Source organism: Klebsiella sp. GW_Kp182, from assembly GCF_040062275.1.
In the GTDB taxonomy this organism is placed as follows: Bacteria; Pseudomonadota; Gammaproteobacteria; order Enterobacterales; family Enterobacteriaceae; genus Klebsiella; species Klebsiella michiganensis.
Genome location: NZ_JBEAFQ010000001.1, coordinates 227,007 through 342,349, shown reverse-complemented (window position 1 = coordinate 342,349; position 115,343 = coordinate 227,007). Strand labels below are relative to the sequence as shown.

The 115,343-nt window shown below is 56.7% G+C and carries 103 protein-coding genes and 4 pseudogenes (2 of these 107 cut by a window edge); 45 read left to right on the top strand and 62 right to left on the bottom strand.

Annotation, left to right across the window (positions count from 1 at the left end):
• The 4 genes from ABLU88_RS01645 to ABLU88_RS01630 all read right to left on the bottom strand — a co-directional run.
• Window positions 1-485 carry the 5' portion of a DUF1440 domain-containing protein gene (locus tag ABLU88_RS01645; protein ID WP_348836121.1) on the bottom strand. Its footprint begins 79 nt before the window's first position, so the window shows 485 of its 564 coding nt (coding positions 1-485); the start codon lies at window positions 483-485; the stop codon falls past the left edge of the window.
• 196 nt (window positions 486-681) lie between these two features.
• Entirely contained in the window at window positions 682-1,263 is a 582-nt protein-coding gene (locus tag ABLU88_RS01640; protein ID WP_049071981.1) for an outer membrane beta-barrel protein, read from the bottom strand.
• Window positions 1,264-1,388: 125 nt separating this feature from the next.
• A complete protein-coding gene (locus ABLU88_RS01635) occupies window positions 1,389-2,018 on the bottom strand; it encodes a winged helix-turn-helix transcriptional regulator (protein WP_014838304.1) in 630 nt (209 codons plus the stop codon).
• Between the two features lie 361 nt (window positions 2,019-2,379).
• Complete coding sequence (locus ABLU88_RS01630; RefSeq protein ID WP_071532263.1) at window positions 2,380-2,568, bottom strand: cold-shock protein; 189 nt, start codon at window positions 2,566-2,568, stop codon at window positions 2,380-2,382.
• Window positions 2,569-3,405: 837 nt separating this feature from the next.
• On the opposite strand from ABLU88_RS01630, the gene ABLU88_RS01625 reads away from it, so the two are divergent.
• Window positions 3,406-4,431: an AraC family transcriptional regulator gene (locus ABLU88_RS01625; protein WP_224394629.1), complete on the top strand. Its 1,026-nt coding sequence runs from the start codon at window positions 3,406-3,408 to the stop codon at window positions 4,429-4,431.
• Between the two features lie 188 nt (window positions 4,432-4,619).
• A complete protein-coding gene (locus ABLU88_RS01620; protein ID WP_048263679.1) occupies window positions 4,620-5,450 on the top strand; it encodes an oxidoreductase in 831 nt (276 codons plus the stop codon).
• A 44-nt stretch (window positions 5,451-5,494) separates the two neighbouring features.
• On the opposite strand, the gene ABLU88_RS01615 is transcribed toward ABLU88_RS01620, so the two are convergent.
• Window positions 5,495-6,475, bottom strand: a complete 981-nt coding sequence (locus ABLU88_RS01615; RefSeq protein WP_014229106.1) for a nitronate monooxygenase — start codon at window positions 6,473-6,475, stop codon at window positions 5,495-5,497.
• 158 nt (window positions 6,476-6,633) lie between these two features.
• Here ABLU88_RS01615 and ABLU88_RS01610 point away from each other — a divergent pair, with 158 nt between their 5' ends.
• The gene (locus ABLU88_RS01610) at window positions 6,634-7,530 is read left to right on the top strand and encodes a LysR family transcriptional regulator (protein WP_102803588.1); all 897 of its coding nucleotides are present in this window, start codon (window positions 6,634-6,636) and stop codon (window positions 7,528-7,530) included.
• A gap of 100 nt (window positions 7,531-7,630) precedes the next feature.
• Here the strand turns inward: ABLU88_RS01610 and ABLU88_RS01605 are convergent, their stop codons facing one another.
• On the bottom strand, window positions 7,631-8,515 hold the full coding sequence (locus ABLU88_RS01605; protein ID WP_014838299.1) for a LysR family transcriptional regulator: 885 nt from the start codon (window positions 8,513-8,515) through the stop codon (window positions 7,631-7,633).
• A 171-nt stretch (window positions 8,516-8,686) separates the two neighbouring features.
• On the opposite strand from ABLU88_RS01605, the gene ABLU88_RS01600 reads away from it, so the two are divergent.
• The 11 genes from ABLU88_RS01600 to ABLU88_RS01550 all read left to right on the top strand — a co-directional run bounded on the left by ABLU88_RS01600 (window position 8,687) and on the right by ABLU88_RS01550 (window position 18,522).
• Window positions 8,687-9,823 carry an alpha/beta hydrolase gene (locus ABLU88_RS01600; RefSeq protein WP_348836120.1) on the top strand — a complete coding sequence of 379 codons (1,137 nt, stop codon included), beginning with the start codon at window positions 8,687-8,689 and terminating at the stop codon, window positions 9,821-9,823.
• A 143-nt stretch (window positions 9,824-9,966) separates the two neighbouring features.
• Window positions 9,967-11,154, top strand: a complete 1,188-nt coding sequence (locus tag ABLU88_RS01595; protein WP_348836119.1) for an MFS transporter — start codon at window positions 9,967-9,969, stop codon at window positions 11,152-11,154.
• 97 nt (window positions 11,155-11,251) lie between these two features.
• The gene (locus tag ABLU88_RS01590) at window positions 11,252-11,596 is read left to right on the top strand and encodes a DUF1294 domain-containing protein (protein ID WP_032693677.1); all 345 of its coding nucleotides are present in this window, start codon (window positions 11,252-11,254) and stop codon (window positions 11,594-11,596) included.
• 100 nt (window positions 11,597-11,696) lie between these two features.
• A complete protein-coding gene (locus tag ABLU88_RS01585; RefSeq protein ID WP_064377860.1) occupies window positions 11,697-12,425 on the top strand; it encodes a MerR family transcriptional regulator in 729 nt (242 codons plus the stop codon).
• 242 nt (window positions 12,426-12,667) lie between these two features.
• Window positions 12,668-13,102, top strand: a complete 435-nt coding sequence (locus ABLU88_RS01580; RefSeq protein WP_014229099.1) for a nuclear transport factor 2 family protein — start codon at window positions 12,668-12,670, stop codon at window positions 13,100-13,102.
• Window positions 13,099-13,818, top strand: coding sequence for an SDR family NAD(P)-dependent oxidoreductase (locus ABLU88_RS01575; protein WP_038424404.1), 720 nt, complete (start codon window positions 13,099-13,101; stop codon window positions 13,816-13,818). Before ABLU88_RS01580 ends, ABLU88_RS01575 begins: the two co-directional genes overlap by 4 nt.
• On the top strand, window positions 13,815-15,074 hold the full coding sequence (locus ABLU88_RS01570) for an FAD-dependent oxidoreductase (RefSeq protein ID WP_064358494.1): 1,260 nt from the start codon (window positions 13,815-13,817) through the stop codon (window positions 15,072-15,074). Before ABLU88_RS01575 ends, ABLU88_RS01570 begins: the two co-directional genes overlap by 4 nt.
• A gap of 1 nt (window position 15,075) precedes the next feature.
• Window positions 15,076-15,798 (top strand): DUF1365 domain-containing protein, encoded by a 723-nt coding sequence (locus ABLU88_RS01565; RefSeq protein WP_348836118.1) that lies wholly within the window; start codon window positions 15,076-15,078, stop codon window positions 15,796-15,798.
• Window positions 15,795-17,018: a cyclopropane-fatty-acyl-phospholipid synthase family protein gene (locus ABLU88_RS01560; protein ID WP_014838292.1), complete on the top strand. Its 1,224-nt coding sequence runs from the start codon at window positions 15,795-15,797 to the stop codon at window positions 17,016-17,018. Before ABLU88_RS01565 ends, ABLU88_RS01560 begins: the two co-directional genes overlap by 4 nt.
• Window positions 17,015-17,548 carry a DUF3833 domain-containing protein gene (locus ABLU88_RS01555; protein WP_025107997.1) on the top strand — a complete coding sequence of 178 codons (534 nt, stop codon included), beginning with the start codon at window positions 17,015-17,017 and terminating at the stop codon, window positions 17,546-17,548. The genes ABLU88_RS01560 and ABLU88_RS01555 overlap by 4 nt, the downstream gene beginning before the upstream one ends.
• Before the next feature lie 14 nt (window positions 17,549-17,562).
• On the top strand, window positions 17,563-18,522 hold the full coding sequence (locus tag ABLU88_RS01550; RefSeq protein ID WP_014229093.1) for a DUF523 and DUF1722 domain-containing protein: 960 nt from the start codon (window positions 17,563-17,565) through the stop codon (window positions 18,520-18,522).
• Between the two features lie 94 nt (window positions 18,523-18,616).
• Here the strand turns inward: ABLU88_RS01550 and ABLU88_RS01545 are convergent.
• Window positions 18,617-19,032 (bottom strand): annotated as a pseudogene (locus ABLU88_RS01545) (carbohydrate porin); the annotation flags it as partial.
• A gap of 462 nt (window positions 19,033-19,494) precedes the next feature.
• On the opposite strand from ABLU88_RS01545, the gene ABLU88_RS01540 reads away from it, so the two are divergent.
• The gene (locus ABLU88_RS01540) at window positions 19,495-20,934 is read left to right on the top strand and encodes an MFS transporter (protein ID WP_162557343.1); all 1,440 of its coding nucleotides are present in this window, start codon (window positions 19,495-19,497) and stop codon (window positions 20,932-20,934) included.
• Window positions 20,935-20,988: 54 nt separating this feature from the next.
• Entirely contained in the window at window positions 20,989-22,668 is a 1,680-nt protein-coding gene (locus ABLU88_RS01535; protein WP_014838284.1) for a glycoside hydrolase family 43 protein, read from the top strand.
• A 162-nt stretch (window positions 22,669-22,830) separates the two neighbouring features.
• Here ABLU88_RS01535 and ABLU88_RS01530 read toward each other — a convergent pair whose 3' ends face one another.
• The 18 genes and pseudogenes from ABLU88_RS01530 to ABLU88_RS01445 all read right to left on the bottom strand — a co-directional run.
• The gene (locus ABLU88_RS01530) at window positions 22,831-24,165 is read right to left on the bottom strand and encodes a VasL domain-containing protein (protein WP_348836117.1); all 1,335 of its coding nucleotides are present in this window, start codon (window positions 24,163-24,165) and stop codon (window positions 22,831-22,833) included.
• Between the two features lie 23 nt (window positions 24,166-24,188).
• Complete coding sequence (gene tssE / locus ABLU88_RS01525) at window positions 24,189-24,644, bottom strand: type VI secretion system baseplate subunit TssE (protein WP_014838282.1); 456 nt, start codon at window positions 24,642-24,644, stop codon at window positions 24,189-24,191.
• Between the two features lies 1 nt (window position 24,645).
• Window positions 24,646-25,143: a type VI secretion system lipoprotein TssJ gene (gene tssJ / locus ABLU88_RS01520; protein ID WP_051586041.1), complete on the bottom strand. Its 498-nt coding sequence runs from the start codon at window positions 25,141-25,143 to the stop codon at window positions 24,646-24,648.
• A 19-nt stretch (window positions 25,144-25,162) separates the two neighbouring features.
• Window positions 25,163-26,248 carry a type VI secretion system baseplate subunit TssG gene (gene tssG / locus ABLU88_RS01515; RefSeq protein ID WP_025108003.1) on the bottom strand — a complete coding sequence of 362 codons (1,086 nt, stop codon included), beginning with the start codon at window positions 26,246-26,248 and terminating at the stop codon, window positions 25,163-25,165.
• Window positions 26,212-27,972 carry a type VI secretion system baseplate subunit TssF gene (tssF, locus tag ABLU88_RS01510; RefSeq protein WP_046877214.1) on the bottom strand — a complete coding sequence of 587 codons (1,761 nt, stop codon included), beginning with the start codon at window positions 27,970-27,972 and terminating at the stop codon, window positions 26,212-26,214. Before tssF ends, tssG begins: the two co-directional genes overlap by 37 nt.
• 218 nt (window positions 27,973-28,190) lie before the next feature.
• On the bottom strand, window positions 28,191-31,559 hold the full coding sequence (locus ABLU88_RS01505; RefSeq protein WP_348836116.1) for an ImcF-related family protein: 3,369 nt from the start codon (window positions 31,557-31,559) through the stop codon (window positions 28,191-28,193).
• Window positions 31,560-31,565: 6 nt separating this feature from the next.
• Entirely contained in the window at window positions 31,566-32,999 is a 1,434-nt protein-coding gene (locus tag ABLU88_RS01500) for a hypothetical protein (protein WP_108703420.1), read from the bottom strand.
• Window positions 32,999-33,259 (bottom strand): PAAR domain-containing protein, encoded by a 261-nt coding sequence (locus tag ABLU88_RS01495; protein WP_014229081.1) that lies wholly within the window; start codon window positions 33,257-33,259, stop codon window positions 32,999-33,001. The genes ABLU88_RS01500 and ABLU88_RS01495 overlap by 1 nt, the downstream gene beginning before the upstream one ends.
• A 1-nt stretch (window position 33,260) precedes the next feature.
• Entirely contained in the window at window positions 33,261-35,228 is a 1,968-nt protein-coding gene (locus ABLU88_RS01490) for a hypothetical protein (RefSeq protein WP_348836115.1), read from the bottom strand.
• 252 nt (window positions 35,229-35,480) lie between these two features.
• Window positions 35,481-37,976 (bottom strand): type VI secretion system tip protein VgrG, encoded by a 2,496-nt coding sequence (vgrG, locus tag ABLU88_RS01485; RefSeq protein WP_348836114.1) that lies wholly within the window; start codon window positions 37,974-37,976, stop codon window positions 35,481-35,483.
• Complete coding sequence (tssH, locus tag ABLU88_RS01480; protein WP_200913640.1) at window positions 37,973-40,615, bottom strand: type VI secretion system ATPase TssH; 2,643 nt, start codon at window positions 40,613-40,615, stop codon at window positions 37,973-37,975. The genes vgrG and tssH overlap by 4 nt, the downstream gene beginning before the upstream one ends.
• A gap of 247 nt (window positions 40,616-40,862) precedes the next feature.
• On the bottom strand, window positions 40,863-41,354 hold the full coding sequence (hcp, locus tag ABLU88_RS01475) for a type VI secretion system effector Hcp (RefSeq protein ID WP_014229074.1): 492 nt from the start codon (window positions 41,352-41,354) through the stop codon (window positions 40,863-40,865).
• A gap of 144 nt (window positions 41,355-41,498) precedes the next feature.
• Window positions 41,499-43,187 (bottom strand): OmpA family protein, encoded by a 1,689-nt coding sequence (locus ABLU88_RS01470; protein ID WP_200913642.1) that lies wholly within the window; start codon window positions 43,185-43,187, stop codon window positions 41,499-41,501.
• Window positions 43,184-43,849 carry a type VI secretion system protein TssL, short form gene (gene tssL, locus ABLU88_RS01465; RefSeq protein ID WP_014229072.1) on the bottom strand — a complete coding sequence of 222 codons (666 nt, stop codon included), beginning with the start codon at window positions 43,847-43,849 and terminating at the stop codon, window positions 43,184-43,186. The genes ABLU88_RS01470 and tssL overlap by 4 nt, the downstream gene beginning before the upstream one ends.
• Window positions 43,846-45,189, bottom strand: coding sequence for a type VI secretion system baseplate subunit TssK (gene tssK / locus ABLU88_RS01460; RefSeq protein ID WP_200913649.1), 1,344 nt, complete (start codon window positions 45,187-45,189; stop codon window positions 43,846-43,848). The genes tssL and tssK overlap by 4 nt, the downstream gene beginning before the upstream one ends.
• A 13-nt stretch (window positions 45,190-45,202) precedes the next feature.
• Window positions 45,203-46,738 carry a type VI secretion system contractile sheath large subunit gene (gene tssC, locus ABLU88_RS01455; protein WP_200913656.1) on the bottom strand — a complete coding sequence of 512 codons (1,536 nt, stop codon included), beginning with the start codon at window positions 46,736-46,738 and terminating at the stop codon, window positions 45,203-45,205.
• A 40-nt stretch (window positions 46,739-46,778) separates the two neighbouring features.
• Window positions 46,779-47,270, bottom strand: coding sequence for a type VI secretion system contractile sheath small subunit (tssB, locus tag ABLU88_RS01450; protein ID WP_014229069.1), 492 nt, complete (start codon window positions 47,268-47,270; stop codon window positions 46,779-46,781).
• 611 nt (window positions 47,271-47,881) lie between these two features.
• Window positions 47,882-48,037, bottom strand: a pseudogene (locus ABLU88_RS01445) (NmrA/HSCARG family protein); the annotation flags it as partial.
• A 66-nt stretch (window positions 48,038-48,103) separates the two neighbouring features.
• On the opposite strand from ABLU88_RS01445, the gene ABLU88_RS01440 reads away from it, so the two are divergent.
• The gene (locus ABLU88_RS01440; protein WP_014229067.1) at window positions 48,104-48,667 is read left to right on the top strand and encodes a DJ-1/PfpI family protein; all 564 of its coding nucleotides are present in this window, start codon (window positions 48,104-48,106) and stop codon (window positions 48,665-48,667) included.
• A gap of 278 nt (window positions 48,668-48,945) precedes the next feature.
• Here ABLU88_RS01440 and ABLU88_RS01435 read toward each other — a convergent pair whose 3' ends face one another.
• The 6 genes from ABLU88_RS01435 to ABLU88_RS01410 all read right to left on the bottom strand — a co-directional run bounded on the left by ABLU88_RS01435 (window position 48,946) and on the right by ABLU88_RS01410 (window position 54,527).
• A complete protein-coding gene (locus ABLU88_RS01435; RefSeq protein WP_014229066.1) occupies window positions 48,946-49,722 on the bottom strand; it encodes an ABC transporter ATP-binding protein in 777 nt (258 codons plus the stop codon).
• Window positions 49,722-50,492: an ABC transporter permease gene (locus ABLU88_RS01430; protein WP_014838264.1), complete on the bottom strand. Its 771-nt coding sequence runs from the start codon at window positions 50,490-50,492 to the stop codon at window positions 49,722-49,724. The genes ABLU88_RS01435 and ABLU88_RS01430 overlap by 1 nt, the downstream gene beginning before the upstream one ends.
• Window positions 50,489-51,496 carry a glycine betaine ABC transporter substrate-binding protein gene (locus ABLU88_RS01425; RefSeq protein ID WP_014229064.1) on the bottom strand — a complete coding sequence of 336 codons (1,008 nt, stop codon included), beginning with the start codon at window positions 51,494-51,496 and terminating at the stop codon, window positions 50,489-50,491. Before ABLU88_RS01425 ends, ABLU88_RS01430 begins: the two co-directional genes overlap by 4 nt.
• Window positions 51,497-51,524: 28 nt before the next feature.
• Window positions 51,525-52,244: an aspartate/glutamate racemase family protein gene (locus ABLU88_RS01420; protein ID WP_348836113.1), complete on the bottom strand. Its 720-nt coding sequence runs from the start codon at window positions 52,242-52,244 to the stop codon at window positions 51,525-51,527.
• Complete coding sequence (locus tag ABLU88_RS01415) at window positions 52,241-53,254, bottom strand: D-cysteine desulfhydrase (protein ID WP_025107029.1); 1,014 nt, start codon at window positions 53,252-53,254, stop codon at window positions 52,241-52,243. Before ABLU88_RS01415 ends, ABLU88_RS01420 begins: the two co-directional genes overlap by 4 nt.
• Window positions 53,255-53,504: 250 nt before the next feature.
• The gene (locus ABLU88_RS01410; RefSeq protein WP_348836112.1) at window positions 53,505-54,527 is read right to left on the bottom strand and encodes a malate/lactate/ureidoglycolate dehydrogenase; all 1,023 of its coding nucleotides are present in this window, start codon (window positions 54,525-54,527) and stop codon (window positions 53,505-53,507) included.
• Between the two features lie 242 nt (window positions 54,528-54,769).
• On the opposite strand from ABLU88_RS01410, the gene ABLU88_RS01405 reads away from it, so the two are divergent.
• The 3 genes from ABLU88_RS01405 to ABLU88_RS01395 are packed head-to-tail and all read left to right on the top strand — an operon-like array spanning window position 54,770 to window position 57,479.
• Entirely contained in the window at window positions 54,770-55,777 is a 1,008-nt protein-coding gene (locus ABLU88_RS01405; protein WP_014229060.1) for an ABC transporter substrate-binding protein, read from the top strand.
• A gap of 21 nt (window positions 55,778-55,798) precedes the next feature.
• Window positions 55,799-56,641, top strand: coding sequence for an ABC transporter ATP-binding protein (locus ABLU88_RS01400; RefSeq protein WP_048261885.1), 843 nt, complete (start codon window positions 55,799-55,801; stop codon window positions 56,639-56,641).
• Window positions 56,613-57,479, top strand: coding sequence for an ABC transporter permease (locus tag ABLU88_RS01395; RefSeq protein WP_014229058.1), 867 nt, complete (start codon window positions 56,613-56,615; stop codon window positions 57,477-57,479). Before ABLU88_RS01400 ends, ABLU88_RS01395 begins: the two co-directional genes overlap by 29 nt.
• A gap of 192 nt (window positions 57,480-57,671) precedes the next feature.
• Here ABLU88_RS01395 and ABLU88_RS01390 read toward each other — a convergent pair whose 3' ends face one another.
• The 7 genes from ABLU88_RS01390 to epsC all read right to left on the bottom strand — a co-directional run bounded on the left by ABLU88_RS01390 (window position 57,672) and on the right by epsC (window position 63,991).
• Window positions 57,672-59,150 (bottom strand): cysteine desulfurase, encoded by a 1,479-nt coding sequence (locus tag ABLU88_RS01390; RefSeq protein WP_064406561.1) that lies wholly within the window; start codon window positions 59,148-59,150, stop codon window positions 57,672-57,674.
• Window positions 59,137-60,081, bottom strand: a complete 945-nt coding sequence (locus ABLU88_RS01385) for a family 2A encapsulin nanocompartment shell protein (protein ID WP_348836111.1) — start codon at window positions 60,079-60,081, stop codon at window positions 59,137-59,139. Before ABLU88_RS01385 ends, ABLU88_RS01390 begins: the two co-directional genes overlap by 14 nt.
• A 37-nt stretch (window positions 60,082-60,118) precedes the next feature.
• Window positions 60,119-61,294, bottom strand: coding sequence for a molybdopterin-synthase adenylyltransferase MoeB (moeB, locus tag ABLU88_RS01380; RefSeq protein ID WP_025107023.1), 1,176 nt, complete (start codon window positions 61,292-61,294; stop codon window positions 60,119-60,121).
• A complete protein-coding gene (locus tag ABLU88_RS01375) occupies window positions 61,291-61,581 on the bottom strand; it encodes a MoaD/ThiS family protein (RefSeq protein WP_014229054.1) in 291 nt (96 codons plus the stop codon). The genes moeB and ABLU88_RS01375 overlap by 4 nt, the downstream gene beginning before the upstream one ends.
• Before the next feature lie 59 nt (window positions 61,582-61,640).
• The gene (locus tag ABLU88_RS01370) at window positions 61,641-62,069 is read right to left on the bottom strand and encodes a M67 family metallopeptidase (RefSeq protein WP_025107022.1); all 429 of its coding nucleotides are present in this window, start codon (window positions 62,067-62,069) and stop codon (window positions 61,641-61,643) included.
• Window positions 62,062-62,967, bottom strand: coding sequence for a cysteine synthase family protein (locus ABLU88_RS01365; protein ID WP_025107021.1), 906 nt, complete (start codon window positions 62,965-62,967; stop codon window positions 62,062-62,064). The genes ABLU88_RS01370 and ABLU88_RS01365 overlap by 8 nt, the downstream gene beginning before the upstream one ends.
• Before the next feature lie 67 nt (window positions 62,968-63,034).
• The gene (epsC, locus tag ABLU88_RS01360; protein ID WP_014229051.1) at window positions 63,035-63,991 is read right to left on the bottom strand and encodes a serine O-acetyltransferase EpsC; all 957 of its coding nucleotides are present in this window, start codon (window positions 63,989-63,991) and stop codon (window positions 63,035-63,037) included.
• A gap of 379 nt (window positions 63,992-64,370) precedes the next feature.
• On the opposite strand from epsC, the gene ABLU88_RS01355 reads away from it, so the two are divergent.
• The 5 genes from ABLU88_RS01355 to ABLU88_RS01335 all read left to right on the top strand — a co-directional run bounded on the left by ABLU88_RS01355 (window position 64,371) and on the right by ABLU88_RS01335 (window position 68,653).
• Window positions 64,371-65,156: an HAD-IIB family hydrolase gene (locus ABLU88_RS01355; protein WP_348836110.1), complete on the top strand. Its 786-nt coding sequence runs from the start codon at window positions 64,371-64,373 to the stop codon at window positions 65,154-65,156.
• Between the two features lie 551 nt (window positions 65,157-65,707).
• On the top strand, window positions 65,708-66,403 hold the full coding sequence (locus ABLU88_RS01350) for an amino acid ABC transporter permease (protein WP_014229048.1): 696 nt from the start codon (window positions 65,708-65,710) through the stop codon (window positions 66,401-66,403).
• Window positions 66,381-67,133, top strand: coding sequence for an amino acid ABC transporter ATP-binding protein (locus tag ABLU88_RS01345; RefSeq protein ID WP_064358848.1), 753 nt, complete (start codon window positions 66,381-66,383; stop codon window positions 67,131-67,133). Before ABLU88_RS01350 ends, ABLU88_RS01345 begins: the two co-directional genes overlap by 23 nt.
• A gap of 39 nt (window positions 67,134-67,172) precedes the next feature.
• Window positions 67,173-67,943 carry an amino acid ABC transporter substrate-binding protein gene (locus ABLU88_RS01340; RefSeq protein ID WP_014229046.1) on the top strand — a complete coding sequence of 257 codons (771 nt, stop codon included), beginning with the start codon at window positions 67,173-67,175 and terminating at the stop codon, window positions 67,941-67,943.
• A gap of 164 nt (window positions 67,944-68,107) precedes the next feature.
• Window positions 68,108-68,653: a chorismate mutase gene (locus ABLU88_RS01335; protein ID WP_224237177.1), complete on the top strand. Its 546-nt coding sequence runs from the start codon at window positions 68,108-68,110 to the stop codon at window positions 68,651-68,653.
• A gap of 616 nt (window positions 68,654-69,269) precedes the next feature.
• On the opposite strand, the gene ABLU88_RS01330 is transcribed toward ABLU88_RS01335, so the two are convergent.
• Complete coding sequence (locus tag ABLU88_RS01330) at window positions 69,270-69,986, bottom strand: GntR family transcriptional regulator (protein ID WP_064406550.1); 717 nt, start codon at window positions 69,984-69,986, stop codon at window positions 69,270-69,272.
• A gap of 118 nt (window positions 69,987-70,104) precedes the next feature.
• Here ABLU88_RS01330 and ABLU88_RS01325 point away from each other — a divergent pair, with 118 nt between their 5' ends.
• The 4 genes from ABLU88_RS01325 to ABLU88_RS01310 are packed head-to-tail and all read left to right on the top strand — an operon-like array spanning window position 70,105 to window position 75,035.
• A complete protein-coding gene (locus ABLU88_RS01325) occupies window positions 70,105-70,899 on the top strand; it encodes an ABC transporter ATP-binding protein (RefSeq protein WP_025107016.1) in 795 nt (264 codons plus the stop codon).
• Window positions 70,900-70,919: 20 nt separating this feature from the next.
• Entirely contained in the window at window positions 70,920-71,915 is a 996-nt protein-coding gene (locus ABLU88_RS01320) for an ABC transporter substrate-binding protein (RefSeq protein WP_348836109.1), read from the top strand.
• A complete protein-coding gene (locus tag ABLU88_RS01315; protein ID WP_025107014.1) occupies window positions 71,912-72,658 on the top strand; it encodes an ABC transporter permease in 747 nt (248 codons plus the stop codon). The genes ABLU88_RS01320 and ABLU88_RS01315 overlap by 4 nt, the downstream gene beginning before the upstream one ends.
• A gap of 13 nt (window positions 72,659-72,671) precedes the next feature.
• A complete protein-coding gene (locus tag ABLU88_RS01310; protein WP_348836108.1) occupies window positions 72,672-75,035 on the top strand; it encodes a hypothetical protein in 2,364 nt (787 codons plus the stop codon).
• A gap of 329 nt (window positions 75,036-75,364) precedes the next feature.
• Here the strand turns inward: ABLU88_RS01310 and ABLU88_RS01305 are convergent, their stop codons facing one another.
• The 8 genes and pseudogenes from ABLU88_RS01305 to ABLU88_RS01270 form a co-directional block, all read right to left on the bottom strand.
• Complete coding sequence (locus ABLU88_RS01305) at window positions 75,365-76,588, bottom strand: acyl-CoA dehydrogenase family protein (RefSeq protein WP_122117176.1); 1,224 nt, start codon at window positions 76,586-76,588, stop codon at window positions 75,365-75,367.
• A 10-nt stretch (window positions 76,589-76,598) separates the two neighbouring features.
• Window positions 76,599-78,020, bottom strand: coding sequence for an MFS transporter (locus ABLU88_RS01300; RefSeq protein ID WP_014838232.1), 1,422 nt, complete (start codon window positions 78,018-78,020; stop codon window positions 76,599-76,601).
• Between the two features lie 175 nt (window positions 78,021-78,195).
• Window positions 78,196-79,074, bottom strand: coding sequence for a MetQ/NlpA family ABC transporter substrate-binding protein (locus ABLU88_RS01295; RefSeq protein WP_014229036.1), 879 nt, complete (start codon window positions 79,072-79,074; stop codon window positions 78,196-78,198).
• Window positions 79,071-79,769, bottom strand: coding sequence for a methionine ABC transporter permease (locus ABLU88_RS01290; protein WP_122117178.1), 699 nt, complete (start codon window positions 79,767-79,769; stop codon window positions 79,071-79,073). Before ABLU88_RS01290 ends, ABLU88_RS01295 begins: the two co-directional genes overlap by 4 nt.
• Window positions 79,766-80,785, bottom strand: coding sequence for a methionine ABC transporter ATP-binding protein (locus tag ABLU88_RS01285; RefSeq protein WP_049079944.1), 1,020 nt, complete (start codon window positions 80,783-80,785; stop codon window positions 79,766-79,768). Before ABLU88_RS01285 ends, ABLU88_RS01290 begins: the two co-directional genes overlap by 4 nt.
• Window positions 80,782-82,188: an LLM class flavin-dependent oxidoreductase gene (locus tag ABLU88_RS01280; protein WP_122117199.1), complete on the bottom strand. Its 1,407-nt coding sequence runs from the start codon at window positions 82,186-82,188 to the stop codon at window positions 80,782-80,784. Before ABLU88_RS01280 ends, ABLU88_RS01285 begins: the two co-directional genes overlap by 4 nt.
• Before the next feature lie 143 nt (window positions 82,189-82,331).
• Window positions 82,332-82,502, bottom strand: a pseudogene (locus tag ABLU88_RS01275) (FAD-dependent oxidoreductase); the annotation flags it as partial.
• A gap of 484 nt (window positions 82,503-82,986) precedes the next feature.
• Complete coding sequence (locus ABLU88_RS01270) at window positions 82,987-84,603, bottom strand: peptide ABC transporter substrate-binding protein (protein WP_009653393.1); 1,617 nt, start codon at window positions 84,601-84,603, stop codon at window positions 82,987-82,989.
• A 189-nt stretch (window positions 84,604-84,792) separates the two neighbouring features.
• Here ABLU88_RS01270 and mpaA point away from each other — a divergent pair, with 189 nt between their 5' ends.
• Window positions 84,793-85,506 (top strand): murein tripeptide amidase MpaA, encoded by a 714-nt coding sequence (gene mpaA, locus ABLU88_RS01265; RefSeq protein WP_004850230.1) that lies wholly within the window; start codon window positions 84,793-84,795, stop codon window positions 85,504-85,506.
• Here the strand turns inward: mpaA and ycjG are convergent.
• On the bottom strand, window positions 85,497-86,462 hold the full coding sequence (ycjG, locus tag ABLU88_RS01260) for an L-Ala-D/L-Glu epimerase (protein ID WP_004850227.1): 966 nt from the start codon (window positions 86,460-86,462) through the stop codon (window positions 85,497-85,499). The genes mpaA and ycjG overlap by 10 nt on opposite strands.
• A 101-nt stretch (window positions 86,463-86,563) precedes the next feature.
• Between ycjG and tpx the strand changes: the two genes are divergently transcribed.
• The gene (tpx, locus tag ABLU88_RS01255; RefSeq protein WP_004850226.1) at window positions 86,564-87,070 is read left to right on the top strand and encodes a thiol peroxidase; all 507 of its coding nucleotides are present in this window, start codon (window positions 86,564-86,566) and stop codon (window positions 87,068-87,070) included.
• 45 nt (window positions 87,071-87,115) lie between these two features.
• Here tpx and ABLU88_RS01250 read toward each other — a convergent pair whose 3' ends face one another.
• The 9 genes from ABLU88_RS01250 to pspA form a co-directional block, all read right to left on the bottom strand.
• A complete protein-coding gene (locus ABLU88_RS01250; RefSeq protein WP_064377177.1) occupies window positions 87,116-88,171 on the bottom strand; it encodes an AbrB family transcriptional regulator in 1,056 nt (351 codons plus the stop codon).
• A 116-nt stretch (window positions 88,172-88,287) separates the two neighbouring features.
• The gene (gene tyrR, locus ABLU88_RS01245) at window positions 88,288-89,829 is read right to left on the bottom strand and encodes a transcriptional regulator TyrR (RefSeq protein WP_004850219.1); all 1,542 of its coding nucleotides are present in this window, start codon (window positions 89,827-89,829) and stop codon (window positions 88,288-88,290) included.
• Between the two features lie 285 nt (window positions 89,830-90,114).
• Window positions 90,115-91,176 (bottom strand): YcjF family protein, encoded by a 1,062-nt coding sequence (locus ABLU88_RS01240; RefSeq protein ID WP_064381449.1) that lies wholly within the window; start codon window positions 91,174-91,176, stop codon window positions 90,115-90,117.
• Window positions 91,173-92,570 carry a YcjX family protein gene (locus ABLU88_RS01235; RefSeq protein ID WP_014229029.1) on the bottom strand — a complete coding sequence of 466 codons (1,398 nt, stop codon included), beginning with the start codon at window positions 92,568-92,570 and terminating at the stop codon, window positions 91,173-91,175. Before ABLU88_RS01235 ends, ABLU88_RS01240 begins: the two co-directional genes overlap by 4 nt.
• Window positions 92,571-92,658: 88 nt before the next feature.
• Complete coding sequence (gene pspE / locus ABLU88_RS01230; RefSeq protein WP_014229028.1) at window positions 92,659-92,973, bottom strand: thiosulfate sulfurtransferase PspE; 315 nt, start codon at window positions 92,971-92,973, stop codon at window positions 92,659-92,661.
• Window positions 92,974-93,006: 33 nt separating this feature from the next.
• A complete protein-coding gene (gene pspD, locus ABLU88_RS01225) occupies window positions 93,007-93,237 on the bottom strand; it encodes a phage shock protein PspD (protein ID WP_004101464.1) in 231 nt (76 codons plus the stop codon).
• 19 nt (window positions 93,238-93,256) lie between these two features.
• Complete coding sequence (pspC, locus tag ABLU88_RS01220) at window positions 93,257-93,616, bottom strand: envelope stress response membrane protein PspC (protein WP_004850207.1); 360 nt, start codon at window positions 93,614-93,616, stop codon at window positions 93,257-93,259.
• Window positions 93,616-93,840, bottom strand: coding sequence for an envelope stress response membrane protein PspB (gene pspB, locus ABLU88_RS01215; RefSeq protein WP_004101459.1), 225 nt, complete (start codon window positions 93,838-93,840; stop codon window positions 93,616-93,618). The genes pspC and pspB overlap by 1 nt, the downstream gene beginning before the upstream one ends.
• Before the next feature lie 50 nt (window positions 93,841-93,890).
• Window positions 93,891-94,559, bottom strand: a complete 669-nt coding sequence (gene pspA, locus ABLU88_RS01210; protein ID WP_004121203.1) for a phage shock protein PspA — start codon at window positions 94,557-94,559, stop codon at window positions 93,891-93,893.
• Window positions 94,560-94,711: 152 nt separating this feature from the next.
• On the opposite strand from pspA, the gene pspF reads away from it, so the two are divergent.
• Entirely contained in the window at window positions 94,712-95,701 is a 990-nt protein-coding gene (gene pspF / locus ABLU88_RS01205; RefSeq protein ID WP_014838225.1) for a phage shock protein operon transcriptional activator, read from the top strand.
• On the opposite strand, the gene ABLU88_RS01200 is transcribed toward pspF, so the two are convergent.
• Complete coding sequence (locus ABLU88_RS01200) at window positions 95,692-97,083, bottom strand: MFS transporter (RefSeq protein WP_004850201.1); 1,392 nt, start codon at window positions 97,081-97,083, stop codon at window positions 95,692-95,694. The genes pspF and ABLU88_RS01200 overlap by 10 nt on opposite strands.
• 25 nt (window positions 97,084-97,108) lie before the next feature.
• Window positions 97,109-98,278, bottom strand: coding sequence for a M20 aminoacylase family protein (locus tag ABLU88_RS01195; RefSeq protein WP_348836107.1), 1,170 nt, complete (start codon window positions 98,276-98,278; stop codon window positions 97,109-97,111).
• 169 nt (window positions 98,279-98,447) lie between these two features.
• Here ABLU88_RS01195 and ABLU88_RS01190 point away from each other — a divergent pair.
• From ABLU88_RS01190 to osmB, 13 genes and pseudogenes are all read left to right on the top strand, one after another.
• Window positions 98,448-100,754, top strand: a pseudogene (locus ABLU88_RS01190) (helix-turn-helix domain-containing protein).
• Between the two features lie 170 nt (window positions 100,755-100,924).
• On the top strand, window positions 100,925-101,209 hold the full coding sequence (locus ABLU88_RS01185) for a hypothetical protein (protein WP_004850195.1): 285 nt from the start codon (window positions 100,925-100,927) through the stop codon (window positions 101,207-101,209).
• 363 nt (window positions 101,210-101,572) lie between these two features.
• Entirely contained in the window at window positions 101,573-103,216 is a 1,644-nt protein-coding gene (sapA, locus tag ABLU88_RS01180; RefSeq protein WP_048261852.1) for an ABC transporter substrate-binding protein SapA, read from the top strand.
• The gene (gene sapB, locus ABLU88_RS01175; protein ID WP_348836106.1) at window positions 103,213-104,178 is read left to right on the top strand and encodes a putrescine export ABC transporter permease SapB; all 966 of its coding nucleotides are present in this window, start codon (window positions 103,213-103,215) and stop codon (window positions 104,176-104,178) included. Before sapA ends, sapB begins: the two co-directional genes overlap by 4 nt.
• Complete coding sequence (gene sapC / locus ABLU88_RS01170; protein WP_004139490.1) at window positions 104,165-105,055, top strand: putrescine export ABC transporter permease SapC; 891 nt, start codon at window positions 104,165-104,167, stop codon at window positions 105,053-105,055. The genes sapB and sapC overlap by 14 nt, the downstream gene beginning before the upstream one ends.
• Window positions 105,055-106,047: a putrescine export ABC transporter ATP-binding protein SapD gene (sapD, locus tag ABLU88_RS01165; protein WP_064405411.1), complete on the top strand. Its 993-nt coding sequence runs from the start codon at window positions 105,055-105,057 to the stop codon at window positions 106,045-106,047. The genes sapC and sapD overlap by 1 nt, the downstream gene beginning before the upstream one ends.
• A gap of 1 nt (window position 106,048) precedes the next feature.
• Window positions 106,049-106,858: a putrescine export ABC transporter ATP-binding protein SapF gene (gene sapF, locus ABLU88_RS01160; protein ID WP_004850180.1), complete on the top strand. Its 810-nt coding sequence runs from the start codon at window positions 106,049-106,051 to the stop codon at window positions 106,856-106,858.
• A 237-nt stretch (window positions 106,859-107,095) separates the two neighbouring features.
• Complete coding sequence (gene fabI, locus ABLU88_RS01155; protein WP_004121225.1) at window positions 107,096-107,884, top strand: enoyl-ACP reductase FabI; 789 nt, start codon at window positions 107,096-107,098, stop codon at window positions 107,882-107,884.
• A gap of 182 nt (window positions 107,885-108,066) precedes the next feature.
• Window positions 108,067-109,224 (top strand): CMD domain-containing protein, encoded by a 1,158-nt coding sequence (locus tag ABLU88_RS01150; RefSeq protein WP_224225750.1) that lies wholly within the window; start codon window positions 108,067-108,069, stop codon window positions 109,222-109,224.
• 81 nt (window positions 109,225-109,305) lie between these two features.
• Complete coding sequence (locus ABLU88_RS01145; RefSeq protein ID WP_032749434.1) at window positions 109,306-111,240, top strand: exoribonuclease II; 1,935 nt, start codon at window positions 109,306-109,308, stop codon at window positions 111,238-111,240.
• A gap of 176 nt (window positions 111,241-111,416) precedes the next feature.
• Window positions 111,417-111,599, top strand: coding sequence for a hypothetical protein (locus ABLU88_RS01140; protein WP_004121231.1), 183 nt, complete (start codon window positions 111,417-111,419; stop codon window positions 111,597-111,599).
• 70 nt (window positions 111,600-111,669) lie between these two features.
• On the top strand, window positions 111,670-112,419 hold the full coding sequence (locus ABLU88_RS01135) for a DNA-binding transcriptional regulator YciT (RefSeq protein ID WP_014229018.1): 750 nt from the start codon (window positions 111,670-111,672) through the stop codon (window positions 112,417-112,419).
• Between the two features lie 276 nt (window positions 112,420-112,695).
• A complete protein-coding gene (gene osmB, locus ABLU88_RS01130) occupies window positions 112,696-112,914 on the top strand; it encodes an osmotically-inducible lipoprotein OsmB (protein ID WP_004139496.1) in 219 nt (72 codons plus the stop codon).
• Window positions 112,915-113,011: 97 nt separating this feature from the next.
• On the opposite strand, the gene yciH is transcribed toward osmB, so the two are convergent.
• The 3 genes from yciH to lapB all read right to left on the bottom strand — a co-directional run.
• Window positions 113,012-113,338, bottom strand: a complete 327-nt coding sequence (gene yciH, locus ABLU88_RS01125; protein WP_014229017.1) for a stress response translation initiation inhibitor YciH — start codon at window positions 113,336-113,338, stop codon at window positions 113,012-113,014.
• Window positions 113,338-114,075 carry an orotidine-5'-phosphate decarboxylase gene (gene pyrF, locus ABLU88_RS01120; RefSeq protein ID WP_014229016.1) on the bottom strand — a complete coding sequence of 246 codons (738 nt, stop codon included), beginning with the start codon at window positions 114,073-114,075 and terminating at the stop codon, window positions 113,338-113,340. The genes yciH and pyrF overlap by 1 nt, the downstream gene beginning before the upstream one ends.
• A 192-nt stretch (window positions 114,076-114,267) precedes the next feature.
• Window positions 114,268-115,343: the 3' portion of a lipopolysaccharide assembly protein LapB gene (lapB, locus tag ABLU88_RS01115; protein ID WP_004850164.1), read on the bottom strand. It continues 94 nt past the right edge of the window; the window shows 1,076 of its 1,170 coding nt (coding positions 95-1,170); the start codon falls outside the window, past its right edge; its stop codon occupies window positions 114,268-114,270.

Sequence of the window (115,343 nt, the reverse complement as noted above, 5' to 3'; positions counted from 1 at the left end):
TCAATGGCCCAGAACCAAAAAATATGCCCCACCAGTTCCGAAACATATTCATCGGCAGGAATATTCAATAAAGAGGGGGTCAGGCCCAGTAACGGAAAGGAAATCCAGTGTACGGCGATAGTTGCGACAATCCCGGCCCATACCCCCTGCCATAATTTAACTTTCGGAAAGACCTCCGCGACGACACAATAGCCAACGGCAAATACCAATGAGAATATAATATGCGTAACCATCACCGGATTGATGATGTGTTCGGAAAAAGTATAAACCGTATGCGTCGGGTCAATGCCCAGATAGTCGCGTAAGAAAAGATAAGGTGGGTTAAATTCATCTCTGCCACCGGAGAAAGTACGCGGTGGTAAAGGAACTTCAGCGCCCCATTTAACAAATGCCGACATAATCCCTGCCACTACCCCGACAAATAACGCTACGCCATAACGACGGCGTCCAGGTGTGGTCTGTTTAAAAAAATCCTTAATTGCCATAAAATCACCATTAATATATTACATTTATTTTCCCTGTATCATATTTAAAGGCATTGGCGATTATCAATGTTGATCACGATCACACTTTATTGGGTCCTGTGGCTACCAGTTCTATACTGTAATTATGACCATAGGTATACCATTAGCAGATAAAGAGCCCCTTTTATTCAAAGGAGACTCTTCCCGTACGATGCGTTTATTGCCCAAAGCGGTAGCTAATGCCGGCCATCATGGAGCTCACATCGCTGCTCACGCCAATTTGGTTTTCGTTACCCACATTGTTGACCCACTGGTACTCCAGGCGCCCCGACCATCTGTCATTAAAGGCATATTCGGTACCGAAAGCCAGCACCGGACGCACGCCCGTATCAAATCGATTTTTTCCATTCACATCGGATTCCGCACGGTAGCCCATCAGGCCGGCCCGGCCGTATAGATCCCAGTCGCTGGTCAGGCTGTAGCTGGCCTTCAACGAAAGCTGTAGCCCCTGACTTTTCATTTGCGAACCGGCTGCGCCATGGCGACCATTGATGCCCATATTCCCTAAATAGTCATATCCACCTTCAACCGCCAGCCAGGGGTTAATCTGATAGCCGGTAAACACACCGCCGCCGACGTTATCACGGTCAACATCGACTTGCCGATCGGTGCTGGAGTCGCCGTAGTGCGACCAGCCAAATTTAGACCCCGCGTACCAGGTTCCAGTCTCCGCAGCAGCAAAAGCGGCAGTCGCCGTAAAAGTATGAGCAATAATTAACGTAATAAGCGTCTTCTTCATAATCATCCCATTGTCGACCCGTTGTCGAATAAATGTCATCGTCAAAAGTTAAGTGGGCCTACAATAGAATATTAGCGTCGCGCTGATAATCGTTTTATTATTTAATTTTGGACAAACTGCCAGCGCTAAAAACGCTCGGGTAATTTATTCACCCCCGTCAAATACCCTCCCCGTTTAAAAGCAATATAATTACCACTTTTTAACGCCGACAACACGTTTAATACACTGCTGCGAGATAAGTGCGTACGTTCCTGGATATAATCCAGGATAGAGACCCGCATCCGGGTCTCTTCGGGTAGCTGGCCCATTTCCTGCAAATGATTGCGGATAACGGCGTAGGTTCGCTGCTGTACGACGAGCGCGTCGCGATAGAAAAGATAAGCCGTGTGGTACGACAACAGTGAGGCGACGTCTTCCCAAACGCCGTGCTGGCGAAAGGCTTCCATCGCTTTTTGCGCATCAACGCGCAGTATTGTCGATTCGGTTTCCGCACGCAGCTGATGGCCGCGTACCGGCTGGATCATCTCGGCAATACCAAACAGGTGTGGGTGGTAAACCGTGACAATCAACAGACCGTCCGAGGCCCGGAGTATGGAGAGCTCGCCGTCAAGGAAAAGGAACAACTGCGGTTGATTTTTATGCGTCCAGGTCATGCGTTTCCGCGGCACAACGACCATTTTTTCAGCAATTGGCGTCAGGAGCGCCGTTAAGCGCTGGATACTCTCTTCCGGACGGACGGGCGGTAGGATATGCATAGAAATACCTGATTAGTTCTGGTTTAAGAATTATAGAACGCAACAAGATTTCCGTAAGAATTGCGTAGCTGCGCATTGACGCACATCGGCAAAGAGAAGAAAAGTACGGCGTGATTTAAATTTAAACAAACTAAAAAGCTGCCCGCAGGCAGCCCGATCAAAATGGTAATAATGCTTACTATACCCGTCATACTTCAAGCGGCTTATGTGTTTACTCGGTTCATCCATGAGCCTCGCCCTTACGGGCCGCCGGGATAAGGCGTTATCTATGCTTCTTGAAGCTCACGCCCTGGCCGCCTTTAAGCAACTCGAATTATTTAGGGTATTTGCAGATATCAAAGGCCCTTTTCGGGGCCTTTTCTTACTTCCGTAACGCCAGCGATGCCGAGTTTCTGGAAATATGCGGTGCGATGTTATCAAATGTAATCATTGCGGATTTACAAAAAATGCATTTCGCGCCAAACGGATTTTTTTCAGAAACATCGTAGGTGGATGTTCTGTACTGTGACCCATGACAGCATGGGCATCTGAAATGAATGTGGTCAATCATGATGTTAGCCTCTTTTTGCTACAACATTCTTTACCGCAGGGACATTTAGCCATATTTCACAGAAAACGCCTTCCCGGCTTTTCTGTCACAGCGTAAAACGCTGCTCTGAATGGTTGAGAATAACAATGACATCATTGTCATTACTTCTTATAGAAACATCTGAAGCGCACTTCAGACTGAACTCTATTACTGCACCAGCGATTTTTTAATGTTGTTAATTTCTTAGTTTGCCCGAGGGCACGTAATGTTCGGTAGATTTCAATGAAATAATCGTGTGCTTTGGGATAACGCTATCTCTTATGCACTTTTCACGCTAAACGGGAGGTTCAAGGACTTTCCTTCACTATCACCGTTTGCGCCAGCTTCTGAACCTGTCTACTCGGGTTTAGACCGTCATCGTTGTCGCAGGTTCAAAAAACTTTAACATTATTCGCGTCACAGAGCTTAATTAATCACGATAAGGAGGGTCTAAAGAAGGATTATCTGTAGATAACGCTTGAGATGAGAACTGCTTCGCTAAACCGTTTATTACCGCATCTGTGTAGTAAATCAACTTGCTATTGATCACACAGATGGCGATTGATAGCAAGCTTTATTTTCACGCCACGATGCTCGCCAGCTGGCGAGCTGGTAACGCGAATGAATCCAGGGCCCAGGCTGGAGAGGCCGCCCATGGATGACTCAATGACTCAGGGAAGGTGTACAGCCGCCTCTCATTTGGCGTGATTTGCAACAATTGTGGCGCTTTATGAATGTTACCGCCAGGATTGAAACGTTATGCTCTTCTCCGGGAAAAGATTCGCTCCCTGACAACACTCATCCTGCGGAAACCTGACAATGGCACATAACCGTACTTTCTCTCTCAACATCGGCTGGAAAGCGCTGCTAAAAGATGCCGGTTTAGCGCCTCAACATCTACTGCGCAAAGCAGGATTGCCCGACGACACGTTTTCGAGGACAGAGCGCGGCCTTAATATCGAGGAGTATATTCGTTTCTGGCGCGCCCTTGAGGTAGAAACAAACGATCCTGCTTTTCCCTTACCACTGGTAGAAAGAGTCTCTGCTGAAGTCTTTGATCCCCCGCTTTTCGCCGCACTATGCAGCACCAACATGATGCAGGCGGTTCAGCGACTGGCCAGATATAAGCAACTCATTGCCCCAATGGTTCTGGAAATAGTCGTAGAACACAGCGGCATCCTTACCGTTTCACCGCGCTGGCTGTCAGCGACAAACATTCCTCCTTCCCTGCAGATAGCAGAACTTGCTTTCTTACTGCGGTTGCTAAAACTTGCCACTCGCGAACCGGTCACAGCAGTGAAAGTCACGCTCCCTCAGCTTCCCGCCAGAATACAGGACGGCCACCTTACCCGCTTTTTCGGTACCGCCGTAGCGTATGGAGAAAAACCAGCCATCAGCTTTTCCGCCGCTGATGCCCTCCGCCCGTTTTTAACGGTGAACGAAGGAATGTGGCAAATATTTGAACCAGAGCTGCGCCGCCGTCTCAGCACGTTAGATGAAACGGCCTCAACAACTGAACGCGTACAGGCGGTACTTCTTGAGCTTCTTCCCGGTAACGAAGCCACTATTGAGAAAACGGCGGAGCGTCTCGGTATGAGCAAACGTACGCTTCAGCGCAGACTTGAAAGTGAGGGAGGAAATTTTCGTACATTGGTCAATATTTGCCGGGAGAACCTGGCGCGGCACTATCTGAGTCATACCCATCTCTCCGGCTATGAGATTGCATTCCTGCTTGGCTTTGAAGATCCAAACTCCTTCTATCGCGCATTTATGGCCTGGACCGGGCAGACGCCGGAAACCGTCAGAGGGAGCATGCGTCTTAATGGAAAGAGCTCATCAGGTTAAACAAACGAGATGACGCGGTTGTTAAGCACCGACTTGCCATAAGAACCGCGTTACTCCTGTCGTTTCCACAGAAGGCGGCTTCCTTTCTGAAGCGAATGGCGCCGTTAGCAAGCGTACTGGCGCACAAGGCCAGATGAAAATGGCTTCTCTGCTGGCAAACTGTAGCCAGTCCATGAAACGAGGTCCTTATGTTCGCTCCGGAAAAGAAAACCGCGCTGGTCACCGGCGCATCGTCAGGGATGGGTAAAGCTATTGCCCGTCGCCTGATTCAGGATGGTTACCAGGTATATGTTGCCGCCCGTAGCATCGATAAAATGGCCGATCTGGCCGAACTTGGCGCACAGCCGTTACGGATGGATATAGCCAGGGATGAGGAGATTGTCTCCTGTGTAAACGCCATTCTGTCGCAAACCGGGGGAGTGGATGTCCTGATCAATAATGCAGGCTTTGGCCTGTATGGACCCGTAGAAGAGATCGGTATTGATGAAGCACGCTATCAATTTGAGGTTAACCTCTTTGGTGCCGCACGGCTGACGCAGCTACTGCTCCCTGCAATGCGGGCCAGACGTAGCGGGCATATTGTCAACATCTCCTCGATGGGAGGGAAGATGTACAGCATCCTTGGTGCCTGGTACCACGCCACAAAACACGCGCTCGAAGGATGGTCAGACTGCCTGCGCCTGGAGGTCGCCGGATTTGGGATTAAGGTCACGATCGTCGAGCCGGGGGTGATAGAGACAGGCTTCGGTGATGCTGCCAGCGAAAGCATCGTCAAACGTTCACACAGTGGCCCCTATGGCCAACTGGTGAAAATGGTGGCCGCGTCGATCAAAAAAACTTACGGGCACGGGACAGGCAGCGATCCGAAGGTTATCGCGGATGTCGTTTCAAGCGCCATTAACAGTAAGAACCCACGTACGCGCTATGCCGCGGGTAAGTTTGCAAAAATGCTTATCTGTCTGCGCGTCTGGCTGGGCGACCGTATATTCGACCGTATTATTCTCAGTCAGACACGCTAACAAGCGGATGATTTAGCTGAACGGCCTGCGTCTCTTGGGGAGCGCTAACTCACGGTTAACGCGTCGACCACTTCCGCTACGCTTTTGACGCTGCGGATGCTGCCGATACCCGTGCCGAGCGCGATATAGCCCTCATCGGCATTGCCTTCCAGCATGCCGACGCGCAGGCCGCGTAATCCCCCCATTGCTTCACCGAGCGCCTCGTTGCTGGCGCCGGCTTTATCCATCGCCACCAGTTTTTCGGCCAGTCTGCCCGGCAGAGAGCGATAGTAATGGGGCAGCGTGCGGAAAAGCAGTAAATCCAGGCCACTGGCGGCAATAATTTTATTTTTGACCGACCGCGGCACTCTGCTTTCTTCCGTCGCGATAAAAACCGAACCGGCAAATATCCCTTCAGCGCCGAGCGCGTGCGCCGCTCTGGCGGTGCGCTTGTCGGTAATACCGCCCGCGGCCATCACCGGAACACGCTTCACCGCATCGGCGATCAGCGGCACGATAGAAAAGGTTCCCAGCGCGGTCCCCGGCAATGTTCCTCCCTCATCAAAGCCGGTCGCGACGATGATATCGGCGCCCGCTTCTTCAGCAAGGCGGGTATTTTCAGGCGTCGGGTTAATATCGCGATAGATGATAGCAATGCCCGCCTCTTTTAATTCGTTGAACAGCGCCGGTATGAGCGCTCCTTCACCGTAGCCGGTATACACCACGGCCCTGACACCCTCTTCTTTTATCACCTGCAAAATAGGCGGGGTCCAGATATCGTTTTCAGCCGCGGGGATCAGGTTCACGCCGAAAGGTTTTTCGGTCAGCCGTTTGGTTTTGCGGATCTCTTCACGCATTTTTTCGGCGGTTTCTTCAGGCGTGGACACCGCGGTCTCAGCGGTTAAACCGGCATTCGGCCCCAGCACACCAAGCCCGCCGGCATTGCTGACAGCGGCGACTAAACGGGCATCGGTCAACCACGATAACGGCCCCTGAATAACAGGTTTTTCTATATTCAGGATCTGGCAGATTCGGTTATTTTTCATGGAGTAATATCCTTCACAATAGCGCTATGGAGCGGTTCAGTTTCATGATGGAAGGAGTGTAGGACGTTATATTATTTAGAAAAATAGCCAAAAAAGTGCATCACTATTATAAAATCAGTAACAATGTGATATCCCGATCCCGGCAAAAGAAGCCCGCTATGCAAATAAACCTCTTTGAATCGATTCGCATTTTTATTGAAATTGTCGAGTCCGGTAGCTTTACTCAGGCAGCGGAGAACCTGCAGATTCATCGTCCTGCCGTCACTAAGGCATTGCAGCTGCTTGAGCAGCACTGCGGCACGCGTTTGATGCAGCGAACAACGCGGCGCATCAACCTGACGCCTGACGGCGAAGCGTTTTATCGGCAGAGTAAACCTTTACTGGCCCAGGCAGATGCGCTGCTGGAGTCGTTTGGGAGCGATAGCGTATTGCACGGCCAGCTTCACGTGGATATGCCCGTCGCTTTTGCGACGTTATTGGTCGTCCCCCATCTGCCTGATTTTTATCGCCAGCACCCTGACGTCGAAATCATCCTCAGTAGCTCAGACCTCCGCCGGGATATGCTGCGCGATGGTCTTGATTGCTTACTGCGGGTGGGGGAACTGGACGACGGGGACTATATCGCCCGTAAGTTAGGCAATATTAAAATGACGACCTGCGCCAGCCCGTCCTATATTGCCAGCCACGGTGTGCCGCAAACGCTGGAGGATCTACAGCAGCATCAGGCCATCAACTGGATTAACAGCAGCAGCCGACAAATTATGCCGTGGACGTTTTCTACGCCAGAAGGAATAGTTGAAATGACGCTTCCCGGCAAGCTGGTCATCGATAACTCTGAAACCTATTTATCGGCAGGCCTGGCAGGGCTGGGATTAGTCCAGGGAATGAACGTTTTTTTACAGCCTTATCTCGATCGCGGCCTGTTAGTGGAAGTCTTACCTGACAACCCTACCCCCGATCGCAAATTGTCACTTCTGTATCCGCACCGCCATCTTTCACGCAAAGTGCGGGTGTTTACCGAGTGGTTAGAAAGCTTATTGGAAAAACGGGATTAAGGCACTCATCCCCGTGAAAAACCACAATGATTGATAAATGCTTGCGGTTACTGCCTTAAACCCAGTCAACGATCCGCGCCCCACTCTGGGTCCTGCTTGCTCAGATTCTCAGCGTGTCTATCACCGCCCGCAGCGCGGGCGACACATTACGATGGGGATAATAGAGAAAAGAGCCTTCCAGCCGCTGGCTGTAACGCTGCAGGACTCTGATAAGCGCGCCTCGCTCTAAGTCATCGGCAACCAGTTCCTGCGGGACATAGGCCAGCCCCAACCCCAGCCGGGCGGCCTTCGCTTCCATATAGCTGTCGGCAAAGGCCCACTGTCCCTGCGGCCGGTGGGTGATTTTTTTACCGTCCTGATTGAGTTCCCAGGCATAAATAGTCCCGTCGCCAAACTGGTACGCGATACAGGGATGAACCACCAGGTCCGCCGGCGTTTGCGGAAAACCGTAGCGGCGAAAATGCTCGGGCGTGCCGACAACGACCATCTCCATATCGGGTGAAATGCGCACCGCGACCATACCGCCGCCGACTTCCGGCCCCAGACGCACCCCGGCATCAAATCGCTCCGCGATAATATCGACAAACCGGCTTTCACTGATGAGTTCCAGCCGGATATCGGGATAGCGTTGTTTGAACACCGAAAGCTTTGGCAGAAGCACTTTATCAATGGCGTGCTGGCTGGCATTGATGCGGACGGTACCGGTGGGGGTGTTGCGATAATACGCCAGAGTGGAAAGCCCCGAATCTAACGCATCAAAGCCGGATTCAACGGTTCGATAGAGCTGCTCGCCGGCCTGGGTGAGCGAGAGTTTACGGGTGGTACGCACCAGAAGCTGTACCCCCAGCCTTTCTTCAAGTTCACGTACCGCACGGCTGACGCCGGATTGCGCCAACCCAAGCCGCTGCGCCGCGGCGGTAAAACTGCCCTCCCGCACCACCAGCATAAACAGGTACAGATCGTTATAGTTTTCCCGTTTTGCCATGATTCCTCCCGCGCCTGCGCCGTAATTTATAACAATATGATATGAATCTTAGCACTTTTCACCCGCTAATCAGCACTCTGACTGCTAACTATAATCAGCGCATTGCAACAAAGCACAGCAGCGTTGTCCGTATGAAACCTGTATCTGGAACCTGTTTTAGGGGAATGATTAATGAAAGCGTTTACCAGAAAATTGACGGCCGCCATGCCTGCCATGCTGCTATGCGCGTCACTAAGTGGAGTCACCACCATGAGCTATGCCGGGACAACCAATCCAAACGCGCCCGTTTCACTGGTCGAAAAATGGGACAAAACCTTCGCGGAAAGCGCGAAAGTCACTCACCGTAAGGTGACCTTCCAGAACCGCTATGGGATCACCCTGGTCGGCGATCTCTACATTCCGAAAGATCGCGGCGAGCGCAAGCTGGCGGCGATTGCAGTCAGCGGCCCCTTCGGCGCGGTGAAAGAGCAGTCCAGCGGTCTGTATGCGCAGACCCTGGCGGAACAGGGTTTTGTCACCCTCGCCTTCGATCCTTCTTATACGGGGGAAAGCGGCGGCCATCCGCGTAACGTCGCCTCTCCGGATATCAACACCGAGGATTTCAGCGCGGCGGTGGATTTCTTAGGATTGCAAAACGAGGTGGACCGCAACCGAATTGGCCTGCTCGGCATCTGCGGCTGGGGCGGCATGGCGCTGAACGACGTCGCGATGGATACCCGGGTGAAAGCGGTGGCCACCAGCGTCATGTACGACATGAGCCGCGCGATGGGCCACGGCGTTGGCGACGGTAAAGACCGCTATACCACCGCCGATCGCCGCGCCGTCTTGCAGTATCTGAACGCGCAGCGCTGGAAGGATGCGGAAAGCGGCACCTTCGCGCCGGGCGGGCATGATATTTATGTCGATCAGAAAGGTCACGTCAGCGCAGGCGATCGTATTCTGCCGGAAACCTTGCCGGCCAACCCGAACCCGGTTTTGAAAGAGTTTTTTGACTATTACCGGATGCCGCGCGGTTTCCACGCCCGCTCCGTGAACTCAACCGGCGCGTGGAATGCAACCATGCCGCTGTCGTTTATGAATATGCCGCTGCTGAGCTATGCCAGTGAAGTCACTATCCCGACGCTGATCGTGACCGGAGAAAAAGCCCACTCACGCTATTTTGCCGAAGACGCCTTTAAGGCCATCGGCAGCAAAGAGAAAGAGCTGGTGATCGTCCCCGGCGCGAACCATGTCGATCTCTATGACAATGCGGCCGGTAAAATCCCGTTTGCCAGATTTGAACAGTTTTTCAAAACCAACCTGAGATAACGGCCGGAAGCCGCCCGATCGTCGCGGGCGGCTTGCCCTCGCCCGCGCATGACGTTTACCCACGCTTTAGTCGTTATTCAATGAATAGCGTCCGCTCCAGCCGCACCCGAATCTGGCCGGAAAAATAAAGAGATACCCCTATCATGTCCACACTGAGTCGTCGTACACCACACCCTCAACCGCACGCCCATTGGGGCGGCCTCTTTGCCATGACGCTGTGCGTTTTTGTCCTCATCGCTTCCGAATTTCTGCCGGTCAGCCTGCTGACGCCGATCGCCGGAGAGCTAAACATCACCGAGGGGCTGGCAGGCCAGGGCATTGCGATTTCCGGCGCCCTGGCGGTGCTGACCAGCCTGACTATCTCTAACCTTGCCGGAAGTCTGAATCGTAAACACCTTCTGCTGGGGCTGACGGTTCTGATGGCGGTCTCGGGAATGATTGTCGCGCTGGCCCACAGCTATGCGATCTATATGGCGGGAAGAGCCCTGATTGGCATCGTTATCGGGGGATTCTGGTCGATGTCGGCGGCCACCGCCATCAGGCTGGTCCCCGCGCACCAGGTTCCCCGCGCGCTGGCGATTTTCAACGGCGGCAACGCGCTGGCGACCGTCGTGGCCGCGCCGCTTGGCAGCTATCTGGGGGCCACCGTCGGCTGGCGCGGCGCCTTTTTCTGCCTCGTGCCGCTGGCGATAGTCGCGTTCATCTGGCAATGCTTCAGCCTGCCTGCGATGGAAAGCGATAAAGCGAGCCGGCCGCGCGGCTCCGTGCTTCGCCTGCTCAGACATTCCATCGTCGCGATCGGTCTGCTGGCCTGCGGACTCTTCTTTATGGGGCAGTTTGCCTTATTTACCTACGTGCGGCCGTTTCTGGAAGCGGTGACCGGCGTCAGCGCCTCTGGCCTGTCCCTGATTTTGCTCGCTATCGGCGTCGCGGGTTTTATCGGCACCCTGGGCGTTTCAACACTCCTCAACGCCCGGTTTTATCAGACCTTAATGACCATCCCTTTATTGATGGCCCTCATCGCCGGCACGTTGCTTCTGGTAGGACACCACGCCTGGACCGTTGCCGTGCTGTTAAGCCTGTGGGGGATGCTGGCGACCGCGGCGCCAACCGGCTGGTGGACATGGATCGCGCGGACGCTGCCCGACGACGCCGAAGCGGGAGGCGGTCTGATGGTTGCCGTTATTCAGCTGTCGATCGCGCTGGGTTCGACGACGGGCGGTTTGGTATTTGACCGCCTGGGGTGGCAAAGCGCGTTTGGCTTAAGCGGCATACTGCTTCTTGCCGCGGTCGGGATGACGTTGTACACCAGCCGGCAAATGACGCAATAAGCTCATGCCATTCGAAGCGGGCAGCGGATTTTTCTCGCCGCGGGTAATGCGTATAATGCGGCTTCGATACACGCTAAAAATAACCGCGGCTCATATGATAAATCTCAATCGATGTTGTTATTTGCTCCTGATCTTCGCAGCGGTCGGCAGCATTTTTACCGCCTGGCCCTTTGCTACCTGGCTCCTGCTGGTCAACGCGCTGACCCTGGCGCTCTACGGCGTAGATAAAATGGCGGCGCGCAGGGCCTGGCGCAGAGTACCGGAAGCCACATTGCTGGCGTTCGGGGTGCTGGGCGGCTGGGCTGGCGCGATAGCCGGCCAACAGCTGTTCCGCCACAAAACGCAAAAGCAGCCGTTCAGAACCCGATTCATCATCAGCACGATCGTCAGCCTCTCAGGGATGGTGGCGATTTATTTGTTCTCTCCTTTTTCTTTTCACTAAGTTCCGGCGAGGCTACGGTTTGCAAACGCGTGGAATGCACTCAACCCGCCGCTATTCGTAGTATATTATTGAGAGTATTGTTGATTATCAGGTGTACCTTATGACCTACTCCATCGGAGAATTTGCGCAGCTTTGCGGCATAAACGCGACGACGCTTCGCGCCTGGCAGCGTCGCTACGGCCTGCTTAAACCACAGCGTACCGATGGCGGCCATCGCCTGTATAACGATGACGATATCCAGCAGGCGCTTAAAATCCTCGACTGGGTAAAAAAAGGGGTACCTGTCAGCCAGGTAAAGCCCCTGCTGGCGCGCCCTGGCGCACGGCGGACGAATAACTGGATCACCTTGCAGGAGAGCATGCTCCAGCGGCTTAAAGAGGGGAAAATCGAATCCCTGCGCCAGCTGATTTACGACGCCGGTCGTGAATCCCCCCGCCCCGAGCTGGTCACCGAAGTGCTGCGCCCGCTGCGTAGCCAGGTTTCCGCCAACGTACCGGCCATCATGACGCTGCGCGAAATCCTCGACGGCATCATTATCGCCTACACCTCTTTTTGCCTCGAAGGGGACAAAAAGGCGCCCGGCGATAACTATCTGATCACCGGCTGGCACCTGACGGACGCCTGCGAAATCTGGCTCGAAGCGCTCAAACGCACCGGTCAGGGCCACCGCATCGACATCCTTCCCTCGCCCCCCGCGACCCTGGCGCCGGAGATCCTGCCGGATCGCAAATGGCTGCTGGTGACGACCGGTAAACTCTCTGCAGCCCGGCAGAAACAGGTTGAACGCTGGCAGCAACAGGTTGTCTCTCTGGAGATTGTTGCGCTCTAACTGCGTGCGCCACCGCTCCGTGGCGCAACGAGCAGGTCCCTCAGAATTGCCCCTCTTCTTTTTTCGCACAAGCCCGCAGACTCTTCTTTTCTCTCCAACACCCACAAAATCATGCTTCAAAGACATGTTATTAACCAACTGATAATCAATGAAAATAAAAAATATTTTAGTCAAAACTTGGACAAATAATATTAATTGTGTAAGTTTTAACTATGCCATATTGTTTACTCAGGAAGTGACCTATGAGTCCCTCGCCATCCGTCATTAGCCGTTTTAGTACGTACTACGCCACGCTGGATACCCAGCCGCCTTCGGCGCTGGCCGCGCTGTACCACACGAATGCGCTGCTGATCGATCCTTTTGGCCAACACCAGGGGCTGTCCGCGATCCAGAGTTATCTTTCGCACCTGCTGGCCAACGTCGATCATTGCCGTTTCACCCTCGATGCCCCGCTCTGCGAAGGTCAACGTTTTGCCGTCGCCTGGACCATGCACTGGTCGCATCCGAGACTTGCCGGGGGTAAGGCGCTACAGCTTGCGGGCTGCTCGGTGGTCACCGTTGAAGACGAACGAATTATTCACCAGCGTGACTACTACGACGCCGGGGAGATGCTGTACGAACACCTTCCCCTGCTGGGCTGGGCGGTGCGCGGCGCTAAACGGAGGGTGCGGTCATGATGACGGTGCTCATCACCGGCGCCAGCTCCGGCATTGGCGCCGGGCTCGCCAGGTCCTTCGCTGCGGACGGCCACCGGGTTATCGCCTGCGGCCGCGATCCGTCGCGTCTGTCGGCGCTACAGCAGCACAGTCCCCACATCAGCGTCCGCTCTTTCGATATGACGGACAGGGATGCCTGTCGCCAGACGCTCGCTGACTGCCGCGCCGATCTGATCATTCTCTGCGCCGGGACCTGCGAATATCTCGAACACGGAACGGTGGATGCCGGGCTGGTTGAAAGGGTCATCACCACTAATTTTCTCGGGCCGGTGAACTGCCTGGCGGCGCTTCAGTCGCAGCTGTCAGCCGGGAATCGCGTGGTGCTGGTGAGCTCAATGGCGCACTGGCTACCCTTTCCTCGGGCCGAAGCCTATGGCGCCTCGAAAGCGGCGCTGACCTGGTTTGCCAACAGTCTGCGCCTGGACTGGGAGCCAAGAGGGATCGCCGTCACGGTCGTTTCGCCGGGGTTTGTTGACACTCCGCTGACGCGTAAAAACGATTTTTCTATGCCCGGCCAGGTGAGCGTGGAGCAGGCGGTTAAAGCGATTCGCCGCGGTCTGGCGAAAGGGCACGATCGTATCGCCTTCCCGACGGGCTTTTGCCTGCTTCTGCGTCTGCTGGCCGGGCTTCCTGAAGGACTTCAGCGCAGGCTATTGCGCAGGATGGTGCGCCCATGAAAATCGCGATTATTGGCAGCGGCATTGCCGGGCTGACCTGTGCCTGGCGCCTTGCCGGGCGACACGAAGTGACCCTGTTCGAAGCGGCGTCCACGCCGGGGGGGCATACCGCCACGGTGGATATCGCCACGCCGCAGGGTACCTGGGCCATCGATACCGGATTCATCGTGTATAACGATCGCACCTATCCGCGCTTTATGGGCCTGCTTAACGAGCTGGGGCTGAGCGGTCAAAAAACGCAGATGAGCTTTTCGGTCCACAATCCGCAAAGCGGGCTGGAGTATAACGGCCACAGCCTGAGCTCGCTTTTCGCCCAGCGGCGCAATCTGCTAAAGCCGGCCTTCTGGGGGTTGCTGACGGAGATCGTCCGCTTTAATCGCCTGGCGAAGCAGGCGCTGGCGGGGGCGTTCGACCCGGGCGCCACGCTGCAGACCTTCCTTGAGCGGCACCGTTTTAGCCCCTTTTTCGCACGCCACTATATCCTGCCGATGGGGGCCGCTATCTGGTCTTCGTCGCTGCAGGAGATGCGCCGCTTCCCGCTGGCGCTGTTCTTGCGCTTCTTTGATAATCACGGCCTGCTGGATATCCGCCAGCGCCCGCAGTGGTACGTGGTGCCCGGCGGCTCGCGCGAATACGTGCGCGCCCTGCTTGCCCGGTCCGGCGATCGCCTGCGCCTGCGCCTCAATGCGCCGGTGCAGAACGTGATCCGTCATCAGGATGGCGTCACGCTCCAGCTGGCATCGGGGGAGCAGCACTTCGATCAGGCGATCTTCGCCTGCCACTCTGCCGAAGCGCTGGCCATGCTGGCGGACCCGACGCTCGCCGAACGCGAAATACTGGGGGATATCGGCTGGCAGCGAAACGAGGTGGTCCTGCACAGCGATCCCCGCTGGCTGCCGGTGCGCAAGCGCGCCTGGGCCAGCTGGAACTATCGCCTGAGCGAACAGGATCAGGCCAGCACCTGCGTCACCTATAACATGAATATTCTCCAGGGCCTGCCTGCCGACGCCCCGCTGTTCTGCGTCACCCTCAATCCGCCAACGCCGGTGGACCCGCGCTTCGTCTGGAAGCGTATGGTCTATGAACACCCGCTATTTAATCCCCAAAGCTGGTCCGCCCAGATGCGGCGCGAGGAGATTAACGGCCGCCAGCGAAGCTGGTTCTGCGGCGCGTACTGGTACAACGGTTTTCATGAAGATGGCGTGCGCAGCGCCCTCGATGTGGTCAACGGCATCATCGCGGCGGAGAACCTCTGACATGAACAGCTGCCTCTATCAGGGCGTATTACGCCACCGCCGTCTTCAGCCGAAAGCGCACCACTTTCGCTATCGCATCTTTATGGCCTGGCTCGATCTGGATGAGCTGGATCGGCTCGGCGAAGCGGGTATCCGCCGCAATCGCTTTGCTGCCGCCTCTTTTTACGATGCGGATTATCCGCTGGGCACGCCGCTGAAAGCGCAGGTTCTGAACCGGCTGGAAAACCTGACCGGCGCGCGCCCGGATGGCCGCGTCATGCTGCTGACCCAACTGCGCTACCTGGGCTTTCATTTTAACCCGGTCAACTTTTACTACTGCTACGACGGCGCCGGTACCCTGCGCTGGGTGCTGGCCGAAGTGCGCAACACGCCGTGGAATGAGCGCCATTACTACGCGGTAGACGGTCAACGGGCGCGCCCGCTGGCGAAAGCCTTTCACGTCTCGCCGTTTAACCCGATGGATATGGTCTACCTCTGGCGCTTTAACAGTCCCGGTAAAACGCTGCACATGCATATCGAGAACCATCAGGCCGCGAAAGTCTTCGACGCCACGCTGGCCCTGAGCCGCGCGCCTTTAACGCGGGCCAGCCTGCGCGGGCTGCTGCTGCGCATTCCGCTGATGACGCTGAAAAACGTCCTCGCGATCTACTGGCAGGCGCTGCGGCTATGGCTCAAGCGCGTGCCGCTGTACAACCACCCTGTCAGCAGGAGTGAACGTTCATGACCGATCCAGTCTTTGCGCTTGAACCCGATATCCCGCGCAACGTGCGTATCGCGCGCTGGTTGCTCTTTCGTCTGTTGAGCGGCATTCGCGAAGGGGCGCTCACCGTACGCGAAGGGGCGCAGACCTTTCACTTTGGCGACCCCGCCGCCGCGCTGCGCGCCGAGGTGCACGTGCTCTCCTCGGGCGTCTACCGGCGTTTACTGACCGGCGGCAGCCTCGCCGCCGCGGAGGCCTGGATGGACGGCGAATGGGAGAGCCAGCAGTTGACGCCGCTGCTGCAGATCCTGGCGCGTAACGGCCAGGTACTGGGGCGGCTGGAGCGCGGCTTCCGGCTGCTGGGCAAGCCCGTAGAGCGGCTGCGCCACTGGACGCGCCGCAACTCGCGCGCGCAGGCGAAGGCGAATATCGCCGCCCATTACGATCTGGGCAACGACTTTTACGCCCACTTCCTTGACGACGAGCTGCTTTACTCCAGCGCGCTGTTTACCGACGACGGCCAGGATCTCACCCAGGCCCAGCGGGCCAAAATGGCGCGCCTTTGCGAGCGTCTGGCGCTTACGCCCGGCGATCATCTCCTGGAGATTGGCACCGGCTGGGGGGCGATGGCCGAATACGCCGCCCGCCACTACGGCTGCCGGGTCACCACCACCACCCTGTCGCAGGAACAGTTCCAGTGGGCCAACGCGCGAATTGCCCGCGCCGGGCTGCAGGATCGCGTCGAGGTACTGCTCTGCGATTACCGCGATCTGACCGGCCAGTACGACAAGCTGCTGTCGGTGGAGATGATTGAAGCCGTGGGGCAACGCTATCTGCCGGCTTTCTTTCGCACCTGCCAGGCGCGACTGCGCCCGGGCGGCAGAATGGCGATCCAGGCAATTACCATCCAGGATCAGCGCTATCGCGGCTACAGCAAAAACGTGGATTTTATTCAGCGCTACATCTTCCCCGGCGGATTTTTGCCCAGCATCACGGCGATGAACGAGCTGATGACGCGGCACACCGATTTTGTGGTGCGCGATCTGTTCGATATGGGGCCGGACTACGCCCGCACCCTGGCCCACTGGCGGCAGCGATTTATCCACGCCTGGCAGGATATTGAGAAACTCGGCTTTGACGATCGCTTCCGCCGCATGTGGCTCTACTACTTCGGCTACTGCGAAGCCGGGTTTAACGCCCGCACCATCAGCGTTGTGCAGCTTACCGCGGAGCGAACATCATGAAACGCATTCTGACCCTTGGCCTCGCGCTGCTGATGCTGGCGCTGGCGGGCTGCAGCGCCGAAGTGGCCGACTACCGGCAGCAGCAGCCGGCGCTGGACATTTTCCACTACTTTCAGGGCAAAACGGAAGCCTGGGGGATGGTTCAGGATCGCAACGGCAAACAGCTGCGCCGCTTCCATGTCGCCATTGACGGCGACGTTGTTGGCGACACGCTGACGCTCCACGAACGCTTTATCTACGATGATGGCGAAAAGCAGCAGCGGGTATGGCGCATTCGCCGCACCGGCGACCACCGTTATGAAGGCACCGCGGGCGACATTGCCGGCGTGGCGACCGGCCAGGCGGCGGGCAACGCTTTTCACTGGCGCTACAGCATGAACGTGACGGCCAGCGGTAGCACCTGGCTACTGCACTTCGACGACTGGATGTTCCTGCAGGACGACGCGCACCTGTTCAACAAAACCGAGATGAAGAAATTCGGCATTACCGTCGCCACCGTGACCCTTTTCTTCACCCGAACCGCACAATAAAAGAGGACTACGCCATGAACACACAACCTGTCATTGGGATCAGCGGATGTTTGACCGGTTCTGCCGTACGATTCGACGGCGGGCATAAGCGCATGGGCTTTGTGATGGACGAGCTGGCGCAGTGGGTGGCGTTTAAACCCGTCTGCCCGGAGATGGCTATCGGCCTCCCCGTCCCGCGCCCGGCGCTGCGGCTGGTGCAAACGACCGAAGGGGAAATCCGCATGCGCTTCACGCATGCACCGCACGACGACGTGACGGAGAAGATGGCCGATTTCGCCAGCGCCCACCTCTCGACCCTGGGCGAACTATCGGGATTTATCGTCTGCGCCAAATCGCCCAGCTGCGGCATGGAGCGCGTGCGGCTGTACGATGAAAAGGGCAATCGCGGGCGAAAAGAAGGCACAGGGTTGTTTACCGCCGCGCTGATGGAGAAATATCCGTGGCTGCCGGTGGAAGAAGATGGCCGCCTGCACGATCCGGTGCTGCGTGAGAATTTTGTCGAACGGGTCTTCGCCCTGCACGAGCTTAACTGTCTGCACAAAAATGGCCTGACGCGCCGCGCGCTGCTGGATTTCCATAGCCGCTATAAACTGCAGCTGCTGGCCCACCATCAGGCGGGATACCGCGAGATTGGCCCGTTCGTTGCCTCGCTCCACGAATGGCAGGATCTGGAGGCTTTCTTTGCGATCTACCGCGAAAAACTGATGACGATCCTGAAACAGCCCGCCTCGCGTAAAAACCACACCAACGTGCTGATGCATATTCAGGGCTACTTTCGTAACCAGCTAAACAGCCGCCAGCGCGGCGAGCTGCGGGAGGTGATCCTTAACTATCGCTCCGGGCTGCTGCCTATCCTTGCGCCGTTAACGCTGCTTAAGCACTATCTGGCCGAATACCCGGATCGCTATCTGCAGGCGCAGAACTACTTTGATCCCTACCCGCAGGACCTGGCCCTGCGCCTGACGGTGCATTGAGATAGCTGAACGCGCGAAGAGGCTGGCGCACGCCAGCCTCTTCGTTGTTGGATCCATCGGCTTCTGGAACCATGCCTCACCCCATCCGGAAGTCGTTGTTGATCCCCTGTTGCGGACGCTGATGGAAGTCACGGCCGGCTCCGATTTGGCATTGGGGTTAGACTCCAGCACGTTGGTGACGCCGACGTAGGCTTTTTTCAGGTTAACTTCATCGCTCCGGTGGGCAAACATGACGTTGATATCCCAGATAGCTCCTTTACAGCTGTTGAAGGCTTTGGTTATCTGGAATTCGCCGCCATTGCCTTCATTGCCTAAACGGCCGATCGCCGGTCTGGAACTGCGCGCCGTAGCGGGCCTTCAGACCGAAGGGGATCGCCATATCCGGCGTGGCCGCGGTGGTCTGCGGGTTGGTAATAACATCCACTTTTTTATCAGCACGGCGTCGATCTGTTCTTGAGTAAATTCTCGCGCGAATACGAAAATTGGGCACAGCGTGGCCACGACCGCCATCGGTAATGGAAGTTTTTTATCATTGTCATAATTATCTCAATATAGGTTAGCTTTATTCGGATAATAACAATCCCATTCTGGGCAATCAGAATATATTACGTTATTTCGCTTCGCTATTAAGAAAACGCCCAAACGTGAGCCCACCCGCAGATATTATCGCCATTTACTCAGCGCACGGATAACCCTGTAGAGTACATTTCCTGGAGTGGTCAGAGTAAAAAAAACAATAAAACAAAATGCCGGTTTTGCGGCGTTTTAAATCTACCGGGGTATAGCTTGTAACGCGTTAATCAACAAGTGAAATGGAGGGTCTGGAAGAGGCTTTGCTTCGATGATCACAGAAGTAAAAAAACATAATAAATTAATTTAAAAACGTAATAGATTCTTCGAGATCATTTATGTCAGAAATTGTTACACATCCACACAACACACCGGAGTCTGCTCAGAATGAGTAAAAACATAATGCAAAGCCGCCATGATGAATATCATAAATTAACGCGTGGAGAACGTATTGGTTATGGTATGGGCGACTTCGCTCAAAACCTGGTTTTTGGCACAATAGGCGGCTTTCTGGCTCTTCACATGCTGACGGTTAATACCATCAGCACGGCAACGGCAGGGTTTATATTTCTTTTTGTCCGAATCATCAATGTCTTTTGGGATCCGATGGTCGGCACGTATGTTGACAAAAGAACGTCAAAAGCAGGTAAATATCGCCCCTGGCTGTTAAGAGCCGGCGTACCGTTGGTGATCCTTTCCGCTTTACTTTTTGCTCCCATTCCTGGGGTCAGAGGTTCGGTACCTTTTGCCTTCATCGTTTATTTGGCTCTGGATTTAGTTTATTCCGTAGTGAATATTCCTTATGGTTCGCTTAATGCGTCCCTGACCCGGGATCCGGAATCAATTGATAAACTCACCAGTACCCGAATGATGCTGGCCAATAGCGCCAATCTTCTTGTTTATACCCTGTTCCCGATGTTTGTACAGATGGCTTCACCAAAAGATCGCAGCCTTAAGGACACCGGTTTTTTCGGCATTGAGCTCAATCTGGGAAACTATACCGATCCATCAGCCAACTACGCCTGGTTCGGCGTCTACTCCGTGTATATGCTCATCGGCGCGGTGGCGCTTTTCATCTGCTATAAATTTACGAAAGAACGCGTTGTCGCGACGGCAGAACAGACCGCCAACGTCAAAACGACCGATCTGTTCCTTGAACTCAAACATAACCGCCCGCTGGTTATTCTCGGGCTGTTTTTCATGCTGGCCTTCACGTTCATGTTTTTCATGAACACGGTTAACGGCTTTTTCAATCAGTACGTTGTCGGTCATTCAGAATGGATGGGCGCCGTAGGCCTTGTCGCCTCCATACCGGGCATCGCATTCCCTATTTTTTGGCCCAAACTCAAGAAAATTTTTGGTAAAAAAGGCTTCTTCCATATTTTTCTGGCCATGTTTATTGTCGGCGAGCTACTGACTTACGTCTGGTCACGCGAGGGCATGCACGATGCGCTTTGGCTGGCTTACATCGCCACCTTCATTAAACAATGGGGCTTAACGTCCGCGACCGGCTTTATGTGGGCGCTGGTTCCTGAAGTGATTGCGTATGGCGAATTAAAATCTGGCAAGCGAAATGCGGCGATCATTAATGCGATTATGGGCCTCTTTTTCAAAATCGGCTTTACCATCGGCGGCGCGATTCCCCTGTGGTTACTGGCCGTTTATGGCTTTAATGAAACCGGCGCCCAGCAAAGCGCCAGCGCTATCGACGGGATCATTATGACCGCGGTGTGGATCCCTATCGCGTTAGCCATCGTATCGATGATCATCATGCAGGTTTATCCCATCTCTGACAAAAACGTAACCGATATCAACCGTCAGCTTGATGAAGTCCGCGCGTAGTTAAAAATATAAATTAAATGCATTTGGAACATTTAAATAAAAAGGTGTAATGATATGTCACTTATTCAAAACCCTATTTTACGTGGGTTTAATGCCGACCCCAGTATTATCCGTGTCGAGGACACCTACTATATCGCCAACTCTACGTTTGAGTGGTTCCCTGGCGTTCGTTTACATGAGTCAAAAGACCTGGAGCACTGGAATCTTCTCCCTGCGCCCCTGTCAACCACCACCCTTCTGGATATGAAAGGCAACCCTTCATCAGGCGGCATTTGGGCGCCGGCGCTCTCTTATGCCGACGGTCAATTCTGGCTAGTGTATACCGACGTCAAAGTCACCGAAGGCGCCTTTAAAGACATGACAAACTATCTGACCACCGCAGCCGATATCCGCGGCCCGTGGTCAGATCCCATTAAGCTTAACGGCGTAGGTTTTGATGCTTCTCTCTTCCACGACGATGATGGCCGGAAATATATCGTGCAGCAAACCTGGGACCATCGCGAATATCACCATCCCTTTGACGGCATCACGTTAACTGAACTGGATACAAAAACCCTGAAATTAATGCCAGAGACCGCGCGTACCGTTTATCGGGGGACCGCCGTTGGGCTCGTTGAAGGGCCGCATCTCTATAAACTGAACGGATATTATTATCTTTTTGCCGCCCAGGGGGGCACCGTATTTACGCACCAGGAAGTGGTTGCGCGTTCTAAAACCTTAGACGCCAACAGCTTTGAAACGGAGCCAGGTGAGGTCTTCTTAACCAACGTCGATACGCCAGACAGCTACATCCAAAAGCAAGGGCACGGCGCGTTGGTTTCCACCCCCGGCGGCGAATGGTACTACGCCTCGCTCTGCGCGCGTCCGTGGAATCGCCCGGGTGAGTCAGTCTACGATCCTCGCGGCTGGTCAACGCTGGGCAGAGAAACGGCTATCCAGAAGGTGTACTGGGATGAAGGCGGCTGGCCGCGTATTGAAGGCGGTCACGGCGGAAAGACGTTTGTCGAAGGCCCGAAAGATGCCATTGATACCGAAAGTCCGGAAGACCGTAGCCAGCACGACGAATTTACAACGGCGACACTCGATGGTAACTGGAACACCCTGCGGGTGCCGTTTACAGAAAAAATGGGTACCACCGGCGATGGCAAGTTAACGTTAATTGGCCAGGGATCTTTAGCGAATACCCATGACCTGTCGCTGATTGCCCGACGCTGGCAAGCCTTTTATTTTGATGCGAAAGTTAAAGTTAAATTTAATCCATTTAACTACCAGCAAATGGCTGGATTAACGAATTACTATAACGATCGTCACTGGAGTTTTGTGTTCATTACCTGGAATGAAATTAACGGTAAGGTCATTGAAATAGGTGAGAATAATCGAGGACGGTATACATCATATTTAAAAGATGAAGCCATTAAGGTCCCGGAGCACGTTGAATATGTCTGGTTCCGGACGAAAGTCAGGAAGGAAACGTATAGCTATGAATATAGCTTTGATGGGGTTGAGTTCACTGAAATCCCTGTGAAGCTAGATGCTGCGATCCTTTCGGATGATTATGTCCTGCAAAGCTATGGCGGATTCTTTACCGGAGCGTTTGTTGGCCTTGCGGCAGTCGACTACTCCGGTTATGGCGCCCGCGCTGAGTTTTATCATTTCGATTATCAGGAGCTTGGCGACACGTTAATCGCCAGGGACGCGTATAGCTGGGAAGCCAGTGAATTACGGCGTTATTAGATAGCCTTGTCTGGGGAGATTAAACGCTGAAAGGAGGCACCGGCGCGACAGGCGCGCCGGTGCCGGGTGTGGCAGGGTTGTCGCATCAGGCCGGCAACCGGCCGTTCCGATAGCGAAAGTCATGCGTCACGCTAATGACCCGTGCGGGTGGCTATTGCAGGCTTATTCCGCCGTTTTTTGTTTCAGCGCAGCATAGCGGGCAATCAGTTGTTGCAGATGCTGCTCCGTCTGGTTCTGCTGCGCCGCAGACCCTGGCTGATTGCGCGGCTGTGCGGAGAGTTGTCGCAGCTGCTCTTCCGCCGGAACGGTACGGCTCAACGACTGCGTTATGGCAAACACCGCTGACTTCAGCTCACTCACCGTGATATACCGCCCCTTCTGTTCATCCAGCGCGTTAAGCCGGTTCGTCAACTGCTGTAGCTGCGTCATTCCCTGGTGCCAGCCGCTGAGATTCTCCACGGGAAGCGCGGCGGCGCTGACCTGCTGTTGCCATTGCCGCGCCAGCGGTTTCGCCTGTTCTGGCCATAGCGTCAGCGCCTGCTGCGCCAGATGAGTGCCATAACTCAAAGCCCAGTCCGGTTTTAGCTGTAAAAGCTGTGCCAGCTGCTGCTGAGTCTGTTTTATCCCCGTCTCGGCCGAGGGGGATTGTTGTCGTAGCGTCTGTAACTGCTCAGCGGAAAGCACCGTGGGTAATGGAGAGAACCGGGCGGGAAACCGCATCTGCCCCGAATCGGACGGGTGCGTTGCCCGCCATCCTCCCGCCGCGGCCCCGGCCAGCGCCAGCATAGTCAGCATCCCGGCGACAAACGGCTTCCAGGGCTTCGCGGGCGCCGGGAATGCCGTCACAACGTCAGCATTCGGCCGCGATGCCGGTTCGGCGACATAGACCCATTTCACCTGCGCGGTCGGTTCAGGGAGGCTGGAAGGGTCAGGATCAGGCGCGGCCGCTTGCGGCGCGGTCTCCTCTTTATTTTCGCTGCTCTCCAGCCGCACCGCCGCGTTGTGCAGCAGGATAGACAGGGCATCAAGCTGGCCGGCATGTTTGAGTTCCAGACGCTGCAGTACGTCATCCAGCGCCGTCAGATGCGCTTCTGCCTGGTAAAGCTGGCTCAGGTCGATATAGGTCAGCGACAGCGTGCGCATCGCCTGCTGCAGCCGTTTACTGAGCGAACTGAGTATTTTGATTCGCGCAGTCGTCGGCTGCGGCCACATATTGCCCCACTGCCGGGAGACCAGCGCGACCAGTATCGCCAGCCCTTCATTCATGCCGTATAGCCCCGCCAGATTCGTGCGGACAAGCGTATACCAGGCGGCAGTCTGTAGCTCCACGCCGTTGTGCTCAAACAGCGACAGGCAGAGTTTTTCCGCGAGCCGCCAGTTGACATCCGGGCGCGCCGGATGGGTCAGTTTGTTCATTTCATCGCGAAGGCGCGCGTAATCCGCAAGCGTACGCGGGTCGCCGCCGGTTTTCAGGCAACATTCAGAAGGGGTCGTCATGATGGTTTCAGCCAGAATAAAAACTAGATTGAGGAGCGGACTTCCAGATACTGCTGCTGTTTGAGGTGGCGGATAAGCACCCTGCCCTCGGGCATAAATTCGGTGCCGTAGCGCACCAGGCCTACGCCCTTCAGCTCCGCGTCAATGGCGTAACGCAGCTCGCCGGGGATAGCCTGCTCGAGCAGAACCACGTCAATTTTCTTCAGCCGCGGTTCATATTTAAGCAATACGGCCGACAGGATGCCCATCAGCTCATGGGCCGTACCCGGCATCCCCTGGAGGATTTTAGTCATATCCGGCAGGCCGTAATCGGGCAGGTGCGCCAGCGTCCCGGCGCGGCAGTTGAGGACGCGCTGCATATTATCCAGCACCGACAGAATAACCTGGTTTTCCTCACTGACCTGATGCAGGTCGAGTCCGCCGGTAAAGTTGCCGTACAGCATTTCATACAGCGAGGGGGCATTATGGCGTGTGGGCATCTCAGTCATCCTTCAGGGGTTTCAGCGTCAGGCGGTTATGGCTGGCTTCAATAATGCGCGGTTTGTCGGGATCGAGATCGTCGCGCCTCAGCACCAGCTTCCAGTCATTCTTCACCATATCCGGCGCCCGGAATAACCCCACCACCGCGATAAACTGCGCCTTCTCGTCCATCGGCATATCCAGGCTGACGTCAGCGCCGGGTTTTACCACCAGGCTACGGCTGGCAAGCCGTTCGTCTCCGGCGGCCTCCTCGCTTTCCGTGACCAGTTGCTGATAGACCCGTTTATCGAACGCCTTGCGGTCACTGAGCTGGTAGACCCACACCATCACCGGCTGGGAGAGCGAGGTGTTCTCCCGCTCATCGGTGTTCAGTTCCGCCCGGGCGGTAACGTCCAGATGCAGGACCTTGACCTGCTTATAAAATACCGATTTCACCGCCGATGAGGTGCTGTCGCTAATTTTCTGCGTCAGGCCACAGCCTGTCAGCAGTAAAGGCATAAGAAGTAAACTCCATCGTTTAATCGAAGTGGTATGCAACACGCTGGTTTCCTTGTTGTAAAGTTGCAGACGGCATTCCGCAATAGCCGCCAGGCTCAATAGTAAAGGTGGCGGGGATATCGGGCGGGCTCTCCTCTCCCTCCACGCCCAGTATCCCCGTCATGCCGAGCATAAAGGGGGTTTCGCCCAGCACCGGCGCAGGCAGTAACCGGGCAGGAACGGTCAACTGTATACGCGCCTTATAGCGCCAGCCGAGATAGACCCGCAGCAGGGCCAGAAAGTCCTGATATATCTGCCCTTCCGGTAACCACCCCTGCGCCTCGGCGATATCGTCCGTGTACAGCGCAATCAATAGCTGGCTGCTGACCTCTGTCGTTTCGTCGCCCAGCACGTTATAGCCATCGAGCAGAAAATCGTCATTGCCGTAAAAACCCAGTGGATTGTTGATGAAAAACGTGCGCGGGCAGTGCGGCGTGACGGTGGTCCGCGTGCGGGGAGCCAGCAGACGTACCAGCGCCTGAATCCCCTCTTCGGTACGCGCAGGCAGGCGCATGATGCCGAGCAGCGCCAGAAAACGCGATATCGGGGTGGCGATATGCTTATCGGTACCCGGCATTCCCAGACCGATAAGGCCCAGCAGGCTCTGCGAGGTGCTGTCCCTGCCCCCCGCTTCAAACGTCGCCGGGTAGGAATATTTTCGCCAGATGCGGTAAAACTGCGTCAGAATGCGGTGGTTAAAGATATCGAGAAACGCCTCCTGCGCTTCGTGCCCTTCCCGCTGCTGGGCGATCTCGTCGAGCCACGCGGTGGGCAGCGGCGAGTCGACGCCGTAGAGCCCCATAAACGTCGTGCGCACCGTCGGCGGCGCATCCGGATGGTCTTCATCATATTCCACCGTTTTCAGCTCGCTGACCGGGAAGCCCATTCCCGGATGCGGGCGAAACCGTACCGGATCGTCCGCCGGATTCAGGGTGCTGCCCAACGGCGATGCGCCCGGACGACGCTTTTCCAGTAACTGGCAGAAGCGGTAGAAGTTGATGCGATAGATTTCCCGCTCAAGCCGGGGGCTTAGCCGGGAATGCGGCGGTTGTGGTTCTCCTGCCATTCGAGGCGCTCTCCCCCAGGTTGTAGTATCAGAATCAGATGGTTGAACAGGTGAATATCGGTATACAGCGCGAAGAAGCGGTTCAGCATCTCGCCGAACAGGCAGATATCGCCGTGCCCGGCGAAGCCGCTGCTGTCGAGGGTCACCTCAATCTGCACGCCGCGCAGAAAATGGCCCTGTGCAAAACGTTCCACCTCGCTATGCCTGACGTCGACAATCGCTTCCAGGCGGCGGCGGTTCATCTCGTTATCGGTCCAGTCATAGAGGGCCAGCGCGCCGCGCAGCACGTCGGCGTTATCCATCATCCACAGGAAACTGCTGCCGAGATGGCTCAGCACCCGCCAGTGGAAACGATCGCGGTCCGGCGGGTAGCACGGCAGCGTCGGGGCGCAGAGGTTACGCACCTGAATGCGCGCGGTGGTGGATTTCACCACCGTGTCCAGCAGCGTACTCTGCAGCGCCCGGCGCGGCAGCTGGCCGTTGGTGCCGGTCAGGCTGAGCGACAGTTTTTCATTCTCCGGTACGGTGTGGTTATCAAACGCCTCGCCGCCGAGCGTCAGCCAGGTGTCGTGCAGCCCTGAAGGACCGGACTTTACCCGCGTATGGTAATAATATTCCGGCGCATCATGGCGCAGCATTCCTCCCTTGTGACGGAAGCTGGTGAACGGCACATACGTCTGGTGACCGGAGTGGCGCGAGGAGGTGACCGAATCCACGGAATAAATCTCGGTATGACCGTCCTGGACACGCATCGGGCGCAGCAGGTATTCGGTCTGTAACGAGTCCAGATGCAGCGGATCGGACTCCAGCGGAAACAGATTAATCACCGGCGTGCAGTGCAGGCGCAGATGTTTCTCCGACAGCGCATATTCATGCGGCCACTGTCTCTCCAGCACGATATCGATTTCAAACCACGCCAGTTCTTCCGGGAAATCCACATTTTCCAGGCCGCGCAGCGTCACCGACATAAACTTTTCACGAAAGGTAAAATACTCCAGCAGCAGCTGATAACCGCTGAAACTGCCGCACTCCGGCAACAGCGCCTCCTCCTTACTGAAACCGCAGACGGCAAAACGGGCGTCCAGCGGTCTGCGGTCAGCATCGCCGGGAAAGCGGATACCCGTTTTCGCCACCCGGAGCGTCAGCGCCTCATGCAAGGCGCAGGCCAGCGGCGCATCGCCATTCAGGTATAGCGGGATGCGGCTTAAGTCGATGCGGCTCCAGTCTGCCAGCGGGCTGCACTCAAAGCGCAGGCGGAGAAGCGAGCGCCCATCCGGTTCCGTCGAGATCCCCGCCCGGGCGAGCGACAGGGGCTGCAGGGTCAGCGGCTGCGTCGTGGTGTAATGGCAGCGGGTGCGCTTTTCACCAATGGGCTGAGAAAGAATTCCAAAGCCTTTTTCAACGCGGACAGGTTCTTTCAGCTCACGCCAGTCCGCGGTGAACTCAACAATGGAGAGCGACGGAATGGTACGCAGGTAGTGTGGCCAGATCATGCTCACCAGCCCGCCGGTCAGCTCCGGCAGATCGTCGTCGAGCTTTTCGCGCAGGCGGCCCATCAGAAAGGCGAAGCCTTCAAACAGGCGCTCGACATAGGGGTCGCGCGCGCCCGATTTGTCGAGATTTAAGGCCGCCGCCCGGTCAGGATGGGCGCGGGCGAATTCTTCGCCCGCTTCACGCAGGTAACGCATTTCGGCGTCAAAATAACGCAGGGTTAAGTCGTCCATAGAAATATGCTTTTAGCCTTAGAGCTACAGGAGGTGCGTTTAAAATGGGGAGAAGATCGCGATAGGTGTTTTCTGCAACCTCAGATCGCATCAGTGTCATTGAACATTGAACATTGAAGCAATAAGTTGCGCGCCCTTACCTCATCACGCATCTTCTTGAAATCATCGTTGCCGGGGGGATCTCCGGCGGTTGGCGAGCAGAATATCAACAGAGGCCATTATTCACTCCCTTCCACAACGTCAGATTCATATTCATCCGTGCGGCCTGGCGCCGGGACACCGACGCTGAATATCTGCGACGGCAGACTGAAGTTTCGCAGCTTCAGCAGCGCCAGCGGTCCGTCGCCCAGTTCCGTACGCAGCAGCCACTGAAGCTGTCGCCTGTCCGGCGCGGTGACGCTCAGCCGGTACAGTCCGTCCCCCGCTTTCTGCCGCTGCATCTGCTCCAGCATCCGGATAACGCCCCACGGGCCACTGTGGTTTGTATACAGACGGGTTCCCGCCGCCGTCGACGTCCAGGTCAGCATCGCCCCCGGTTTATTGATTACCCCCGGCCAGCGGAAGCTCTGCCAGTCGGCAACCTGGTTAAAATAGTGGAGTTTCTGCCCGTCAAGCGTCAGCTGTGTTTCCACCACTTCCGGCATTGCCACCCCCTGCAGTTCAAAGCTGATACCCTGGCTGCCGTCGGTAAACAGGATGTCGGACAGCTGGCTGAGCTGGTTCACCGCGTTCAGGAAGGCCGGGCTGAACGTCAGCCCCTGGCTGCGGGTTCTGTCCGCCACCCAGGTGCTGCCCTCCCGGTGCAGAACGCCGCCCAGCTGCGTGCTGAGGAAACGGTCAATACGTCCGGTATCGCGGCGGATGAACGCCGCCAGCATCGGCAGCGAGGCGTCGCTCTTCGCGGCAGCAAAGGGATAACGCCCTTTAAACGCTGAATTCCAGTTCGCGACAACTGAGCGCTGCCACGCTTCGTTCAGGCTGGCCGCCGATGGCTGAAGCACCGTCTCCCAGGCCTGGGTCAGCGGCTGAACAAACATCGTCTGCCCGAAACCGCTCCACTCTTCACCGAGGCTTGCCGCCACCAGACTGCCGTACTCCTGCGTGTCGGTCAGGTCAACGCTCTTGCCCTGGAAAACCGTCTGCGCCAGCTGCTGCATCATCGCCTGCGGGTCGGCGGCGTTTGCCACCTGCTGGAGCCTGAGGCGCACGCGGGTCAGGCGCGTCAGGTAAGTCTGTAAACTGAGCGAACTGTCCGCCGCCATCACGCTCTGCGCGCTGTTTTTACCCATAAGCTGCAGCAACGGCCCGAAGGTGCTGTCCAGCGGTCCCGCCGGTCCGGCGGCCTGCTGGTCAATCACCGGCCGGTCATCACCGCCCAGCAGGTTTTTCGCCGATTTCACCAGCGATGCGGAAATGGCCTCTTTCTGCTGCCCGGTCTGCCCCTGGTAAGCCAGGGTGTTCATCAGGGCAATCAGCGGCGACTGGCGCACGTCCCCGGCCAGCGTTAACTGGTCGGTGACGTCGGCAATATTGTGCGCCGGGTTCAGCCGGATACTGTTGAGGAAGTTCAGCCAGGCACCGGCAAAATCGGTGAAGTAGCGCGCCGTCAGGCGCTGCTTCAGCGCCTCCGGGGAGACGTCGCCGGACAGCGTTTTACGGCTATCGCTCAGTACCCAGTCGATTTCATCGCGCCGGGACGCCACGGCGTTATCAATGGCTTCCTGAACCCCGCCCTCCCACGCCTGGCGGGTGAACATCCCCGGCACCGACTCCGGCGTGCTGAACAGGCGACCGGCGTCGGTCTGCGGCGTCATGTCCTCCAGCGTCATGTCCGCGTAGCTGCGGCGCACCCGGGTGAGCATGTTCTCATACAGCGTACTTTCCGCGTTGCGCCGGCCAATCTGCTCCAGCAGCACCTGACGTACCCGGGTGACCAGCTGCCTGTCCGGCGTGATTTTCCAGGCAGGCTGCGACGGCAGGCTCTGCATGTAAAAGGCGTGAAGGTCCGGGGCGATACTCTGCCACAGCGCCGGGGAGAGTCCCGGCCGGGATGGCGCGGTGGTTGTCATCACCTGCGCGTACAGGGCAGCGTCGGCTTTGTCCGGGCGCGCCATCATCAGGTATGCTTTCAGCTGGTCGTAGCCCGCCTTAGCTGACGTGGCGCGCTGCGGGCTGCGCGGCGGCAGGTTCGCCAGGACGGTCAGTTTCTGCGTCAGCGCCTGCATGGCCGCATCGCGTATCAGACGGTTACTGGCCTGGCCGTACCAGGGCATCAGGGCGGCTGAAAGCGGCGCATTGTGGTCCAGCCCGAAGCGCTGGTACCAGGGAGCGCCATTCGCCTGTTGAGTCTGCAGGCGCCCGATATCGTTACGCAGGGCCTGCAGCGCCATCAGCTGCGGGTCGTTAACCGCGGGATGATTCACCAGCTGCTGCGCCCGCGCCGCCGCGCTGACGATATGGTGGCGGTTAACGGCAAAGGAGACCACGCTGCCCACCCCCCACAGGGCAATCAGCGTCAGCAGGGTGACGCCCGGCGTTCGCTGCCACGGCATCCCTGCCCGCACGCCCCGCGCCTGAACGCAGTCCGCCGTCACGCCCTGCCAGACCGCCGGAGCGGACCAGCGGTGTTCATGGCCCGCGGCATTATCCTCAGGGGCCAGCGACGGGCTGAACATCAGGCCGCGCAGCGGAACACGCTTCAGGTGCTCCGTCAGCCACGGCGTCAGCAGCGTTTTCCAGTGGGCTATTCCCTGTTTCTCCAGCTGCCGGCCGAAACGTAACAGGAAATCGTGCGACGGCCCGGCGCACAGCTGCTGTATTCCCCTTTCGCGCAGGGATGGCAGGATAGCGCGGAGCTGGCGCTCCACCCCCGCCGGCGTGGCGCGGGCCGGGAAAAGCGCCCCTACCGTCTGGGTGACGCGCGCATCCTGCGACCAGTCGCTGTCAGTCACCTGCCACAGGTACACCGGCGGCTGCCAGCGCAGCGCCTCCCCGACCTGCTCCAGGGTGCGAAGATGGTTGTCCAGCGTACCGGCGGTGGTCTGTCTCTCATCCAGCGCCAGCACGATGCCGTCCAGCGGACGGCTGCGGCGCAGCTTACGCAGGGCGGTCAGGCGCCCGGTGTCCGGCGCCGATGACAGACTGCCGCCATAAATCAGCACTGTGCGGCGGCCTTCGAGCCACTGTTTTTCGGCAAGGCCGGGGGCGATGGCGGCGATATGTTCGGGTTCACCACAGACCAGCAGCAGGCGGACCTGACTGCGCCAGAAAAGGTTGTAGCGACGGCGGAGGTGCTTTTTTAGCGAAGAAAGGGAGATATCTCGTTCCTGTGTACCAGCCCCCTCGCCTGCCGGGCGACTGTACTGCGGAGTCAGCGGGGTGTCGTTTTTTTGGAAAGGGATAAGAAAAAAAATCAGCACGCTCAACAGACTGGTCAGAAAAACCGCACCCAACAGCGAAATCCAGAATACGCGTTCCCCCGTCCATTCAAAAAAAAGATGAGTTGTCTGGGCCAGAATAAACAACAGCGCCAACAAAACAACCAGGACACAGAGACCCGCTCCCAGGATGTATAAAAACCTTTTCATATTGGATTATTCCTTGCGGGCAAGTCCGGCAGCCTGAACAAAGTGGGGGCGTTGCAGAGCAGTGAGGGCGCGGCGCAGCAGGAAAACAGCACCGGGTAGAGTGACTGCCAGCGACAGTAACATACTGAGCACGCCGCACCAGGAGAACAGCCAGTCCGGAAAAAAACGGGCAACGCCCCCAAAAGCCGCCACGTTGAGCAATACGGCAAGGCAGAGTGAACCCGCCGGATAAGGCAACGGGAGTATGTTCACATCTTCATCGCAGATAGCCGGCAGATTATTGCCGACGACCATTGCGCCGGCCCGTTTGTCATCCGCCTGTAGCAGCCAGTGGCTTCCCGGACCGTAATTGACCATCTCTGCTGCTGCAGCTACCATCAGCCATCCCGCCAGATGCCCGTAGTCTGCGCTGATTTTCGCAAAATCGATAATGCCACCGGCTGCGATATCAGTATGCAGGTGCAGAGGTAAATCATTAACCACCCGCCCCAGCGCCTGTGCGGACGACGTAGATAACCCGCTGTGCCAGACCAGATGTTTTACACCAGAAGGCTGCTGCGCCATATCGCGCAATTCAGCCAGCTCGCGGGGCAATGCACCAGTATTCAGCGGCATGGCGCGAAATACTCGCACTGCATCGCGCTGTTCTGACGATTTAAGCATCGCTTCAGGCAACAGCAACAACGCACAGGCAAATTCCGCTAAGGCTTCCTCCGGCTGGCGGTAATGCAGTGCCAGTACAAGCAATGGATAACGAGCAGTAGACAGGAATTTATTCCAATTATTAAAAACTGACGAATTGGATAAGGCATGAATATCTGGCATCCATGGCAATTTTTCATCTTCCCAGAGAAGGGAAAAATACTGAATTTCCTGTTTTTTATCAGGAGCAGATGTCTGTATTATCACCGTTAACGGACCTGAAGGATAGGCCTGAGAAAGTATTGTTTTAATCTGGTTTATTAATAAACGACAAAGTTGTTCAAAGCGTGAAATACCAGGAATAAAAGCTTCTTCGGGAAGCAATGTTAATAAAGATGTTTCGTCGCTGCTTTCAGACGCAACACCCGCTAGTCGAGAAAGCAATTGTGGGTCTGCGGTTAATACCACATGCCTGGTCACGCATAAATGCAGGTGTGCTTGACGCTGCCAGGCCAGGTGCATATTTCGTCGCCAGTTATTCCAGTTACGGACGCGGAAAGTCTGTATTTCCCACCATAACAAATAAAAGGTTACGGTAATTGTAACACCCACCAAAGTATATCCGGTCAGTGGTAGCCAGTAGCCGCTTGCGAGCGTTGGTAAACTACCGGAGGGTGAATGCAGTACCACCCGAACTAACGCGATAAATACACCGGCGAAAGTAATTGATAGGCATACCCAGGGCGACCAGGGTTGCGTATCTGGCCTCGCGGGAACCTCCGGTAATGACCAGCCCATCAACCTATCTCCACATCCGGCAAACTAGCGAAGATCACGGAACCACAGGCGCTCTTACAACCATGCGCCACAATTCCCCTACCGTTTTCCTCATAACTCATATCGCATTCCACTATCGGATTAGAACCGTGTTCCGGACAGGACACCGAATCATTCAGCAGTGCAACATTTTTACCTTCAATTTCAAAAGTAGATGATACAGAGACTACTTTACCTCCATGCGAGGTAGCATCGCCAAGAACAACTATTTTCTTTCCCATATCAATATCCGTATTCTTTGGTCTTCACACGAATCATTTCTTCCAATGCTGTTTCTTTGCTGATTATTTCTGGTTCAGTAACATTGTTTGGAATTCCGGTTTTTAAATATGTATCCAGTCCCTGAGTCCAGTCTGCTCGACGGCGTAGATCAGTGATAAAAGCCCTATCCCAACCCGATTCACAGTAACCAATGGGTAAATCATAAGCAACGACTCGTGCCATAAAATTTAAATTACTGGGTAAGGTACTGTGATCTGTAGGTTGTGCGACATATGAACGTATCCTGCGATCTTTTTCGTCAAACGTCTCCTTACGGGTTACTGGGGTTACGCTACCGTAAGTACCATATTCCGATTGTTTTTTGACACCAATAACGATATCCTGATCGGGATACAAATTAATGAAATTATCGTAAGTATCGTCATTCTTATAACCAGTTTTAGGATCACGCTCCCCCCAACCGTTTTTTTCCTGTGGGCCATGCTCAGCACCAACTCTTGTTTTATCGAAATCACTTAGTTCATTTTCCTTAATTGGCTCAGGGACTTCCTCGGCATTAATAAATACAGTTTGCCAGTGAGGTGGATCTGGGTACACAAAACCACTGCTCTGGTATTCATCTCCTTCATCATCCCAAAAGGGTTTACCATCTGGCAATCGACCAAATGGAGTTTTTGACTCGGGAGCTATACCACAAGGTGTATTTCTGGCAAGCATTCGCTGGAATAAATACCCCTTATGCTGGGTGATAAGTGGATGAGGATTCCCTTTTTCATCATTTGGGAAACCTTGCCACCCTACCGAATGCAGAGGGAGGGAACCCATAACTCTGTCATGTGGATTGAAATAAACATAAGTCCTCCCGTGATTATCTCTTTCCGGGATATTTCTCGTTTCATTTTTGTCAGAAGCTACAAGAGTTATATCTGGCTTCCAGTTTTTATTATCCTGTGATTGACCTACACACAACCCCTCATAGCCTAACGAAGATAAATGTGTTGATTGAAGTGCAACTTTATCAATTATTGCTGACAGAGTACTTTCTCGACCAGATGGAGAAATACATTCTTCAGGAGGCATTGAAAAGGCATTCAATTGACTATTATGAAGGGCATAAGGTGAATTCATTATAAATAGAGCATCAGGTGCTTTATTTGCGAGTGCAGTAGCAGCCATTGAAACCATAGTTCCTTGACTATGTGAAATTATGGTAACTGTATCCTTAGGATATTTCTCTCGAATAAGATCCAATAAATCAGCTAACCGCTTCGCGGCATGAGCATAATAGTTTCGTGGTGGTGCTGTGGTTAGTAAGCGATCTTTGTCTTCATTACCATATTGAACTTTTGCACCAGGTATATTGGCTAAATCTTCATTGAATCCTTTTTTACTCCAAAGTGAATGAAGATTATTCGTGCCATTTTGAAAAGGACCGCCGCCCCATATATAAGGACCTTTTTTCAAAATATCATACAATGGGACGCCATCTCGCTTCATCTGATGATAGTCATCACCCTTAATACTTACCAAAGGAATAACAAACTTATCTTCGTCACCTAATGGTGATGAATAGCCCCAATAAAATCGAATTACAGGTGACCGGCCATTGTCAGTAACTAATTTCCTTTCTACTAATGGAGACATTGGAGTTCTTTTTTCGGCGCCTTTCTCATCTAATTCTATCTTGTCATCCCCACTATATATGTTAGCCTTTAACTCAAAATTAGTGCCTTCAAGTCCAAGGCGTTTATTCAATCCTGCACATAATGCAGACTCTGCTTTTTGATACCATTCACCTGTGGAGTTAACACCATGGACAAGTATTACAAGTCCAGGCAGATGAGGTGGCACATCGCAAGCTCCACGAACCTGAACATTCTTATGCGATGGAAAAGAACACCAAGAAGGATGGCCATTATCATCATATTTAATCTCTAACTCTCTAACTGGCTCAGTCTTATATACCATACTACCTCCTGTTTTGAAAAAATAGCATTATCGTATGAGACCAAATTCAGTAAATTGCAGAGCATACAAAGCAACAAACGCCACACAGATACACACAAACCAAATCAGCAATATGATACGCAAACCATGAACTCTCTTACAACAAAGCCATGCAACTAATGTAAGCAAACTCCCTGCGATTAGCGCATAAATTATTAACAAAGAATAAATCATCAGTAACATTTCGCTCTCCCACAAATAAAGACTGAGATCTTACCTACCTTTAATAAGAGTGATAGTCATATCATCAATGACATCCGAGGCATTTAATGATGTAGAACCATTTAAATCTGTCACCCCTGAAACAATCCTTCCATCCGGCATGGTTATTGAATATGCCTTATTGGCTAAAGGTTCTTTGGTCAGAGAATTTCGAATGACAAACTTCTCATCAAAACTTCCCGACTCAAACGACTTTATTACTCCCTGCATACTACCCGAACCTGCTTTCTTAATACCGGTGTTTTTTATCAGCAACTTTCCAGGACCGCCAATTTCAACATTCCCACCTTTGATTTTGATATATCCGCCCCCGCATATCAGCGTCAGTTCATCCTGTGCTGTTATTACCAGCTTCTTGCCACTCGAAATATGCGTGTCCTGCGTTGACCAAGTGGTGATATGTCCGCCCTGCGCCTGAATATCAATATCTCCCCGCGACGCAAACCACTTCGCCCCATTCTGACTCCAGAGACTGAGTTGTTTACCCGCCGCCAGTGTGAAGTCCTTCTGCGCCCCCATATCCAGCTGCTGACCTGCAATCAGCGTCAGATTCTCCTGCGCCGACAGCAGCATATCGTCACCGCTTGCCAGCGCCACACCCTGCGGGGCCGTTCCCAGCAGTACTTCCTTCTGAAGCTGGTCTATCTTCTGTTGCAGCAACGTCTGCTGACGTCCAACATCCGCAGCCAGCGCCTGTGCCTGCTGTGCGCTGGCAGCCAGTGACTGCATTTCCACTAGTGCCGCTGAAAGCCGCGACAGCGCCGGTTCCATCGCCAGTTGCTGCCCCTGCGCCTTCGATTGTGCATCAGCAGTAATGAATATTCCCTTCCCGGCCCGTATCGCTCCATAGCTGTCCGTCCGCAGCTCAAACCCCTCGCCGCGTGGCTGTTTTTCGCTGTCCACCAGATGCCCCAGGTTCAGCTGGCTCTTGCCGCCGTACTCCGTGCTGACCTTGATGTGCTCTTTGCCACGCGCGTCGTCGAGGCGGATTTTGTTGTTCGCCGGGGTCCGCAGGACGTTGCGCTTATAGTTCCGGATGGTGACAGGATCCGGGTGCACCGAGTCGTGCAGGACACCGGCAATATACGGACGGTCCGGGTCTCCCTGCTCAAAAGCGATGGCCACTTCCGTCCCCGCCAGCAGCGGCAGGTGCAGGCCGTATGTGTCCCCGGCATAGGGGCGCGCCTGACGTACCCACAGACTCTCTTCCCCCGGCGACCAGTGGTCGCGGTCGAACAGCAGGTTGACCTTATAACGGCCGTCGCGGTCGATATGGCCGTAGATATCGTTGGTTTTCGTGCTGGTCACCCGCGCCGGCAGCGTGCCGGCCATGACCGGCCTGTCGCCCGGTTGCGGACGGAAGCCGTAATTTTCCGAGAACGGGATGGCCGTAAACGCCACCTCATAGCTGCGGTCGCGACGGGCGCTGCTGTGGATGCCGGTAATCACCACGCCCTGGCGGAAAACCTCCGTCACCTCAGCGCCTCCGGTGACCTTCAGCTCCCGGCCCGGCGCCAGCGCCGCGCTGCTGGTCCTGCCGCTCAGCCGGGTCTGGTCGTTCAGGTAGCGCTCGTGGCGCAGACGGGCATAAAACGCCCCGCTCTCCGGCTCCGGGTTGCGCTGGCCGTCGCTGCCCGGCGCCAGGTAGTTATCCGCCCAGTGATACGCCTCACCGTAGGTGGTGACGTCGCCGGACGTCACGTCCGCGCTCTGGCTCATCTCCTCCGGCGCGTTGCGGTAGTTGTAGTCCCGGGTGAACACCGACTGCTGCACCACTTTATGCCGACTTTTCAGCTCCCACACCGACTCGGTACCGCCGTCGTGCTGGCCGGAGGGCGGCACCGACGGCAGAACCAGCCCCTGCTCGTAGTGCCGCTGGTCATCGTAAAACTCCACCACGTCAATGTTCAGCCGGGTGTCGGCGGTGAAGCGGAACCAGATACCGACCTCGCCCAGCAGGCGGGTGATAAAGCGCAGGTCGTCCTCGCCGTACTGCATCACCTGCTCGCGACGCGGATACGCCTGTGCCAGGGTGAAAACAAAGTCCTCCCCGCGCATGGCGTGGCGGGTACGCAGGATATGCTCCACGATATCCGGCACCGACATATCCTGGTAAATCCGGTTCTGGTGGCTCCGGGAGAGCAGCGCCAGACGAGGCTGCAGGGTCAGGGAATAGTGCGTTTCGTCGCGGGAAGCGGAAAGGCGCTCAAACGCCGTCACCACGCCCTGAATCGTGCGCACCGGCTGCTGAATGTTAATCCCGAAACCCTGGTCCGCCGGCGCCTGCAGGGTGAAGGTCGCGTCCTGCATCAGCATCTGCTGCGGCGTGATGGTTTTGTCGGCGCTGGTGAACTCAATCACGTATCTGAACGGTTCGCTCAGGGCCTCCTCACCTTCAAAGCTCAGCACGTCCAGAAGAGCGCTGCAGCCGCGCACCGTTAACAGATGGTGGCTGTGGCTGAACAACAGGGATTTTATCTCGCTCATACACCCGCCCCTGCGCCAAACTCCATCACAATCCCCCCCTCTTCATCACGGCCCAGTATCAGGTGCTGCGGCTTCTGCCCCGCCGCCTGATGGCTTAACAGCTGCAGGCTCAACGCCGGCAATATCTGCTGATTGAGCAGGCTGTCCACGTTGCGCGCCCCGGTATCCGGCAGCAGGCAGGCATCCGTCAGAGCGTCGTACAGGCTGTCGCTGATGGTAGTGGTCATGCAGTAGTGGCGACTGAGGCGTTTGCTCACCTGGCTGAGCTTCATACCGACAATCGTGCGCATCGCGTCCCGCGTGAGCGGGCGGTAGATCACCGTCTGGAAGCGCGCCAGCAGCGCGGGCTGGAAGTGGTCGCGCAGCAGCGGACGCAGCAGTTCATGCAGGTCGGACTCCGTGGCCTCCGGCCGTTCGCCCAGCATCTGCATGATGTGGTCGCTGCCGAGGTTAGAGGTCATCAGAATAACCGTGTTGCGAAAGTCGATCTCCCGCCCCTCGCCGTCGCGCATAAAACCCCGGTCAAACACCTGGTAGAACAGGTTCATCACGTCCCGATGGGCCTTCTCCACTTCGTCCAGCAGCACCACGCTGTACGGACGCTTTCTGACCGCTTCGGTGAGGATACCGCCCTGGCCGTAGCCGACGTACCCCGGCGGGGAGCCCTTGAGCTGGCTGACGGTATGCGGCTCCTGGTATTCGGAGAGGTTGATAGTGATTAAGGATTTCTCACCGCCGAACAGCGCGTCAGCAAGGGCAAGCGCGGTTTCAGTCTTGCCGGTGCCGCTCGGCCCGGTCAGCAGGAACACGCCCTGCGGGCCGTTCTCCGACGTCAGCCCGGTTTTGCTGGCACGGAGACGCTGCGCGATGGCGTTCAGCGCCGCGTCCTGGCCCACCACGCGTCTACCGAGCTGCTGTTCCAGGCTCAGCAGCTCCGTCTGCTCATCCTTCATCAGAGACGAGAGCGGCACGCCGGTCCAGTCGGCGATGACCGTGGCAACGGTGCGCGCGTCCACGTCCAGACCCAGCAGCGGGTTCCCCTGCTGCACGGCACTAAGCTGGTTTTGCAGGTCCGCGATTTCCGCCTGGCGGGAGATATCGGCGCGGCAGGCGAGCAGGTTTTCCGTGAGCTTCAGCTCCTGGCCGTACTGCGTTTCCAGCTCATCGAGCTGCAGGATAATACGGACTTCGTCCTGTTCGATGGCCGCCAGGCGTTCGCCGTGGGTGTGGTTGCCCGCCGCGATATCTTCCAGCAGCGCCTGCTTTTCCATCGCCAGGGCGGTGAGCTGCGCCTTCAGTCGGGTCAGCGGCGCCGGCACCGTATCCAGGCTCATGCGGATGCGGGCGGAGGCGGTGTCGAGTAAATCCACCGCCTTGTCCGGCAGCTGGCGTCCGGTCAGATAGCGTCTGGAGAGGATGACGGCGGCGCGCACCGCCTCATCGGTGATGTGCACCCCGTGATGCTCCGCGTAGCGGGACTTCAGGCCCCTGAGCATCAGGCAGGCGGTGTCGTCGTCCGGCTCATCGACTTTGATCATCTGGAAGCGCCGCTCCAGCGCCGCATCGCGCTCAAAATACTGTTTGTACTCGCTCCAGGTTGTGGCGGCGATAGTTCTGAGTTCGCCCCGGGCAAGGGCCGGTTTCAGCAGGTTAGCCGCATCGGCGCCGCCCGCCTGGTTACCCGCGCCGATAAGGGTGTGGGCCTCATCAATAAACAGAAGCACAGGCAGCGGCGACTGCTGCACCGCGTCGATAATGTTTTTCAGCCGCTGCTCGAATTCTCCCTTCACCCCCGCTCCGGCCTGCAGCAGGCCGAGGTCAAGGGTGCGCACGCTTACCGGTTTCAGCGCATCCGGGACGTTGCCCTCGGCGATTCTGATCGCCAGACCTTCCACCAGCGCGGTCTTGCCGACACCCGGCTCGCCCACCAGTATCGGGTTGTTCTTGCGGCGTCGGGAAAGAATGTCCACCATCTGGCGGATTTCATTATCACGGCCGAACACCGGGTCGATTTTGCCGTCCCGGGCGCGGGCGGTCACGTCGAGGGTGAACTTATCCAGCGCATTCTGCAGAGCCGGATTCAGATCCCCTTCTTTTACGCCCGCATTAACCGGACGGCCGACAAACGCCACCTCGTCGCCCTGCGCCAGCTCTGCTTCCTGCTGCACCTCCGGGCGTTCCTCGGACTGCGCGTCCAGCAGCGGACGCAGGCGCGCCAGCTGGCTCTGCGCCAGGGTCAGCAGCGGCCACAGGCCGTCGCAGCGCACCAGACTCTGTTTATCCACCAGCGCCATCAGCAGGTGGATACTACGGATATGCTCCTCCCCGGCCAGCGAAGCGCTCAGCCAGGCCTCCTGCATCAGAGTCTGAATAGCGTCTGAAAGCTGCGGGCGGCCGCGCACCGAACGGGGGAGCTTATCCATAAAGGTCAGCAAATCCTGCCATATCGCGTCCATATCCCATTCGTAGCGCCGCGCCAGCACCGTCAGGTCGCCCTCGCCCTGCTCCAGCAGTTTCAGCAGCCAGTGCTCGGGCAGGATTTCCGCGTGCGCCCGGGTCTGGCACAGGGTGGCAGCGCCTTCCATCGCACGGGCGCAGTAAGGGTTAAGTCGGCGTAACAAAATGGCGGGATTTTCCATGAGCTTTTCTCTTTATCAGTTCCGGACACGCTACCGCCCGTCGCTGTTCCCTGTTATTCAGGAACCCAAAGCGCATCAGGTCAGGCAGGCAGATTGTTTTTTTTGCTGAGCGCCCGTCAGTTCAGGCGCTCAGCAAAAACGGGCAGCGGAAACTGCCCATCAGGGGATGACTCTAAATAGTTCGCGCTGTAGCAAGACGACAAGCGAACGCAGCCAACGCCGCTACAGCGTGAAATATGGCGAGTCATCAGGCGGTGGCGCGTTCGTTCCAGCTGTCGGAATGAATGATGTTGCCGTCCTTGTAGGTCCAGGTGATTTTTTCGTAACGCAGCTCAATCTGCTCGAGGTGGTTATGCTTCTCGTAGGACGGGTCCTTGACGTCGTGCATCAGCGGGTTGACCTTCACCACCTTCACGTTCTCAAGCTTCGTGTTGAAGTACTCCACTTCCTGACCGGCGTCGTTGATTTTGTACCAGCGGAACTCCGCCGACTTCAGCGTCTGGCCGGTTGTTACCGCCTTGTACAGGTACGGGCTGGAGGCGTCGATTTCCTTAGTGAACAGGAACGGCGTGTGGATTCGCGTGCCGGTCAGCTTCCCGGTGTTGTTGTCGGTCGGGATGTACAGGTTATGCTCCTGCGCCACCACCTCGATGCTGCCCTCACGGTCCTTCACGTCCACGGAACCTTTGATGTCCGCGCCGCCGTCGTCCTTCAGCCACAGATAGACTGGAATTGCCATATTACTTCTCCATTTATACACGTCGTCCTTCAGGCTGCCTCTTTGTTGGCTGCCTTCATTTGCCCCGGTCACATAGTGAACTATGCTCCCGGGGACGCATTCAGTTGCCGCCGCGAGGCAGCCCGAATGACTGTGTGTATCATTTTAAAAAGCGCCATCATCCTGCGATGGCGCGGGGGTCATGCCCGGTGGCTGGCAGGCATTCGCCTGCGGCACCAGACTGATTTCGACACGGCGGTTAAGCGCCCGGCCTTCGGCCGTGTCGTTGGGGGCAACGGGTCGGCTCTCGCCGTAGCCCTGCACCGCAAAACAGCTCTCCGGCACGTCGCCGGTGTCGCGCATCCAGTCGCGCACCGATTCGGCACGCTTAAGCGAAAGTATCTGGTTGGATTTATCGTCGCCGGTGCTGTCGGTATGGCCCGCCACCACAATCAGCCAGCCGGGCTTCGCTTTGATGCCCACCAGTGAGTTCACCAGCAGCTTTGTCGAGCCGGGCTTCAGCGCCCACCTGCCGGTGTCGAACAGCGACATGCTGTCGAGGCGGATGATTTTCGGCGCGGTTTTCTCGGCAGGCTTCAGTGGCGGAGGCGCCGGGACATAGGAACGAATGGCGTCCAGCACCGGCATGCGCAAATGCTCCCCGTGATACAGGCCGAGCCCCATTTCCAGCGGTTCACCGTGGCGCGCCCACCGATCCAGCTGCAGCGCATCCCCGCGCAGGATCTGCACGGCGCGGGCTTTCGGGGCGTAGTCATCCATCGCAATCTGCGCGTAATGCTGAATATCGAACCCCACCCGCTGCAGCAGCTGGCGGTTGTTCCACGCGCTGGCGCACAGTGCGATGATGGCGGCAAGGGTGAACAGGCAGAATGCCCGCCGTAAAGTTCTGCTGAGCGGCGTCACGCCGGCGCCCAGTGGCAACAGCGGCAGAATAAAATTCGGCAGCGTGACATCCGCTGATGAGGGGTTGGGCTGCCAGCCGGGCAGCGAATTCAGGGCAGTATGTTGAGACAACCAGCGCTGCCACAGGCTATCAGCCAGAACCGGCGCCCCCGAAGGCGTCATGTGATATACCACCATCGCCGGGTCCGCCGGAGGCATATCGTCCGACGCCGCCGTCAGCGCGGCCATCATTGTTTGTTCAGTCAGGCGAACCAGCGTATTCATCCTCACCTGCGCAGCCAGGCGGTCCGTCCCGTCCTTTTGCGCCAGCCATGTCCCGGTGCTGCACGGCACATCGTCCGCCAGCCATACCTGCATGGCCTCCCCGGCCTGCGCTGTCTGCCACAGCGGTTGTGGAACAGACGCCCCCGCCACCTTACTGTTCAACAGTAAAGGCACCGCCCGGCGGCAATCGCTCCGCACCTGGCTCAGCTGCCAGCGCAGCTCATAAAGCCCGGCCGCCAGCGCCGCCTCATCACGATGCAGCTGCGGACAGACGCTGACCATCACCGCCAGCTGCGATACGAGGTCCGGGCGTTTCCACAGAAGAATACGTACCGTCTGCTGCAGTTCAGCCGTCGGGACGTTTAACCAGCAGCCCCGTGCCGTGCGGTAAATTGGCCCGCTCTCCGGCCACCCGGCGATATCGCCGCAGACCAGCACCACCGGCAGGCGATACGGCGCGTCCGGTATCTCATCCAGCCAGGCGTTATCTACCAGCGGATCTTCCCGCCTGCGCCCGGCGAAAATCAGCCCGGCGATAACGGCGGCCAGTATCAGCGCAGCGGCCAGAATCCGCCCGCCGGAGGCCAGCGGCAGAAACAGCAGGCAGAGCAGCAGCGCCAGGATCCCGCCCCAGAGCCATAACAGGCGCAAATAGCGCACGTTCATTTCCCGGCCCCCGGCAGCAGGGTTGCAATCAGGGAATCAAGCCAGTGGTTCAGACCCCACCACAGCGCGGCGATCGCTACCAGCGACAGCCCGATGCAAACCGGCCAGCGACGTAACCCGTCCGCCAGGCCGCTGCGCCCGGAGATACCCGCCAGTACGGGACGGCTCTGGTCCGTTTCAAACGGCGGCACGCGCTCGGTCAGTACCCGAACAAGCTGGTCACGAGCCGGCTCATTCAGGGCATAACACCCTTTAAAGCCGAGCATCAGCACCCGGTGGAAACAGGTCAGCACCGCCATATCCGGCGCGGGCTCGCGCAGAACCTGACGCATCCGTTCATACAACGCGTCTCCGGCGTCCAGAGCACCAAAGTATTTCGCCTGCAGCGGACGGTCATACCAGACGATGCAGGCATCATCCTCGCCTTCGCGTCCTTTGGCGGTCTCATCCAGCAGCGCACACCAGGCGTAGAGAATATGCCGACGGCTCGCCTCGCTGACGTCCGCAGCCTCAAGCTTCGCCATCACCTGTTCAATATGATCTACACAATGTCGCCACAGGCGGTCGCCCTCCCCGTCGGCCAGTCTTGCGCCGAACCGCAGTTCCGTCACCGTCAGCCACGCGTCCGCCATCAGGGCGTCGATATTTATGTCCTGTTTCATGAGCGCAGCACCGCAAACAGTTCAAGTTCCGGATCGCCCAGCAGACCGGGGACGTAAAAGACACAACTGCCTTCCAGCAGCATCGCCCGCGCCGCCGGATGGGTCATATCAAGGGTGAAATACTGGTTTTCCAGGCGCAGCGGGATAGCCGCAGGGACGTGGCTCATCGCGCGCAAAGGAATGCCGGGCTGCGAACCGTTGACCACCCTGTCGACTTCATCCGGGCTACCCGCTTTGCACTGAAGCGGAAACTGCTCCAGCAGTTGCGCTACCGGCAGCGGCGAGCGTACCGAGAGATAAAAATCCGCCTCTTCACGCAGTCTCGGATCGTGGAGACGGGCGTGCCAGCGCTTGCGCCGTTCATCGCGGACCATGTCAATCGCCACGACCCGCGACGGCAGGCTGGCTTCCAGCAGCACACCCAGCAGGTCAAACAACGGCGGGAAGACCGCCGTTAGCTGCTCATGACGATAGGCCGGAATATCGGCGGTGGTGTGATCAAGAGAAAACGTCAGCAGGCTGCCTGCAAGACCGGCCAGCGCCTGATAAAGCCGCTCCGGGTGTACCTGCGGATAGCGCACCAAATGGCTGAGCACCGGCTCAGCGCTGTTGAGCGCATTCAGCAGCCAGAACAGCGACACGTCCGCCACCGCGAAGTCGGCCATCCGTTCGTTGCTCTCCCGGCGCATAGACATCAGGCGCTGCAGGCGCGCGCGTAGCTGACCCGTCAGATATTCGGTCTGCTCCGTTAGCCAGCGGCTGGCCTGCACGTTCAGCAGCGGCGGGATAAACGACGCGTCCTGCGACCAGTCTCCCTGGCTGTCGCGCTTAAGACGGGCCACGGCGACGGTCTGGTAATTGCCGTTGTCGTTATCGTCTGTACGCAGCGTCAGCTCCGGCTGCATTACCGCAATCTGGCGGCTGTCATCCCCATAGCGGTTACGCACCTCCCGCCAGGCCAGACGCCAGCGCACAGGACGCTCCGCTTTCTGCTCCGGTTGCAGGCAGTTGCCGCCGTTTTCATACTCATGGGGCAGCGCCAAAACCACCGTCAGTTCGTGGCTTTCTGTTTCCGGTAAGGTCATCACGGGCGGCAACGCATCGGCGTTATCGCTATCAGTGAGCGTTCCGTCAGCGAAACGCACGCACAGGTGGTCGGCCTTCAGCTTCCCCTGTTTCAGCAGCGCGGCGTCAAAAGCCGTCCGCGCAACCCCCCAGGGATGTATTGCTCCCAGTCGGGCGACACACTCGGTGTGCCAGGCCGCTTGCGCGGCCTCCTGCTGAAAATGTTGAGGGGAAACCATCTGGCCCCGCCCCCACAGCGGTCGTACTGTTTTCATCCCTGCCCCCGCCTTACGCTTTCGCTTTCGGCATCTGGCTGACCAGAGACAGGTTCACGTCCATCCCTTCCACCTGGAAGTGCGGCACCGCGTACAGCTTCACCCGGAAGAAGCCCGGATTGTCCTCGATATCTTCCACCACCACCTTCGCGTCGCGCAGCGGGTGTGAGGCCTGCAGCTCGTCGCCCGGGTCGGTCATCTCCGTCACCAGACCGCGCACCCAGGTGTTGAGCTCCAGCTCCAGCAGGCGGCGATCCTTGGTGGTGCCGATGTTTTCACGCTGAACGAGCTTCAGGTAGTGCGCAATGCGCGACAGCAGGAAGATATACGGCAGGCGCGCGTTGATGCGGCTGTTGGCGGTGGCGTCGGCGGTGTCGTACAGCGCCGGCTTCTGGGCCGAGTTGGCCGAGAAGAAGCAGGCGTAGTCACGGTTTTTGTAGTACGACAGCGGGATAAAGCCGAAGCTGGCGAACTCAAACTCGCGGGTTTCCGGGATCATCACCTCCGACGGGATCTTCACCTGGTTGCCGGTGCCCAGATCGTAGAGGTGGATCGGCAGATCTTTCACCGCGCCGCCCGCCTGCGGGCCACGGATCTGCACGCACCAGCCATTATTAATAAAGCTTTTCACCATGTTGGACGCGAAAGAGAACGAGGCGCTGGTCCACAGGTATTTCTCGTGGTCCGGGCCTTTCACCTGCTCGACGTAGTTGAAGCTGCGCACCGGCACGGTGTCCGGACCATACGGCAGGCGGCCCAGCACGCGCGGCATCACCAGGCCGATATAGCGCGCGTCGTCGGTGTCGCGAAAGGATTTCCATTTGATGTACTCGGCGCGGTCGAAGTAGTTGCCGATATCCTTGATGGCGGCAACCTCTTCCATGGACTCTTTCAGAAAGAAGGCCGGGCCGACGGCGCCGATAAACGGCATATGCGCCGCGGCGGAGACGCCGGAGATGTTGCGCAGCAGCGCCACGTCCTGCGGGCTGGCGTCGAACTCATACGCGGAGATCACCGAGCCAATCGGCTCGCCGCCCGGGGTGTCGTACTCGGCGGTGTAGGTGTGCCAGTAGAGACCGCTCTGAATCAGCTCCGGCGCGTCTTCGAAGTCCTGGCGCAGATCGTCTTTGGAGACATCCAGAATTTCGGTTTTGACGTTCTGGCGGTAGTCGGTGCTGTCCACCAGCTGCTTCAGGCCGCGCCACAGGGATTCCACCTTCTGGAACTCAGGATGGTGCATCACCGCGTCCAGCTGGCGGCTGATTTGATAGTCCAGTTCAGCGATATGGTGGTCAATCAGGGTCTTGTCGAGCTTCTCCACGGTCTTTCCGGACTGACGGATGCAGTCCATAAACACCTGCATCGCCGCCGTCAGTCGTTCGCCCGCCGGGGCGTCGGACAGCGCGGCATCATCCAGAAAGTCGTTAATATCGCCCAGGCGGGAAGCCGGGGTCAGGTTGATTTTGTCAAACAGGGAGGCGTAAACGCTCTCTTTTTCCAGTACAGCGGTCTGCCCCTGCGCGGGGGCGGTTTCAGTATTTACAGACATCAGCATATTCCCGGTTAATCCATTAAATAACGCACGCCGTTTATTTCGGGGCCAGCGCGCTCATTTCGTCGCGTAATTCCTGCGTCAGTGCCGGGTCTTTCAGGATTTTCTCAAGCTCTTTTCTGAAAGTGGCGTTATCAAGGAGGTTGGATTTGAGGTCGCGTAATAAATTCCGCATCGCCAGCATGGCGCGGAGCTGGGGGATCTGGCGGGCCACCTGCTCCGGTTCGAAATCTTTCATATCGGCGAAGCGGAGCTGAATATTTTCTTCGGCGCTATCGCCGGCCAGCGTGTTCTGTACCGTGAGGCTGATTTCCGGGCTGAATTCCGAAAGTACGCTGTTGAAGTTATTTTTATTGACGTTGATTTTTGCTCTTTCCGATAATGGCCGGTCTTCTTTGCCATTACTGAAATCACCGATGGTGAGGAGTTTCAGCGGCAGCTCGACTTTCTTCTGCGCGCCTCCTGTGTGCAGAGCCAGCTTTAAATTAATGCGTGCCTTGGGCACCTCATTCTGGAACGTATCAGCCATAGCAGTCCCTTCCCGTGAGGAATAATGTGTTAAAGATAACGGTGTGTGAAGACCCGGATATAGTAGAGCAAAGCGCCAAAAAATATCAACCTGCCGGTTGCAAAGTCCATTATAAGACTTTCCTCAGGCATCTTAAGGCAAATGTAAAAATGAAACGCATGAGACAAACAAAGCTGGTATGTAATAACAACTCTTTTCTTACAATAAAGGCAGGATGTATACCTGACAGAGGAATGTGAATTAAATTCATATCTGAACAGGCAGCATTGATTGATGCAAATCAATATGTAACGCAAATACTGGTCGTTCCGGATACTGAAACGCGCGCGAACAGGGGCGTAAGAAATAAATTATTTTTTATCCTTTACCGGCCATAAAAAAGTCCAGTAGTGGATTTTAATATGGCTATAATTAATGGCTGACAGGATTAATATAAAACTTACAAATAATACTTGCCAAATATCCGGTATCGATGGTTAAACCGGACAACGTATAGAGTCGCGCTGAGCGTAAAAGAAATAGCGGCATTTCATTCAGCAGATATATTAAAACAGAGCTTACAATAATACCTCTCGCTCATTAATTCCTGCCTGGCGCCGGGTAAAGCGGGTTTACCGCTTAAAGGCCCGGCCGGCAGAGATTGCCAGCGCCCGTTCGAAAGCGACGCGTCCTGTTCCCGCCAGCCAGGACTCAATGGATTGCAGCTGCGGATTCATTTGCCGCATCGCCGCCAGATCGGCATGCCCCGCCAGCCGTCCCTCATCCACAGGTTCGCATTCCCTCTCCCGCCAGGCTATATCTTAGACACCTTTCTTCATACAGGAGTGAATAAGATGGGCAAAAAGATTCTGATGCTGGTGGGCGATTACGCCGAAGATTACGAAACTATGGTGCCGTTTCAGGCATTACAAATGATCGGTCATCAGGTTGATGCGGTCTGTCCAGATAAAACAAAAGGCGACTTCATTATGACCGCGATCCATGATTTTGACGGCGCCCAGACCTACAGTGAGAAACCCGGGCACCGCTTTGTTCTCAACGCCGATTTTACAACGGTGAAAGAACAGGATTACGACGCGCTGTTAATCCCCGGCGGCCGGGCGCCAGAATATCTGCGCCTGAATGCGCAAGTGATTAAACTGGTGCAGGCATTTGACGCAGCGCGTAAACCGATTGCTGCCGTTTGCCACGGCCCTCAGCTGTTGGCAGCTGCGGGGGTATTAAAAGGCCGCACCTGCAGCGCCTATCCGGCCTGCGCGCCGGAAGTGCGGCTCAGCGGCGGACATTTTGCCGACATCGGTATCGATCAGGCGCATGTGGATGGCAATCTGGTGACCGCCCCCGCCTGGCCCGCTCATCCGCAATGGCTGGCGAAATTTGCCGAATTGTTGCAGTAGCAAACCTGACAAATATAAAAGGCCGGAACGGATCATCGGGGACTACCGTCTGAAGGCGATGCTGGCGCTAAAAATCGCGCCAGCATCGGTTTTAATGGCAGTTAAAAAAGATTATCGGCAATGCTGTAAGCTCAGCTTTTGGGGTAGACGGTGCAGACTTTCGCCGAAGCAGGGCCAGACGCGATCGCTGCCCGTCTGGTCATTCGATATGACCAGAACAACCGGGAACCACGATATGATAAGTTCGGAAATAACCCCTTTGCTTGCTGCAGCCGTTTTCAACCTAAATGGCGTTTAGCCTCCTTACGCACCCGGTGCAGTACATGATGTTTGATCCCACTGTAATCCGGGTGTTCAGACAGATTCTCGATATCACGTTCCCGGCCAAAAGGCAGGGCGATCTCCTCAACAATTTTTCCTGGGTTTGCTGACATAATCAGAATGCGATCGGCGAGGAATAGCGCCTCTTCCACGTCGTGAGTGACAAAAAGCAGAGTGGTGCCGGTATTGAGCCAGGCCTCACGCAGCAGTTCCTGCATCATCAGACGGGTTTGCGCATCGAGCGCGCCGAAGGGTTCATCCAGTAACAGCACATCCGGGCCGGGTAGCCAGGCGCGCGCCAGCGCTACCCGCTGTTTCATACCGCCTGAAAGCTGCCAGGGCGAATGGTGCTCAAAGCCTTGCAGGCCAACGAGTCCAAGCCATTCCATCGCACGGGCGTTAATTTCATCTTTGCGATGCTTACCCAGCCGAGGACCAAAGGTGACGTTATCCAGTACCGATAGCCACGGAAAGAGGTTAGGCTGCTGGAAGATCATTCCGCGATCCGGCCCCGGCTGGCGGACCGGTTTCCCCCCCGCCACCACGCGCCCCCGATCCGGTTTGTTAAACCCGGCGACCAGGTTAAGAATAGTGGACTTACCGCAGCCGGAAGGCCCCAGGAGCACCACAAATTCCCCTTTGTGGAGCGACAGGCTGATATCTTCCAGCACCGTGAACGGCTGTGGCTTCGCCGCAAAGGCGAGCGATACGTTTTCCAGCGTGATAGCACTCATTATTCTTTCCCCGCCCAGGGTACAAACAGGCGCTGCAGCCCCAGCAGCAGTAAATCCAGCGCATAGCCAATGCCACCCAGTAGCAAAATGCCAAGCATGACGATATCGGTGCGTAAATAGGAACTGGCGTTAATGACCATCCAACCCAGCCCCGAACTGGCAGCAACCATCTCCGCCGCGATAAGCGACGTCCAGCCAATGCCAATCGACAGCCTGACGGTGGTGAACAGTTCCGGTAACGTATCCGGTAACACCACGCGCAGAAAGATCTGTTTGCGTGAAGCACCAAGCGTTTGCGCCACACGAATGCGCGAACGACCAATACGCTCTACCGCAGCAGATGCCCCCACTACCACGCTAAGGAAAGTGGCAATAAAGATGAGAAAGAACTTCGAGGCCTCACCAATCCCCAGCCAGACGACCGCCAGCGGAATAAGGGCAATTTTGGGCAGCGGGCGCAAAAACTGCACAAACGGATTCAGCACCGCCGCCAGACCTTCCGACAGCCCCATCAATAATCCCAGAGGAATACCGATGATGATTGCCACAGAAAAAGCGCTTAACGCACGTGCCAGGCTGACGGCAACATGCTCCCACAGCGGCACCTGACGATAACCATCCGCCAGCAACTCTTCGGTCGTCAGGCCTATATCCATTAGCGATGGCAGCAGCAGCGGATCAACCCATTGCCGCGAGGCCGCCACCTGCCAGACGATAAAGAAAACAGTGACCGAAACGACGCTGATGGCAATGTGATAACTCAATCTCATTGCGCGGCTACCGCTGCGTCACGGATATAACGGGAGTTAATGGCGCTGTCCCAGCTGGCCGGGATATCACGTTGGCGAATCTCACCGATATCAGCAAGGAAGTGAGAGGTTTTGGTCAGCGCTTTCCCAATCCCGCTGTCGGTGGTTTGCGTACCGTTACCCAACCATTGCGCCGTACCCTGCTGGCTCAGCGTGGGATATTCCAGCCCACCCAACGTATTGACGGCGGTCGTCACCGGCGCGCCCACCTCTTTCGCAACAATGGCCGCCGCGCGCTCCGGGTCTTTCTTAAACTCATCGACTTTTTGCTGATGAACACGCAGGAACGCGCTGACGGTTTGCGGATACTGCTCAGCAAAAGCTTTACGCACAACGTAGTTGTTATAAATCAGGTAACCATCTTTTTGCAGATCTTTGGTTGCGAACACCTGATGCCCGCCAGAAGTCTCCAGTTCCTGAGCAAACGGCGCCCAGACATAGCCCGCGTCGATATCACCGCGTTTCCATGCTGCGACCATTTCCGCCGGACGCAGCGGCAATAACGTTATTTTACTGCGGTCGAGATGGTTAACGCTGATAGCGGCCTCAAGCGCATATTGCGCCGTCGAGTTTGGCGGATAGGCTACGCGTTTACCCTCAATATCTTTAATGCTGGCAATACCGTCTTTACCAATTAAACGCTCGTAGCTGGCAATCACGCCAGAGACGCCGATAATTTCCACCGGCAGTTTTCTGACAATGCCTGCCGTTGCCGGGCTGGATCCAAAATTAGCAATATCAATCGCATTGCTGGCAAAGTAATTTAACGCATCAGCACCGGACGCAAATTGCACCCATTTCACCTTGCTGTTGAGTGCCTTATCCAAAGAACCATCGGCCTTAGCCAGCATCAGCACCTGAGAACCGCCGCTATATGCCACCCGAACTTCCGCTGGCGTTTCGGCAAAGCTGCTATTAACCCACAGGCCACCCGCTGCAAGTAAGACACAGAGACTTTTATTCATTTAATTTATCCTTTAAATAACAACGTTTTTAATGCCATGTCTCGCGTTGCGCCAGCCATAGCCGGGCACACTGCCGGGCGAGCGCTTCTGCGGGATCAATTGACACGGCCAGATGCGGTGAGGTCACCTCAGCCAGCGCAACCGGCACTTCTGTACAGGCCAGCACCAGCCGCTCTGCGCCACGATCGCGCAATGCCTGGGCCTGTAGACTCAGCAGTTCTCCGCCGGTACGCAGTTCGCCGCGTTTTACCGCATAGCATCCCGGCACAAACCACTGCCGCAGTTCTTCTTGCGTTGGCTGTACGCTTTCGATCCCCATCGCGGTAAATCCGTGCTGAAACCAACCGGCATCCAGCGTGCCCTGGGTAGCGATAATCCCGACCCGCCGGGGTTTCTCTTTCCCGTCGAATACCGCCGGCGTGGCATCCACAATATGCAGCAACGGTGCGTCGCTATGCTGCGCCAGCGCCTCATACCAGTGGTGCGCCGTATTACAAGCAATGGCAATATGACTGACGCCCACGCGGTTCAGCTGTTCCACACCGAACAACAACTGCGGCAGCGGGGATGGCCCCGTTCCCGCCAGCGCCCGCTGGCGATCCGCAATTTGCGGCACATTCCATACCACATGGGGAATTTGCTGTTGGTCGCTGCTGGCGGGCGTTGCCCGCAGCAATTTATGCATCAGATCCAGCGTCGCCAGCGGCCCCATGCCGCCAAGAATTCCCAGCAGAAATGGTGTACTCATGATGGCAAAGAATCGGCGATGACCTGACGGTAGCCAAACAGACCTGCGCTTCCCCCCGTATGGATAAACACCACATTCTCATCCCTGCGGAAATGACCTTTACGGATCAGATCAATCAATCCGGCCATGCCTTTTCCGGAATAGACGGGGTCGAGCAGAATCCCCTCGTGCTGCGCCAGCAACTGCAGCGCCTCAAGCATCCCTTCGGTGGGCAAGCCATAGCCTTCGCCGACATAATCACTGTTCGCCACCACCGCCTCACGCGGCAATTCACCCGGTACACCGAGCAGTTCCCGCGTCTGCTGCGCCAGACGCCAGACGTTGTGTTCCTGTTTTTCGCGCGGAGCGCGGACGCTAATCCCGAGGAGAGGAATACCGCTGTGCGTGGCAGTTAAGCCCGTAATCAGGCCAGCCTGTGTACCTGCGCTACCGGTGGCATGAACGATATGATCGATGCGCAGCCGTAGCTGGCTGGACTGCCAAAGCAGTTCTTCCGCGCAGGAGACGTAGCCCAGCGCGCCGATAGCGTTCGAGCCTCCACCGGGGATGACGTAAGGGGTGTGGCCCCTGGCTCGCAGGCTTTCCGCGTGTTGTTCCATTGCCTGCTGCATATCCGTACCGCCGGGAAGATGAGCGATAATTTTGCCCCCGAGCAAACCGTCCAGCAGCACATTGCCGGATTGCTGATACTCATCACCCAGCGTCGTGACGCGTTGTTCGAGAAAAATATGCGTTTCCAGACCCAGTCTGGCTGCCGCCGCGACGGTCTGACGCACATGGTTAGACTGCGTGGCGCCCTGGGTAATGATAATATCCGCCTGTTTTGCCTGGGCATCGCCCAGCAAAAACTCAAGTTTGCGGGTTTTATTGCCGCCAGTGGCGAGGCCTGTGCAATCGTCTCGTTTTATCCAGATATTTGGCCCCTCCAGCAAGCGTGAAAGCTGCGTGAGAGGCTCCAGAGGGGTCGGGAAGTGGCCAAAATGAAGCCGGGGGAAACGCGCCAGATGCATAATAACTCCTGTAAAAAATGACTACGCAGCAAATTAAAATTTGGCCGCGAGGATAAAAGGTTCATACAATATTAAGTATGACTATATTTATTTTCTCACTGATGACTTACCAAGTTTTTCAGCTATGGTTATGAGAAAAAAAGATAAAATAGTGCTTTTATTTATTTTGTTCATCAGCACTAATTAACCGGACATAATACCAACGCTTCGAACAGATAACCCAAAGACGTATTTAACCAGGCAGACAACCTCAGGTATTTAATGCTTCCAGGGCGACAAACGCCTGCCAGCTCACCTCATCGATCCAGATACCCTCTTGCTGACGGCGGGTATACGCGCGCAATTCCGGCTCTCCGGGGATCTGCACATTGCGCCCTTCCTGCCCGCTACGCACCCAGTCCACCTGCGCTAATAGCGCCTGCTGGTAACTCTCCTGCGCCCCCAGCCGCGCAGGATCAAATAAAATCGACAGCATATTGTTGATGATTCCGGCACGTGGCGGAATTTGCTGGCTTTCGGTTTCGCCGCCGGTCAGCGCAGCGCCGAGTAGACTACAAATCAGCGACAATCCTGCGCCTTTATGCCCGCCAAAAGGCAGCAAGGCACCGAACGGTTCCGTCATTAATACCGCAGGGTCGGTGGTGGGTTGTCCGTTCGCATCTACCGCACATCCTTCAGGGATGGCTCGCCCTTCATTCCATGCGATGCGCGCTTTATTGCCTACTATGGCGCTGGTTGCGAAGTCAAGGATAACCGGGTGCCGGTTCGCGAGCGGTACCCCGACACAAAAAGGATTTGTGCCGAGTCGGGCACCGAGTCCATCGAAAGGCAGTACGACCGACGGCGCTGCCACGTTGGCAAAATGGAGCGAGACCAGTCCGGCGTCCGCCGCCTGTTCCGCCCATGCGCCGATTCGGCCAAGATGGTGGGTATTAGACAATCCGATGATTGCCACCCCAAACTCGCGCGCACGCTCAATACCCACGGCCATGGCCTGTTCGCCCAACGCCTGGCCGAAGCCGTGCCCCCCATCAAAAGAGACGATCGGTCCGGCATCAGACAACATGGTGAGCGTGGCGCCAGGGTTCAAATCCCCTGCCAGAATGGCCCGAATATAGCGCGGTAACAGAGTCACGCCATGAGAGTCGTGGCCTTTTAGTGAGGCTTCGACCAGGTTATCCGCGACCTTTTGAGCGATATCAGGTCCGGTGCCAACCCTTACCAGATGGCGCTGCAAAAGCGAACGTAAGTGATGATCCGAAAATAAAGGCATGATGAGGCTCGCAATGACTGCCCCTACATTGATAAGGGCTATTTAAAAGATGAACCCGACTATACTGAGAATATATTTATGACCTAAACATGAATAATGACTAAGCTTTTCCGCCTGGTAAATAACAAGCCACAAATATCGTTATTCATTTCTCTGATATTCATTTTCATTTAAATCACTTCCTTTCCCGCTCGCCTCTGCCCATGATTTTTGGCTGAGAAACACCTTTCTGGGAAACTGAAATGAATAAAACAAGCAGAATACTCGCCTGTACGCTGGCGCTTTCCGCCCTGGGCGGGATAAGCCAGCCGGCATTAGCGGAAGGAAACATTAGTATCGCGCAGCAATTTGGCATCGGCTATTTAATTCTTGATGTGGTACGTGACCAACGGCTTATCGAAAAAGAGGGTCAGAAAGAGGGGCTGGATATAAAAGTAGAGTGGCGCACCATTTCCGGAGTAACCGGGATGAATGAGGCCCTGCTCTCTGGCGCTCTGGACGTTGCGTCAGCCGGGGTTCCTCCCGTACTCACCCTATGGGATCGCACCAAAGGTAAGCAAAATGTGAAAGCGATTGCCTCGCTGGGGTCGATGCCCAATTATTTGTTGAGTAATAATCCGGCGGTAAAAAGCATTAAAGATCTGTCCGCAAAAGATCGGATTGCCGTACCGGCAGCAGGCGTCGGTTTTCAGTCTCGTACATTACAAATCGAGACCGCGAAATTATATGGTGACGGGGACTTCAAACGCTTCGATAAAATTAGCGTCAGTTTACCGCATCCGGACGCCAGCGCGGCATTAATTGCCGGCGGCTCGGAGATTACCACCCATTTCTCCAGCCCGCCCTTCCAGTATCAGGCGCTGGAACATAAAAACGTGCATAAAGTGCTCAGCTCCTATGACGTACTGGGGGGACAGGCAACCTTTAATGTTCTCTATACCACCCAGAAATTCCATGATGAAAACCCCAGAACCTATAAAGCGTTTTATCGCGCGCTCAGCGAAGCCGCAAGTATTATTAACCGTGACAAAAATGCCGCTGCCGAAACTTACATTCGCGTTGAGAAATCGCGGCTGCCTTTACCGCTGGTACAAAAAATTGTTAACGATCCCGAAATAAGCTTTACGGTTTCCCCTGAACGTACTGGCGTATATGCCGAAAAACTCCATGAGCTTGGGATACTGAAAAATAAGGCCGGCTCGTGGAAAGATTATTTTTTTAACGAAGCATGGGAAAACCCCGGCAGCTAAACCGCGATACTGGAGGCTATGATGGTCAATCAGCAAATTGATGGCCCGCTGCTGCAGGTCAGCCATGTCGATATTGAATACCGCACGCGTGAACGCCGGGTACGCGCGACGCACGATGTCAGTTTTGATGTCTGGCCTGGGGACCGCTTTATTCTGCTTGGCCCCTCAGGCTGCGGAAAATCGAGCCTGTTGAAAGCCGCAGGCGGTTTTATTGCCCCGCGCAGCGGTCAAATTTCGCTTGCAGGGACGCCAGTTAGCGCCCCCGCCCCGGACCGTATGATGGTATTCCAGGAGTTCGACCAACTGCCGCCGTGGAAAACGGTGCTGGAAAACGTCATGTTTCCTCTGCTCGCCAGCCGCAAAGCCAGCCGTTCACAGGCAAAAGAGACGGCGCTGCATTTCCTTCACAAAGTCGGTCTGGCGGAATTTGCTGACGCGATGCCCCATACGCTCTCCGGCGGCATGAAGCAGCGCGTCGCCATCGCCCGTGCGCTGGCGATGAAACCGCGCATCCTGCTGATGGACGAACCCTTCGCCGCCCTGGATGCGCTGACGCGGCGCACGATGCAGGAAGAGTTGCTGACGCTCTGGGAAGAAGAGCGCTTTACGCTGCTTTTCGTCACCCACTCGATTGAAGAGGCGCTGGTCGTGGGCAGCCGTATTCTGGTGCTTTCGCCGCATCCAGGACGCGTCCGGGCAGAGCTTAATTGTCATCAGTTCACGCTTAATGATTTCGGCAGCGAGGCGTTTCAACACGCGGCTCGTCATATTCACCATCTGTTATTCCCGACGACCGGCAACGGTCCGTCTCACTCATCCGGCGAGGAGCCAGCGTATGTCCCAGCCACCGTACATTCGTCCTGAATTCGAACGCGAATTACCGCCGCTACGTAATCTGCCGGTAGAAACGCCGCTACCCTTAAGCCAGCGCCTGTGGAATCAGGCATGGCTGCGTAAGTCTGTGATTGTCGCCCTGGTGCTGGCGCTATGGGAGATCGCCGCGCGAATACAGCAAAACGATCTGATGCTGCCCGGGGTATTTCAGACGCTGCAGGCGTTCAGTGAAGACCTGCGCAATGGCGAACTGCCGGAAAAAATCGTCAATTCACTCAGTACCCTGCTGAAAGGATATCTGGCCGGCAGCGCGCTGGCGCTGATTGCCAGCGCCCTGGCAGTGACCACGCAGTTTGGTCGCGATCTGCTCAGCACATTAACCGCGATGCTCAATCCACTGCCGGCAATTGCGCTGCTGCCGCTGGCTCTGCTGTGGTTTGGTCTGGGAAATGCCAGCCTGATATTTGTACTGATACATTCCGTCATGTGGCCCATCGCTCTGAATACCTGGTCCGGATTTAGCAGCGTGCCGGAAACGCTGCGCATGGCCGGGCGCAACTATGGCCTGCGTGGGCCACGCTATGTGATCACGATTCTTATTCCGGCATCGTTGCCCGCCATCCTTTCCGGTTTGAAAATAGGCTGGGCTTTCGCCTGGCGAACGCTGATTGCCGCCGAACTGGTATTCGGCGCCTCCAGCGGCGAAGGGGGGCTGGGCTGGTATATATTCCAGAATCGCAATGAGCTGTTCACCGACCGGGTATTTGCAGGGCTGTTAACGGTCATCGCGATTGGTCTGCTGGTGGAAGGCATCGTATTCGCCAGTCTGGAAAAGATCACAATTAAGCGCTGGGGGATGCAGCGTTAACCCCACATTCATTCAGGCAGCTACTGCGCCCCCCCATTAAAACGTCCGCTGGCACCTTTCAGGCTGGCTCGCCGTGTTGCCGAAGTCGCGGCAACGCGCCTTATCCTTACCACGATATGATAAAAGCCCGCGGGGAAATAAGCGGGCTTGTGGGATTGTCGTCATGGTCCATCCCTGGCGTGCTTGACACCGCTACCGCGAAGCAAACCTTGCGACATGCTCTGCGAGAAAATCAATTTCCTGCGGCGTATTATAAAAGGCCAGCGAAGGCCGGACGGTACTCTCATAACCAAAATGGCGCAGGATCGGTTGCGCGCAGTGATGTCCGGATCGCACGGCAATGCCGACCTGACTGAGATAGCGCCCCACGGCTGCATTTTCATGACCCGCCAGCACGAAAGATAAGACGCTGGTTTTGTTCGCCGCGGTACCGACCAGCGTCAGGCCCGGAATAGCCGACAGCTTCTCGATGCCATACTCCAGTAAGGCGTGCTCGTACTGCGCAATGTTTTCTATCCCCAGCGAGGTGACATAATCGATAGCCGCCCCCAGCCCGACGGCATCAGCTATATTGCCCGTCCCCGCCTCAAACTTATTCGGCGAGGGCTGATAGCGCGTCAGTTCAAAGGTCACGTCGGCAATCATATTCCCGCCGCCCTGATAAGGGCGCGCCTCTTCCAGCACCTCCTGCTTGCCATAGACCACGCCGATCCCGGTCGGCCCAAAAATTTTATGGCCGGAGAAGACGAAGAAATCGGCATCCAGCGCCGTCACGTTGGTCGGGATATGCGAAATAGACTGCGCGCCGTCGATGGCAATGCGCACCCCAAAACGATGGGCGATCTGCACCAGCTCCTGAACCGGCGTGACGGTACCCAGCGCGTTAGAAACGTGGGTCGCGGAGACAAAGCGGGTTTTATCGTTGAACAACCGGATATATTCCTCAACGATCAGCTGACCGTGCTCATCAACCGGCGCAACGCGGATCGTCGCGCCCGTTTCCTGGGCAATAAGCTGCCACGGTACAATATTGGCGTGATGCTCAAGCAACGTCAGGATAATTTCATCCCCCGGTCGTAATAGCGGCTTCACGTAGCTGTGCGCTATCAGATTGAGCCCTTCCGTGGTACCGCGCACGAAGATGATATTTTCCGGGCCGCGGGCGCCGATAAAGCGCGACACTTTCTCACGCGCGGCTTCATAAGCATCGGTGGAACGAGCGGCAAGCGTATGCGCCGCCCGATGAACGTTCGAATTCTCATGTAAATAATAGTGGCTGATACGATCGATAACCTGCTTCGGGCGCTGGGTCGTCGCGGCATTATCCAGCCACACCAGCGGATGTCCGTCCACCTGTTCGCTAAGGATCGGGAAATCAGCGCGGATGCGTTCTACCGGGATCTGTCCAACCCGCGCCGGCGGCGCCGTTTTTACGCTGGAAGGGGGTAACGGCGCGAATCCGCGAGGCGCGATATCCGCCCTGCTCTCCTGGCCCAATGGCAGCACCCGCGGCGCGTAAGCCGCTTCGGTCGCACGCGGACGTGCGGACGCGTCGTCAGGCAGCCCCTGCAGATCGCGCGCGTCGGGCAGACCATAATCACGCGCGGAGGGCGCGTCGCCCGCCCATCCGCCGGGCGCATAGGGAAGCGTGAATAAATTACTCGTAGTCATAATATTCACCCACTTCAACATCCTCCAGCACGGCAATGGCGTCATCGGCCAGGATCGCAGCGGAGCAATAAAGTGAGAGTAAATAGGAAGCCACGCCGTTATCGTCGATCCCCCGGAAGCGCACCGACAAACCGCGAGACTGTTCGTTTGGCAGCCCTTCCTGATAAAGTCCCAGCACGCCGCGTTTGCTTTCACCGGAACGAATCAACAGGATATTGGTTTTTCCGCCCTGGCCTTTCGGGTTTTTCAGACCATCGACAAACAGCTTGTCGGAAGGGATCAGCGGAATACCGCGCCACAGGATAAACGTGCCCCCATGCAAATTCACGGTGACCGGCGGCACGCCGCGTCGCGTGGCCTCACGCTGAAATGCGGCAATCGCGCGCGGATGGGCCAGAAAGAAGGAGGGCTCCTTCCAGACTTTGGACAACAGCTCATCCAGGTCATCCGGCGTTGGACGGCCATTGCGGGTCTGAATACGCTGCGAGTCGTCGATATTTTTCAGCAATCCATATTCATCGTTATTGATCAGCTGACTTTCCTGGCGCTCGCGCAGGCTTTCAATCGCCAGCGCGATTTGCTCTGAGGCCTGGTCGTAGGGCGAGCTGTAGAGATCGGCGATTTTGGTATCGACGTTTATAATGGTCGTAATCGAATCCAGCTGGTATTCACGCGGCGTGGTCTGATACTCGATATAGCCCTGGGGTATTTCAATGCGCGACGGATCCTGGCTGCATAATACATCCAGCGGCGTCTCCCCCTCCACGACCTTGTTCACCCGGTAAATTCCCGATTCCAGGCCCTTATAATCGAGAAAACGGCTGACCCAGCGCGGGGTGATTGCCGCAAATTGCGGTGCCGTTTTGGTCACGTTCGCTAACTGATACGCGGCTTCACGCCCCAGTGCATCAATGCCTTTTTGTTCTGCCATAATGATTCCTTAGTGTTTGAAAGAGTGGAGCTGAAGGTTAGTACTGCGGCAAACGGGTATCGACATCCCGTGCCCAGGCGTTTAGGCCATCTTTTAAATTCATCACGCGCCCCTGATAACCTGCGCGCTGGAGTGCCCGAATGGCGAAAATACTGCGCTGCCCTATCTTGCACAGAAATACCGCATCGACCGTCGGGTCGAATTCACCGATACGTCTGACTATCTGGCCCAGCGGTATCACCTTTGCCTGCGGAAATTTTGCAATCGCCCTTTCGTGGGGTTCACGAATGTCGATCAGCTGCAGGGGTCTTCCCTCCTCTATCCAGGCGTGAAGCTCAAGCGCCGTGACGCTTTCAACCGGAACTTCTGCTTCATCAGGTTTCAGCCCGCAAAACTCCTCGTAGTCGATGAGCGCATGAATCGAGGGATGCTCACCGCATACCGGGCAGTCGGGAGCCCTCTCCAGCCGCAGCTCGCGTTGCTTCATCTGCCACACATCGAAGAGCAACAGGCGGCCAATCAGGCTCTCGCTGCCGCCGACGATAAGTTTGATCGCTTCCGCCGCCTGAATGGTGCCGATAATCCCCGGCAGCACGCCGACAACGCCGCCTTCGGCACAGGAAGGTACCAACCCCGGCGGCGGGGGCTCGGGATAAAGACACCGGTAGCACGGTCCTTCCCCGGCATAAAAGACGCTGGCCTGCCCTTCGAACTGAAAAATGGAGCCATAGACCAGCGGTTTACCCAGCAAAACGCAGGCGTCGTTGATCAGATAACGGGTGGGATAATTATCCGTACCGTCGACGACGAGGTCATATTCCCCAATAATTTCGAGCGCGTTTTTGCTGCTCAGGGTGGTGTTATAGGTCACCACCTGTATCTCGGGGTTGATGGCTTTAATCTTGTCTTTCGCCGAAGCCACTTTGGGTCGGTTGATATCTTTGGTGCTGTGAATGATCTGCCTTTGCAGGTTGGAGACGTCGACAAAATCAAAATCGACAATCCCCAGCTTACCGACCCCCGCCGCAGCCAGATAAAGCGCCACCGGCGCCCCCAACCCGCCGGTGCCGATAAGCAATACGCGGGCAGCCTTCAGCCGCTTTTGCCCCTCAAGCCCGACTTCCGGCAGCAGCAGATGGCGGCTATAGCGGGCAATTTCCGCATGCGTCAGCTCCGTCAGACGGTCATCCGGGATAATGCTCGGTCTGCTCATATCGCCTTCCCGACGCCGCCGGCAATGGCGGGAACCAGCAGCACTTCCGCCCCATCGCTAACCGGAGTCTCCAGCCCGCCGGTGGTTTTAATGTTGTTCTCTCCCACGTACAGATTGATGAAACTGCGCAGCGCGCCCGTATCGTCATACAGATGCGGCTGAATGTCAGGAAATCGCTCCGCCAGCGCTGCGACCAGCTGCCCAACGGTGTGGCCTTCGAGGATCACTTTCCCCTGACCGTCGGTGAAGGCGCGTAGCGCAGTGGGAATCAGTAATGTCGATGCCATAGTGGTAATCTCTCCGTGTTTTGTTCTGGTTTCCGGCAACGTTGTGCCCGTTATTCACGTCATAAAACGATCTGCACATCCTCCTGCAAAAAGCGCTGGCGGTCCTGGGTCAGCCGCCAGCTGGTCAGCGCCCCCGCCTCGCGCTGCGCGACCGCCACGATGATATAGGCGTAAAACGGCAGCGCATGTTCGCGATCAAATTCAGATGGAATGGCCGGGTGATCGGGGTGCGAATGGTAATAGCCGATCACGTCCACATCCTGAGCCAGCGCAGCGCGTTCCGCCCGCAGGGAGTCGTCGGCGGTGATGACAAAACGGTGGTACTGCTCCTCCGACTCGCGAGCATTAACAATGGGGAAAATCGCCGTCACGCGGGCATCGCCCTGCGCGGAAAAGTGGCCAAAGAGCGCACCGCAGCATTCGTTGGGATAGGCCTTTTCCCCTTCAGCGCCAATCAGCCTGGTGATTTCTTGAGTCAATTCAATCATGGGTTTCATTCCAGAAAGCGTCAGTCAGATAACGCGAGCCGACATCACACAGCAGCGTGACCACCACCGATCCCGCCGGCAGCGTGCGGGCCAGCCGCGCGGCGGCGGCGACATTAGCGCCAGAGGAAATGCCGACAAAAATGCCGTCCCGCCGGGCGAGGCGCCGCGTGCTCGCATAGGCTTCCTCGGTGGTGACGGGAATAACGTCGTCGAACAGGGTTTCGTCGAGAATGCCCGGTTTAATGCTGCTCCCCATATGCTTGGTCCCTTCAATGCCGTGGAATGGCGAAGCGGGCTGTACGGCGAGCGTTTTCACGCGCGGATTTTCATATTTAAGCCGCCGCGCGATGCCGACGAAGCTGCCGGAGGTGCCCATACCGGCGACAAAATGGGTGATCTGTTGCCCGCTCTGCTCCCAGATCTCTTTTCCGGTCGTCGCGAAATGCGTATTCGGGTTGACGGGGTTGTTATATTGGTCCGGATAAAAATAACGTTCCGGATGCGCAGCAACTTGTGCCTGAACTTCAATATAGGCGCCGTCAGAACCTTCCAGCGGATCGGTCTCCACAATCGTGGCGCCATAATGACGAATAATACGTTTGCGCTCCGGGCTGGTATTCTGCGGCAGATATAGCCGGACGTGATATCCCAGCGCCGCGCCAATCATCGCGTAGGCAATGCCGGTATTACCGCTGGTCGCATCAATAATCGTTTTACCCGGCGTTAATAACCCTCGAGCAATCCCGTCCAGCACCATCGCTTTCGCCGCGCGGTCTTTCACCGAGCCGCTGGGGTTCATAAACTCTGCTTTTGCCAGCAGCGTTACGCCAGGTAGCTCGGCGGCAAAAGAGGGTAACGTGATTAACGGCGTAGCGCCGATCGTTTCAAGTAAATTCATAATAATTATCACGCTGTTATTTTATTTATTCCGATGCGCTGGCCATTTCATTTTATTATCGGCGGAATTAAATTCCGTCACCGTCGCTGAAATGTTTTTGCTGTACCCGGGCCTGCTGCACATGACTATCCGGCGGAACATCACGGGTCAGCCATATATTTCCGCCAATGCTGGAACGCGCGCCGATAGTAATTCGTCCTAATATTGTTGCACCGGCGTAAATAACGACATCATCTTCAATGATTGGATGGCGAGGATAGTTTTTTTGCAACTGCCCGTCATCGCCGGCAATAAATCGTTTGGCCCCAAGGGTAACCGCCTGGTAAATACGCACGCGTTTACCGACGATGGCCGTTTCACCAATCACCACGCCGGTTCCGTGATCGATAAAGAATCCGTCATCAATCTGCGCGCCGGGATGAATATCTATTCCCGTCTGGCTGTGCGCTTTTTCAGATATCATTCGCGCCAGCAGAGGCAGACCGAGCTGATGCAGCTCGTGGGCAAGACGATAGTGCATCACGGCATGAATTCCCGGATAGCAGAGCAGCACCTCATCCATGCTGCGCGCGGAAGGATCTCCCTGATACGCCGCGAGGATATCGCGATCGAGACGCTGGCGGATGACCGGCAAACGGTTGGCAAACTGCTGAACCCGCCTGACCGCCTCCTGCGACAGCGTGTGACTCGCATCCTGCTCATCTGACTGATAATAAAGTTCCAGGACCGCTTCTTCAGTCAATCTGTCAAGCGAGGTGCCTAGCAAATGACCGACGTAATAATCTTCGCCCTCTTTGCGTAATTCAATATCACCTAATCGCATCGGATAAAGCACTTTTATCAAGGTATCGGTGACTGAATTAACGCTTTCCCGGGAAGGTAAACTACGTTTATTACGATAATTATTTTTCGCATGTTCATCGCGCCACGCCTGACGAACGCGACGGAGTTCATCGACGACATTATTTAAATGCCAGTTATTTTCTCTTTTCGGCATGAGATACAATTCACCCGCTTCTGGCATAATAATATCCTTCTTAAAATCGCATCGATAAATCTTTTTTTGCGTCACCTCACTTTTATGCATTACCCACATTAAAAACAAATAACCATATAGACTTTGAATAGCTAAAAAGAGTAAATACTTTTAAATCAACACATTCGACAATCAACCGTACCCGGCGAATACGATCGATGCGTCCCTCCTTCGCCAGAGCGACTCGTTCGCGATGGTACGAAAATGTGGCGGGGTGAAAAATGGAGTCATTAACGCCACCGTTCAGTTGGACAATGAGGGAAAAGTTATAGCGAATTTATTGCAAAGCATAACTGATTTTTAGCTATTGATTATGAGAAATTAACGTAACATTTCCGTTATTAAATCATGATGTTTAAGGTTCCCTATGCGCGCTTTATCCGATGCTCCCGCTAATGAATTCGAGCCAGTACGTTTTGTCCTCACCGATATGGATGAAACGCTCACCTGGCAGGGCCGTTTGTCGGCCGCCGCCTATACCTCGCTTGAACAATTGCAGTCCGCCGGGATACGGGTGATCCCGGTCACCGCCGCGCCGGCGGGCTGGTGCGATCAGATGGCGCGGATGTGGCCTGTTGACGGCGTCATTGGCGAAAACGGCGGGCTTTTTTTCCGCCGCACCGCGGACGGGCATGGCATCGAGCATCATTACTGGCACGCGGACGACGCCACGGCATCCGTCGCCGCCCGGCTGCGGACCATCGCCGACCGGGTCCTGGCAGCGCTACCGGAAGCCCGTCTGGCGGACGATCAGCCCTTCCGCCTGACCAGCCTGGCCTTCGCGCGGCCTGCCGACCCGGTACTGGAGCGCCGCATCGTCAACACGCTGCGGCAGGCGGGTGCCGACGCTACCGTCAACAACTTGTGGGTGCTGGGCTGGCTGGGTGGCTACGACAAGCTGACCATGACGCGCCGTACTCTGGCTCAGCACTACGGCGTCGATATCGATCGGGAGCGGGAAGCTATTCTCTACAGCGGCGATTCAACCAACGACGCGCCGATGTTGGCTTTTTTCAAACACACGGTAGGCGTCAGCACCGTCCGGCAGTATCTGGATCAACTCCCCGTAGCCCCCCGCTGGGTAACGCTCGGCCCCGGCGGCGCGGGGTTCGTGGAGATGGCGCAGGCGGTATTCGGCCAAAAATCCCTCTGAAAGCAGCAATTTACCCACCAGCTTAACGATTCCCCGGCGCCCTGGTTTTTCTCTCTGGCTTTCAGAAAATGTTGCAGCGGTTGCCTGACGTTCGCAGGCAGCCGGTTCCCATCAGTGCTTCGTTATGTACACATCCCATAACACCATGTCTTATATTAGTTTTTTCTTACTGATAAAAACCAATACCGTCATTTTTACCGTATGCAAAAAAGTTTTCCGTTTGGTGATCTCCCGACGTTTCCAACGAAACACTATTGTTCATATAAATAGCGTCTGGAGGTTTCCATTTCCGGACAAATCGATTAAAAATGGTGCATTAATGGCGAAATTTCACGCAAATGATGCCATAAAACGGCAGGTAACGACGGCGGGTTTGCATCAAAAAAGAATGGCTTAGCTTTTTTCTATATAACGTTATTCGTATATATTTGTTTTCGCACACGGCGCAAAGAATATAATTCTCACTAATCCGGCCCCCAAATAATTAAGCCGGGCTAATAAAATATTCCGCCAGCAATTTCTGGCAAGATGCTATGTCCGGAAGGTGTGCAGTGCCAACATGGTTACCCTTAGCGATTGATTCTTTCTGGCCAATGCTTTCCGCGGGGCTGAAATTCACCATTCCCTTAACGCTGATCTCTTTTATTCTTGGGCTGTCGCTCGGGTTTGCGGTGGCACTTTTGCGTCTGTACGGCCCGGCCTTTTTAAAGCCGGTGATACGGTTTTACGTCTGGCTGATTCGCGGTACACCGCTGCTGGTGCAGCTATTTTTGATTTTCTACGCGTTGCCGAGCGCTGGGCTAACCATTGATGCCTTCCCTGCGGCGGTGATTGGCTTTACCGTCAATATTGGTGCGTATACCTCAGAAGTGATCAGGGCAACGCTGCTGGCCGTGCCGAAAGGGCAATGGGAAGCCGCCCATTCCATCAGCATGACATGGGCGCAGTCGCTGCGTCGTATTATTCTGCCGCAGGCCGCGCGCATCGCCGTGCCGCCGCTCTCTAACACCTTTATTTCGCTGGTAAAAGACACTTCGCTGGCGTCGGTGATCACCGTACCGGAGATGTTTCTTGCCGCGCAGCAAATTGCGGCAGTGACCTATGAACCGCTGATTCTGTACAGCGAAGCGGCGATTATTTATCTGTTCTTCAGTTCGGTGTTATCGCATTTGCAAGAGAAGCTGGAGCGGAAATTAGCGGGTACGACAGTAAAAGGTCAGGTCAATGATAACGCTCTCCAGCATTGAAAAAAGTTTCGACGGCAGCCGGGTGCTGAAGAACATCAATTTAACGATTGAAGAAGGCACGGTAACCACGCTGATTGGCCCTTCAGGCAGCGGGAAAAGCACCTTATTGCGCTGCATTAATTTGCTGGAAATTCCTCAGTCCGGGGAGCTGACCATCGGCAAAGAGCGCATCGCATTCGCGCCGGACACGCGGATAAAAGGCCAGGATATTCGTCGCATCAGCCGCCAGACCGGCATGGTATTTCAGAACTTCGCGCTGTTTCCGCATATGACCGCCCTCGACAACATCACCGAAGGGCTGATTACGGTGCATAAATGGGATCGCGAACGCGCCCGCCGCCGTGGTGAAGAACTGCTGGATAAAGTCGGCATGCTGCACAAATGCAACGCCCTGCCGAATACGCTCTCTGGCGGCCAGCAGCAGCGCGTGGCGATTGCCCGCGCGCTGGCGCCGTCACCGGCGGTGCTGCTGTGCGATGAACCGACTTCCGCACTCGATCCTGAGCTCTCCGGCGAAGTGGTGGCCGTGCTGCGCCAGCTGGCGCTGGAAGGAACAACCATGATCATGGCGACCCATGATTTACGTCTGGCGGCGAATATCGCCAGCCAGGTGGTGTTTCTGGAAGCCGGGGAAATTGTTGAGTCCGGCTCCGCTAACGATTTGTTTTTACACGCGAAGAGACCCCGAACTGCGGAGTTTATCGCCTCTTTAAGCACCGCGCTCCCGTAATCCGGGGCGAGTTAATAAAAACAACATAGGGTAATGCAGATGAAAGCACTCGCAACATTAGTCGTCGCCGGGATTATGCAGCTTGGTTTTGCCCACGCAGCGCTGGCGCAGGATGATTTGGCAAAGATTCAGTCCGCTGGCGTACTGAAAATCGGTACTGAAGGCACCTATCCGCCGTTCACTTTCCACAATGCTTCCGGCACGCTGGAGGGTTTTGACGTAGAGATTGGCCGTGAAATCGCCAAACGCCTGAAAGTGAGCCCGCAGTTCGTAGAAGGGAAATGGGACGGCCTGATCGCCGGTGTCGATGCGAGCCGTTACGACGTGGTGATTAACCAGGTCGGCATTACGCCAGAACGCCAGAAGAAATTCGACTTCTCCGAGCCGTATATCGCGTCTAAAGCGGTGCTGATCGTCAATGACAAAAGCAGCATTAAAAGTTTTGAAGATCTGAAAGGCAAAAAATCGGCCCACACGCTGACCAGTAACTATGCGCAGATCGCGCGTAAATACGGGGCGGATATTGTGCCGACCGATGGCTTTAACCAATCTGTGGATTTAGTGGTGCAGGGCCGTGCCGATGCGACCATCAACGACAACCTGTCGTTCCTCGACTTCAAAAAACATAAACCGGATGCGCCAGTGAAAATTGTCGCAACCCAGTCTGACGCGGAGAAATCCGGCGTGTTGCTGCGCAAAAACAACCCGCAGCTGAAAGCGGCGATTGATAAAGCGCTGGAAGAGATCAAGGCCGACGGCACCTACGAACGTATTTCCCAGAAATACTTCGGTGCGGACGTGTCGAAGTAATTTTTTAACCCCGCTGTAAAAGAGAACCGTAAGCCCGGATCGGATTTACGGTTTTTTTATCATCACAAGACTGTAAAATGCGCTAGCTACGCTTTCTGCGAAATGTTTCTTCAACTGACCGGGAACGCTTTTACAGACTTCCTGTTTATCGACGTCGGAGATTTATGATGCCGTACAAGCTCTATACAGCCGTGTTGCTTCTCGCTGCCGCAAGTTTCTCTGCAACGGCAATTTCTGCTTCAACCCCTTCGATTGGCAATTTGATCAATGAACATTTGTCCTTGATGAAAGATGTTGCCGGATATAAAGCGCAACATCACCAGGCGATTGAAGATCTACAGCAAGAGAAGAAGGTTCTGGAGAGCGCCACTGCTGATGCTGATTCGCTGGGATTAAAAGGCGAGAGCGTAAGGCCATTTATTCAGGCGCAGATGGACGCCGCCAAGGCGATTCAGTACCGCTATCGCGCCGACTGGTTGGCGGCGCCGGAAACTGACTGGCAGCCTCGCCCGCTTCAGGATGTCCGGACGCAAATCGGCCAACTTAGCCATCGTATTCTACAAAGTGTGGCGGCACGATTAAAGTCCGGGCAACCTCTGACGGAACAGGGCCAGGAGGCATTTATGCACGCCGTGCAGCAGAAGAATTTACACGAGCAGGATAAGCATAGAATCTGGGAAACAATGAAAGGGATTTCGTTGAAAGATTAAGTAAAAAGCCCCGCTGAAGCACTGAGGAATCCCCATTCATGGGCGGGTGAAAAAGACAAGCATAGCGTTTTGTGATCTACTGATTGTGCAACCAATTCAATGAGATCACCCCTATGCTTGCAGTATCAGGGGGAAGAGAGCCCAGCCTGATTCAGCTATAGCGCAGCACTCCTCCCCTTCAACCTGGCAGCATCACACGCTAACACTGTTCAGCCCGTTGCGCAGACTTTCCACTGAGTATTGCGCCGGTGGGCGCAGTATCGGCCGCGCGGATTGCCGAAGTGAGATGCTCTGGAACAGCCTGACGGACAATATGTTAACAGTGCCCTGTTGACTCGCATGTGGGCCTGACAAGAAACATGCCTTCACTTTCCGGGGGGACGTTCCTGAAACCAAATTCTTAAACGCGTATGCAGAATCCATGTATCCCCCTGTCAGCGCTCATTCAATAGTAGCTACGATGATTTACGAAGAAGATTAAGGGCTAATGACATTCACCGCATATACTGATAACAGAATGATGAACATCATCCAGATCGCGAGGTTCATGACCGGATTGCCAATACTCTGAATACCCAGTCAAATTAAATCACCGGTGAGAATCAGAGCCCCTACTTCAGCTGTTGCTCAAAATAAACTCGTAGCGTTCCGGACGAATGAAAAAGCGAGAGTTCTCAGCGCACTGCCCGTTTTCAAACCAGGATGTTCGCTCCAGTAGAAAAAGCGGCGCGTTTTTATCGGTTCCCAGCACGTCAAAGAGTCCCTTATCCGCGAAGGCCAGCCGGATGGCAATATCGGAGCGACTGATGTGATGTTGCGTGGCTTTTTCTAACAGGACCCAGGTCGGTTCCTTCTCGGTCTCTTCCCAGCTCAGCTCATGAGGAAATGCCGGGAAATGACTGTAACCCACCGCAATGGGATCATTATCCACCAGATGCAGCCGTGAAATAAACGTCAGCGACCGGGACATTTGAAACAGCGATTGCAGCGACTCTGGCGTTGGCACCTCCTCTTTGACCAGCAAACGCATTGTGGCATTCAGCCCCTGCTGCTTTAGCGACTCATGAAAGCTACGCATGACGTTGATGCCATGTGCAACCTTCTTGCCCGATATGTAGGTTCCCTTTCCCTGCTTGCGCTCGACAATCCCCTGCTCTGTCAGATGCTTCAGCGCGAGCCGTACCGTCACCCTGCTGACCGCAAATCGCTGTTCAAGCGCAGCTTCAGAGGGCAGTTTTCCGCCAGGTTGAAAATGCCCGGCGGCAATTTCCTGCCGCAGGGTATCGGCAATCTGCCGGTAGAGCGATGTAATGTTTTCACGCACCAGTGTCATTCAGGTTCCGTCTCTCGTATTCCGTTCGGATCTAGTTTAGTCAGAAGCGATCTTAGATCAACTTGTATTAATACGTATTATAACCACATCTCATTATTTCTTATACGTGACGCTCAGCATGACGAATTCTCAACCATACGCACTGGCGGTAGACAATATCACTTTTCGCTATCCCGGCGGCGCGCCGGTATTCAGCCATTTCAGTTTTCATGCCCGCCAGGGAGAGTTTGTGGTGTTGCTGGGCCCCTCGGGGTGCGGTAAGAGCACGTTACTCAATCTGCTGGCCGGTTTCACAGAGCCAGAGCGGGGAGCCGTGCGGATTGGCGGTGAGCGTACCACGCCGGAAAACCATCGGCTTGGCTATGTTTTTCAGCAGCCACAGCTCTTTGGCTGGCTGACCGCGCTGGAGAATGTCCGGTTCGGATTGCGGATGCAAAGGCGCGAGGACGTGGCCTCTCAGCGCCGACGCGCTATGACATATCTGCAACGTGTGGGCCTGGTACATGCCGCACATCAGTTGCCGCACCAGATGTCCGGGGGCATGCAGCAGCGCGTGTCACTGGCTCGCGCGCTGGCGCTGGAGCCGGATGTTCTGTTAATGGACGAACCATTTGCTGCGCTCGATGCCATCACCCGTGGGGACATGAACGAGGAGACACTACGTCTCTGGTCCGCCATTGGGCAGACAACGGTCTTCATCACCCACGATATTGAAGAGGCTGTGTTTCTTGCTGACCGCGTCATCGTTCTGAATCGTGCACCCGGCGGCGTACACAGCGAATTGTCCATCGCCTTACCGCGCCCGCGAAGCAATCTGGAGACGCGACAGCTTCCGGCTTTTGCCATGTATCGTAATGAATTACTGAAGCGCATTACCGATGTGATGCAGCAGTCCGACAACCACTCACTCTAACAAAACGGAACATCAATCAAATGGGTAAATCATTTCTTGCTGTGCTGATATCAGGGGTTTTATTCAATGCTGCTGACGCTGCGGATTCCCAGCCGCTGCGTATTGGCTGGGTCTATGCGCTGGCCAACGCGCCTGCACTTATCGCCGAGAAAGAGGGTTTTTATCAGCAGGAAGGGCTGACCGTCGAGCTTAAATCCTTTGGTGATGGTCCCGTCATCAGTCAGGCGCTGGCGGCGCATGAACTTGATGCAGCCTATATGGGTGCGACACCGGTATTCCAGTGGTTTTCGCGCGGGCTCAAGGGGCAAATTATCGCTAAGGTGAACAGCGGACAGGCCGCGCTGATCGTTCCCGCACAGAGTGCTATTTCCCGGTTGGCTGACCTAAAAGGCAAACGCATCGCTGGCGTCAAAAAAGGGAGCGGAATGGATGTTCTGCTGCGCGGTGTGGTGCTGCAACAGCAGGCAGGTCTGGTTGCTGACAAAGATGCTCAGATCCTGAGTATGCCCGCCGGTAACATGCCCGCTGCGCTGCAGCAGGGCGTTGTGGATGCAGCCTTCACCTGGGAGCCCTTTGTCAGCGAAGCACTGCTGCGCGGCGACGCCAGACTGCTGCTGGATGTAAACAAAGTCCAACCGGGTTATCCGTGGTATGTACTGATGGCGTTACCGGAGACCCTGAAGGACCGCCCGGACGATGTTGTGAAGCTTATCCGTGCGCATCAGAAAGCAGTGGATTTTATCAATCAGCATCCTGCAGAAGCCGATCGGATCATGGCCGATGCGTTTAAGCTGCGGGCCATTAAAACCGCTGACGGTAAAACGCTGCCGCCGGAGGCGCTGGTTCAGGAAACCCGTAAACGTATTGAGTGGTCTGTGTCACTGACGAAGAAAGATGGCGCCTTTTTTGAGCAGCTGATGAAGGACTCACAGACGCTGGGCTACATGCAAAAGGCGCCAGAGCTGAATGAATTTGTTGATACGCAGTGGCTGACAAAAGCAGGGATAACGCAGTGAAGTTCAAACCAAACTGGGGCTGGGCTTCCCTGCCCGCGTTACTCATGGTCTGGGTTATCGTTGCGAGTCACTATCCCTCTTATGTGTTGCCGCAACCCTGGGACGTATGGCGGGAAGCCATACGCTGGTTCAGTGATGGTTCCATCTGGGGTCAGCTACAGGCCAGCCTGCTGGAAGAATTCACCGGCTTTATGACTGCCGTGCTGCTGGCACTGATTCTTGGCGTCAGCGCCGGACTTTCCGATCGCGTCAGGGAGTTCCTTACGCCACTGAACAGCCTGTTTATGGCTATCCCGCCCATCGCATGGGCACCGCTGATGCTGCTGATCTTCGGCCTGGGATTCGTTTCCATCGTGGTGGTGATTGTCATCGCTGCGCTGTTCCCGATGTGTCTGGCCATTCAGGAGGGGATCCGCGGCATCCGTGGCGGTGAAGTGCGTGCAGCACGCACGCTGGGAGCTCGACCGTTTCAACTGCTTCTTCATGTCTATCTGCCCAGTTCCCTGCCATTTATCACCGCCGCACTGCGCATCGGATTCAGCCAGGCGTGGCGTGCGCTGGTGGCAGCGGAAATGCTCGGCGCCTCTCAGGGCATAGGCTGGATGGTTGCCATGGGCGGACAGACGGGTAACAGCAGTCAGGTACTACTGGGAATTTGCCTTATCGGGCTTATCGCCTGGTTAATGGAAAATCTTGTTTTTCGCCGCATTGAACAGCGCTATCAGCGCTGGCGCGCCCAATAATTGTGAGGTTAATGTGAGTCAGTTCGATATCCGTGATGCAGGCGATTACATCGCTCCGAAGGGCTTGTATGAGCAGAATAAAGCCCGGCCGTTTCTGGGCAGTGTGGCCTGCTCGCATACTCAGTTGACTGCCGGTGCGTGGGAAGAGATCCAACTGGTATATACCGTGGGCGCCAGCGGGCTTGCTGACGGCGCATGGCTGAAGCTCGCCTTTAAATTTTACTCGGACTGGGCGCTGTTTCAGACCAGCGATCCCTCGGCAGCCAACTATGTCAGCGCCGAGTATCAGGCAGGCCCGCTAGTGCCAGGACAGAGCCCTGCCACGGTCCAGCATTTGAAGGTGCGTTTTGATCAGAAGGGGCACGAGCGTCCGTTCCAGAAAGCCATTCTGATCGACATTATTGATGGCTACATCAATCCGGGAGACAAAATCATTATCCGCCTGGGCGATCGGCGCCATGGCGGGGGCGGTACGCGTGTACAGAGTTTCGTTGAGAAAGATTTCCGCTTCCGCCTGTTTGTTGATCCGCTGGGGAGCTCAAAATTTGCTGAGGTGCCCGGCGATACGCTGCTGGATATCGTGCCCGGTGAGCCCGCTTCTCTTGCCGCGATCGCGCCAAGGTTACTGGCACCTGAAACGCCTTTCTCCGTTATCGTCCGGCTGGATGACCGCTGGGGGAATACCTGCCGGAGCCTGCCGCTGGCAGGACGCCTGACGCTGACCTCATCGGGAGGTGAAACAGAGCATCATGATTTCCGGCTGGCCGAAGAGGGCTGGGCGATTGCGCGTATCAGCGATTTGCATCTCTGCGCAGGAGAATGGTCGATCAGCGCCGCACTGGGCACGCTGCCCTTGCTGGAAGGCAAAGGATGGATAACGGTGGAGGAAACCGCCACAGGTCTGCGCCCGCTCTATGCCGATCTTCATGTGCATTCTGATGACACGGTTGGTACCAACGACACGCTGTATAACCTCAGCTACGGGCGTGATGTCGCCGGTCTCGATATTCTAGGCTATACCGCCAACGATTTTAATGTGACTGAAGCGCGCTGGAAGCAGGCGGTAAAGCTGATTAATGCGCTGAACCAGCCAGACAGTTTTGTCTGCTATTCCGGTACCGAGTGGTGCGGTAATACCTGCGCCGGTGGCGATCATAATGTGGTGTTCCTTGAAGATGATGAACCTCAGTTCCCGTTTGATAATCTGGGGCGGCTGGTGCGTTCATTCGAGTGGAATGAGTTCACTGCCGGAACCATCAAACCGGGTGCATGGCCACTTGATGAACTTTATGCGGCCTACGCACGCGAACCGCACAAACATCTGTTAATCCCGCATGTTGGCGGGCGCCGCTGCAACCTGGACTGGCATCACCCGGAGCTGGAGCGCTTGATAGAAGTCGGTTCCGCCTGGGGGCAGTTTCACTGGGTCTATGCCGAGGCGCTCGAACGGGGCTATCGTCTGGGCGCGACCGCCAACAGCGATGAACATCAGGGGCGATGTGGTGGTGGCGTGCCTGCGACAGCCGTCTTCGGATCCCGTGGAGGCCTGACTGGCGTACTTGCTGAACGATTCGACAGAAAAGGTGTGGCTGCAGCGCTTCGTGCCCGCCACACCTATGCCACAACAGGTGAACGAAGCTATGCCGAGTTGCGTGCGGGCGATGCGCTGATGGGAGATGTAGCGGAATTCAGTTCAGCAGATGTACTGCGTTATCGTCTGTTAGGCGATGCGGGCTGGGAAGCGGTAACGCTTTACGATGGAGAAAGAGAGGTATGGCATCGCGATTTGCACGCGGAATTTGGGCGCTCTAAATATCAGTTCCGGGTGCGTCTGGGGGGGGCACGCATTAAGGACCGCTATCGGGGTGCTTACTGGACGGGACATATTGAGGTCACAGGGACACCAATCAATGCGTTTTCCCTCTCGGGCGCAGATCACCCGGAGCAGACCGTCTGGCGTAAAAGTCATACACAGATTGGCTTGCGGACCGACACCAATGGTGACAGCGACACAGTTACTGTCAGTACCGGTGGGCTGGCCGGAGCAAAAATACACGTTCATCTGGACATCAGTAGCTATATCAAAGTGGGCGATCCGCTTTTGCCACAACCACATGCCTGGGCGCCGGTTTTTGAAACGGATATTGATGGTCAAACGCTTCTGATTGCAGGCAAAGAGACTTTTACGCTTCCAGGCACCGAACTTGAGGTAGATATTGAACTGGTTACCGAACAGCCGCTTCCACGTGATATCAGCGGCGAAATTCCACTTTCTGAACTTATCCTGTCAGAAAAACGGGAACATCCGTTCTTCATCAGTGCCAGGCAAAAGGACCAGTCCCGGATTTGGACCTCAGCCATATTCTTAACGCGTTAAAGAGTGACATGCGGCAGTTTCTTGCCGCATTTTCGGTAGCTATTTGTTGTTTAAGAGTCAGACCGTATTGCAATATCTGCGAAAAGGTCGCCGTCCTGCACCAGCGTCTCCAGCCCACCGCTGCCCTGATGTCGTTTTCCCTTACGTACAATGTTGATGAAGGAAGTGTAGCCCCGTTACTTTATCCGTACCCAATATACTGGGGTGTTAGCCAGCCAGACCCGACACGATCGCTGCCCCCAGTCGTCCATGATCCGGGGGATGCTCCCCCGCTCAATCGTGATGGGGGTGCCAACGATCCTTACGGAGAGGCTCCTTCGCCGTGTTTCTCAGCCCTGCGATTTCTCGCCGTCGCCAATCTGCCAGATAAAGGTTGGCGCTTCGCCGTTAACCAACCAGTTACCGATATTTCGCGCCTTATAAATCACCGGATTGTGCGATGCCACGGTGCGCGCGTTGCGCCAGTGCCGATCCAGGGCCTTACTCACTCGCGTATCCGACGCGCCGAGGGCGTTGAACAGCTCGGTGGCCGCACGCGGGATCCAGTCGCTGGCAATCACCTGCGCCTGCGCCGCTTCGACTTCAGCCAGGCGATTGCGCTGTTCAATGAGCGCTTCGTCGCCGCTGGCATGCGCAAGGTAGGCCTGATGCAACGATTCCGCCGCCTGCAATACCGCCGCCCGCGTCGCCCAACTCCAGCTACTGATTTGTCCCACAACCTGGAGTACCTGCGCATCGTCGCGCGGCACGGCGGCATTGCCGTGGCTGTACATCCGGGTCCGCTTTTTCACGCCTTCGGCGACGTCACGCTCAACCGCCAGGCCAATTCCCGCCAGCGTCGCCAGCAGGATATGCTGATAAAACGCGGTCTGATAACGAAAGCGCTGCGCAAAGTCGTAGACGTGCTCCTGCTCCACCTGCGCCTGTTTGAAGCGGGTCGTACCGCTGCCGGTCAGACGCTGACCGAAGCCGTCCCAGTCATCCTCGCGTTCAACGCCGGCCTGGCTCGTGCTGACCAGCGCAATCACATCGCCCTGGTTGTCGCTGCGCCGGGCGAAAACATCTATCCAGTCGGCAAACAGCGTACCTGTGCTATAGAATTTCTCACCGTCCAGCCGCCAGCCGCCTTCAACGGGCGTTACGCGGGTGAAAACCTCCCCCAGCCTGACCGCGCCGATTTCGGTCCAGCCGCTGCCCACCAGCTCGCCGTCGAGGAAGCGACGGAACCAGCGATCGCGCGCTGGCGAGTCAGGTTGATTGAGGCGGTCTTCAACGAAGGCGAAATGCGCCCGCAGCGCCTGCGGCAGGTTGGAGTCGGCCTGAGCCAGCTCAATAAGCAGCGCAATTAATTGCGGCAACGACGCGCCCCAGCCGCCCTTTTCCCGCGGAATGCGTACCGTGCCAAATCCGGCCTCTTTCAGCCAGCGGATCTGCTCATCGGGCAGGATGCGGTTTTGTTCGCGCGCCGCCGCCCCCTGCGCGATACGGGCAAAAATCGGTCGGAAGGTCGCCGCCAGCTGTTCATAGTCAGTGCCGGTAGAGAATAAAGTCATTTTCTGTTCCTCAATGGTGGCTGTCGTCAATGTCATATTGGGTAGGCTCATGGCGTACCGCGAGCAGGAAGAAAATTGGGATAATGGCGGCCAGCGATACGACCCAGAACATTTGCGTACCGAGCGATGCCTGCAGCAGCGGCAGCACAAACAGCGCCAGCGCGCTGCCAATACCGGAAAGTGCGCGGCTAAAGCCGACCCCGGTGGCGCGAATCGCGGTTGGGTATGAAAGCGCCGGATAGATCATCAACTGCGCGCCGGGACCAAAGCCCTCGGCAAACAGCCACAGCCCCAGCATCGCAATCGCCAGCGCTACACCCAGCGCGGCCTGCGGCTGCCCCACCAGCGCGAGGACGATCAGGGCGATAAACTGCAGTGCGAACCCGGCGATCGCGACGTGTCGCGACGGGTATTTCCATGCCAGGTGCATCCCCAGCAGCCCACCGGTAAAGGCGAACAGCGCATTGAGTCCCAGCGAGGCGGAGATGGTTTCGAACACGCCAGCGCCAAGGAATTGGGCGAGAATGGACGGCAGGAAAAAGGCGATCGCCGTATACTCAAATGAGATACAGACGTTCATCACCCCGGCGACAATAGTGCGTTCGCGGTACGGTTTTGCAAATAGCACGCGAAAGCTCACTTTAGGCGGTGGAGCAGGACGTTCTGGCGGTGCTTCGTGAGCGTTGATCCCGTAAGAGTCGCGCAGAATACGCACAGCCGAGGTCAAATCGCCCTGGTTGGCCGCCCATAACGGCGATTCATTCATGAATTTACTGCGCACGGCAATAATCAGCAGCGCCGGAACCGCGCCGAACAGCAGCGATGCGCGCCACAGCCAGTCCAGATGTTCTTTTGGCAACAGGAAATAGAGCCCAAAGATGATTAAAAAACAGACCGTCGAGGCGGCGTACCACATCGGACACCAGGCCGCGAGCCGCGCGGCCTTATTACCCTTCCCGCTAAAGCGGGAAAACTCGGCCAGATAAGACATGGCGACCGGGAGATCGATCCCGACGCCAATCCCCATCAGGAACCGCGCGCCGATTAATACCCAGACATTCGGCGCCAGTCCTGCCGCAATCGCCGATACCACAAAAAATAGCATATCGGCCATAAACACCGAATAACGGCCATATTTATCCGTCAGCCAGCCGCCGATTAAATTACCGATAATCGTGCCGACCATTATTGACGAGGTGACAATGCCGGTTAAAAGCGGCGAGAGCTGGAATTCCCGCACCACATCATCAATACCGTAAGAGAGCGTGGTTAAATCATAAGCGTCGAGGAATACACCGCCGAGCGCGAGGAATACAATCATCCGCGCATATTTACTCTGCTCCCTGCCGGAATTAATTAATCGCGCCACATCCCCGACGCTACTCACCGGTGCCGAAACGGCGCCAGCATTATCAACAGACAGAGTACTCATATTATTTACCTTATATAATTGTGCAGGTGACTCTGGTTATAAGCCGGGCTTTAGCATATTAAAAACAATAAATAATCATATAATTATCAATATATTCAATAAGTTAATAAATAATGACGCCAGTAACCGGGCGAGCAAATGCCCGTCCGGTTATTATCGTTTCATCAATGATGTCTTAGTTTGCTGAGACCGGAACCAGTACGTCTTTGACCAGCGGATCGTCAGTGGTCTTTAACCACGTCTGAATACGCGGATCGGAAAAAGCCTGTTTTAATTTGACAATATTCTCCTGCGATAAATACGGTGTACCGATGACTAATTGCGAGGCAAACGTTTTAGGCGCAGGCGGGAATAATATGCCTTTTTCTCGCGGGACTTTTCCGGCATCAAATTGTGAGACATAACCAATAGCGGCATCCACCGAATTCAGCGCACGCGGCATGGTTAATAAATCCAGCTCTTTAAAATTGAACTTGTGCGGGTTGCCGACAATATTTTTCAGTTTCGCCGTGCGCGGCTCAACCGCCGGATCGAGTGAGATTAACCCTATCCTTTGCAGCAACCATAATGCCTGCCCCTGGTTAGCGCCATCATCCGGTACGACGAGGGTCGCCCCGACGGGCAAATCCTGTACCGATTTATAGCGGTCGGAATAGATCCCGAAGGCCCACTGAAAAACCGGCACGGTCGTCGAAAGCGCAAAGCCGTTGGCGTCCACCACCTGCTTAAGCCACCACTGATGTTGATAGATAGTGCCGGCATACTGCCCCTCCGCCACGGCTCTGTCCGCCTGTACCGGATCCTGTACGCCCACCGCCTCCAGCTTCAGGCCATAATCGGGCGCAATATGCTGACTGATGTACTCAATAATTCGCTGCTCGCCCGCCATCGCCGGTTCGTAGTGAATTTTTAACGTCGTACCGAAAACGACCTGCGGCGCCTGCGCGTATCCGCGCCACCACCAGAACGCGACGGCCAGCGCCGCGATCGCTGCCAGCGCCGCCAGCCATGGCCAGCGGCGGGCTTTACGGAGTTCAAACTGTTCTGTTGTCATGAAGAAATCCCCTGAGTGTGGCGAAGCTTATTGACCAGACGGTCGCCAAAGAATTGAATGATCTGAATCGTGGCGATCAGCACGACAATGGTGGCGATCATGATGTGATTGTCGAAACGCTGATAGCCGTACACGACCGCCAGATAGCCGATTCCGCCCGCACCGATAGTGCCGGCAATCGCCGAATATTCGATCATCGACACCAGGTTAAGCGTGACCGCCGCCACCAGCGCAGGCAGCGCCTCGCTGAGCTGCGCGTGGCGGATTATCTGCCAGCGCGAACCGCCGCACACCAGCCCCACCGCGGTAACCTCCTCCGGGAGTTCGCGCAGGGCGTTTTCCACCAGACGGCCAAAAAATGGCACGCCAGCGGCAATCATCGGTACCACCGCGGCAGGGATGCCGATAGTGGTGCCCGTAAGCCAGAACGTAAACGGGATAATCGCCGCCATTAACACCAGAAAGGGCAGAGAGCGTCCCATGTTGACGCCCCAGTTAAGCACCTGGTAAAGCGCGGGATGCGGAAATAATCCTCGCGGCGAGGCGTTGAATAACACCACGCCCACCACGCCGCCAAGGGTCACCACAAACAGCATCACAATGGCAACCATCAGCCAGGTTTCCCCATAAGCAGGCAGCAGCAATGTATGGATTTCATGCCACGGCGTATCCTGGCTTATCACTGTCGGTTTCATACCGCCTCCTGTAGCTCGGGGGCGTGTGCAAGGATTTCCGCCGCAATGCCCAGCTGCGCTAAAAGCGCGATCGTTCGATCCACTGACAGTCGTTGTCCCTGAAATCGGACGCCGACCTGTAAACGCCCCGCCAGTTGACCGTTGATCACTTCCACATGGCCGCCGAGCAAATCTATCTGTAGCGCATGCTGGTGGCTCAGACGGCTGATCCAGTCAGTCGCCACCGGCACATCCCAGCGATAACTCAGGCGCAGCAGCAGATCGCTGTTAACAGCGATGGGCGACAGCGGCAATAGCTGCTGACCAAGCAGGGAATCCGGACGGGCCAGCAGCTCTTTCACCTGCCCGTACTGGACTATCGCGCCATCGCGGATTTCCGCCACCGCATCCGCCGCGGCGCGTACCGCATCCATTTCATGAGTAATCAGGACTATCGCCAGCCGGTACTCATCACGTAGCTGTCGGAGCAAACCCAGCACCGTGGCGGTCGCCTGGGGATCCAGCCCAGATGTGGCCTCGTCCGCCAGCAGTACCGACGGACGTAATGCCAGCGCGCGAGCGATACCAATGCGCTGACGCTGTCCGCCGGAAAGCTGGGACGGATAGGCCTCCGCTTTGTGACTCAGCCCTACGCTCTCCAGTAGTTCACCGACCCGCGCCTTAATGTCGCGTTCCACCACGCCCAGATACTCCAGCGGCACCGCGATGTTTTGCCACGCCGTTTTGCGATTCAGCAGCGCTGAGGATTGAAAAACGGTGCCGATCGCGCGCCGTTCACGCCGCAGCGCCTCCCCTGACAGTAATGACAAATCTTTGCCGTTAACCTTGATACTGCCGCTATCGGGGCGTTCCAGCAGGCTGATGCAGCGCGCCAGGGTCGATTTCCCCGCACCGCTCGGACCTACCACCGCAGTGATGGAGCTGGCGGGCACCCTGAGCGATAATCCCTTCAGAACCTCGCTGACGCGGCCATCCGCCGTGCGGTAGCGTTTATGCAGATTATCGATATCAATCATGCCGCCGTCTCCTTCGCCCCGACATCGTTTCGCACGCCGCGACGGTAGTCTGCCCCCGGATGCGGCGCGGTCAGGCGCGGCCCGGCGCCGAACAGTTTTTCGCGCAGCGTGCCTTGCCGGTAATCCTGCTTAAAGACGCCGCGTTTTTGCAGCTCTGGTATTAATAGCTCCACCACGTCGCGGAAGGTTTCATGCGTCACGGCGTAGGCCAGATTGAAGCCATCGACATCGGTTTCCTCGACCCAGGATTGCAGTTCATCGGCCACCGTTTCCGCACTGCCGACGAGCAGCGGGCCAAAGCCGCCGATGCCCACCCAGTCCGCCAGCGCTTCCACCGTCCATTGACGATTCGGGTCGGCGGTGGAAAACGCCTCAACCGCCGACTGAATGGCATTGGTATGCAGGTATTTCAGCACCTGGTCCGGCCGATACTGACTGAAGTCAATACCGGTCCAGCCGGAGATCAGCGCCAGCGCGCCCTCATAGCTAACGTATGATTTGTATTCCTGCCATTTGGCCTGCGCCTCGCGATCGGTTTCGCCCACGATCGCCGTTTGCAGATTGAAAATCAGAATGCTGCGCGGATCGCGCCCGGCTTCCGCGGCGCGACGACGAATATCCGCGACCGTCTTCTTCAACAGAACTTTCGACGGCGCAGCGACAAAAACGCACTCGGCATGCGTGGCGGCAAACTGTTTTCCGCGGCTGGAGGCCCCCGCCTGATAGAGAACCGGCGTGCGCTGCGGCGACGGCTCGCACAGATGGATGCCCGGAACGGAGAAAAAGTTGCCCTGATGGTTAATCGGATGGATTTTCTGCGGATCGCTAAAAATTCCCCGTTCACGATCGCGCAAAACCGCGCCGTCTTCCCAACTGCCTTCCAGCAGTTTATACACGACGTCGAGGTATTCATCGGCGTAGTCGTAGCGCGCATCATGGTCGGTCTGCGCCTGATACCCAATATTGCGGGCGCCGCTTTCCAGATACGAGGTAACAATATTCCAGCCCACCCGTCCTTTGGTCAGATGATCGAGCGTCGACAGCCGACGGGCAAATGGATAGGGATGCTCAAATGACAGCGATGCGGTCAGACCAAAGCCAAGGTGTTCCGTCACCAGCGCCATCGGGGTTATCAGCGCCAGCGGATCGTTTACCGGCACCTGCGTCGCCTGACGAATCGCCGCATCGCCGTTGCCGTTAAATACATCGTAAACGCCAAGCACATCGGCAATAAACAAGCCGTCAAATTTGCCGCGCTCCAGAAGGCGCGCCAGATCGACCCAATATTCCAGATCTTTATATTGCCAGGAGCGGTCGCGCGGATGGGCCCACAGGCCCGGCGACTGGTGACCGACACAGTTCATATCAAACGCGTTAAGGCGAATTTCTCGTTGCGATGGCATAGCGCTCTCCACGGTGTGTCCAGGTACTGGCACACGCTTATTAATGAAAAGGATAAAAGGGGAAAAAATCAGGACTCAGGACATCGGGCGGACAGGCTGAAACCCAGCGTCGCCAGCGTTTCTCCGGCAATGGCGGCAGCACGATCGGCCACCTGCGGCGCTTTCCAATAACGATGCACATCCCAGTAGCTACGTAGATGATGCAGGAAGCGCTGGCGCAGCGTTCCCTGCCGATAGTCGCCCGGCCATTCCTCGCTTTCTCCGCTAAGGTTGCTCTGCGAGAACAACCTACGGTGAGAGAACGCCAATATGTTGATATTATCGTCAGCTTTCTGCGTCATTATCCATTTCCTATATAACCATATTCGATATTTATCGAAGAGTTATTTTAATTTTGTTATATAGGTGTTAGCGATAATCATGCCAAAGGCTGCGCATTATTTAATTCATGTTAATCAATGGTTTTAAAAAATAGGCTTGCGCAAGAGCTGTTGCGAATGCGCCAACTGATGCACACAGCCTGTTGTATTAGCAACAGCCGGGCAAGGCGTGCCTCTGGTTGCTGGTGCCAGTACTATTACGTTGCGACGCCTGCAACGCGTGCGAGCTAAAGTTGTTCACTGAGTTGACGGCACTGCTTTAATCCTGAACGAATAACAGCATCGGAAAGTGGGAGTTTGGGGCTGAAACGACCTGGATGAAGATACTCAGAATGCGAAAGGAGACACTGGCGCTGTAAGCCGCGCCAGTTGTGGGTTTAGCGATGGTTGTCTGATGTTAGCAGGAGGTCAGTACGCATCAGTGCTTCACGATATACATTGTGCGGCTATAGGCCACGTCCTCCGGATTGGCTATCGGATACCCTTTCAGCCACGGTTTAATCAGACGCCCGTTGGTGTACTGATAAATCGGCGCGATGGGCGCTTTCGCCATAATGATTTTTTCCGCCGCGTTGTAATCGTCATTGCGCGCCTTTTCCGACGTTTCCAGCGCCGCCTGGGTCAGAATTTTGTCGTAGGCCGGATCGTTGAAACGGGAGATATTACCGCTGTGGGTCGAGGTGAGCAGCGACAGGAACGTCGACGGCTCGTTGTAATCCCCGACCCATGAGGCGCGAATCACATCGAAGTTGCCGGTATTGCGGCTGTCGATATAGGTTTTCCACTCCTGATTTTGCAGCTTCACGTCGACGCCCAGATTTTTCTTCCACATGGAAGCCACCGCAATCGCGATTTTCTGGTGGTTCTCCGAGGTGTTGTACAGCAGCGTCAGCTTCAGCGGACGGTTCGGACCGTAGCCCGCCGCCTGCAGCAGCGCTTTGGCCTGGGCATTCAGCTCGGCCTGGCTCATGCTCTCGATTTGCGTCGGCTGCGGGGTAAAACCTGCGGTCACGTCCGGGGTGAAGCGCCAGGCCGGTTTCTCGCCGGTACCCAGAATTTTCTCCGCCATCAGACGGCGATCGATAGTCATGCTGAGCGCCAGGCGGACGCGCTCATCGGCGGTTGGCCCTTTCTGCGTGTTAAACGCGTAATAATAAGTACCCAGCTGCGGCGGGGTATAGACCTGCCCCGGAATATCCTTCAGCAGCTTCTGGTACAGATTTTTCGGGAACGACTCGGTGATATCGATATCGCCGGCCAGATAACGTTTGGTGGCCGCCGATTCCTGGTTAATGGGCGTAAATGTGACCTGCTGGATCACCGTTTTGCCGTTATCCCAGTAGTGCGTATTGGGAACCACCACCAGCTTTTCATTCACCACGCGATCTTTTAAGACATACGCGCCGTTGCCAATCAGGCTTCCCGGACGCGTCCAGTTGTCGCCGCTCTCCACGTTAGCCTTCTGCACCGGATAGAAAGCAAAGCTCGCCGTCAGATTGCTGAACCACGGCAGCGGTTTATCCAGCTGCACGCGCAAGGTACGCGCGTCCACGGCGGTGACGCCGAGGGTATCCGGCGCGGCTTTACCATCAATAATATTTTGCGCATTGGCGATTCCGGCCAGCGCAGCAAACCAGGCAAACGGGGAGGTGGTTTTAGGATCAACCAGCCGCCGCCAGCTATAGACGAAATCCTCCGCCGTTACCGGCGTTCCGTCGGACCAGCGGGCGTTATCGCGCAGGGTAAATGTCCAGACGCGATTATCATTGCTCTGCCAGCGAGTCGCCACGCCTGGAATCAGATTGCCTTTCTCGTCCTGATTGACTAAACCTTCAAAAAGATCGCGGATAACCTGAATTTCAGGCAGACCGACGGCTTTGGCGGGATCTAAGGAGGCGGGTTCATCTTTAATGTGCCGCACCAGCACCTGTTTTTCGGCTAATACGGTGCCCGGCGGGACATCGGCCGCCCAGGCAAGAGAAGAGACGCTGGCTAACCACAGCGCGCCGCATGTCAATGTGACAGGATACTTCATAAGATCCCCTTTAAAATAAAAAAACCAGAGCTGGCAGTGCGATAATTATTTGTTTCATCACCTGAAATTGCAAACGGCTTGTGAAAGAAAGTTGACATATATGCTGATTTCGTCCTCGCTGGAAACTATTTGATTCCGGGACGGTTTTACACAACACTGCTGAAAAATAACCTGACAACAGGATGCCCTATGCCCGTTTCTCGTCCTCGCCCTCAGCGCGGTGATTTTCCGCCCGGCACACAACGCTATGGCCAGTCTCACCTCGGCGCGCCGCTGCTGTGGTTCCCTGCACCGCTGGCCGATAGCCGCAGCGGCCTGATCCTTGCCGGTACCCACGGCGATGAAAACGCATCGATTGTCACCCTCTCCTGCGCGCTACGTACGCTCAAACCCGAGCTGCGCCGCCATCATGTCGTGCTGGCGGTCAACCCGGACGGTTGCCAGCTGGGGCTGCGCGCCAACGCGCGCGGCATCGACCTGAACCGGAATTTTCCGGCGGCAAACTGGAAAGAAGGCGAAACGGTCTATCGCTGGAACAGCGCGGCGGAACAGCGCGATGTGGTTCTGCTCACCGGCGAAAAACCCGGTTCAGAACCGGAAACCCAGGCGCTGTGCCAGCTGATCCACCAGATCCATCCCGCATGGGTGGTTTCGTTTCACGATCCGCTGGCCTGTATTGAAGACCCCGGCCACAGCGCGCTGGGGCAGTGGCTTGCCGGGGCGTTCAGCCTGCCGCTGGTAGGCAGCGTCGGCTATGAAACGCCCGGCTCCTTTGGCAGCTGGTGCGCGGATATCGGCCTGCCCTGCATCACCGCCGAATTCCCGCCGATATCCGCCGACGAGGCGACGGATAAATACCTTCAGGCGATGACGGACCTGCTGCACTGGCATCCTCAAAGATGAAGCACGCCGGTGCTGAAATGCAGCGCCGGCTCAACGTCCACCGCCAGCCAGGTCGGGCCATCGAGGTCGGCAAATCGGGCCAGCGGCGCCAGCGGCAGCGCCGCGCTGATGGCTCTTGAGGTACACAGCATGCAGCCCAGCATCCGCGCAAATCCCAGGCGCTCCGCCTCCTCAGCCAATAGCAGCGCTTCGGTCAGACCGCCGGTCTTATCCAGTTTGATATTGACCATCTCATAGCGGCCGCGCAGCGCCGCCAGGCTGTCGCGCGTATGACAGCTCTCATCGGCGCAAATGGGCAGCGGGTGGATAAAATTCTCCAGCGCTTCATCGGCCCCAGCCGGAAGCGGCTGTTCCAGCATCGCCACGCCAATATCCGCCAGCAGCTGACAGCGCTCGGCCAGGCCATCGCTGCGCCAGGCTTCGTTGGCATCCACGATGAGCGTTGCCTGCGGAACCGCTTCACGAATGGCAATCAACCGCTCGCTAATCAGATGATCGTCGAGCTTCACTTTCAGCAACGTGGCCCCTTTTTCCCACAGCGCCGCCGCGCTCGCCGCCATCTGGTCCGGCGTGCCGATAACCACCGTTTGCGCCGTAACCACCCGGTTGGGCAGCGTCACGCCCAACAGCTGCGCGATGCTCTTACCCGCGCTGCGCGCCTGACAGTCCCAGAGCGCGCAGTCCACGGCGTTACGCGCGGCCCCGGGGGGCAGCAGGTGCTGAATCTGCTCACGAGAGACGCCGCGTTCAATCTGTTCGCCAATCGCCATAATCTGCGCCATCACCGAGGCTATACTCTCTCCGTAACGAGGATAGGGCGTGCACTCACCTGTCCCCTTGACGCCATTCTCTTCAATCTCCACCACCACGACTTTTGCCTCGCTGCGGCTGCCGCGGGCGATCACAAACGGAGTATGTAACGGCCAGGCTTCTTCATAGACTCGCAGATTTCGCATTCCCTGAACCTCGCAGGTAAGTATTAAAAGGATTTGCCGTGCTGATGACGGATGTCATACACTAGCCGCGACGTTAACTATATGTAAACAGGAAGATAACCATGTCACAAACCGTGCATTTCCAGGGCAACCCCGTTTCTGTTCAAGGCACCATTCCGCAGGCAGGCGCTAAAGCGCAGCCGTTTACGCTGGTGGCCAAAGATCTCTCTGACGTCGCGCTGAGCCAGTTCGCCGGCTCCCGTAAAGTGCTGAACATTTTCCCAAGCATCGATACCGGCGTTTGCGCGGCATCGGTACGTAAATTTAACCAGCTGGCGTCTGAACTGGACAACACCGTCGTGCTGTGCATTTCCGCTGACCTGCCGTTCGCGCAGTCTCGCTTCTGCGGCGCTGAAGGCCTGAACAACGTTGTCACTCTGTCTACCCTGCGCGGCGCGCAGTTCCTGGCCGACTACGGCGTCGCTATCTCCGCGGGCCCGCTCGCCGGTCTGGCGGCGCGTGCTGTGGTCGTCATTGATGAAAATGACCAGGTTGTTTACAGCCAGCTGGTGAATGAAATCACCGAAGAGCCGGACTACGACGCAGCCCTGGCCGCGCTGAAAGCGTAATATCCCCGCCAGGTAATATAAGCCCTCGTTAAACGGGGGCTTTTTTTATTGCCGCGCCGCATAGCGGGAGATGAAGCGCGCAATCGCCGGGCCGGTCAATAAGATGGTGAACAGGCGCAGCGTCTGCATTGCCATAATAAACGACATATCCGCCCGCGTACCGGCGGCGATAATCGCCACCGTGTCCAGTCCGCCCGGACTGGTTGCCAGATAGGCGGTCATAAAGTCCAGCGGCAAAATCTGCGTCAGCCCATAAGCCATCAGCGCGCACAGCAGGATCAGGCCGATAATCGATGCCAGGATCTGCGGCAGGGTTTTCAGCGCCAGCAGGAAAATCTGTTTATTAAACTTTAGACCAACGCTCCAGCCGACGGCGGCATAGGCCAGCGCCAGCAGCCATTCGGGAAGTTCGAGCAGCAGCCAGCCTTCTCCCTGCACCAGCGCGCCAATCAGCATCGGGAAGAGCATCGCCCCGGAAGGAAAGCGCAGCCGCAGCCCAAGCCACCCCGCCGCCGCCGTCAACAGAAGCGTAAGCGGCAGCTGCCGGCTGATCGGCGGAAACCAGGCGACCTGCTGAGTCATCTCCTGCGCTTCACCGCCGAGCGCGACGCGCACCACCAGCGCCGCGGCGCCGGCAACAAACAGCACCCGCAGATACTGCATCAGCGCGACCAGCCGGACATCGGCGCCGTACTCCTGGGCCATAATCACCATCGCCGAGGCGCCGCCCGGCGAACTCCCCCACGCCCCGGTGGCGCCGGGCAGGTCGCTGTAGCGCACCAGCAGCCATCCCGCCAGCGCGCTGATAGCGAGCGTGGAAAAGAGAATCAGCAGCACCAGCGCCCAGTTTGCCAGCAGAACGCCGAAAATGGAGGGCGTCAGGCTGCGGGCAATCATGCAGCCGATAATCGCCTGGGCGGCAATAAAAAAGGGACGGGGTACGCGAATTGCCGCACCGCGCAGGCTCAGGGTGATGCCGGCAATCATCGGCCCCAGCAGCAGCGCGGCGGGAAGGTGAAACCAGAACAGCACAAAAGAGATCGCGCTGGAGAGCGCCAGCAGTTTCATCCATTGAAAAAAATGACTACGCCAGATCCACATGCGTATGCCTGCCATAAAGAGGGTAAAAACGCAGTATATACCGATTCATTTGACGCCAGCCCCCCTCCCTTTTCTGGAAATGCCGGCCGGCGGCGCAGGCAGCCGGCCGACGGGCATTACTCATCGCCCTTTTTCTGGCTCAGGCCATATTCACGCAGCTTGTTGGCGATGGCGGTATGCGAGACGCCAAGACGCTTGGCCAGCTTACGCGTGCTGGGGAAGCTGCGATAAAGCTGGGTGAGCACCGAGCGTTCGAAACGGCGGGTAATATCATCCAGCGAGCCTTCCATCGCTTCTTCGCCTACCGCCAGCGAGGAGACGTCATGATCCGGCAGCAGAATATCCTGAGGGCGCAGCTCGAAACCGTCCAGCTGCGTCAGCGCGCGATAGATCGCATTTTTGAGCTGGCGCACGTTGCCCGGCCAGCTGTAGCGCATCAAAACGCTGTTCAAATCAGCGGAGAGTTTCGGCCGCGGGATGCCCTGCTCATCGGCAAAACGCGCCACGAACAGCTCGGTCAGCGGCATGATGTCCTGCGGGCAATCGCGCAGCGGCGGCAGATACAGGGTCAGGACGTTAAGACGATAGTAGAGGTCCTCGCGGAACAGCCCTTTTTGCACCAGCTCCACCAGGTTTTTCTGGGTAGCGCAGATCACCCGGACATCAACGTGGACTTCATGATCTTCACCAACGCGGCGGAAAGTTCCATCGTTGAGGAAACGCAGCAGCTTGGTCTGCATGCGCGGCGACATTTCGCCAATTTCATCCAGCAAAACCGAGCCGCCGTTAGCCTGCTCGAAGAAGCCTTTCTTACCCTGAACGGCGTCGCCGAACAGCTCGCTTTCCACCGCGTCTTCCGGGATGGAGCCGCAGTTCAGCGCCAGATAAGGTTTCCCCGCGCGCGGGCTGGCCAGATGGCAGGCGTGGGCCAGCAAATCTTTCCCTGTGCCGGTATCACCGACGATCAGCAGCGGCGCGCTGAGCATGGCCAGCTTACGGGCCTGCTCGACAACGTGGCGCATTTTCGGGCCTACGGCGAGGATCTGGCTAAAGGCGCTGGTGTCCTGAATGGTCATCGTTTGCAGCTGGCGCCCCATACGGACCGTTGAACGCAGCATCGCTACCGCGCCGGTCAGTACCTTCTCGCCGTGTTCGCCTTCGAGATAAACCGGGGTGATCTCCAGCAGGAAGTTCTGCCCGTTGACCACCACGTGCTCGGCGTGGGACTCCTGCGGACTGTTTTCCAGCCAGCGCTGGACGTTAAAATCGGTAATCAGCTGCGCGACCGGGTGGCTGCGTAGCTTCTCCTGGCTCTGGCCAAACAGCTGGCAGCTGGCCGGGTTAGCCAGTTCGACTTTTCCTTTGGTGTCGAGAGACAGCACCGGCTCAGGCATCGCCACCAGCAGCGCGCTGAGCGCCAGATGTTCGCGCTCTGACGGCATCCACGCCACGGTGCGCACGTCGGTGACGCCGGCGATACGACGAATTTCCGCCATCAGGCTGCTGAAGCTGGCGAAATCCAGCTCGGCGAAGTTGAGATAAATTCGGCCGATAGGGTCAATATCGATGCCCCGCAGGTCGATACCGCGCAGCACCAGTAAATCGAGCAATTCACGAGTCAGACCAAGACGGTCTTCACAAAAGACTTCAAGACGCATAGGCGTTTTCACCCTAAAGAGGCCAATAACCGATGAATGATAGGACAGTTATTTGCTGGCGTGAAGATAGCTGTCAACAATTATTGACAGTATGGCGGAAAAATGGCCTTTCTGCCGTAAAGTTATGCGCTCAGAGGAAAAATGACGATGAGAGAAGCGGCTATCATCGCTTCTGCTTTTCTCCCCGGCTTGCGCTGCGCGTAGCCGGGCTACAGGTTACAGCCTTCTGTGAAACGGTAGCCCGGCTAAGGCGTTCACGCCGCAAGCCGGGAATGCTTAAGCGACTTATTTTTCCGCGCCGCTTTTGCTCTTCTGCAACGTCTCTTTTAGCTGGCCGATCAGCTCGCGGCGAAAATCCCCCAGCCGCGGTTTATCGTCGGCGATCCACGGCAGCGGACGGCACAGCTCCATCGCCTTAATACCCAGCCGCGCCGTCAGCAGACCGGCGCCAATTCCCTGCGCCGCGCGCGCCGATAGCCTGGCCGCGAGATCCTGCGACATCCAGTCCATCCCGACTTCCCGCACCAGCTCGCTGGCGCCGGCAAAAGCGATATTCAGCAGCACCAGGCGGAACAGGCGCAGGCGGCTGTAGTAGCCCAGTTCAATACCGTACAGAGTGGCGATGCGGTTGATCAGACGTAAATTACGCCAGGCGATAAACGCCATATCCACCAGCGCCAGCGGGCTGACGGCAATCATCAGCGTCGATTCCGCCGCCGAACGGCTAATCTCACGCCGCGCCTGCGCATCCAATACCGGCTGCACGATCTGCGCGTACAGGCTCACCACTTCACGATCGTTCTGCGTTTCATGGATCGCCGCATACCAGCGCTGCAGCGCCGGGTGCGAGTGATCCAGCCCCGCCTGCTGGGCCAGCTTTTCGCAAAAGGCGCGCCCTTTGCCGACCGCATGGCTGTGCATCAGGTCCCGCGCCTCATCGCGCTCGTGGGCGCGCTGGCGTAGCCGCCACAGCCGGCGCCATTCGGTCGCCACCGAACCGACGCCCGCCCCGACGATCAGCGCGCCGGCAGCGCAGCCGCCGAGGGCGATCCAGTCCTGCGTTTGCCAGGCGGTCATCGTCCACTGCACGCCCTGCGCCACGACGCTGACGCCAAAAATAGCCAGCCCGGCGCTGACCATCTTTCGCCACAGGCTGCGCTTAGGTCGCAGCACCGATTCCACCACCGCTTCCGCCGCGCCCTCTTCTTCTTCCGGCGCGTCGAACCGCGCAGGAGCGAACTTCTCCGCATCGGCACCGTCAAAAGCGCGCGCGGATTTCAGAATTTGCGCCTTTTCCACCTCCAGCGGGCCATCGAAATCGATACGCGGTTTTAAAGGTTCGGTCATCGCAATTTATCTCCGATCAAAAATTCCAGCGCCGCGTCAAGGCGAATATGCGGCAGCGGTTTATCAACGTCCATTACCTGCGGGCGAAAGTTTTCAAACTGAAAGCCCTGCTGCTCCCAGAAGGCCTGACCCGGCAGGCGCGCGGGCACTTCTCCGGGATAGACGGTCAGCGGCTGTCCGTCGCTTAGCCGATGCCCCCGCAGCGCAGGGATCTTCTCACCGTTCACCTCGATAAGGCCGCTCTGCGTCGCCTGAATCGACGCCAGCCCCAGACAATCCATGCTGATGCCTTCAAACGCCGCGTTCTGCCAGGCATCCTGAATCAGCTGCTGCAGCAGCGACACCATGTTGCTGTGCTGATCGACGGTGACGTGATCGGCTTTGGTCGCGGCGAACAGCAGCTTATCGATAACCGGTGAGAACAGGCGACGAAACAGCGTGCGCTGCCCGTAGTGGAAGCTTTGCATCAGCTGCGTCAGCGCGAGACGCATGTCGTTAAACGCCTGCGGCCCGCTATTAAGCGGCTGCAGGCAATCCACCAGCACGATCTGCCGATCGAAGCGCAGGAAATGATCTTTGTAGAAGCCCTTAACCACTTTCTCGCAATAGTATTTAAAACGCTCGCGCAGCATTCCGGCATTGGTCTGTTTGTCCGCCTGCGCCAGCTTAGCTTCACCGGCGGCATCAACGTCCGGCCAGGGGAAGAACTGCAGCGCCGGCGCGCCGGCCATTTCGCCGGGCAGCACAAAGCGCCCCGGCTGAATGAAGTGCATCCCTTCGCGCTTACAGGTATGCAGATAGTCGGTCCACGCCGCGGCGATCTCCGCCAGACGGGTTTCATCGGCGGGCGCCAGCGGATCCAGTCCTTCGCATAGCTGCCGCCAGCGCGCTGACCACTCCGCCCTCTGCCCCTGCAGTAATCCGGTCATCTGCCGTGACCAGGTCAGATAGTCCTGGGCCAGCATCGGCAGATCCAGCAGCCACTCGCCGGGATAGTCGACAATCTCCAGGTAGAGGGTCGAGGTCTCTTTAAAATGGCGCAGCAGCGAATCGTTGGAGCGATAGCGCAGAGCGAGGCGGATTTCGCTGACGCCGCGGGTGGGCGTTGGCCAGACCGGCGGCTGACCGTACAGCTGGGCCAGCCCTTCGTCATAGGTAAAACGCGGAATGCCGAAATCCCGCTGCGGGACGCGCTTGACGCCCAGCAGGCGTTCTTCACGCGCTGCGCTGAGCAGCGGCAGCCGCGCCCCGGCGTGAATATTGAGCAGTTGATTTACCAGCGCGGTGATAAAGGCGGTCTTGCCGCTGCGGCTAAGGCCGGTGACGGCCAGGCGAAGATGCCGGTCAACCCCACGATTCACCAGCGCATTAAATTCTGTTTTGAGTCGCTTCATCGCCATCCTGTTGAGCCTGAAGAACGAGGGAAATAGACATGAGGGCTAATCATAAAGTGCAATAGCCCCGCTGCGACGGGGCTGAAGATTATTTGCTGGCGCTTTTCGGCCTGGCGATCTGACTGAGGCCGCCGGCATTCACCACCTGCGTGTAGCCCATTTCGCTCAGCATCTGCTGAGCCTGGCCAGATTGCCGGCCAACGTTGCAATAGACGTGAATGGTATCGTTTTTATCCGGTACTTCAGCCGCAATCCGCGTTTTTAAATCCGCCAGCGGGATATTCACCGCCCCGTCGACATGTTCTTTTTGATACTGCTGCGGAACGCGGACGTCAATCCAGTGCTCCGCCGCGAAGACGGGTAAGGCCATGGCCAGCGCTAAACCCAGAAGCAGTTTTCGCATTTTATCATCCTGATAGAGAGAGTTTTTAGGCACTCATAACATACGCCATCCGCGACGTTTAGAAAACCGCTGCGCCGCCCGGCTGAGCATCGGTTCCAGAACAAGCATCAGCAGCATTTTCAGCGGCCGACGCGCGACGGATTTTACCGCCCAGCCTGCGACGCCCGCCGGGCCGTAGCGCAGCGCGGTGAGCAGCACCAGCTTGCCTGCGATTTTCAGACCCGGTTTGACTTTTTGCCCGGCCTGCTGCCATTTCATGTTCATTATTAACCTCAACTTTCAGTTATAGCTGGCGAAAACGACTGCGTAGCGAAAAGGTGTCGGAAGTGACGTAGCGTTCCATTTCACGCAGACGACGCTCCCCTGCTGCCAGCTCCTTATCCGCGGCGGCCAACAGCTCTCCGCTGCTCGGCGTTTTTTCACCATACAGCTCGCTTTCCGGCATAGGATCCAGCGCAAACGAAAGAATGATGTAGGCCACCACCACAAACAGGAACAGGCCAAAAATCATTGCCAGTACGGTAATCAGGCGCACCAGCTTAACCGGCACGTCCAGGTACTGCGCGATGCCGGCGCAAACCCCTTTCACCATGCCCTGCTGCGGAATGCGCCACAGTTTTTTACTCAGATCCAGTCCGCTCATTATTTCTCTCTCCAGTTCGGATGCTCAGCGTCAAGAATCGCCTCCAGCGCCTGAATACGCTCGCGCATACGCTTCGCGTCATCGGTCAGCTGCAGCAGGCGCTGCTGTTCGTTCTGCGATAGGCTGCCGCTGGCGGTGCGGTTGTTGTAATGCAGCCAGAGCCAGACCGGCAAAACAAACAGCACAAACAACGTCAAAGGGATGGCGAGAAAAAGCATGCTCATGTGAACTCCTTGCTGATGGCGGCGGCACGTCTTGGTGCCGCCCGAAGATATTACTGGTTATTTTGATTCATTTTGGCTTTCAACGCCGCCAGCTGCTCGCTGATTTCATCGTCCGCTTTCAGATCGGCGAACTGCTGATCCAGCGATTTATCTTTACCGAAGCGGTGGCTTTCGGCTTCGGCTTCCATATGATCGATGCGGCGTTCAAACGATTCAAAACGCGCCATCGCCTCGTCAATCTTACCGCTGTCCAGCTGACGGCGAACGTCGCGGGAGGAGCTTGCAGCCTGATGACGCAGCATCAGCGCCTGCTGACGGGCGCGGGTTTCGCTGAGTTTGTTTTCCAGCTCGCCAATCTCTTTTTTCATCCGCGCCAGCGTTTCATCAACCAGCTGCGCTTCGTTTTCCAGGCTGCCGATAAGGTCGGTCAGCTTCTGCTTTTCGATCAGCGCCGCACGGGCCAGATCCTCTTTCTCTTTACGCAGCGCCAGTTCGGCTTTTTCCTGCCATTCCGCCTGCTGGGCAACGGCCTGTTCAATACGACGGCTCAGCTGTTTCTTTTCAGCCAACGCCCGCGCCGAGGTCGAACGGACTTCAACCAGCGTGTCTTCCATCTCCTGGATCATCAGCCGAACCAGCTTCTGCGGATCTTCCGCTTTCTCCAGCAGAGAGTTAATGTTGGCGTTCACGATGTCGGCAAAACGAGAAAAAATACCCATAATTTCAATCCTCATAGTTCTGGTATCAGGCACCGGCCTGTGCCATGACTAATACAAATGCCGTGCCAAGTTTTTATCTTATTGATTTTAATGGAAGTGGTTGTTATCCGGCCAGCGCATTGCTAAAGTGACCTGGTGAATCACACTACTAAATGGCGAAATTCATCATGGCGGATTACAAGGACAACCTGCTCGGCGAGGCCAATAGCTTTCTTGAGGTGCTGGAGCAGGTCTCAAGACTGGCGCCGCTCGATAAACCGGTGCTGGTTATTGGCGAGCGCGGAACCGGCAAGGAGCTGATTGCCAGCCGTCTGCACTTCCTCTCTTCCCGCTGGCAGGGGCCGTTTATCTCCCTGAACTGCGCGGCGCTCAATGAAAATCTGCTCGATTCGGAGCTGTTCGGGCATGAGGCCGGCGCCTTTACGGGGGCCAGTAAACGTCACCCGGGGCGCTTCGAGCGCGCCGACGGCGGTACCCTGTTTCTCGATGAGCTGGCCACCGCGCCGATGCTGGTACAGGAAAAACTGCTGCGCGTGATTGAGTATGGCGAACTGGAGCGCGTCGGCGGCAGCCAACCGCTGCAGGTTAACGTCCGCCTGGTGTGCGCGACCAACGCCGACCTGCCACAAATGGTGGAAGACGGACTTTTTCGCGCCGACCTTCTCGACCGTCTGGCCTTTGATGTGGTGCAGCTGCCGCCGCTGCGTGAGCGCCAGAGCGACATCATGCTGCTCGCCACCCAGTTTGCTATCCAGATGTGCCGCGAGCTCGGACTGCCGCTGTTTCCCGGCTTTAGCGAACGCGCCGCCATGACGCTGCAGAACTACCGCTGGCCGGGGAATATCCGTGAATTAAAAAACGTGGTTGAACGCTCGGTCTACCGCCACGGCAGCAGCGAGCGCGAGCTGGATAATATTATTATTAACCCCTTCCGCCAGCAGCACGCGGCGACGCCCGTCGAAGTGGAGAAGACGCCTGGCCCCACGCTGCCGCTCGATTTACGCGCTTTCCAGCAGGAGCAAGAAAAAAGCCTGCTCGAGAGAAGCCTCGAACAGGCGAAGTACAATCAAAAGCAGGCGGCCGAACTGCTGGGGCTAACCTACCACCAGCTGCGGGCGCTGCTGAAAAAACATCAGCTTTGACCTGTACGCGGAAGCAGCAGCGCGCTCACCGCCATTGAACCCAGGCAGAGCGCGGCGTTAAACCACAGCGCATACTGCGCCGCGCTGGCCATGCCGAGCGGTAAAAACAGCGCAAAAAGTGACGCTGTCACCGCAATGCCCATCGCTCCGCCGAGCGAACTGCCCATCTTATAGATCCCCGAGGCCACGCCTACCTTATTCTCAGGAGCGTTAACCACCGCGGTGTCCGTTGACGGGGTGGCGTAGCAGCCCAGGCCGAAGCCAAACAGCACGTTGCTGAAAAAGACCGTGACGATATAGGTCGATTTATCGAGGAAGGTGCAGGAGATAAGAAGAATACCGACCGCGGTAAAGACCGGGCCGCTCATCATCGGCAAACGCGCGCCGTAGCGTTGCAGCAGCTTCTCGCCCACCCGAATCATCGCCAGCACGGTAACCAGATAGCCGAGCGTCATCATTCCGCTCTCCAGCGGGCTCAGATGATGCCCCTGCTGGAGCCAGATGCTGGCAATCATCATCGTACCGATGGCGCCGTTGAGCATAAAGTTCGACAACACCGCGGCGCTGTAGGCCCGGTTGCGAAACAGCGCGAAATCAATCAGCGCCGCGTCGCCCTTACGCTGGCCGCTGCGGATAAAAAACAGCCCCGATGCCAGCGCGCCGGCCAGCATCGCCAGCGAGGTTGCGCTGGTCCAGCCCCAGCCGTGGCCTTTGCTGATAAACAGATTTAGCAGCACCAGCGCAAGGATCAGGCTGAGCAGGCCGCTGATGTCCAGCTTATGCTGCTGCGCGCTGGCGCTGCGGCTTTCCGGCGTACCGCGCAGCAAAAACAGCGCCGCCAGCGCTACCGCGATGGAGAAAACAAAGATCCAGCGCCAGCCCAGACCGGTGGCGATCGCCCCGCCGACAAACGAACACAGACCGCTGCCGCCCCACGAGCCGATGACCCAGAAGCTGACCGCCCGCTGGCGCGCTTTGCCTTCATACCAGGTTTTAATTAATGCCAGCGTCGCCGGCATGATGCAGGCGGCCGACAGCCCCTGTAAAACGCGCCCGGCCAGGAACAGCGCGGGTCCCTGAGAGAGCACCAGCATTGCGCTACCGACAATGCTGAGGATCAGGCCCAGGGTAGTCATGCGCATGCGGCCGAATTTATCCGCCAGCCCGCCGCTGGCGACCACGAAGCAGCCGCTGAATAACGCGCTCAGGCTCACCGCCAGGGTCAGGGTTTCCAGCGAAATATCGAGGCTGCTCTTCATCGCCGGAACCACGTTAATCACCGACTGGGCAAACAGCCAGAAGGTCAGAACGCTCAATACAATACCCGCCAGCAGACGATCGGTGCCGACGAACTGCGCTTCGCTTAGCGATACAGAACTCATAGCAGGGTCCTCTTCGTTGCGGACATTAACGCAAATAGTGTTCCGTCAGGGCGCACCACAGCGCGGCGCCTTTCAGCAAAAGCGCATCGTTGAAGTCGTATCCCGGGTTATGCACCATGCAGCGATCCGCTTCGTCCCCGGCCCCGATGGTGAAATAGCAGCCGTTCGGATTGCGCTCGAGCATAAAAGCAAAATCTTCGCTGCCCATAAACGGCTTCACCTCGCCGACCTGCGCCTCGCCAAACAGCGCGGTCGCCACCGTGCGGACCATCTCATTGACAGCCGGATCGTTCCTTAAAACCGGGCTGCCGTTAACGTGGGTTAAGGCGGCGCTGGCGTTAAAGCTCTCGGCCTGAGCAACGGCGATATCGTGAATGCGCTGCAGGACGGTCTCGCGAACCTGTTCGTTTAAGGTGCGCACCGTGAGCTTCATTAGCACCTTGTCGTTGATAATGTTCGGGGCGTGCCCGGCCTGAATACTGCCCACGGTCACGACCGCTGGTTCAAACGGCGTGATGTTTCGGGAAACAATGGATTGCAGCGCCAGGGTGATATGACAGGCAACCAGCGTGGCGTCGACGGTATGCTCCGGTACCGCGCCGTGTCCGCCCACCCCTTTGACTTCAATATGGAGAGTATCCGAGGAGGCCATCATCGCCCCATCGCGCAGGCCGATTCTGCCTAACGGCTGCCCCGGCATATTATGCAGGCCAAAAATGGCATCGCAGGGGAACTGGTCAAACAGGCCGTCTTCCAGCATGACCCGACCGCCGTAGAGTAATTCCTCAGCAGGCTGAAAAATAAGCTGCAGGGTGCCGTTAAACTGCCGGGTGCGCGCCAGATATTCCGCGGCGTACAATAGCGTGGTGGTATGGCCATCGTGGCCGCAGCCGTGAAAACGACCGTCGACCCGGCTGGCCCACGCTTTGCCGCTCATCTCCTGCATCGGCAGGGCGTCCATATCCGCCCGTAGCCCCAACCGTTTTTTACCCTCGCCGACGCGTAAAGTACCGACCACGCCGGTGCCCGCCAGACCGCGGTGAACCTGATAGCCCCATTCGCCGAGCAGGCGGGCAACCTCTTCGCTGGTTTTATGCTCTTCAAAACCAATTTCCGGCTGCTGATGGAAACGGCGGCGAAGCGCGACAAACTGCGCCTCGTTAACCTGTAATGCCTCAATAATCGGGTGTGTCATTTTTATTATTCCTGTGTTGTGTTTGCACGACACTTTCGAGTTTATGCATCCCTGTTGGCTTTAAAATGCGCTTTTTTGTTTTATAGTGACGGATTATTAATGAGTGTTTTTCATACAAAACGGTTATGACAAAAAATAACGTGCTGTTTTTTGTCTTCAGGAGGCGACGGTGGAGCATCATTCAGGCGACTTTCAGGTTGTGGTTCGCGATATCCGGCAGCTGAGCCAGCAGGAAAACGATGCTCTGACGCTGCTATGGCTGCTTGAGGGCAGCGTCGAACTCCGCGATGGCGAGACGGGTCGGTACCTGCAGGCCGATGAACTGGCGATAGTGAATCGTCATCGCCGCTGGAGCCTGCACAGCAAGACGGCGAACGTCGTGATGGCGCTGTCGCTGAACGCCGGATGGCTGACCCGCCTCGACGGCGATTTTTTTGCCTCCGCCTACCAGAGCAGCAGCGAAACCCGCGATGCCGAAGACACCCTGCGCTACCTGATGCGCCAGCTGCTGGTCCTCGGTCTGGTCAATCCGCAGGCCCACTACCGGCTGGAGGCCAACCGCTGGCTTAGCGAAATTGCTCTCCTGCTGGCGTCACGCTTCAGCCGTCCCCTCACCGCCCAGGCGTCTCGCGGAGCCGAACGCTGGAGCCAGCGAATTAACAGAGTGGTGGCGCGAATCGACGCCAACTATCAACGGCGCCTGTCGCTGCAGGAGATAGCCGCCGCGGAGTTTGTTTCTGAGGCCTGGCTCTCGCGTCTGTTCCGCAAAGAGGTGGGCGTCAGCTTTATGCAGTACATCACCGGGTTGCGCCTGCGCAAAGCCGCGGAGCAGCTGACGACGACGCGTCAATAGATACAGCAGATCGCTCAGCAGCAGGGCTTTGCCAGCAGCCGGGTGATGAGCGACCTGTTTAAACGCGAGCACGGCCTGACGCCGCGCCAGTTCCGCCAGCAGCACCCGCAGACGGCGGTCGAATCTCTCCGCCCGCACCTACAGCAGACCGAGCGATGGCAGCCGGTGTCAATCGATCGGCTGTACGCCCGGCTCAACGCGCCGCAAACCTACGGTCTGGATAGCCCGCCGCTGCGGCTCAGCCCCCAACAAACCCGCCATCTCGATGTTCGCGAACTCCCGGCGCGCGGCGCGCCGCTGCGTCACACCCGAATGGTGATTACCGTTCGCGAACTGGACGATCTGCTGCGCGAGGATGTCCGCCGCGAACTGGAACAGCTGCACGACGCGCTGCCGATATTCGCCATCGATATTCACGATCCGTTTCTCAGCAGCCGCCTGTTCGGCACCGGCTGGGACGATCCGCAAATGGCCGGGTATGCCTGCTGGTATAACCTGCAGCGCATTTTTAGCTGGCTGGCGACCCAGGGCTTGGCGGTGATACTGCATACCGGGCTCACCACCCGCGGCGACCTGCTGCAACGTTTCCTCTCTCTGTCCGCTAACCATTTTCCGCCGGCAACCCTCGCCAGCTGGCACTTCGTCTGGCACTGGTCCCCTCAGGCCAGCGACGAGGCCCGCCAGCACGCCTGGCGGCAACAAAAGACGATCCTGCAGAGGCTATCGCCGCAGTCGGCGCTGGGGATCTGGCACCGTTTTCCTCAACAGGTGGAGGACGATCCCCTTCTGCGTTCACCGCTGCTGGTCGAGGCGGATTTTCTGGCCTGCCAGGCCGATGCTAATGAACTGCTGGATCTCGCGCAGGTGGATAGCCAGAAACTGGCCGCCAGCGAAAACTATCCGGTACACAAATTGCGCAAACTTCATAGCGCGCTGCGCCAGCGGCAGCTCCTGCTGCCGCTTTGGCTGCTCTCGTGGAATACCCTCACCGGCGATACCCGCGATACCAACGGCCGTTTCTTTCGCGGCGCGCTGCTGATGGATAATCTGCTGGGACTGGCGGATCAGGTTTGGCTCGCGGGGTTCTGGCTGAATTCAGGGCTGCAGGGGGAAGCCCGCGCCAACGGCAAGCTGGATACTTCCAGCCTGGCGCTGCACTATCTCCACGGTCTGCCGCGACCGGTCTACTGGGTGCTATGGCTGTGGCGCAGGCTGCGGGGCGAGGTGGTGATCAACGACAAGAACTTGCTGCTGCTGCGCCATAACGGCCATTATCAGCTACTGCTGCGCAACACGGTAGTTTTCAATCCCTGGCTTTCCAGCGAGGAGGCGTTTATCCAGCGCTTTAGTCAGCCCTGGAGCGTGCGCCTGCTCGGCCTTGAAGGACGCTGGCGAATCAAACATCATCTGTTCGATCGGCACCATGGCGCGCTCTTCCCGCTGTTTGAGGCCTTTCGCAGCCAAAGCGGCCCGGACGATGAGGACTATCGCTGGTTGATGCACAGAGCGCGTCCGGCGCTGCGCGTCAGTGAAGAGACGCCGGATAGCGACCGCTGGCAGCTTGTCGATTCGCTGGAGAGCAATGCGCTGGCGCTTTATGAATTCACGCCGCTCGGCGATTGAAAAGTGACAGCGTCACTACCCTGCTTCTTTCTGCAAGCGGCCTGTGCCGTGAAAAATAGCTTTTGCTTGCGCGGCAGCCCGTTCGCATGGGGTTAAAAAATTGTAACTAGCAAGATATCCTCATGTGAACTATCATCAGCGCATCATGACTCAATGGACTGAAAATAAAGATGATTCCGGTTAATCCTTCAACGCTCGGCCGCTATGCGGCGCACGTCAGCCTGGTCCATACCATGAAAAGCCACCGCGCGCCGGCGCTCTCGGTCATGATGATCTTTTCGGACCTGCTTATCCGCTCAACCGAAGATGCATATCGTCAACAGGGCTGGACAATTACGCCGCAAAACAGCGGCCTGGTACTGCGTACTTATGTTGCCCACCATCACGATGGCGAAAAGCTGGAAATTAATCCCAAAGATTACATCGCCCGCTATAACCGACTCCTTCCCCTGTAGCGCCTCGACCGCCAGCCAGCCGTACAGCCACGGCTGGCTGGAGAAACCGCCAATAAAAAGATACCATGTGGCGGATATCGGGGCTTCGACGCAAATAAGCGCCATGCTCAATACCCATAGCTTCCTCAAGCCGTGCGGCAGATGAATCGAAAATACGCTTTGCTCAACCCCTCGCTTGCCTGATGACAAACGTCGGATGATTTACGAGGTATACTCGAAGTTAATAAGCAGTATGAATTTGAATCAGTTGGTCAAATAACCGACGCAGCCCTCGCTTATATTATCTCCATGAGCAATAAGGTGGTGGTAAATGTTATTTAATATTAATAAGATAGAGCCTTGCTCTATAATCAAAAAGAAACTATGCGCCTGAAATTGTCTTCTCTCCTGGCAGCGGTATGTATGCTGTACGGGCAAGCTTTTGCCGCGCCAGCGCTGCCTGCGCACGCGGATATTCGCGATAGCGGCTTCGTTTATTGCGTGAGCGGACAGGTCAACACCTTCAACCCGCAAAAGGTCAGCAGCGGCCTGATTGTCGATACCCTGGCCGCCCAGCTCTATGACCGGTTGCTTGACGTCGACCCCTATACTTATCGCCTGGTTCCCGAACTGGCAGAAAGCTGGGAGGTGCTGGACAACGGCGCAACCTACCGCTTCCACCTGCGCAACAACGTGCCTTTTCAGACCACCGCCTGGTTCAAACCGACCCGTAATTTTAATGCCGATGACGTCATTTTCACCTTTGGCCGCATTTTTAATCGCGACCACCCGTGGCACAACGTTAACGGCAGCAGCTTTCCCTATTTCGATAGCTTACAGTTTGCCGACAGCGTGGAAAGCGTGCGTAAGCTGGATAGTCATACCGTCGAGTTTCGCCTCAAACGCCCGGACGCCTCGTTCCTGTGGCATCTGGCCACCCACTACGCCTCGGTGATGTCGGCAGAGTATGCCGCGAAGCTGGCGCAGAACGATCGCCAGGAACTGATCGACCGGCAACCGGTCGGCACCGGTCCGTTCCAGTTGGAGGAGTATCGCAGCGGTCAGTACATTCGCCTGCAGCGCCATCCGGCCTACTGGCGCGGTAAACCGCTGATGCCGCAGGTGGTGGTCGACCTCGGCTCCGGCGGCACCGGCCGCTTGTCAAAACTGCTGACCGGCGAGTGCGACGTGCTGGCCTGGCCCGCCGCAAGCCAGCTCTCTATTTTGCGTGACGACCCGCGTCTGCGCCTGACCCTGCGCCCGGGAATGAACATCGCCTGGCTGGCGTTTAACACCGCTAAGCCGCCGCTCGATAATCCTGAGGTGCGCCATGCGCTGGCGCTGGCCATCAATAATCAGCGCCTGATGCAGTCGATCTACTACGGCACCGCGGAAACCGCCGCGTCTATGCTGCCTCGCGCCTCCTGGGCCTACGATAACGACGCCAGGATCACCGAATATAACCCCGCGGAAGCCCGAGCCCGGCTGAAAGCCCTGGGGCTGGAAAATCTAACGCTTAAGCTGTGGGTGCCAACCAGCTCGCAGGCCTGGAACCCCAGCCCGCTGAAAACCGCCGAGCTTATTCAGGCGGATATGGCGCAAATTGGCGTGAAGGTGATTATTGTGCCGGTAGAAGGTCGCTTCCAGGAGGCCAGATTAATGGATATGAGTCATGACCTGACGCTGTCCGGCTGGGCAACGGACAGTAACGATCCGGACAGCTTTTTCCGTCCGCTTTTGAGCTGCGCGGCGATTACCTCACAAACCAACTATGCTCACTGGTGTCATCGCGAATTCGACGAGGTGCTGCAAAAGGCGCTCACTTCACAGCAGCTGGCCTCGCGCATTGAGGCCTATAAAGAGGCGCAGCGTATTCTTGCCAATGAACTGCCGGTGCTGCCGCTGGCCTCCTCCCTGCGTTTGCAGGCCTATCGTTACGACATGAAAGGCCTGGTGCTGAGCCCGTTTGGCAACGCCTCTTTCGCAGGCGTCTCGCGGGAAAAAGAAGACGAGGTGAAAAAACCATGATTATTTTTACTCTGCGTCGCCTGCTGCTGTTGCTGATTACCCTCTTCCTGCTGACCTTTGTCGGTTTTAGCCTGAGCTATTTTACGCCCCACGCGCCGCTGCAGGGCGCCTCGCTGTGGAACGCCTGGCTATTCTGGTTTGAGGGCGTGCTGCACTGGGATTTCGGCGTTTCCAGCATCAACGGTCAGCTGATTTCCGAGCAGCTTAAAGAGGTCTTTCCCGCCACCATGGAGCTCTGTATCCTCGCCTTCGGCTTCGCGCTGGTGGTCGGGATCCCCGTCGGTATGCTGGCGGGCATTATGCGCAACAAATGGCAAGATACCCTGATCAGCGCCCTGGCGCTGCTGGGCTTTTCGATTCCCATCTTCTGGCTGGCGCTGCTGCTGACCCTGTTTTTCTCCCTTACCCTGGGCTGGTTTCCGGTCTCCGGGCGCTTCGATCTGCTGTATGAAGTGAAATCGGTCACCGGCTTTGCGCTGATCGACGCATGGCTATCCGACTCCCCGTGGCGCCATGAAATGATCGTCAGCGCGGCGCGCCACATGGTGCTGCCGGTGCTAACCCTGGCGGTAGCGCCGACGACGGAAGTGATCCGTTTGATGCGTATCAGCACCAGCGAAGTATACGACACCAACTATGTCAAAGCCGCCGCCACCCGCGGCGTATCGCGGCGGACGATTTTACACCGCCACGTCCTGCACAACGCCCTGCCGCCGGTGATCCCGCGCCTGGGACTCCAGTTTTCCACCATGCTAACGCTGGCGATGATTACCGAAATGGTCTTTAGCTGGCCGGGGCTGGGCCGCTGGCTGATTAACGCGATTCGCCAACAGGACTACGCCGCGATTTCCGCGGGCGTGATGGTCATCGGCGCGCTGGTAATTATTGTGAACGTGATATCCGATATTCTGGGTGCTATGGCTAACCCACTGAAACATAAGGAATGGTATGCCCTACGATAGCGTCTATCTGGAGAAGCGCCCGCCGGGTGCGCTGCGCACCGTATGGCGAAAATTCTACGGCGATACGACCGCCATGATCGGCCTGTACGGCTGTGCGGCGCTGGCGCTGCTGTGCGTTTTCGGCGGCTGGTTCGCTCCTTACGGCATCGACCAGCAGTTTCTCGGCTACCAGCTGCTGCCGCCGTCCTGGTCGCGGTACGGCGAAGTGTCGTTCTTTCTCGGTACCGACGATCTCGGTCGCGACGTCCTGAGCCGCCTGCTGAGCGGCGCGGCGCCGACGGTCGGCGGCGCGTTTGTGGTGACGCTGGGCGCCGCCCTGCTGGGACTGGTGCTTGGCGTGATTGCCGGTTCTACCCACGGCCTGCGGTCTGCGGTGATGAACCATATTCTTGACACGCTGCTGTCGATCCCGTCGCTGCTGCTGGCCATTATCGTGGTCGCCTTCGCCGGGCCGCACCTCAGCCACGCGATGTTCGCCGTCTGGCTGGCGCTTCTGCCGCGGATGGTGCGTTCGGTCTACAGCATGGTGCATGACGAACTGGAAAAAGAGTACGTTATCGCCGCCCGCCTTGACGGGGCCTCGACGCTGAATATTTTATGGTTCGCGGTGCTGCCGAATATTACCTCAGGCCTGGTCACCGAGATCACCCGCGCGCTGTCGATGGCGATCCTGGATATCGCTGCGCTGGGCTTCCTCGATCTCGGCGCTCAACTGCCTTCCCCCGAATGGGGAGCGATGCTCGGCGACGCGCTGGAGCTGATTTACGTGGCGCCGTGGACGGTGATGCTGCCGGGTGCGGCAATCATGATAAGCGTCCTGCTGGTTAATCTGCTGGGCGACGGGATCCGCCGCGCCATCATCGCCGGGGTGGAATAATGCCATTACTCGACATCCGTAATTTAACCATTGAATTCAAGACCAACGAAGGCTGGGTGAAAGCCGTCGATCGCGTCAGCCTGACTCTCGCCGAGGGGGAAATACGCGGCCTCGTCGGGGAGTCCGGCTCCGGCAAAAGCTTAATAGCTAAAGCGATATGCGGCGTCACCAAGGACAACTGGCGGGTAACCGCCGACCGCATGCGCTTCGACGACATCGATCTGCTGCGTCTCTCGGTGCGCGAGCGGCGTAAGCTGGTGGGCCACAACGTCTCAATGATTTTTCAGGAGCCGCAATCCTGTCTCGACCCTTCCGAACGGATCGGCCAGCAATTAACGCAGAATATTCCCGGCTGGACCTTTAAAGGCCGCTGGTGGCAGCGTTTTGGCTGGCGCAAGCGGCGCGCCATTGAGCTCCTGCACCGCGTGGGGATCAAAGACCATAAAGATGCGATGCGCAGCTTCCCCTACGAGCTGACGGACGGAGAGTGCCAGAAGGTCATGATCGCCATCGCGCTGGCTAACCAGCCGCGGCTGCTGATCGCCGATGAGCCGACTAACGCCATGGAGCCGACAACGCAGGCGCAAATCATCCGCCTGCTGACGCGGCTGAACCAAAACAACAACACCACCATTTTGCTGATCAGTCATGATATGCAGATGCTCAGTAAATGGGCGGACAAAATCAACGTGATGTACTGCGGGCAGACGGTGGAAACCGCGCCGAGCGAAGAGCTGGTGACAATTCCGCACCATCCCTATACCCAGGCGCTGATTCGGGCGATTCCCGATTTCGGCAGCGCCATGCCGCACAAGAGTCGGCTCAACACCTTGCCGGGGGCGATCCCCTTGCTCGAACAGCTGCCCATCGGCTGCCGGCTCGGGCCGCGCTGCCCCTATGCCCAGCGCGAATGTATCGAAACGCCCCGGCTGGTGGGCGCCCGTAACCACCTCTATGCCTGTCATTTCCCGCTGAACATGGAGAAAGAGTGAAATGGTCGAAACATTGCTTGAAGTGCGCAATCTGAGTAAGACCTTTCGCTACCGCACCGGCTGGTTTCATCGGCAAACGGTGGAGGCGGTTAAGCCGTTAAGCTTTACCCTGCGCGAGCGCCAGACGCTGGCGATTATCGGCGAGAATGGCTCCGGCAAGTCAACGCTGGCAAAAATGCTCGCCGGAATGGTCGAACCCAGTACCGGCGAACTGCTGATTGACGATCGCCCGCTGGCGTTTGGCGATTACTCTTTCCGCAGCCAGAAGATTCGCATGATCTTTCAGGATCCGTCGACCTCGCTCAATCCTCGGCAGCGTATTTCGCAAATCCTCGATTTTCCGCTGCGCCTGAATACCGACCTCGAACCCGAAGCGCGGCAGAAGCAGATTATCGAAACGTTGCGAATGGTTGGCCTGCTGCCGGACCACGTCAGCTACTACCCGCATATGCTGGCGCCGGGACAGAAACAGCGTCTGGGCCTGGCGCGCGCGCTGATCCTGCGTCCGAAGGTCATCGTCTGCGATGAAGCGCTGGCATCGCTGGATATGTCAATGCGCTCGCAGCTGATAAACCTGATGCTGGAGCTGCAGGAAAAACAGGGTATCTCCTACATTTACGTGACTCAGCATCTGGGTATGATGAAGCACATCAGCGATCAGGTGCTGGTGATGCATCAGGGCGAAGTGGTCGAACGCGGCAGCACCGCCGACGTTCTGGCGTCTCCGCTGCACGAGCTGACAAAACGCCTGATTGCCGGTCATTTCGGCGAGGCGCTGACTGCCGATGCCTGGCGTAAAGACGGTAAATAAACCGAGGCGTAATTTGCACGGCGCTAGCGCCAGGTCGCCGTCATATCCGATGGTATACTCTTGTATACGCGGTAGCCAAAGCGCGATATGACGTGGCGAATGGCAGAAAAATATCGTGACACAAGGGGTCGTCAGTGGGATATAATTCCCGGCTAAATTTGAGTTATTTTGAAATAACAATGCTAACCAAATGATTGTTAAAGTAAAAATACGCAATAACGATAAGGATTAAAAGCTATGGGTTTTCTTTCCGGTAAGCGCATTCTGTTGACTGGCCTTGCCAGCAAACTGTCCATCGCCTACGGCATCGCGCAAGCCATGCACCGTGAAGGGGCTGAACTGGCGTTCACCTATCAGAACGAAAAACTGAAAGGTCGTGTGGAAGAATTTGCCGCCGCGCTGGGCTCTAATATCGTCCTGCCGTGCGATGTCGCGGAAGATGAGAGCATCGAGTCTCTGTTCACCGAGCTGGCAAAAGTGTGGCCGAAGTTCGACGGTTTCGTCCACTCTATCGGCTTTGCGCCGGCAGACCAGCTGGACGGCGACTACGTTAACGCGGTGACTCGTGAAGGTTTCAAAATTGCTCACGATATCAGCGCCTACAGCTTTGTGGCGATGGCGAAAGCCTGCCGCGGTATGCTGAACCCGGGCTCCGCCCTGCTGACGCTCTCCTACCTGGGCGCAGAGCGCGCCATCCCGAACTACAACGTGATGGGTCTGGCGAAAGCCTCTCTTGAAGCTAACGTGCGCTATATGGCGAACGCCATGGGCCCGGAAGGCGTTCGCGTTAACGCCATCTCTGCCGGTCCGATCCGTACCCTGGCGGCTTCCGGTATTAAAGATTTCCGTAAGATGCTGGCGCACTGCGAAGCGGTCACCCCGATCCGTCGCACCGTCACCACTGAAGACGTGGGCAACAGCGCAGCATTCCTGTGCTCCGACCTGTCTGCCGGCATCTCCGGCGAAGTCGTTCACGTTGACGGCGGCTTCAGCATCGCCGCCATGAACGAGCTGGAACTGAAATAAGTTCGTTACCCTCCTCGTGCCCGCGAGGAGGAGTATTTCCCCCGCGCTTTCCTTCTGTTATTCCAATCCGCTATTTGTTAGCACGGATCAATATTTTCTCCCGCTCCAGGGTTAAGCCAGGATAGTTCCGCATAGCATGACCGCGAAACGGCGGTTTGCCACATACCGAACAAGGAACGCCCATGGAGCAACGCCGCGTTAACGGCAAAAACCACTGGTATCATGAGACCCAGTCAACAATCTGCCCGGTGGATGTATTGCCGCTCGTCCCTGAAGCCGCCCATGTCGAAGATCGTTTTCTACTCGATCTGACTCTCCCCCGGGAGCTGCTCGAGGCGCATGCGCGCTGGCTTACGCCCGCCCGTCGGCTGGCAGATGCCCTCTTTCCCGCGTCAGTGACGGTTAACCGTCTACAGACATTTAGCGCCTATGACCGGCTAAGTACGGCGCTGACCGTCGCCCAGGTTTATGGCGTACAGCGCCTGTGTAATCACTACGCCGCTCGCCTGGCGCCGCTTCCCGGCCCGGACTCCTCGCGTGAGAGCAACCGTCGTCTGGCGCAAATTACCCAGTACGCGCGTCAGCTCGCGAGCTCTCCTTCGCTGATCAACGCGCTCGCCCGCAGCCAGCTGGACGAAGTCGGCCTGACCAGTCGCGATATTATCCTTATCAATCAGATTATTGGCTTTATCAGCTTCCAGGCCCGCGCTATCGCCGCCTTCCATGCCGCGCTGGGTTACCCGGTGCGCTGGATCCCCGGCATGCCGCAGCAGGAAGATGCCCCGGAAGCGCTTTTCGTCGCGAGGGAGAGTGACTGGCAGCCAGGACTTGACGACGCGGACTTACGCTATGCCGACGATGAGCGCCAGTCTCTTTTAGCGAACTGGCGAAAACATCCGGGCCTGTTTGAACTGGCCCCGCTGCTGGCGGCTCAGGAACCTCCTCTGGCTCTGCAGGAGCAGCTCCTGTTCCACCTCAGCGATCGGCAACCGTTCGCCGCGCAGGTGGCGCTGATCGCTGCGCGGATTAATGGCAGCATCAGCTGCTTTAACGCGTGGGCCTCGCGATGTCCAGATTTAGCCGATCTCACGGACGCTTTGCGTGGTAATGAATCCGGCGTCCAGCCATGGGGAGACAACCCGTCAATGGAACGCCAGCTTCTACAATCCGTACAGCTTTTGACCCGCGCGCCCGACCGCTTCAGCGCCGCCCAGCTAACTCCCCTCACTGATTACGGGCTTTCCCGTAGCGCGGCTATCGATCTACTCGCCTGGTGCGGGCTGTGCGGTTGGATGAATCGGCTGAAAATCGCCCTCGGGAATGTACGTCAGGAGACGTAAAATGCTGAAACAGCGCTTGCTGCGGCAGGCATATTCGCGTAAAAATGTCAGCCGCTCTTTTAGCCACGAAAATACGAAATTATGTTTCAGGACAACCCGCTGCTAGCGCAGCTTAAACAGCAACTGCATTCCCAGACTCCGCGCGTTGAAGGGGTCGTTAAGGGGACGGAAAAAGGATTTGGCTTCCTCGAAGTCGACTCGCAGAAAAGCTATTTCATTCCGCCGCCGCAAATGAAAAAAGTGATGCATGGCGATCGTATTATCGCCGTGGTCAATACTGAAAAGGAACGCGAAAGCGCTGAGCCTGAAGAACTGGTTGAGCCGTTCCTGACGCGTTTTGTCGGCAAAGTTCATAAGAAAGACGATCGTCTTTCCATCGTTCCTGACCATCCGCTGCTGAAAGATGCCATTCCTTGCCGCGCCGCGCGCGGCGTAGAGCATGATTTTAAAGAGGGTGACTGGGCCGTTGCCGAAATGCGCCGTCATCCGCTGAAAGGCGACCGCGGTTTCTACGCTGAGCTCACCCAGTACATTACCTACGGCGACGATCATTTCGTTCCATGGTGGGTCACCCTGGCGCGTCATAATCTGGAAAAAGAAGCGCCGGACGGCGTGGCGACCGAGATGCTTGATGAAGGTCTGGAACGCCGTGATTTAACGGCCCTGGCTTTCGTGACCATCGACAGCGCCAGCACCGAAGATATGGACGATGCGCTGTACGTTGAGCAAACCGCTGACGGCAAGCTGCATCTGACCGTCGCTATCGCCGATCCGACCGCGTGGATTGCCGAAGGCAGCAAGCTGGACAACACGGCGAAAATTCGCGCCTTTACCAACTATCTGCCGGGCTTCAACATTCCGATGCTGCCGCGCGAGCTCTCGGACGACCTCTGCTCTCTGCGCCCCAACGAGGTTCGCCCGGTTCTGGCCTGCCGCATGATCCTCGCGGATGACGGCACCATCGAAGATGATATTCAGTTCTTCGCGGCGACCATCGAGTCGAAAGCGAAGCTGGCCTACGATGATGTTTCCGACTGGCTGGAAAATAACGGTGGCTGGCAGCCGGGAAGCGAGACTATCGCCCAGCAAATTAAGCTGCTGCAGGAGGCCTGCCTGCGTCGTAGCGAATGGCGTAAAAACCACGCGCTGGTATTCAAGGACCGCCCGGATTACCGCTTTGTGCTTGGCGACAAGGGCGAAGTGCTGGATATCGTCGCCGAACCGCGTCGTATCGCCAACCGCATCGTTGAAGAGTCAATGATTGCCGCCAACATCTGTGCCGCCCGCGTGCTGCGCGACAAACTCGGTTTCGGCGTTTATAACGTCCACACCGGTTTCGATCCGGCCAACACCGAGCAGCTCGCGGCCTTACTGAAGACTCACGATGTGCACGTTGACCCGGTGGAAGTGCTGACGCTGGAAGGCTTCTGCAAGCTGCGTCGCGAGCTGGACGCGCAGCCGTCTGGTTTCCTCGATAGCCGTATTCGTCGCTTCCAGTCGTTTGCGGAAATCAGCACCGAGCCGGGCCCGCACTTCGGCCTGGGTCTTGAGGCCTATGCGACCTGGACTTCCCCGATCCGTAAGTACGGCGATATGATTAACCATCGTCTGCTGAAAGCAATTATCAAAGGGGAAGCGATCTCCCGTCCGCAGGATGACGTTGCGATCCAAATGGCTGAACGCCGTCGCCTCAACCGCATGGCGGAGCGCGATGTTGGAGACTGGCTGTACGCCCGCTATCTGAATCCGCAGGCCGGCACCACTACCCGGTTTGCAGCTGAGATTATCGATGTCAGCCGCGGCGGCATGCGCGTGCGTCTGGTTGATAACGGCGCGGTTGCCTTTATCCCGGCGCCGTTCCTTCACGCCGTGCGCGATGAACTGGTGTGCAGCCAGGAAAACGGCACCGTGCAGATCAAAGGCGAAGTCGTCTACAAAGTCACGGATGTTATCGACGTCACGATTGCCGAAGTGCGCATGGAAACCCGTAGCGTGATTGCGCGTCCAGCCGCCTGATAGTTCACCTGTGCGGCTCCCTTATATGGAGCCGCATTTTAGCCCTTCCCGTTGTTTTTCTGCGCGTTGCCCACGAATCATTGTAGATGAGTTAGTTTGTGCGTTTTTTTCGCTTCTCTTTTTCATCCGTTTTTAGCATCATTGATTTTATTCACATTTGTAACCAGGATAACGCCATGTCAGATCTGAATGCCCGCCTGCTCGCCCAACGAATCGATACCGTGCTGGATATTCTGGTTGCCGGGGATTATCACTCCGCAATCCATAATCTGGAAATTCTGAAAGCTGAACTGCAGGCGCTTTCCAGCGACGAGCAGGAAAATAAACCCGGTCAGCCTAAAGCGCCGTGGGAAATTTGATAATCTTCATCGTCGCCATCGGCCATCCAGGGCCGATCGCGCCCAAATAGCCCTTAACTGCGAAGTTGCTATGAACGCCCGACAACAAAGTATTTTGCAAATGGTCATCGATAAAGGCCGTATGAGCGTGGCCGATCTCGCGAAGATGACCGGTGTCTCTGAAGTCACCATTCGCCAGGATCTGAATTCACTCGAGAAACAGAGCTACCTGCGGCGTACCCACGGCTTCGCCGTTCCGCTGGATAGTGAAGATGTGGAAACCCGCATGATGACCAACTTCGCCATTAAGCGAGAGCTGGCTGCGCGGGCCGCTACGCTCGTTTCGTCCGGGGAAACGGTGTTTATCGAAAACGGGAGCTGCAACGCCCTGCTCGCCCGTACACTTGCCGAACGCGGCGATATCACTATCATCACCGTCAGCAGCTATATTGCGCATCTGCTGAAAGAGACGCCCGGAGAAGTCATCCTGCTGGGCGGAATCTATCAAAAGCGCAGTGAAAGCATGGTGGGTCCGCTAACCCGCCAGTTTATTCAGCAGGTCCACTTCAGCAAGGCCTTTATTGGCATTGACGGCTGGCAGGCTGAAACCGGATTTACCGGACGGGATATGATGCGTGCTGACGTGGTCAACGCGGTGCTTGAAAAGGGCTGTGAAGCGATTGTGCTCAGCGATAGCTCGAAATTCAACGTGGTTCATCCCTATCCGCTCGGCCCGATAGGGCGCTTCAATCGCATTATCACCGATGATAATCTCAATGATGCAGTGCGCAACCAGTTAACCCAGTGCGGTTTAGCCGTCGATATCGTTAACCATCCCTGATCCTTATTTCTGCCTTACCGCCGCTTTGCCGGGCTCTCCCCGGCATCGCCCTGGTCTGAGACTTTTCTGACACCTGAATTCAGACTTTTTACCTGCCTGAAAAATTTATAGAAAGTAGAATTAATGTTAGCGATATAACAGGAAGTAACTATCACCTGCGTGAATAGAGCAACACCTGCGCAACTAAAGCTTCATGGAATACCCCCCGGGCTGGCGTAACAAGCTATGCTTAAGGGAAGTTGTATCCATGAATAGATTATTCAGGAGAAAAAAATGATGACTTCAATGAACAAAAAAATGGCCGCTGTGGTTCTGGCCGTCACTGTTGCAATGTCTCTGAGCGCTTGTTCTAACTGGTCTAAACGCGACCGTAACACCGCTATCGGCGCAGGTGCCGGTGCACTGGGCGGTGCGGTATTAACGGACGGCAGCACCCTGGGTACCCTCGGCGGCGCGGCAGTCGGCGGGATTATCGGCCACCAGGTGGGTAAATAATATTAACCACGAACAATAAAATGAAAGTTTATATTTGCTGACCAGTACACCAGCACAAAAATAAAGGCCACGATATTTATCGTGGCCTTATTATTAATCAACCGCCAGCCAGCTTAACCTTCATGCCTTTGGCTTCCAGAAGCGATTTGAGCAAGTCACGCTTATCGCCCTGAATCTCAATCACGCCATCTTTTACCGCCCCGCCGCAGCCGCATTTCTTTTTCAGCTCGGCAGCCAGCTTAGCCAGCGCGTCGTCACTTTCATCTATTCCGCTAATCAGACACACGCCCTTCCCCTTGCGTCCGCTGGTCTGGCGCTGGATACGTACGATACCGTCCCCTTTCGGACGCGCCTGTACCGCTTTGGGCTCATCAATACGACCGCTGTCCGTTGAATAAACCAGACGACTGTTGGAATCGCTCATCATACCCCCTTATTCAACGATGCGTTGATACCGCGCAGAGTGGCGGCCGGATCGGCAGACTGCGTTACCGGACGACCAATCACCATGTAATCTACCCCCGCCGCCTGCGCCTGTTCCGGCGTCATAATGCGCCGCTGGTCACCCGCGTCGCTACCTTGCGGACGAATGCCAGGCGTCACCAGCTTGAACGCCTGGCCCAGCTCTTGTTTAAAGCGAACCGCCTCCTGCGCCGAACAGACAACGCCATCCAGCCCGCAGCGCTGGGTCAGCGCCGCCAGCTTCGCGGCGTGGTCCGCCGGAGAAAGCGTAATGCCCAGATCCTGCAGATCGCTGGCTTCCATGCTGGTTAACACCGTTACCGCAATTAATAGCGGCGCATCTTTTCCGAAGGGCAGCAGGGCCTCACGTGCGGCGGTCATCATACGCGCGCCGCCGGAGGCATGAACGTTAACCATCCAGACGCCAAGCTCTGCCGCTGCGGCGACCGCACGCGCCGTGGTATTCGGGATATCGTGAAACTTTAGATCGAGGAAAATCTCAAAACCGCGTTGGTGCAGGTCGCGAACAAACTGCGGCCCCAGCAGGGTGAACATCTCTTTACCAACCTTGAGCCGGCAGTCGCGCGGGTCGATACGGTCGACAAACGCCAGCGCTTTATCACGGTTATCATAATCGAGAGCAACGACGATGGGAGAGGATGTGACAACGCGGGAAGAAGATGTAGCAGTAGACGTCATGACCGGACCTTAATTGTTGATGAGCGCCGGTTCGGCGCAAAAAAGGTAAACGGGCAGCATTCTACCTGCGATAAGCCGAAAATAACAGGCTGCATTTCCCTCCCTGCCGGACGCCTTAATAGCCGTAGCCGGAGGAGACGGACATAATAATCCATAAGTATGTTGTAACTAAAGTGCGGCTTTTTTTTAAAATTACTGCCCGTCGAGTCCGCGAATGGGCTTAATGGTTGACCACGACCGGCAGGATGGACAGTGCCAGTACAGCGTATGGGCGGTAAAGCCGCATTTCTGGCAGCGGTAGCGCGGCTTGCTGCGGACCTGCTCGCCCACCATGTGGCGCAGCACGCCCAGGCTCTCCTTCGCGCGCCCCTCTTCGGCTTCATTGATGTGGTAATCAATTAGCTTATGGAAAACGCGCATCGTCGGATGACGCTCCAGCTGGCGAGTCACGTAGTTTTGCGCGGCGTCAACCCCTTCCCGCTGTTCGAGGATCTGCGCCAGCATCAGATCGGCCGTCGCGCCGGTATTTTCCTCCGCGCAGCGGCGCAAAAATGCTTCCCACTCGTCGGTTTTCCCTAACTGCTGGTAACAGGTTTGCAGCATCTCCAGGGTTTCACCCACCAGTTCTTTATCCTGCTCAATCACCCGCTCCAGGCTCTCTACCGCTTTGGCATAGTCGCCCTTCTCCATCCATACCCGACCCATCATGATGGAGACGCGAGCGCTGTTGCGATCCGCCGCGGCGCCTTTTTTCAGCAGCGCCATCGCCTTATCCAGATCGTTGCCCGCCATTTGCTGCAGCGCCAGTTCACACCAGAAATTGGCGATTTCGCCGCGATGTTTCTCTTTCCCCAGCTTAACCAGACGCTCGGCCACTTCTATCGCCGACTGCCAGTCGCTGGTTGCCTGATAAATTTGCAGCAGCTGCTGTAGGGCGCTCAGGCGAAAATCCGTTTCATCCACCAGCTGTTTGAACATTCCCTCCGCCCGATCGTAGAGCCCGGCGGCCATATAATCGCGCCCCAGCTGCTGAACCGCCAGCAGGCGCTGGTCGTAAGTCAGCGAGGCGCTTTCCATTAAGCTCTGGTGGATGCGGATAGCGCGGTCAACTTCACCGCGCGAGCGGAACAGGTTGCCCAACGTCAGATGGGCTTCGACGGTGCCGGTATCCTCTTTCAGCATATCGAGGAACAGATCGACGGCTTTATCCTGCTGATTGCTCAGCAGGAAGTTGACCCCTGTAACGTAGTCACGCGACAGACGGCTCG

Coding starts and splice junctions, on each gene's coding strand:
- ABLU88_RS01135 (WP_014229018.1), top strand. CDS start 111,670: ATGAACGCCCGACAACAAAGTATTTTGCAAATGGTCATCGATAAAGGC.
- mpaA (WP_004850230.1), top strand. CDS start 84,793: ATGCCCGTTTCTCGTCCTCGCCCTCAGCGCGGTGATTTTCCGCCCGGC.
- ABLU88_RS01270 (WP_009653393.1), bottom strand. CDS start 84,603: ATGAAGTATCCTGTCACATTGACATGCGGCGCGCTGTGGTTAGCCAGC.
- fabI (WP_004121225.1), top strand. CDS start 107,096: ATGGGTTTTCTTTCCGGTAAGCGCATTCTGTTGACTGGCCTTGCCAGC.
- tssB (WP_014229069.1), bottom strand. CDS start 47,270: ATGGCTGATACGTTCCAGAATGAGGTGCCCAAGGCACGCATTAATTTA.
- ABLU88_RS01420 (WP_348836113.1), bottom strand. CDS start 52,244: ATGAGTACACCATTTCTGCTGGGAATTCTTGGCGGCATGGGGCCGCTG.
- tssL (WP_014229072.1), bottom strand. CDS start 43,849: ATGAAACAGGACATAAATATCGACGCCCTGATGGCGGACGCGTGGCTG.
- ABLU88_RS01240 (WP_064381449.1), bottom strand. CDS start 91,176: ATGACCGAACCTTTAAAACCGCGTATCGATTTCGATGGCCCGCTGGAG.
- ABLU88_RS01355 (WP_348836110.1), top strand. CDS start 64,371: ATGCGCGCTTTATCCGATGCTCCCGCTAATGAATTCGAGCCAGTACGT.
- hcp (WP_014229074.1), bottom strand. CDS start 41,354: ATGGCAATTCCAGTCTATCTGTGGCTGAAGGACGACGGCGGCGCGGAC.
- ABLU88_RS01490 (WP_348836115.1), bottom strand. CDS start 35,228: ATGGTATATAAGACTGAGCCAGTTAGAGAGTTAGAGATTAAATATGAT.
- ABLU88_RS01570 (WP_064358494.1), top strand. CDS start 13,815: ATGAAAATCGCGATTATTGGCAGCGGCATTGCCGGGCTGACCTGTGCC.
- ABLU88_RS01290 (WP_122117178.1), bottom strand. CDS start 79,769: ATGAAACCGACAGTGATAAGCCAGGATACGCCGTGGCATGAAATCCAT.
- ABLU88_RS01440 (WP_014229067.1), top strand. CDS start 48,104: ATGGGCAAAAAGATTCTGATGCTGGTGGGCGATTACGCCGAAGATTAC.
- sapF (WP_004850180.1), top strand. CDS start 106,049: ATGGTCGAAACATTGCTTGAAGTGCGCAATCTGAGTAAGACCTTTCGC.
- ABLU88_RS01390 (WP_064406561.1), bottom strand. CDS start 59,150: ATGACTACGAGTAATTTATTCACGCTTCCCTATGCGCCCGGCGGATGG.
- ABLU88_RS01295 (WP_014229036.1), bottom strand. CDS start 79,074: ATGACAACAGAACAGTTTGAACTCCGTAAAGCCCGCCGCTGGCCATGG.
- tssK (WP_200913649.1), bottom strand. CDS start 45,189: ATGAAAACAGTACGACCGCTGTGGGGGCGGGGCCAGATGGTTTCCCCT.
- ABLU88_RS01615 (WP_014229106.1), bottom strand. CDS start 6,475: ATGAAAAATAACCGAATCTGCCAGATCCTGAATATAGAAAAACCTGTT.
- tssC (WP_200913656.1), bottom strand. CDS start 46,738: ATGTCTGTAAATACTGAAACCGCCCCCGCGCAGGGGCAGACCGCTGTA.
- ABLU88_RS01325 (WP_025107016.1), top strand. CDS start 70,105: ATGACGAATTCTCAACCATACGCACTGGCGGTAGACAATATCACTTTT.
- ABLU88_RS01625 (WP_224394629.1), top strand. CDS start 3,406: ATGGCACATAACCGTACTTTCTCTCTCAACATCGGCTGGAAAGCGCTG.
- ABLU88_RS01550 (WP_014229093.1), top strand. CDS start 17,563: ATGAACACACAACCTGTCATTGGGATCAGCGGATGTTTGACCGGTTCT.
- ABLU88_RS01620 (WP_048263679.1), top strand. CDS start 4,620: ATGTTCGCTCCGGAAAAGAAAACCGCGCTGGTCACCGGCGCATCGTCA.
- tssE (WP_014838282.1), bottom strand. CDS start 24,644: ATGCCCACACGCCATAATGCCCCCTCGCTGTATGAAATGCTGTACGGC.
- ABLU88_RS01140 (WP_004121231.1), top strand. CDS start 111,417: ATGTCAGATCTGAATGCCCGCCTGCTCGCCCAACGAATCGATACCGTG.
- ABLU88_RS01145 (WP_032749434.1), top strand. CDS start 109,306: ATGTTTCAGGACAACCCGCTGCTAGCGCAGCTTAAACAGCAACTGCAT.
- ABLU88_RS01505 (WP_348836116.1), bottom strand. CDS start 31,559: ATGAAAAGGTTTTTATACATCCTGGGAGCGGGTCTCTGTGTCCTGGTT.
- ABLU88_RS01280 (WP_122117199.1), bottom strand. CDS start 82,188: ATGCCATCGCAACGAGAAATTCGCCTTAACGCGTTTGATATGAACTGT.
- ABLU88_RS01635 (WP_014838304.1), bottom strand. CDS start 2,018: ATGCATATCCTACCGCCCGTCCGTCCGGAAGAGAGTATCCAGCGCTTA.
- ABLU88_RS01200 (WP_004850201.1), bottom strand. CDS start 97,083: ATGAGTTCTGTATCGCTAAGCGAAGCGCAGTTCGTCGGCACCGATCGT.
- ABLU88_RS01605 (WP_014838299.1), bottom strand. CDS start 8,515: ATGGCAAAACGGGAAAACTATAACGATCTGTACCTGTTTATGCTGGTG.
- epsC (WP_014229051.1), bottom strand. CDS start 63,991: ATGCCAGAAGCGGGTGAATTGTATCTCATGCCGAAAAGAGAAAATAAC.
- sapC (WP_004139490.1), top strand. CDS start 104,165: ATGCCCTACGATAGCGTCTATCTGGAGAAGCGCCCGCCGGGTGCGCTG.
- pspF (WP_014838225.1), top strand. CDS start 94,712: ATGGCGAAATTCATCATGGCGGATTACAAGGACAACCTGCTCGGCGAG.
- vgrG (WP_348836114.1), bottom strand. CDS start 37,976: ATGAGCGAGATAAAATCCCTGTTGTTCAGCCACAGCCACCATCTGTTA.
- ABLU88_RS01555 (WP_025107997.1), top strand. CDS start 17,015: ATGAAACGCATTCTGACCCTTGGCCTCGCGCTGCTGATGCTGGCGCTG.
- ABLU88_RS01385 (WP_348836111.1), bottom strand. CDS start 60,081: ATGGCAGAACAAAAAGGCATTGATGCACTGGGGCGTGAAGCCGCGTAT.
- ABLU88_RS01410 (WP_348836112.1), bottom strand. CDS start 54,527: ATGCCTTTATTTTCGGATCATCACTTACGTTCGCTTTTGCAGCGCCAT.
- ABLU88_RS01585 (WP_064377860.1), top strand. CDS start 11,697: ATGACCTACTCCATCGGAGAATTTGCGCAGCTTTGCGGCATAAACGCG.
- ABLU88_RS01250 (WP_064377177.1), bottom strand. CDS start 88,171: ATGTGGATCTGGCGTAGTCATTTTTTTCAATGGATGAAACTGCTGGCG.
- tssG (WP_025108003.1), bottom strand. CDS start 26,248: ATGGCAGGAGAACCACAACCGCCGCATTCCCGGCTAAGCCCCCGGCTT.
- pyrF (WP_014229016.1), bottom strand. CDS start 114,075: ATGACGTCTACTGCTACATCTTCTTCCCGCGTTGTCACATCCTCTCCC.
- pspE (WP_014229028.1), bottom strand. CDS start 92,973: ATGCGAAAACTGCTTCTGGGTTTAGCGCTGGCCATGGCCTTACCCGTC.
- ABLU88_RS01365 (WP_025107021.1), bottom strand. CDS start 62,967: ATGAATTTACTTGAAACGATCGGCGCTACGCCGTTAATCACGTTACCC.
- ABLU88_RS01300 (WP_014838232.1), bottom strand. CDS start 78,020: ATGAGTACTCTGTCTGTTGATAATGCTGGCGCCGTTTCGGCACCGGTG.
- ABLU88_RS01415 (WP_025107029.1), bottom strand. CDS start 53,254: ATGCATCTGGCGCGTTTCCCCCGGCTTCATTTTGGCCACTTCCCGACC.
- ycjG (WP_004850227.1), bottom strand. CDS start 86,462: ATGCGAAATCTGCGAGTCTATGAAGAAGCCTGGCCGTTACATACTCCG.
- yciH (WP_014229017.1), bottom strand. CDS start 113,338: ATGAGCGATTCCAACAGTCGTCTGGTTTATTCAACGGACAGCGGTCGT.
- sapD (WP_064405411.1), top strand. CDS start 105,055: ATGCCATTACTCGACATCCGTAATTTAACCATTGAATTCAAGACCAAC.
- ABLU88_RS01565 (WP_348836118.1), top strand. CDS start 15,076: ATGAACAGCTGCCTCTATCAGGGCGTATTACGCCACCGCCGTCTTCAG.
- ABLU88_RS01235 (WP_014229029.1), bottom strand. CDS start 92,570: ATGAAGCGACTCAAAACAGAATTTAATGCGCTGGTGAATCGTGGGGTT.
- ABLU88_RS01405 (WP_014229060.1), top strand. CDS start 54,770: ATGAATAAAACAAGCAGAATACTCGCCTGTACGCTGGCGCTTTCCGCC.
- ABLU88_RS01195 (WP_348836107.1), bottom strand. CDS start 98,278: ATGACACACCCGATTATTGAGGCATTACAGGTTAACGAGGCGCAGTTT.
- ABLU88_RS01530 (WP_348836117.1), bottom strand. CDS start 24,165: ATGACGACCCCTTCTGAATGTTGCCTGAAAACCGGCGGCGACCCGCGT.
- ABLU88_RS01330 (WP_064406550.1), bottom strand. CDS start 69,986: ATGACACTGGTGCGTGAAAACATTACATCGCTCTACCGGCAGATTGCC.
- ABLU88_RS01370 (WP_025107022.1), bottom strand. CDS start 62,069: ATGATTGAATTGACTCAAGAAATCACCAGGCTGATTGGCGCTGAAGGG.
- ABLU88_RS01400 (WP_048261885.1), top strand. CDS start 55,799: ATGGTCAATCAGCAAATTGATGGCCCGCTGCTGCAGGTCAGCCATGTC.
- ABLU88_RS01500 (WP_108703420.1), bottom strand. CDS start 32,999: ATGGGCTGGTCATTACCGGAGGTTCCCGCGAGGCCAGATACGCAACCC.
- ABLU88_RS01185 (WP_004850195.1), top strand. CDS start 100,925: ATGATTCCGGTTAATCCTTCAACGCTCGGCCGCTATGCGGCGCACGTC.
- ABLU88_RS01640 (WP_049071981.1), bottom strand. CDS start 1,263: ATGAAGAAGACGCTTATTACGTTAATTATTGCTCATACTTTTACGGCG.
- ABLU88_RS01610 (WP_102803588.1), top strand. CDS start 6,634: ATGCAAATAAACCTCTTTGAATCGATTCGCATTTTTATTGAAATTGTC.
- ABLU88_RS01580 (WP_014229099.1), top strand. CDS start 12,668: ATGAGTCCCTCGCCATCCGTCATTAGCCGTTTTAGTACGTACTACGCC.
- tssF (WP_046877214.1), bottom strand. CDS start 27,972: ATGGACGACTTAACCCTGCGTTATTTTGACGCCGAAATGCGTTACCTG.
- ABLU88_RS01600 (WP_348836120.1), top strand. CDS start 8,687: ATGAAAGCGTTTACCAGAAAATTGACGGCCGCCATGCCTGCCATGCTG.
- ABLU88_RS01435 (WP_014229066.1), bottom strand. CDS start 49,722: ATGAGTGCTATCACGCTGGAAAACGTATCGCTCGCCTTTGCGGCGAAG.
- ABLU88_RS01430 (WP_014838264.1), bottom strand. CDS start 50,492: ATGAGATTGAGTTATCACATTGCCATCAGCGTCGTTTCGGTCACTGTT.
- ABLU88_RS01595 (WP_348836119.1), top strand. CDS start 9,967: ATGTCCACACTGAGTCGTCGTACACCACACCCTCAACCGCACGCCCAT.
- ABLU88_RS01345 (WP_064358848.1), top strand. CDS start 66,381: ATGATAACGCTCTCCAGCATTGAAAAAAGTTTCGACGGCAGCCGGGTG.
- pspD (WP_004101464.1), bottom strand. CDS start 93,237: ATGAACATGAAATGGCAGCAGGCCGGGCAAAAAGTCAAACCGGGTCTG.
- ABLU88_RS01335 (WP_224237177.1), top strand. CDS start 68,108: ATGATGCCGTACAAGCTCTATACAGCCGTGTTGCTTCTCGCTGCCGCA.
- ABLU88_RS01395 (WP_014229058.1), top strand. CDS start 56,613: ATGTCCCAGCCACCGTACATTCGTCCTGAATTCGAACGCGAATTACCG.
- ABLU88_RS01535 (WP_014838284.1), top strand. CDS start 20,989: ATGTCACTTATTCAAAACCCTATTTTACGTGGGTTTAATGCCGACCCC.
- ABLU88_RS01425 (WP_014229064.1), bottom strand. CDS start 51,496: ATGAATAAAAGTCTCTGTGTCTTACTTGCAGCGGGTGGCCTGTGGGTT.
- ABLU88_RS01340 (WP_014229046.1), top strand. CDS start 67,173: ATGAAAGCACTCGCAACATTAGTCGTCGCCGGGATTATGCAGCTTGGT.
- ABLU88_RS01150 (WP_224225750.1), top strand. CDS start 108,067: ATGGAGCAACGCCGCGTTAACGGCAAAAACCACTGGTATCATGAGACC.
- osmB (WP_004139496.1), top strand. CDS start 112,696: ATGACTTCAATGAACAAAAAAATGGCCGCTGTGGTTCTGGCCGTCACT.
- ABLU88_RS01375 (WP_014229054.1), bottom strand. CDS start 61,581: ATGGCATCGACATTACTGATTCCCACTGCGCTACGCGCCTTCACCGAC.
- sapA (WP_048261852.1), top strand. CDS start 101,573: ATGCGCCTGAAATTGTCTTCTCTCCTGGCAGCGGTATGTATGCTGTAC.
- tyrR (WP_004850219.1), bottom strand. CDS start 89,829: ATGCGTCTTGAAGTCTTTTGTGAAGACCGTCTTGGTCTGACTCGTGAA.
- tssH (WP_200913640.1), bottom strand. CDS start 40,615: ATGGAAAATCCCGCCATTTTGTTACGCCGACTTAACCCTTACTGCGCC.
- tpx (WP_004850226.1), top strand. CDS start 86,564: ATGTCACAAACCGTGCATTTCCAGGGCAACCCCGTTTCTGTTCAAGGC.
- moeB (WP_025107023.1), bottom strand. CDS start 61,294: ATGAGCAGACCGAGCATTATCCCGGATGACCGTCTGACGGAGCTGACG.
- pspA (WP_004121203.1), bottom strand. CDS start 94,559: ATGGGTATTTTTTCTCGTTTTGCCGACATCGTGAACGCCAACATTAAC.
- pspB (WP_004101459.1), bottom strand. CDS start 93,840: ATGAGCATGCTTTTTCTCGCCATCCCTTTGACGTTGTTTGTGCTGTTT.
- ABLU88_RS01540 (WP_162557343.1), top strand. CDS start 19,495: ATGCAAAGCCGCCATGATGAATATCATAAATTAACGCGTGGAGAACGT.
- ABLU88_RS01630 (WP_071532263.1), bottom strand. CDS start 2,568: ATGATTGACCACATTCATTTCAGATGCCCATGCTGTCATGGGTCACAG.
- ABLU88_RS01285 (WP_049079944.1), bottom strand. CDS start 80,785: ATGATTGATATCGATAATCTGCATAAACGCTACCGCACGGCGGATGGC.
- ABLU88_RS01575 (WP_038424404.1), top strand. CDS start 13,099: ATGATGACGGTGCTCATCACCGGCGCCAGCTCCGGCATTGGCGCCGGG.
- pspC (WP_004850207.1), bottom strand. CDS start 93,616: ATGAGCGGACTGGATCTGAGTAAAAAACTGTGGCGCATTCCGCAGCAG.
- ABLU88_RS01305 (WP_122117176.1), bottom strand. CDS start 76,588: ATGACTTTATTCTCTACCGGCACTGACTATGAACAGCTGGCGGCGACC.
- ABLU88_RS01320 (WP_348836109.1), top strand. CDS start 70,920: ATGGGTAAATCATTTCTTGCTGTGCTGATATCAGGGGTTTTATTCAAT.
- ABLU88_RS01470 (WP_200913642.1), bottom strand. CDS start 43,187: ATGAACGTGCGCTATTTGCGCCTGTTATGGCTCTGGGGCGGGATCCTG.
- sapB (WP_348836106.1), top strand. CDS start 103,213: ATGATTATTTTTACTCTGCGTCGCCTGCTGCTGTTGCTGATTACCCTC.
- ABLU88_RS01495 (WP_014229081.1), bottom strand. CDS start 33,259: ATGGGAAAGAAAATAGTTGTTCTTGGCGATGCTACCTCGCATGGAGGT.
- ABLU88_RS01560 (WP_014838292.1), top strand. CDS start 15,795: ATGACCGATCCAGTCTTTGCGCTTGAACCCGATATCCCGCGCAACGTG.
- tssJ (WP_051586041.1), bottom strand. CDS start 25,143: ATGCCTTTACTGCTGACAGGCTGTGGCCTGACGCAGAAAATTAGCGAC.